This is a genomic window from Massilia consociata (genome assembly GCF_042432755.1).
Classification (GTDB): domain Bacteria; phylum Pseudomonadota; class Gammaproteobacteria; order Burkholderiales; family Burkholderiaceae_D; genus Telluria; species Telluria consociata.
Window position 1 is genome coordinate 169,919 of the sequence record NZ_JBHLWP010000009.1, and the last position, 114,655, is coordinate 284,573.

A 114,655-nucleotide genomic window follows, 5' to 3' on the forward strand; every position below is an offset into this window, starting at 1 on the left:
CATTTCATCTCGAAGCCGATGTTCCAGGCCTGGGCGCCCGGCGCGCTCGACGATTACCTCGACCACGGCTTGAAGCCGCATCCGGACGGCGTGCAGCTGCGCTTCGACCGCGATGTCGAAACCCGGATCTACAATACCTTGCCGCACCACATGGGCAGCATCCTGCGCGAGCCGTATCCGCTGCCGATCGGCTTCATTGCCGGGACGACCTCCGAAGAGCTGCGCCAGGCCGGACTCGACGCCACCCGCAAGCTGGTGGGCGGGAACCTGGTCATGATCGAAGGCGGGCACCTGTATCCGCTCGAGAAGCCCGAGACCACCGCCCACCTGACGCACCAGATGGTCCAGCGCCTCTTGCCGGAGACCGTCCGGGCGGTGCCGGAGGCCGCCATTTAGCGTAAAATCGCGGGATTGATTTTTTGGAATGGCGATAATGGCTATCAAGAGCGACAAATGGATCCGCCGCATGGCGGAAGAGACCGGGATGATCGAACCCTTCGAGCCGCGCCAGGTGCGCGAGTCGGACGGCCGCCGGGTCATTTCGTGGGGCACCTCGTCATACGGCTACGATATCCGCTGCGCCGACGAGTTCAAGGTGTTCACGAACATCAACAGCACCATCGTCGACCCGAAGAACTTCGACTCGAATTCCTTCGTGGACGTGAAAAGCGACGTCTGCATCATCCCGCCGAACTCGTTCGCGCTGGCCCGCACCATCGAATACTTCCGCATCCCGCGCAACGTGCTGACCGTTTGCCTGGGCAAGTCGACCTACGCGCGCTGCGGCATCATCGTCAACGTCACCCCGTTCGAACCGGAGTGGGAAGGCTACGTGACGCTGGAGTTCTCGAACACCACGCCGCTGCCGGCCAAGATCTACGCCGGCGAGGGCTGCGCCCAGGTGCTTTTCTTCGAATCCGACGAAGTCTGCGAGACGTCCTACAAGGATCGCGGCGGCAAGTACCAGGGCCAGCACGGCGTCACCTTGCCGAAGACCTGATTCATTTTTTCATGATAGCCTGTCGAAAATGAATCATATCGATGGGCTTTTCGACCATGTCTGATTGCTGCAGTGGCGGCTGCTCGCCAGCGAAGCCGCCGGTCGATCCCCGCTACCGGCGCATCCTCTGGATCGCGTTGTGGGTCAACGCGCTGATGTTTTTCGTGGAGATCGTCGGCGGCTGGGCCGCGGGTTCGGTCTCGCTGCTGGCCGACGCGGTCGACTTCCTCGGCGACGCGGCCAATTACGGCATTTCCCTGTTCGTGCTGGCCCTGGCGCCCGTGTGGCGTTCGCGCACCGCCCTGGTAAAAGGCGCGACCATGGGCGGCTACGGCATCTTCGTGCTCGGCACGGCCCTGTGGCACCTGCGCAGCGGCACGGTGCCGCAAGCGCACACCATGGGCCTCATCGGTTTCCTCGCACTGGCGGCCAACTGCCTGGTCGCCGTCCTGTTGTTCTCCTACCGTAACGGCGATGCCAACATGCGCTCGGTGTGGCTGTGCACCCGCAACGATGCGATCGGCAACGTGGCGGTGATGCTGGCGGCGTTCGGGGTGTTCCAGACGGGCAGTGGGCTGCCGGACCTGCTGGTGGCGACCGTGATGGGCTTGCTGGGTTTGTCGGCGGCGCATAGCGTGATCACGCATGCGCGGCGGGAGTTGCGGGAGGCGGAGGCGGCGCTTGCCGCGCCGGTGGAGTTGAAGCGCCGGTAGGGAGATGCTCCCGCTTCGGTCGGCTTGACAGGGTAGTGGCTGCGTAGGGAAATTGGGTTCCCGCCTTTGCGGGAACCCAAGTCTTACCTGGCTTTGCTTACCCGTCCTGCTTCACGCAGTCCACGAAGTAACCACGCTTGCCATCCACCTCGCGCTTGACCAGTCCGTGCACGTCCGTCTCGAAGCCCGGGAAGCGCTCGTTGAAGTCGCGTGCGAAGCGCAGGTAATCCACGATGGTCTTGTTGAAGCGCTCGCCCGGGATCAGGAGCGGGATGCCCGGCGGGTACGGCGTCAGCAGGATCGCGGTGATGCGGCCTTCCAGCTCGTCGATCGCCACGCGCTCGATCTGGCGGTGCGCCATCTTGGCAAACGCGTCCGACGGCTTCATCGCCGGCACCATGTCCGACAGGTACATCTCGGTGGTCAGGCGCGCCACGTCATATTGCTTATAGAAGCAATGGATGTCGGTGCACAGGTCGCGCAGGCCGCGGTTCTCGTAGCGCGGGTTGGCGTTGGCGAACTGCGGCATCACCTGCCACACCTGCTTGTTGCGGTCGTAGTCGTCCTTGAACTGCTGCAGCGCCGTCACCAGCGTGTTCCAGCGGCCCTTGGTGATGCCGATCGTGAACATGATGAAGAACGAGTACAGGCCGCACTTCTCGATGATCACGCCGTGCTCGGCCAGGTACTTGGTCACGATCGAGGCCGGGATACCGGTCTCGCCGAACTTGCCGTCCAGCGACAGGCCCGGGGTCACGATGGTCGACTTGATCGGGTCGAGCATGTTGAAGCCTTCGGCCAGGTTGCCGAAGCCGTGCCAGTCGTCCTCGGCGCGGATCATCCAGTCCTTCTGCACGCCGATGCCTTCCTCGCCCTCGACGTCCGGGCCCCAGACCTTGAACCACCAGTCGTCGCCGAACTCGGCGTCGACCTTCTTCATCGCGCGGCGGAAGTCCAGCGCTTCCAGGATCGATTCTTCCACCAGGGCGGTGCCGCCCGGCGCTTCCATCATCGCGGCCGCGACGTCGCACGAGGCGATGATCGAGTACTGGGGCGAAGTCGAGGTGTGCATCAGGTAGGCCTCGTTGAAGGCGTCCTGGTCCAGCTTGACCGTTTCCGACTCGCGTACCAGCACCTGCGAGGCCTGCGACAGGCCGGCCAGCAGCTTGTGCGTCGACTGGGTCGAGAAGATCATCGACTGCTTGGCGCGCGGACGGTCCTGGCCGATCGCGTGCATGTTCTTGTAGAAGTCGTGGAAGGCGGCGTGCGGCAACCAGGCTTCGTCGAAGTGCAGGGTGTCGATCTTCCCGTCCAGCATTTCGCGCAGGGTCTCGACGTTGTACACCACGCCGTCGTAGGTCGACTGGGTGATGGTCAGGATGCGCGGCTTCTTGTTCACGGCTTCGCGCGCGAACGGATTGGCCTCGATCTTGCGGGCGATCGACTCGGGGGTGAACTCTTCCAGCGGAATCGGACCGATGATGCCGAGGTGGTTACGGGTCGGCATCAGGAACACGGGAATCGCTCCGCACATGATGATCGAGTGCAGGATCGACTTGTGGCAGTTACGGTCCACCACCACGATGTCGCCCGGCGCAACGGTGCTGTGCCAGACCATCTTGTTCGAGGTCGAGGTGCCGTTGGTCACAAAATAGCAGTGGTCGGCGTTGTAGATGCGGGCGGCGTTGCGCTCGGACTTGGCCACCGGGCCGGTGTGGTCCAGCAGCTGGCCGAGTTCCTCGACCGCGTTGCAGACGTCGGCGCGCAGCATGTTCTCGCCGAAGAACTGGTGGAACATCTGGCCGATCGGGCTCTTCAGGAAGGCGACGCCGCCCGAGTGCCCCGGGCAGTGCCACGAGTAGGAGCCGTCATAGGCGTAGTTGACCAGCGCGCGGAAGAACGGCGGCGCCAGGCTGTCCAGGTAGGCCTTGGCCTCGCGGATGATGTGGCGTGCCACGAATTCCGGCGTGTCCTCGAACATGTGGATGAAGCCGTGCAGCTCCTTCAGGATGTCGTTCGGGATGTGGCGGCTGGTGCGGGTCTCGCCGTAGATGTAGATCGGGATGTTGGAGTTCTTGTGACGGATCTCCTTCACGAACGCGCGCAGGCCGGTCAGGGCGAAATCCGTCTCTTCCTGCGAGCCGCCGCCGAATTCCTCGTCGTCGATGGAAAGGACAAAAGCGGATGCGCGCGACTGCTGCTGGGCGAACTGGGACAGGTCGCCATAGCTGGTCAGGCCGAGCACCTCCATGCCTTCCTGCTCCATCGCGGCCGCAAGTGCGCGGATGCCGAGACCGGAGGTGTTCTCGGAACGGAAGTCCTCGTCAATGATGACGATGGGGAAACGAAATTTCATGGACAGCTCCAAAGCGAAGCGCCGTGGAAGCGGCAAACCCGGAAGGGTCCGTCCGCCGGCCACGGCACTGGAAAAAAGAGGAAACGGATTTTCGCAGAAATCGCGCGCGCCGGTGCAATTTTTTTTGCAAGTACACCAGCTAGACTAACCAGTGAACGCAATTGCTGGCGCACTCTAGCTGCCCAGGCGCCGGCCCAGCCGCCGGAAGCACTCGGTCAGGACTGCGGCGCCAAGCGCGGCCAGCACCGGAACGGCCGAAAACGGCATCGGATCGGCCCGCAACGCCGCAACGGCCGCCAGCGTGATGCCGAAGGCGGCGACCGCGCTGGTCAGCACCAGCAGCCAGGTGCGGCGCGACAGCAGGGTGATCGCCGCCAGCGAGATCGCGATCTGCTGGGCCACGGACGCCGCCGACCACTGGCGATGGCGGTGCAGCTCCTGGTCGGACAGCCGGTTCCACTCGGCGGACGAGGCCTCGAAGCCTTCGGCTTCCTTGCGGATCGTTTCCTTTTCCAGCCCGTAGCGCCGGATCTCGTCCTGGTAGTGCGCCCGGCTGGGGCCCGGCAGGTGGACGGCCACCTCGGCCAGGTGCTGGCGGTTGGTCTTGGCCTGGTAATGGGCCCAGGCATTGGCGGCGCTGGTCTTGTCGATCGCCGCGTTGCTCTTGTACAGGGCCGCGTTGTTGTGCGAAGCGCTGCCGATGAAGGCGAACATCGTGCCGAGCGTGGCCAGGATGGCGATCAGCACCGCCACCTTGCCGGCAAAGCCGTCGCCGCCGCGCGAGCCCGGGGTGCGCGCCGCCGCGTGCTTCACGCGCCGGTTTCCTTGCGGGTATAGGTGACGAAGGCGTAGCCGTAACCGTGCGCTTCCGAATGATGGGTCTCGCGCGCGGCTTCCTCCCACACGGCCCGGTCGATCGGCGGGAAGAAGGTGTCGCAGCGGAAGACATGGTCGATCTCGGTGACGATCATCCGGTCGGCCACGGCCATCGCCTCCGCGAAGACCTGGGCGCCACCGATGATGCTGGCCGGCTCTCCGCCCAGCAGGTCGATGGCGGCCTGCAGCGAACCGGCGACCTCGACGCCCTCGTGCGACCAGTCCGGATTGCGGGTGATGACGATGTTGCGGCGCTTCGGCAGGGGACGCCCGATCGAATCGAAGGTCTTGCGGCCCATGACGATGGGCTTGCCCAGCGTGACGCGCTTGAAGTGGGCCAGGTCTTCCGGCAGGTGCCAGGGCAGCTGGTTGTCGATCCCGATGCCGCGCTGGGCGTCGATGGCGACGACGAGGGTCAGGTGCGGCTTCACACGACCACCCGCGTCTGCCGTGCTTGAGTGGTGTGCATGCGCATCGTCGTTACCGTCCTTGAGTAGTTGCAGCGAAGTGATTCCAATTTCCAAATGTTGTCTCTTTGCAAGCAAACTGTCAAGCCAAACTGCATGCTCAGACCGCCACAGGCGCCTTGATGGCCGGTTCCGGATCGTAACCGACCACCTCGAAGTCCTCGAAGCGGTACTCGAACAGCGAGTCCGGCTTGCGTTTGATCACCAGTTGCGGCAGGGCCTTCGGGGTGCGCGACAGCTGCAGGTCGACCTGCTCCAGGTGGTTGCTGTACAGGTGGCAGTCGCCCCCGGTCCAGATGAATTCCCCCACGTCGAGGCCGGCCTGCTGGGCCATCATGTGGGTCAGGATGGCGTAGGAGGCGATGTTGAAGGGCACGCCCAGGAAGATGTCGGCGCTGCGCTGGTAGAGCTGGCAGGAAAGCTTGCCGTCGGCGACATAGAACTGGAACAGCGCATGGCAGGGCGGCAGCTTCATCTTCGGCACGTCGGCCACGTTCCAGCTTGATACGATCATGCGGCGCGAATCCGGCGTGTTGCGGATCTGGTCCAGTACCTGGGAGATCTGGTCGATGTGGCCGCCATTGGGCGTGGGCCAGCTGCGCCACTGGTAGCCGTAGATCGGGCCGAGTTCGCCGTTCTCGTCGGCCCATTCGTCCCAGATGCTGACGCCGTTTTCCTTCAGGTAGGCGATGTTGGTCGAGCCCTGCAGGAACCAGATCAGTTCGTGGATGATGGACTTCAGGTGAACTTTCTTCGTGGTCAGCAGGGGGAAACCCTGCTGCAGGTCGAAGCGCATCTGGTGGCCGAAGACCGACAGCGTACCGGTGCCGGTGCGGTCGGTCTTGACGGCGCCATGTTCTTTCACATGGCGCATGAATTCGAGGTATTGGCGCATGGGTTGAGCTTATTGAAACAGCCCGTCATTGTAACTGAGAGCGCCCGGGCGGGCGCAAGCTGCCGCCGGTTCCGGGAAAAGCGGCGGGCGCAGCGGGCACCGAGCCAATCAGGGCGGGTAGGACCACGTGGACCACCGTCGTTTGCAAACGTGGCCAGCTTCGGCCCCCGGTGTTCGTACCATCGGCTGCGGCTACCGAGCGAGTGCGGCAGCGAACAAGGCCAACGCCTCGCGCACTTCGTCGTCCGGCGCATCCAGCAGGTTATCCCCCACGTACAGCTCGAAAGAGCTGGTGCCGGGCAGGGCGGCGCTGGCGATGCGGTTGAACATCCAGATGCCGTGTTCTTCCGCCAGCTCGCGCCGGATCGCCAGCGCACGCTCGGGCGGCACGGGAATGTGCAGGTGGAGCATGTTGGCCTGGGGCGCGGCCGGGTTCACGCGGATGACCGGATGGGAGGCCAGCGCTTCGTACAGGAATTGCGTACGCTCGAAGTACGCGGGCATCGCCGCCAGGCGTCCGTCGAACTGCATCGTCGCCGCGACCACGTAGGGGGACCGGTGGATGACATTGCCCCCTTCGCGCCGGAACCACTCGGCCGCACGGTCCACCAACTCGCGCGTCCCCGCCAGCATGGCGCCACCCAGGCCGCCGATGCCCTTGTACAGCGAGACGTAGACGGAGTCGAAACCGGCCGCGACCTCGTGCAGCGGCTTGCCGTAGCCGGCCGCCGCCTCCCACAGCCGCGCGCCATCCATGTGCAGGTGCGCGCCGCGCTCCCGTACATGCCCCTTGATCGCCTGCAGTTCCTCCCACGGCGACAGCTGGCCGCCGATCTCGCGCAGCGGCAGCTCCATGCCGACCGCGCCCAGGCGGTCCGGGATCGCGGCCAGGTCGGACACGGTCCACGGGCGGTAGCGGTCGCCCGCCTGCAGGGCATTGAAGTGTCCCAGCAACTGGTAGTTCGAGCGTTCGTGCACGAAGATGTGCGAGGTCGGGTGCAGGGCGACCAGGTCGCGGCCGCGGTCCATGCTGGCCAGGCGCAGGGCCGTCACCTGGGCCATGGTGCCGCTGATGCAGAACACGGCCGCCTCCATGCCGAGCAGGCGCGCGACCTTGGCTTCGAATGCCTGGAGCAGGGCGCCCGTGCCGTAGACGTCGTGCTCGACGCCGTTGGCTTCGCACCATGCCGCCATGGCGGCGAACAGTTCGGCGGGAGGGCGGGCGCGGTGGCCGGGGAAGATGGTATGGCAGCGGCGTTGCAGTTCGGCGTCGTTCAAGGCAGGCTCCGTCAGAAGCCTGCCACTCTATCACCGAACCGGACGCGGCGAAAAGCGGTGCTCAGTGCCGCGCCAGGGCCAGGCGCTGCCGTGGTAGCGGTGCCGTGACGGCAGCGGCGCTTTCGTCCGCCTGTTCGCCGGTGCGGAACAGGCGCACCGCCCGCGCCAGCTCGGCAGCCTGGTCCTGCAGCGCCTGGGCCGCGGCGCTGGCCTGCTCGACCAGTGCTGCATTTTGCTGGGTTGTTTCGTCCATCGCATTGACGGCGCGGTTGACGTGCTCGATGCCGCTGCTCTGTTCCTGGCTGGCCGCGGTGATCTCGGCCATGATGTCGGTGACGCGCCCCACGCTCGCCAGCACGTCGTGCATGGTGCTGCCGGCTTCGGCCACCAGCCGGCTGCCTGCGTCGACTTCGCCGTTCGATGCCTCGATCAGCGTCTTGATTTCCTTGGCCGCGGCGGCCGAGCGATGCGCCAGGTTGCGCACTTCGCTGGCGACCACGGCGAAGCCGCGGCCCTGCTCGCCGGCGCGGGCCGCCTCCACCGCGGCGTTCAGCGCCAGGATGTTGGTCTGGAAGGCGATGCTGTCGATCACGCCGGTGATGTCCGATATCTTGCGCGAGGACTGGGTGATCGCCTCCATGCGCTCGATGACCTGGCTGACGGTGTCGCCGCCGCGCTGCGCCACGTTGGAGGCGCTCAGCGCCAGCTGGTTGGCCTGGCGCGCGTTGTCGGCGTTCTGGCGCACCGTGGCGGTCAGCTGGTCCATCGAGGACGCGGTGCTGGCCAGGCTGGCGGCCTGCTCTTCGGTGCGCTGGCACAGGTCGAGGTTGCCGGCCGAGATCTCCTGCGACGCGCTGGCGATCTGCTCGGCCCCTTGGCGTACCTTGCCGACCACGCTCGACAGGCTGGCGCCGATCGTGTTGATGGCCTCGTTCAGCAAGCCCATTTCGTCGCGCCGTACGCCGGCGACGCGCGCCCCCAGGTCGCCCTCGGCGATGCGCCTGGCGACGTCGCGCACGTCGGCCAGCGGGCGGGACACGCCTGCGCGCAGGATCGCGTGCAGCAGCGCGGCCAGCACCGCCAGCGCCAGCAGGCCGAAGCCGATGAAGCGGTTGCGCAGTTCGGCCGCGGCGGCCGTGATCTCGTCCAGGTAGGTGCCGCCGCCGATGACCCAGTTCCAGTCCTTGATATGGGTGTAGACCACGAACTTCCCGCGCGGCTCGGGTTCGCCGGGGTTCTGCCAGTCGTAGTGGATGGTGCCGCTCTTCTTCTCGATGATCTCCTTGATGAAGAAGTGGCCGTTGGCATCCTTGCTGTCGAGGATGTTGCTGCCTTCCTTGGCCGGGTGGACAACGAGCGTGCCGGCCCGTCCTGGCGCCGCATCCAGCACGTAGAAGTAACCGGTATCGCCGACTTTCATGGCGCGGATGCGCTCTTTGAGCAGCTTCAGGTCGTCGCTGATGTCGACGCCGACGACCAGCGCGCCCACGATGTTGTCCGCTGCGTCGCGCATCGGCTGGTAGTGGGTGATGAACTGCCGGCCCGCCAGGGCGGTCAGCCCGGCATGCACGCGGCCTGCGCGCAGCGCGGCGTAGGCCGGGTCCTGGCGGTCGAGTACCGCGCCGACGGCGCGCGCGCCGCTTTCCGTCTTCATGGAGGTGGACACGTTCACGAAGTCGCCGCCGGCGAGGACCAGGATGGCGGCGCTGGCGCCGGTGTGCGCGGCAAAGCTGTCGGGCACGCTGGCATCGAGGTTCAGTACCTTGCCGTCCAGTTTGAGGGCGGGGAAGGCCTTGCCGCCGATGTCGACCGGGGCGGCCGCGTCGAGTTCGAAGCTGCCGGGCAGTGCCGTCCGGAAGATGTCGCCAAGGCTGCGCGCGTGGCCGCTGGCGCTGCGGTTGAACATCTCGACCGTGTTGGCAACGCTGTGCAGTTCGTTGGCGACGCTACGCGCGGCACGCTCTTCGAGCATCGACGAAATGGTGACCGTGATGGCGGCCAGCAGCGCGGCGATGGTGAGGCCCATGAGCGCAAAGGTGATGGCGCTGATCCGGGTGCCGACATTCCAGCTGGCCGGACGGAAAAGTTGGTTCTTCATGAAAGTATGGGAGCGGGACGGGCCGCCATCATACTGTCCATATTTTCGAACTGACAATAACTATTTCCTCAAAATCATCAGATATATTGCGTCCTCGCAACATATCTGATGATTTTGGGAACGGCGCGCAACGCTGGATTCTTGTGCACCGACCGTACGGCCAGGGTCAGCGGCCTCAGGATGGCTGGCTGTCGAGGGGCGCGTGCGCCTGGAACTGCAGTGCCGCCAGGTTCGCGTACACGCCACCCTGCGCCACCAGCGAGGCATGGGTACCCGCTTCGACCACCCGGCCTTCGTCCAGTACGATGATGCGGTCGGCGCGCTGCACGGTGGCGAGGCGGTGCGCGATGATGATGGTGGTGCGGCCGACCATGGCCGCTTCCAGTGCGCGCTGCACCAGGCGCTCGGATTCCGCGTCGAGGGCGCTGGTGGCTTCGTCGAGCAGCAGCAGCGGCGGGTTCTTGAGCAGCGCGCGCGCAATGGCGATGCGCTGGCGCTGGCCGCCCGACAGGCGCACGCCGCGCTCGCCCAGGAAGGACCCGTAGCCCTGCGGCAGGCGTTCGATGAATTCGTGGGCCGCCGCCATCCTGGCCGCGGCGACCACTTCCTCGTCGCTGGCGTCCGGCCTGCCGTAGCGGATGTTCTCCAGGGCGCTGCTCGAGAAGATCACGGTGTCCTGGGGCACGATGCCGATCGCGCCGCGCAGCGTGTGCAGCGCCAGGTCGCGGATGTCGACGCCGTCGAGGCGGATGCTGCCGGCCTGCGGGTCGTAGAAACGCAGCAGCAGCTGGAACAGCGTGGTCTTGCCGGCGCCCGACGGGCCGACCAGGGCGACGGTTTCGCCGGCGCGGATGTCGAGCTTGAGGTGCGCCAGGGCGGCCGTATCGAGCCGCGACGGGTAGCTGAAGCTGACATCGTCGAGCGTCACGCGGGCGCCGTTGGCCGAAGCGGAGAAAACGCGCGGCGGCAGCGGCTGGGGGTGCGCCGGGTCCTGGATGTCGGAGCGGGCGCCCAGCAGTTCCAGCAGGCGCTCGGTGGCGCCGGCGGCGCGCTGGGCTTCGCCCATCACTTCCGACAAGGCGCCGATCGAGCCGGCCACGATCGCGGCGTACAGGATGAACTGCCCGAGGTCGCCCCCGGTCATGGTGCCCTGCAGGACGGCGTGGGCGCCGAGCCAGAGCACGAACACGATGGCGCCGAACACCAGCACGATGGCCAGCATGGTGAGCGTGGCGCGGGCCCGGATGCGCCGGATCGCGGTCTGGAATGCGCCTTCCACCGACTCGCGGAAGCGCGCCGATTCGATGGCTTCATGCGTGAACGCCTGCACGGTCGGCATCGCGTTGAGGATTTCGCCGGCCAGCGCCGACGCGTCGGCGATGCGGTCCTGCGAATCGCGCGAGAGCTTGCGCACGCGGCGGCCGAACAGCACGATCGGCAGCACCACCAGCACCAGCAGGCCCAGGATGATGGCGGTGAGCCTGGGACTGGTGATGAACAGCATGACCAGGCCGCCGACGAACAGCAGGGTGTTGCGCAGCGCCAGCGAGATGCTGGTGCCCACCACGGTCTGGATCAGGGTGGTGTCGGTGGTCAGGCGCGACAGCACTTCGCCGGTGCGCGTGGTCTCGAAGAATTCCGGGCTCTGGTGCACCACGTGGCGGTACACGGCGGCGCGTACGTCCGCGGTCACGCGCTCGCCCAGCCACGACACCATGAAAAAGCGCGCGGCGGTGGCCAGGGCCAGCACCGCGGCGACGCCGAACAGCGCGAGGAAGGTGGCGTTGACGTGTTCGACGCTCTGGGTCGCGGCACCGGCGGCAGCGGCGGATGCCGCCGCGGCGGATGCGGCGCCGAAGCCGTGGTCGATCATCTGCTTGAATGCGGCGGGAATGGCAAGCGTGGCGCCGGCCGCGAACAGCAGCGCGATGCCGGCCAGCAGGAACTGACGACGGTAGGGGCGCAGGAAGGGAAGCAGGCCCTTCAGTGCGGCCAGGCTGCCCTTGCGGGAGGAATCGGAATCCGGGGTGCTGGTGGAGCGGGAGGTCATCGTCTGTTGGTGTTCTTTTCTCGGTTACAGCTCAGTTACAGCTCAGTTACAGCTCAGTTACAGCTCAGTTGCAGCTCAGTTGCAGCTCGGGCACGGCGTTACTGCGGCAGCATGCTCGTTACAACTTCATCGGGCGCACGTAGCCCGTCATTTCCAGGTAGCCGCGTCCCATGCGCTTGCCGTCGCGGCTCACCGTCACCGCGCCTTCCCAGTACACGGCCCCGGTCGTGCGGCGCGAATCGAGTTCCTGGTCCTGTTGAAGGGGAGCGAGTTGCCAGCGCAGCGGGCCGGTCGTGACGAGCTGGGCGACCGGATACTCGGCGCCGGTACGGGGCGACTTCCAGCGCGCCGTCGGTGCAAAATTTACCTGGTCCGGCGCATAGCGGGTCACCTTGCCCGCAGCATCGCGCACGGTGGCGTGCGCCCATAGTTTACCACCTTGCTTGTTGCGGATCTGGAAAGCCATCAGCGCACCGCCGTCGTCGAGGTTTACGCCGATCCAGTCCCAGCCGCTGGCCTCGGGCTGCAGGGCTTCGCTCGACCATTCGTGGTCGAGCCAGGCAGTACCCGTCACCGCGACAGGCTGGCTGCCGGCCCGGCCGACGCTGCCGCTGACCTTCAGCTGCGGCTCGCTGTAGTAGTGGCTCGCGTGCTGCGGGCTGGCGCCCTTGCGCGAATAGCCGCCTTCGCCCTGCACCAGCACCGGCTGGGTCGGCTGCAGGCGCAGTTCCAGCGTCAGCTCGTTGGAGCGGACCGTCACGCGGTAGGTGCCGGAAGCGTCGCGCACCATGCGCCAGTCGTCGAGCTTGAGGTCGGTGTTGCCGGTGCGCGCCCAGGCCAGGCCGAAGCCTTCGCGCGCGCTGCGCTGGTCATGCACCAGGCGGCCCACTTCCGGGTCGGACAGGGCGGCATGGCCGATCACCAGCTGGCGCGGCGCAAACGTGCTCGGGTTCTTCGGATCGTGTTCGGTACGGCTGCGGAAGAAGGTGACCTGGAAGCCGAGCGGCTTGCGCTCGGGGGTCTCGACCCAGCCGGTGACGTACCACCATTCGGTACGGAATTCCGGATGGGCCCCGAAGTCGCGCGGGAACGACAGGGTGGTGCCGGGTGTGACCGGCGCGAACGTCACCGCGCCGCCCGCATTGCTTCCACCTTGCGCATGGCACCACTGGAACATCATCAACAACAAGCCGAACAGGGCTGCCCGCATTAGCACGTCTCCTTCACGCATCCTCCTTCACCAATCTTCTCTCACGGCACGTACCGGGCCGCCCGACAGGGCATGGCGCCCGGACACCAGCGCCGTCAGGACCGAGGCCCCGATCAGCACCGCCGCCACGCCACCCAGCAGGTTCCACGGCAGGTGCAACTGCATGGTCCAGTGAAACGACTGGGGATTCACAACATAAACCAGGATCAGGCTGATGACCAGTCCCAGCGCGAAACCGCAGGCCACGCCGAGCAGGGTGAGGAAGCCCCCTTCGAAGGCCAGGATCTGCAGCACCTGGGCGCGCGTGACCCCGACGTGGCGCAGCATGCCGAATTCCTTGGCGCGCGCCAGGGTCTGCGCCGAGAAGCTGGCGGCGACGCCGGACAGGCCAATGGCGATGGCGATCGCTTCCAGGATGTAGGTGACGGCGAAGCTGCGGTCGAAGATCCGCAGGCTCATGCTGCGGATGTCGGCCGTCGACATGGTCTGCAGGGCGCTGCCGAAGGGCAGCGCGCGCACGCTTTGCTCGAGCTGTTCGGCGCTGCTGCCGCGCGCCGCGTACAGGGCGGCGTCGGTGACTTCCGCCTCTCCGGTCAGGGCGCGGTAGTCCGCCAGGCGGATCACGACCGAGCCGGCCTGGTTGGCGTAGTCGCGCCAGACGCCCGCGACGAAGAACCGGGCCTGGCCGCCGCCCAGCGGCAGCGTGATCGGCTGGCCGACGCGCGCGCCGTACAGGTCGAGCAGCGCCTCGGACACCCAGGCCGGCCGGCTGCCCGCCGGGACCGGCGCCTGCTCGCCGACCAGGTACAGCAGCCGGCCCGGGTCGCGCGCGTCGATGTCGCGGGCGATCACGACCACGTTCGGCCGGTCGGGGGACAGGGACACCGGGCGCGTGCGCAGGAACTGCGCCTGGGCGACGCCGGGCGTCGCCGCCAGCGCGGCTTGCTGCTCGGGCGTCAGGAAGCCGGTGTTGCCGCCGGCGGCCGTGCGCACGTACAGGTCGGCCGGCAGGATGTGTCCCATCCAGTCGTCCACCGACACGCGGAAGCTCGATACCATGATCCCCATCGCCACCATCAGGCTGAAGCTGGCGAGCACGCCGCCGAGCGCGATCGACGCCTGGCCGGGCGCATTGGCCAGCCGCGACAGCGCCAGCGGCAGGATCGGCGACAGCCCGGGCCACTTGGTCCGCAGGCGCAGCGCCAGGGCTTCCATGCGGCGGAAGGTGGCGGCGGCCAGGCGCGGCATCAGGCCGATGCCGCCGATGAGCAGCAGGGCGATCGACAGGTAGCCGAACAGCGGCAGTTCGAACACGGGCGGGGCGAACGCCAGGCCGGCTGCCAGCACGATGCACAGCAGCGAGGGCCAGATCCGCGACAGGCGCGACAGCGCCGCCTCGTCGGCGCCGGACTTGATCGCCACCGCCGGCCGCGCGCGGGCGGCCTCCAGCGCGGGCGCCAGGCAGCCGAGCAGGGCCACGCCGAGGCCGAGCGCGAAGAACACGGCGGCCGCGACCGGCGTGAACTGCACCTGGGGCCGGATGCCGGGGAAATAGCCGGCACCGAGGTCGCCGCCGAAGAAATGCAGGGCCAGGGCCGCCAGGGCGTATCCGGCCGCGATGCCGAGCGCGCCGCCGGCGACCCCCAGGCTGGCCCCTTCCAGCAAGACCTGGCGCAGCAGCTGGCCGCGCTCCAGGCCGAGCACGCGCAGCAGCGCGAACTGGCTGCGCCGCCGCATCACCGACAGCGCCTGGGTCGAGAACACCAGGAAGGCGCCGGTGAACAGGGCCACCAGCGCCAGCACGGTCAGGTTGACCCGGTAGGCCCGGCTCAGGTTGGCGTTGCGTTCCTCCTGGTCGCCGTCGTCCGGCTGGCGCACCGTGAAGCGGCCCGGGTAGGCGCGCTCCAGTTCGGCCGCCAGGCGGCGCTGGAAGGCCGCCCTATCCACGCCGTCGCGCAGCTTCAGGTCCACGCGCGAGAGGCGGCCCAGCTTCTGGAAGCGCCACTGGGCCGCGCCGATGTCCATGACGGCGATGCGCTGCCCGCTGCGGGCGCGCTGCACCGGGCCGGCCACCCGCAGCCCGACCTCCGTGGTGCCCGCGCGCAGCACCAGCGTGTCGCCGCGGCGCTTGCCGAGCCAGCTCTCGGCCGCGGGCGACAGGAAGATGGTGTCGTCGGCCAGCACGTCGGTCATGCGGCCTTCGCCGGGCACGCCGGTCAGGTCGGGCGAGATGAATCCGGCGCGGAACGGATCGATGCCGATGATGCGCAGCGACCCGCCCCCGCTCGGCATGCCGACGACGCCGGCCGACAGTTCGATCACGGGCGAGGCCACGACGACCTCGGGATGCGAGGCCAGGCGCGGATAGATGGCTTCGTCGAACAGCGGCTCGCGCCCGGCCACCTGGACGTCCGCCTGGCCCGACAGGCTCTTGACGGCGGCGGAAAACTCGTTGAAGGCCGCGGCATTGATCAGGTGGATGGCGAAGCCCATCGCGACGCCGACCGCAATCGCCGCCACCGCCAGCAGCGCGCGCACGGGATGGGCCCGCCATTCGCCGAACAGCAGCCAGCGCGCGAGCGTGCCCGGGAGCGGGTACGAATGGGTACTCAGGCGGGGCATTCCATCGCCAGCACCTCGGCCTGGCGCCTCGCCTTGATGCGCGCGCGCTCGGCCTCGTCCCGGCCGGCGCGCGCGATGTCCTCGTCGGCCCATCTGCGCTGCAGGCGCAGCTTGTCGCAGCGGCGGCGCTCGAGCAGCGCCGCCTTGTGCGCGCGCGCCGCGGCCCGTGCTTCCTGTTCCTCGCGCGCGGCGCGCTCGCCCTCGATCTGCTTGAGCAATGCCTGCTCGCGGGCAAGCCGCGCCGCCGCCGCGGCCGGGTCGGCGGGCGCCGCATCCACCGCCAGCACCCTGGATGCGCTGCCGCAGGGGCGGTCGCTGTAGACGGTCTTGCCGGCCTCGGTGCATTTGTAGATCGTGCCCGCCGTCGCGGCCTGGCACAGGAGGCAGGCGAGGGCAAAGGTGAGATGTTTCAGCATGTCGGTTCCCCGGTCATAGGATTTTGCCAGGGTTCATAATGCCGAGCGGGTCCAGTGCGGCCTTGATGGCACGCATCATGTCGAGTTCGACCGCGGGCTTGTAGCGCGGCAGTTCGTCGCGCTTGAGTGCGCCGATGCCGTGCTCGGCCGAGATGGAGCCGCGCATTGCGGCCACGCTGTCGTGCACGAGCCGGTTCACGCGCGCCTGGTGCGCGAGGAAGTCCTCGTGCCCGATCCCGTCCGGCGGGGCGACGTTGTAATGCAGGTTGCCGTCGCCCAGGTGCCCGAAGCACACGACCTGGCAGCCGGGAAACGCCGACTGCAGCACGGCATCGGTATGCGCGATAAAGTCGGGGATGCTGGACACCGGCAGCGAAATGTCGTGCTTGATGTTCTTGCCGGCCGCGGCCTGCGCTAGTGGGATATGTTCGCGCAGCTTCCATAGGCCAAGCGCCTGGGCGCTTGACGTGGCGAGCACGGCGTCGCGCGCCACGCCCGCCTCGAGCGCGGCGCCGATGGAGGAGGCGACCAGGTCGGCGGCGTGGGTTTCGGATTCGTTGCTCGACAGTTCGACCAGGGCGTAGTAGGGATGGCGCGCGGCAAAGGGCTTCGGCAGGGCCGGAAAGTGGGTTGCCACCAGGCGCAGGCAGAAGTCCGACATCAGTTCGTAGCCGGTGAGCGCGGCGCCGCAGCGCTCCTGCACCAGGCCGAGCAGGGCCAGCGCGCTGCGCGGAGAATCCAGGGCGACCAATGCCGTGAGCGCGGCCTTCGGCTGCGGATACAGCTTGAGCACGGCCGCGGTGATGACGCCCAACGTGCCTTCGGCGCCGATGAACAGCTCGCGCAGCGCATATCCGGTGTTGTCCTTGCGCAGGCCGCGCAGGCCATCCCAGACCCGGCCGTCGGCGGTGACGACTTCGAGCCCGAGGCACAGCTCGCGCGTGTTCCCGTAGCGCAGCACGGCGGTGCCGCCCGCATTGGTGGCGAGGTTGCCGCCGATGGTGCAGCTGCCCTCGGCTGCCAGCGAGAGCGGGAACAGCATGCCGGCGCCGCCGGCCGCTTCCTGGATATCCTGCAGGATGCAGCCGGCTTCGACCGTCATGGTGCGGTTGGCCGGGTCGATGGCGCGGATGCGGTTCAGGCGGCGCAGCGACAGCACGACGGCGGCGCCGCCCGCGTCCGGCACGCTGCCCAGCACCAGCCCGGTACGGCCGCCCTGCGGCACCAGCGGCACGCGCGCGGCGGCGCAGGCGGCCACGACCGCGGCCACTTCGCCGGTGTCGGCCGGCAGCACGACCGCACGGGCGCGGCCGGTGAAGCGGCCGCGCCAGTCGGTCAGGTAGGACGCCATCCCGGTGTCGTCCGCGACCACGCGCTCGTCGCCGACGATGGCCCGCAACTCAGCGAGGAAGGCGTCCGCCGGCTGCTCAGTCATGCGGGACTTTGACCTTGTCTAGCAGTTCCTTGGCGAGGCGCTTGGCTTCCTTCTTGTACGGGTGCAGGAACAGCAGTGCGCAGGCGTAGTACACGACCACGAGCGCGATTTCGCCCATCGCCATGAAGCGCGAGGCTTCCGTGGTGTCGGCCCAGGCCCGCACCACCCCTTCGGCGAAGTAGATGAGGATGACCATCGACGACCACTGCAGCGTGTACAGGTCGCGCTTGATGACGCCGCGCAGCGGCAGCAGCAGCGGCAGCGCCTTGAGCGCGAGCAGCGACCCGCCCGGGTGCAGCGGGGCGACGAAGACTTCCCAGGCCACCAGCCAGCCGATCAGCCAGATCAGGCTGGCAATGGCGCCGGCATGAAAGACTTTTGCGGTATCCATCAGTGCATTCCGTGCAGTTTGACCGCGGCGGTGGCAAGACGTTTCCCGAGCGCGATCGCGAGCACGCGTTCGTCCTCGGTGATCGTGCGCTTGCCGTCCGCGCCGGCCCAGTGGGTGGCGCCGTAGGGGCTGCCGCCGCTGGCCGTGTTCATGAGTTCAGGGTGCGAGTAGGGCAGGCCCATCACGAGCATGCCATGGTGCATCAGCGGCAGCATCATCGACAGCAGGGTCGCTTCCTGGCCGCCGTGCAGGCTCCCGGTGGAGGTGAAGACGACCGCCGGCTTGCCCGACAGGGTGCCGTTGACCCAGTCCGCCGCGGTGCCGTCGAGGAAGTACTTGACGCTGGCCGCCATGTTGCCGAAGCGGGTGGGCGAGCCGAGGGCCAGGCCGGCGCATTCCCGCAGGTCGTCCAGCTCGACATAGGGCGCGCCTTCGCGCGGGATGTCGGGCTCGACCGCCTCGGCCACGGTGGACACCGCGGGCACGGTGCGCAGGCGCGCCTCGGCTCCCGGCACGCTTTCGATGCCCTGGGCGACCAGTTCGGCCAGTTTGCGGGTAGCGCCGTGGCGCGAGTAGTACAACACGAGGATGGGCAGGGTCGGGGTCATCGTTGGCTTGTTCATCGTTGTATTATAGGGCGCTTTGCTCAATTGACATGCCCCGCGATGGGCGAATCGTACGCTGTTTCAGACAACCCAGATGCTTTCGAAAACCGTCCACTCCGTGCCGCACACCTCGTCGAGCATGGCGGCCCTCGCCGTCGACCGCGCGCGCGGCCTCAGCCTTGGGGAGGCGCGCGACCTGCTGCGCTTCGCGCGCCGCCGCCTGCGCGAAGTGAAGCTGCAGCAGGTCGCCGGGAGCCTGACCTTCACCACCACGCTGGCTCTGGTGCCGCTGCTCACCATCGTGCTGGCGGTGTTCACCATGTTCCCGGCCTTCGGCCAGTTGCGCGCGGAACTCGATGCCTGGATCGTCCGTGGCCTGTTGCCCGAGGGGATCGGCAGGACGATCAGCGCCAACCTGAACCAGTTCGCCAGCAAGGCCGAGGGACTGTCCCTGCTGGGGGCGGCGTTGCTGCTGGTGACCACGACCACGATGCTGGGCATGATCGAGCGCGCCTTCAACGGGATCTGGGGCGTGCGCCGGCCCCGGCCCTGGTCCCAGCGTATCCTGGTGTACTGGGCCCTGATCACCCTCGGTCCGATCCTGTTCGGCCTGTCGGTGAGCGCCACCACGCAACTGTTCACCGCGACCGGCGGCCTGTTCGGGAGCATGCCCTTTTTCGACGCGCTGTTCTATACGCTAGCCTCGGTGCTGCTTACCTCGGGCGCCTATACGCTGCTCTACATGACCGTGCCGAACTGCCCCGTGCACTGGCGCGACGCGGCCTGGGGCGGGCTGGCGGCCGCCATCGCCTTCGAGATCGCCAAGCGCGGTTTCGCGTTCTACATCAGCCAGTTTCCGACCTACGCCATCATCTACGGCGCGCTGGCCGCGCTGCCGCTGTTCCTGCTCTGGGTCTACGTCTCCTGGATGATCACCCTGGTCGGCGCCTTGCTGGCCGCGGCCTTGCCGGTAGTGAAGTACGAGCGCTGGTGGCAGCAGCCGGCGCCGGGCGGCGCCTTCGTCGATGCCATGGCGGTGCTCAAGGTGCTGGCCGGCAGCGCGCACGCGACCGGTACCGCGCTCGTTTCGAGCGCGGCGATCCGGGCGCATACCCGCATCGGCTACGACGAGATGCGCATGCTGGTCGAAAAGATGGTGGCGGCCGGCTGGGTCGGCCGGGTGCAGGACGAACTGCCTTCGCGCAAGCGCTGGGGCCGGGGCGCGCGCGAGGATGCCGAGCACTGGGTGCTGCTGGCGGACCCGGAAAAGATCCTGCTGGCCGACGTCTACCGCCTGTTCGTGTTCGATGCCGCGGGTGCGGACGGCATCGCGCACGCCGGCGACCCGGCCGCCACGCCGGCGACCCCGCTCGCGCTGGACACGGCGTCACTGGCGCGCCAGGTCGAAGCCGCGGTGGAGCAGGGGCTGGGACAAACGCTGGCGGAACATTTCGGCAGGGCGGCCTGACGTCCCCATCGGTGATGCGCGGGGAGGCAACGGCGCTGCCCGCGCGTGCTACCAGCTCAATTTGCCGGTCAGCATCTGCCAGTACATCACCCAGTCGGCCCGGAACGAATACCAGGGCTGGGAAAACGAGGCCGGCTTGTTCTTCTCGTAGAAGAAGTGCCCGATCCAGGCGCCGCCGTAGCCGCTGACGACGGCGAACAGCAGCCACCAGGCGTTCAGGCTGTCGATGTACTGGGCGATCGAGGCGATGGCCGACGAGGTGCCGATGAAGTGCGCCCGGCGGCAGCGGCGGTCGGCGTGCTGGGTCAGGTAGTAGGGATAGAATTCCGCGAAACTGGCGAACCGTGCGGTCATGGCGTCTCCTCGTGGTGGATCGTCGCGGCGAAGCCGGCCAGGGCGTCGAGCACCGCGTCGGGCGCTTCGGTCATCAAGGAATGGCCGGCGTCCACGGTGACGATTCTGCCATGCTTGACCGTGCCAGTCAGCAGCTTCGTGGAGCGCGGCGGCGTCATCATGTCCTTCGTGCCGAACACGAACAGGGTCGGGCAGCGCACCGCCTGCGCCGCCGCTTCGCCGTCGGCATAGCTGTTGCAGGCGGCGAAATCGGTGTGGAACAGCTGCTGCGGATTGCGGGCCGACATGCGCTGCATCAGGCGCCGGGCGCCGCCCATCACCGAGAAACCGGGGCCGGGGCAGGATGGCTTGTGCGCGATCGACGAATGCGACCAGATGTTGACCATGTCGATGGCCGCCGCTTCGTCGGTGCGCGCGGTGTCGAGCAGGGCGTCGGAAACCTTCATCGGATAGGTGGTGCCGAGCAGGGCCAGGGCGGCGACCGCGTCCGGCGCACGCCGGCTCGCCTCGAGCGCGACCAGCGAACCCATGCTGTGCCCGGCGAGGAGGGCGCGACGTGCACCCGCGGCCTGCAGCACGAGCAGGAGCCAGTCGGCCATCTCCCCGATGCTCGCCAGCGCCGGACCGGCGCTACGGCCGTGGCCCGGCAGGTCGACCGCCAGCACGGCATACCCGTGGTGCGCCATGTAGCGGCTCTGCAGCGCCCAGACCGAGTGGTCGTTCTGGGCGCCGTGGATGAAGACGATGGCGGGCAGTTGCGGGTCGAAGGCCTTGCCGCCGGTGTAGGCGTAGGCGGTGGCGCCGTGGATGGTGAACTGCATCTCAGGCTCCTTTTTGGGCAAGCTTCAGGCCGCGCCTGAGGTCGTCGATCAGGTCGTCCGGATCTTCCAGTCCGACCGACAGGCGCATCGTGCCTTCGAGGATGCCCGAGGCCGCCAGCTGGTCGGCAGGAACGCGGAAATGCGTGGTCGAGGCCGGATGGATCACCAGGGACTTGGCGTCGCCCACGTTGGCCAGGTGCGAAAACACCTGCAGGCCGTCGGCAAAGCGGCGCCCGGCCGCGCGGTCGCCCTTCAGGTTGAACGTGAACACGGCGCCGCAGCCTTTCGGCAGCAGGCGCCGGGCAAGCAGGTGGTCGGGATGCGATTCCAGCTCGGGATAGTTCACCGACTCCACCGCCGGGTGCGCGAGCAGGAACTCGACCACGCGGCGGGTGTTGGCCACGTGGCGCTCCATGCGCAGGCCGAGCGTCTCGATGCCCTGCAGGATGGCGAAGGCGTTGTGCGGGCTCATCGCCGCGCCGAAATCGCGCAGCCCTTCGCGCCGGGCGCGCAGGGCAAAAGCGCCGACCGTCGACTCCTCGGCGAACACCATGCCGTGGAAGCCCTCGTAGGGCTCGCACAGTTCCGGGAACCGTCCGCTCCTGGCGTGGGCGGCGTCCCAGTCGAAGCTGCCGCCGTCGACCAGCAGGCCGCCGATGGCGGTGCCGTGGCCGCACAGGAACTTGGTGGCGGAGTGGAACAGCAGATCGGCGCCGAGCTCGAATGGACGCTGCAGCCAGGGCGTGGTGAAGGTGGCGTCGACCATCAGCGGCAAATCGTGCTCATGGGCGAGGGCGGAAATCGCCGGAATGTCGAGCACGTCGAGCCCCGGGTTGCCGAGCGTCTCGCCGAACAGGAGTTTCGTATTCGGCCGGATCGCGGCGCGCCAGGCGTCGAGGTCGCGCGAGTCGACGAAGGTGGTCTCGATGCCGAAGCGGCGCAGCGTGTAGTGCAGCAGGTTGTGCGAGCCGCCGTACAAGGCGCTGGAGGCCACGATGTGCGCGCCTGCGCCGGCGATGGTCGCCAGGCCCAGGTGCATCGCGGCCTGCCCGCTGGCGGTGGCGATGCCTGCCACGCCGCCTTCCAGCGCGGCGATGCGCTCTTCCAGCACCGCATTGGTCGGGTTCGAGATGCGCGAATAGACGTGGCCGGCGCGCTCCATGTTGAACAGGGCGGCCGCATGGTCCGAATCGCGGAACGCAAACGAGGACGTGAAATGGATCGGCGTGGCGCGCGCGCCGGTGGCCGGGTCGGGGGCGGCGCCTGCGTGCAGGGCCAGGGTGTCGAAACCGGGGTACTGGGGACCGCTCATCGTGGCGACTCATCATGGAAATGCGATGGGCGGCATCGTAGCATTATTTATGTTTGCGCAACATCACGCCGTCCCTGAAATGGTGCAGCGCTGGATTTTTTGGCGGGCATCGGCTACAGTCAGCCTTATGAGTTATACAAATATTGCTGCAATCACCAACCAACCGGACGGGGTGGCCACCATGAAAGTCTCCGAGATCCTGCAGGTGAAGGGCGAAATCCTCTATACCGTCACGCCGGACATGCCGCTGGTACAGGCTGCCGCGACGATGGCGGAGAAGGACATCGGCTCGCTGGTCGTGATGGAATACGGTGACCTGGTCGGCATGCTGACCTTCCGCGAAGTGATCAAGGAACTGCACGCCCAGGGCGGCACCCTGAGCAACGGCACCGTGCGCAAGGTGATGGACGACAGTCCGATCACCGTCACCCCGGATACCGAAGTCAACGAGGTGCGCCGCATCATGCTGGAAAAGCATGCGCGCTACCTGCCGGTCATGAATGCCCGCACCCTGCTGGGCGTGATCTCGTTCTACGACGTGGCCAAGGCGGTGCTGGAAGCGCAGAGCTTCGAGAACCGCATGCTCAAGGCCTATATCCGTGACTGGCCGGCCGAGCAGGCTGCCGAGGACTGATGCTGTAGCGTGGGCGGCTGCGCCGCCCACTCTTCATGGGCCTCATGCAGCCTCGGTCTGTGCCTTTCCCAGCCATCCTAGCAGCGCCTCCGGCGACAGCGGCCGCGAGAACAGGAAGCCCTGCGCCAGCGGGCAGCCCAGGCTGCGCAGGATGTGCGCCTGGCGTTCGTCCTCGACCCCTTCCGCGATCACCGACAGGCCCAGGTTGCGGCCCAGCTGGATCACCATTTCCGCAATGCTGCTGCCGCGTGCCGAGCCGGTGATCTCGGTGACAAAAGCGCGGTCGATCTTGAGCCGGTCGACCTGCAGGCGCTGCAGGTGGGATAGCGACGAAAAGCCGGTGCCGAAGTCGTCGATCGCGATCGACACCCCGGTGCGCTTGACCTGCGCCAGCTTCTCCACCAGCAGTGCGGGCTCTTCCATCGCCATCGATTCGGTGATTTCCAGTTCCACGAACTCCGGCGGGGCGCCGGTGTCGTCCAGCGCGCGCCGCAGCATGTCGACGAAGTGCTGGTGGCGGAACTGCACCTGCGAGACGTTGACCGACATCGTGAAGTCCAGGTAGCCGGCCGCGCGCAGGCGCACCAGTTCGGCAAGCGCCTGGCGCAGCACCCACTCGCCGATGTCGACGATCAGGCCGGAATATTCGGCGATCGGGATGAAGCGGTCGGGACCGACCAGCCGACCGTCTTCGGTTCGCCAGCGCAGCAGCGCCTCGGCGCCGAACGCACGGTTGGCCGCCAGGTCGACCTGCGGCTGGTAGGCCAGGAACAGTTCGCCGCGCTGGAAGCCGCTGCGCAGCGCATGCATCATGCGGACCCGCTCGCGGATCTCGACTCCCATGCTGCGCGAGAAGAAGAAGTGGCCGGCGCGCTGGCGCGACTTGGCCCGCTTGAGGGCGATGTCGGCGTCCTTCAAGGCATCGACCCCGCTGCCGTCGTGCTCGCACAGGCGCACCAGGCCCAGGGTCGCGGACACCTGCACGTCCTGCCCGTCGATCCGGAACGGCTCGCGGAACAGCGCCTGGATCGGCGCCGGCTGCACGGTCGCGGCATCGCCCAGTACGCAGAAGATGTCGCCGCCGATGCGCGCGATCTCCAGTCCGGCTCCGCCGGCCGGGCTGAGCCGCGAGCTCAGGCGCTCGCCGACCGCCACCAGCAGCAGGTCGCCGAAATGGTGGCCGAGCGCGTCGTTGGTCTCGGCAAAGTGGTCGAGGTCGACCAGCGCCAGGGTCGCGGTGGCGCGTTGCGGGCCTGCCAGCGTCGCGTCGAGCAGTTCGACCAGGCGGGTGCGGTTCGGCAGCCCGGTCAGCTGGTCGCGGAAGGCGGCCTGGTTGAGGTGGGTAACGAGTTCGACATTGTCCAGGCCCACCGCGACCACGCTCGCGAATACGTCAAGCAGGCGTCGCTCGATGTCGTCGAGCTTGCGCGCGAAGGGAAGGCAGGCTGCGAAGTCGCGCCCGGCCTTGCCGGGGAAGTACAGCGACAGCCAGCCGTCGGCGGCGAGCGAGCCGCGTTCGCGCAGGGTGCGATCGGCGATGCCGGCCAGCGCGGCATACCCATGCGCGCCCGTTGCGTCCTGCGCGCCGAGTCCGCTTCCTTCGAGTCCGTGGTGTTGGCCCTCGGCCGCGACCACGCGCAGCACTTCGTGGCCGGCATGGCCGCCCTCGCGCACGCACAGCACGCCGCCCGGCGGCTGGCCAAGCAGGCTCGCCGCCTGGCGCAGCACGCCTTGGGCCACGTCGCGCACCCCATGCAGGGCCATGAGCTGGGCGCCGGCCGACAGGATGTGCTCGAGACCGGCGCGGCTGGCGTCCAGCGCGCGCAGTTGCTGGTAGGAGCGCACGGCTGCCGCGACGGCGGTGTACAGCTTGGTGCGGGTGAGTTCGGATTTGGTGCGGTAGTCGTTGATGTCGTAGCCGCGGATCGCCTCGAGTTCCGGCGCATAGCCGGGCTGGCCGGTGCGCAGGATGATGCGCACCTCGATCATGCCGAGCTCCTCGCGGATCTGGCGTACCAGCTGCAGGCCGGCGTCGGGGCGCTCCATCACGACGTCGAGCAGCACGACGGCGATGCCTTCTTCCCGCTCGAGCATCAAGCGCGCCTCGCGCGCCGAAAAGGCATGCAGGAATTCCAGCCGCCGGCCCTGCATCTCGACGTTGTCGAGGGCGAAGGTGGTGGTCGAGTGGACGTCGGCGTCGTCGTCCACGACGAGGATACGCCAGCTCGGCAGCTGTCCGGCAGCGCAGCAATCGGCAGGTGAGGGCGTGTCGGCTTCGTCGACGAACACCAGGTCGTCGCGCGCGTCGCGCGCGTCGTGCGCGGTCGTCGTTGCGCTCCATGGCGTTATCGATACAGGCATTACTACGTCTCCCGGTTGGCTGGGCTTTGATTCTGGTCAGTATATATGTAATTGCCAATACCAAAGCTCGGAAATTGGATCATCGGCAAGTTTTGTCTCCATAAGGCAACTGACGCAGTGCGGAATTACTCGGCAAAGTGGCCGGAAAAGGGATCGTTCGTCTTCTCCGAGACACTGGTAGAATGGCAAACCCACTTATTTTTTGTATACAGAGCAACCATGTCCGGCAACTCCTTTGGCAAGCTGTTTTCCGTTACCACTTTCGGCGAGTCGCACGGTCCGGCCATCGGCTGCGTGATCGACGGCTGCCCGCCGGGCATGACGCTGAGCGAGGCCGACATCCAGCCCGAGCTCGACCGCCGCAAGCCCGGGACGTCGCGCCATGTGACGCAGCGGCAGGAAGCCGACCGGGTCGAAATCCTGTCGGGTGTCTACCAGGGGGTGACGACCGGTACCCCGATCGCGCTCCTGATCCGCAACGAAGACCAGCGCAGCAAGGATTACGGCAATATCCTCGATTCCTTCCGCCCCGGCCACGCCGACTACACCTACTGGCACAAGTATGGCGTGCGCGACCCGCGCGGCGGCGGCCGCTCGTCGGCGCGCCTGACGGCGCCGGTCGTGGGCGCCGGCGCGGTGGCGAAGAAGTGGCTGCGCGAGGCCTTTGGCACCGAGTTCTTCGGCTGCATGCGCCAGCTCGGCGACATCGAGGTGCCGTTCCAGTCGTTCGAGCACGTGCATGCCAACCCGTTCTTCGCCGCGACGGCGGATGCCGGACTCCTGGAGCGGATGGAAGCCGCGATGGACGAGCTGCGCCGGGCGGGCGATTCGATCGGGGCACGCATCGACGTGGTGGCGCGCAAGGTGCCGGTGGGCCTGGGCCAGCCGATCTACGACAAGCTCGACGCCGACATCGCCTATGCGATAATGGGCATTAACGCGGTCAAGGGCGTCGAAATCGGCGCCGGCTTCGGCTCGGTGTCCCAGAAGGGCTCCGAGCACGGCGACGAACTGACCCCGGAAGGCTTCGTCGGGAACAATGCAGGCGGCGTGCTGGGCGGGATCTCCACCGGGCAGGACATCACGGTGTCGATCGCGATCAAGCCGACCTCGTCGATCCGCACCCCGCGCCGCTCGATCGACAAGGCAGGCGAGCCGGTCATGGTCGAAACCTTCGGCCGCCACGACCCCTGCGTGGGCATTCGCGCGACGCCGATCGCCGAGGCGATGCTGGCGCTGGTGCTGATCGACCATGCGCTGATGCACCGGGCGCAGTGCGGGGATGTGCGGGTGGGCACGCCGAAGCTGGGGTGAGCCGGGTCAGGTAGCGCCCAGTAAACCTGGGCCCCGGCCTGCGCCGGGGGAGGGGACTTGCGGCTACCGGTACTGCATCCGATTGCAGTCGGTGAAACGGTGCATCACACCCGCGTCACGACCGCTTCCACCTGGTGCCGCCGCTCGACGGTGCGTACCACCAGCCCGCGCAGGTCGTTCAGCAGCGAGAACTCGGTCTGGCTCAGGATCACCGACGGGAAGCTGTCGTCCCACTCGCCATAGATGAAGCCAGCCGGCTGGCCGTGCGCGCACAGCGGGATCACCACGAAGCAGCGGGCTGCGCCCAGGCTGTCTCTCCACCAGCCGGGCAGCTTGGCCGCGAACTTGGCGTCGTGTGCGTTCTCGATGAAGATCACGCGGTCGCTGCCCAGCGCCGCATGGAAGACGTTCGGTTCGTAGGCATCGTCGAAACCCAGTCGGGGTAGCAGGGTCTTGCTGCCTTCGCCAAGGCCGAGGCGGGCCGTGTACCTGCCTTCGCGGCGGTTGCGCAGGAATGCGAACGAGCGCGTGAACGACAGGCCCTTGTGCATCGTCTCGAGGGCCATCGACATCATCTGGCCCGGGGTTGCGCTCACGCCGGCGTCGCGCATGTCGGCCACCCCGCTCATCAGGATCTTGTTGCCGGCCGTGCGCTTGCGCGTCGCGGCCACCTGTTCCGCGCGCTTCTCGGCAGGCTTGGCCAGGGGCGCGATCGACAGGTCCGCGGCGGCCATCTCGCGCGCCTTGTCGATGGCGCCCAGCAGGCCGCTCGCTTCCACGCCGAGCATCGGGGCGAAGCTTTCCGCCAGTGCGGCGACGCGCGCGGCGCCGTGTTCGTCGTCGTTCCAGAGCGCATCGGCTACTCCGGTGGACATGGTGCCCAGCGCGGCCAGCCAGTCGTCGTGGCCGAAGCCGTCGAAGCGCTCGGCTGGCTCGACGCGGCGCATGCCGGCGATCAGGTTGCGCGGCAGGCCCCAATGCTCCGCCGTAGCCCGGCCGATGGCCTCGAGCGACAAGCCCAGCAGCGTCTCCGCTCCCGACTCCTCGTGGCCTTCGCCCGCCGCGTCGCGCAGCTGCTGCCAGCGTTCGGGCAGGTAGAAGGTCACCATCATGCGCCCGAGCGAATGCAGGATCGAGCACACCACGGCTTCCTCCGGGTCGCGCGAGACCGCGCTGGCCGCCACCTGTTGCGCCACCATCCCGGCCAGCACCGCTTTCTCCATCTCGATATGGGCGCTTTCGGTGTCGGGCGAGGACTTGGCCAGCTCCTCGATCAGTTTCAGGCCCAGCGCCAGGTGGCCGATGGCTTCGGTGCCGAGCACGAGGACCGCCTTCGACACCGTGTTGATGCGCTGGCCGAATGCCGAATACATGCCGCTGTTGGCCAGGCGCAGCACCTTCTGCGTGAGCACCGGATCCGACAGCACGGTCTGCGTCATTGAGAACTCGCGTTCATCCTCGCCGCGCATCGAGGCGAGGATGGCGTTGATGGCCTTGCTGAAGCCGGGCATGTCGCCCTGCCTGCGGATGCGTTCCCACAGCAGGGAGAGGGTGGCGTCGGCGCGCGGCGAACGCGGGGTGGCGGCTTGTGTAGTCATCGTTTGCCCGTCCGTATGTCGGCCGGCAGTAATTCGGTGTAGAGGTCTTCCTTCAGCGCGGCCAGTGCCACGTGCGCCGGCATCGGCTTGCCCGTCAGGTAGCCCTGGATGTACTGGCAGCCCAGGTTGTCCAGGAAGGCCAGCTGTTCTTCCGTTTCGACACCTTCCGCGACCACCGACAGGTCCAGGTGCCTGGCCAGGTCCAGCACCGCGCCGCAGATCGCCGCGTCCTTCGCGGCCTGCGGCAGATCCTTCACGAAGGCACGGTCGACCTTCAGCACCGAGATCGGAAAACGCTTCAGGTAGGCCAGGGAGGAGTAGCCGGTGCCGAAGTCGTCGATGGCGATGCGGGCGCCGCGCTCGGCCATCCTGGCCAGCACCGATTCGGCGTGCAGCGGATCCACCATCAGGGTGCCTTCGGTGATCTCGAGCACCAACTGGCGGCCCGGCGTGCCCGACAGCGCCAGCGCATCGTCGAGCACCGCCAGGAACTTGTCGTTCCTGAACTGGCGCGGACTGATGTTGACCGAGATGTACAGCTCGCGTCCGGCCACCTCCTCGAACTGGCGGACCTGCATGCAGGCGGCCTTCAGCGCCCAGGCCCCCAGCAGGTTGATCAGGCCGTTGGTCTCCGCGATCGGGATGAAGCGGCCGGGGGGCACCATGCCCAGGGTCGGGTGCTTCCAGCGCATCAGCGTCTCGAAGCCTTCGATGGTGCGGTTGCGCGCATCCACGATCGGCTGGTAGTACAGCTGGAACTCGCCTTCGCGCACCGCGTTGAACATCGCCGCCTCGAGCGAGATGTCGTGTTCCGGCGGGCCCTGGTCGCGCGGGCTGTAGGTGACCGTACGCGCCCGGCCGGTTTCCTTGGCGCGCGACATCGCGGTGTCGGCCAGCGTCACCAGCCGCACTTCATCCTCGGCATGTTCGGGGTAGATCGCCACGCCGATCGAGCCGGCCAGGTAGATCGTGTGGCCGTCGATCTCGAACGGCGATTGCAGCGCGGCCATCAGGCGGCCGGTGACGAGCTTGATCTGGGCTTCGCTGGCGGTGCCAGGCAGGACCGCGACGAACTCGTCGCCACCGACCCGGGCCAGGGTGTCGCTGTCGCGCAGGGTGCGGCGCAGGCGCCCGGCGGCCATGCGCAGCACCGCGTCCCCGACTCCGTGGCCGAGACCGTCGTTGACCTTCTTGAAGCCGTCCAGGCCGATGGTCGCAACCGCAAAGCCCTGGCCCGAGCGGCGTGCGTTGGCGATCACCATGCGGATGCGGTCGGAGAGCAGCACCCGGTTCGGCAGTTCCGTGAGGGCGTCGTGGGTCGCCATGTGGCGCAGGCGTTCCTCGGTGGCGTGCTGGGCCGACATGTCGCGTCCGACCACCAGCAGCGGCGCATCGTCGCCGCTCGCGATCATGGCAATCCGCAGCTCGAACCAGACATCGCGCTCGCCGCAGCGAAAGCGCGCCTCGACGATGCTCGGTTCGCCGCTGGCGCCGGCAGCGACCAGGGCGTTGCGCAGCGAGGGCTGGTCGACGTCGTGGACCAGCGACACCAGCGGGCGGCCGTCCAGTTCCACGCCGCCGAGCCCCGATGCGCGCCGGCTGGCGGCACGCACCTGTCCGCCGAGCGTGACACGGAACACGGCGTCGCCGGCAGCCTCGAGCAGGCTGTCGAGCAGCGCCGGAGCCGACCTACGGGGTGTCGGCTGGGACGGGGCGACGGTACTGGTGTGCATTTTCAGATTTCTGCCTTCTTATCGCTGGCACGCGCACGACATGCCCGGTGTAAACCATGCAAGTCTACCAAACCAGAAGCGACTGTAGCATTGAAAGATTCCAGTAAGCATTAAAAATGACAAAGCGATGAAGGAACGAATGCTTAAGTCGCCCATCCTTGCGCTCCCGCAGCAGCTTGCGTTGTTTCGGCCTTTGCGCTAGCGTGGAAGGTGCACAAGTTGCCGCGTAGACAATCTGCCGGCGCCTGCCATTGTCGCCGATTCTTGTTGGCTAGCATATTATGGGTCACTGCTGGCGACCAGAATGATGCTTTATTGCAACAAAATTGAAAGGTCCAGGGAATGAACGGTATCGACACCCAGGCGGGCATCCTGCAGGACGCCCGCTTCGACACGCACCAGGTACTCAACCAGGCTGCGCCGTTCGAGGACGTGAACCTGTTCCGTTGCGACCCGGCGTTGCGGGAAGCGGTGGTGCGCGAAGGCGCCGGCTGGTCCGCCGCGGCGCTGGACGCGCTCGGCGCCACGCTCGGCCAGGCCGGGGTGCTCGACCTCGGGCGCCAGGCGAATACCCATGGCCCGCGGCTGACCAGCTACGACCGGATGGGCAACCGGATCGACGAAGTCGAGTTCCATCCGGCATGGCACCGTTTGATGGGGATGATGATCGGCGCCGGCGCCCATTCGGCGCCGTGGCAGGACCCGCGACCGGGCGCGCAGGTGGCACGGGCGGCGCAGTACCTGTTGTTCGGCCAGGTCGAGAACGGTGCCCAGTGTCCGGTGACGATGACCTATGCCTCGGTGCCGGCCTTGCGCCGCCACCCGGTACTGGCCGCGACGTGGCTGCCGAAGATCCTGTCGAACGAGTACGACCCGCGTTCGTTGCCGGTGGAGCACAAGCGCGGCGCGCTGGTCGGCATGGGCATGACCGAGAAGCAGGGCGGTAGCGACGTACGCGCGAACACGACCCGGGCCGAGCCGATGCCGGCGGGCGAGGCCGCTGCGCGATTCGGGGCGGCCGGGGAGGGCGCCCACCGGATCGTCGGCCACAAGTGGTTCTTCTCGGTGCCGCAATCGGATGCGCACCTGATCCTGGCGCAACTCGACGAAGCGGGGAGCGCCGGCCCGAGTTGCTTCTTCGTGCCGCGCTTCCTGCCGGACGGCAGCCGCAACGCGATCCGGGTCCAGCGCCTGAAGGACAAGCTCGGCAACCGCTCGAACGCCTCGTCCGAGGTCGAGTTCCACAACGCGGTCGGATGGATGGTGGGCGCACCGGGGCGCGGGATTCCGACCATCCTCGAGATGGGCAGCCACACACGCCTCGACTGTGTCCTCGGCAGCGCCGGCATCATGCGCGCGGCCCTGTGTCACGCGCTGCACCACGCGCGCGGGCGCAGCGCCTTCGGCCGGCTCCTGAGCGAACAGCCCCTGATGCAGAACGTGCTGGCGGACCTCGCGCTCGAATCGGAGGCGGCGACGGCGTTCGCGCTGCGCCTGGCGCGCTGCTTCGACGAGGCCGCCGACCCGGTGCAGGCACTGCTGGGACGCATCCTGACTCCGGCCGGCAAGTACTGGATCTGCAAGCGCGGCCCCGCCTTCGGCGCCGAAGCGATGGAAGTCTTGGGCGGCAACGGCTATGTCGAGGACGGCCCGCTGGCGCGGCTGTACCGCGAGTTCCCGGTGAATTCGATCTGGGAAGGCTCGGGCAACGTGATGTGCCTGGACCTGCTGCGGGCGCTGGGCAAGTCGCTGCCGGAGGCGCGCGACGCGCTGGCGCACGAGCTGATGCCGGCGGCGGGGCGCGACGCGCGCTTCGCGGCCCATGCCGGCCGCCTGCTCGACGAACTGCCGGCGCTGGCAAGGGACGAAGCCGGTGCGCGCCGGCTGGCCGAGCGGCTGGTGCTGGCGGTGCAGGGCGCGCTGTTGCTGCGCCATGCGCCGGACTACGTTGCCCAGGCCTTCGTTGCCTCGCGCATCGCCGCGGAACCGGGCGGGGCCTTCGGCCGGCTGCCGACGGGCACTGCCTTCGCCGCCATCCTGGCGCGGGCGCTCGCGTCCCCGGATGCCGACGCGGCCCGGCCGGCGCATTCTTGACAAATTACGCAGAAAATACGGACAAACGGCCGCGCGGCTGGGATAATGGCGGCCACTGTGCTTCACACCCATTCGTTCGAAATCTACTCATGAAACAAGATCCGCGTTTTCCCAACCTCTTCATCCTCGACCACCCGCTCATCCAGCACAAGCTGTCGCACATGCGCGAGCACGATACCTCGACGCGCACCTTCCGCGAACTGCTGCGGGAAATCACGCTGCTGATGGGGTATGAGATCACGCGCGACCTGCCGCTGACCACCCGTACCGTCAAGACCCCGCTGGTGACGATCGATGCGCCGGTCATCGCCGGCAAGAAGCTGGCGATCGTCCCGATCCTGCGCGCCGGTATCGGCATGAGCGACGGGCTGCTGGAACTGGTGCCCTCGGCGCGCGTCGGCCACATCGGCGTGTTCCGCGACCCGGATACCCACGAGCCGGTCGAGTACCTGGTGCGCCTGCCGGACACGAACGAGCGCACGTTCATCCTGTGCGACCCGATGGTCGCGACCGGCAATTCGGCGGTGCATGCCGTCGACGTGCTGAAGAAGCGCGGCGTGGCGAGCGAGCAGATCCTGTTCCTGGCGCTGGTCGCCGCGCCGGAAGGCGTCGAGGTGTTCCAGAAATCGCACCCGGACGTCAAGGTGTATGTCGCCTCGCTCGATTCGCACCTGAACGAGGATGCGTACATCGTCCCCGGCCTGGGCGATGCCGGCGACCGCATCTTCGGAACCAAGTAGGGCTGGTGCGGAGATGCACGCGGCCGACCAGCAGTTCTTCGCGCGCCTGGCTTCGCTGAACGACAGCTTCGCCAGGGGATTGCCGTCGACGCTCGACCGCCTGGCAGCGCTGGGCGCCGAGCTCGATCCGAACGCGCCGGCGCCGGCCGCAGGCGAACTGGCGGCCATGCTGCACACGGTCGCCGGCTCCGCCCTTACCTTCGGCTACCGCGGCCTGGGACAGCATGCGCGCGCGCTCGAGCAGCGCCTGCGCGTCCTGATGACCTTCGATGCGGTCGCCGCCAGCGACTGGTCGACGTGGCTCGCCGAACTGGCCCGATTCGTCGAGCACGCCCGTCTCGATCCGCACGCGTTATCCTGAACCGGCTTCGGCCGTAATGCTTATTCGCAATAAATCATTGGTGAATCGTTTGATGCGGCGCAAATTTATTGCCACTCGTTGCCCTATTCTTTCTGTACTGCCGAATGCAAAAAGTCGCGTAACAGATGAGGTAAGAGTTGATGTAAGGAATTTTTACTGAAATTGTTGCGGGTTCGAGGATTTTTATTTTGCGAAGTAGACGTTAATTCGTTTTTATTCGGTATAATGCGGGATCGTTGGGTTGTAGGTAGTAGTGCAGTCTGTCTGTCATTCCTTTCTTGCTTCTTCAAACGATCTTAAACGGGCGCGAGCCCAACTTAACTGAAATAGGAAATTGTAATGGCAACTGGCATCGTTAAATGGTTCAATGATTCGAAGGGTTTTGGCTTCATCACCCCTGACGAAGGCGGCGAAGATCTGTTCGCACACTTCTCGGCAATCCAGACCACCGGCTTCAAATCGCTGCAAGAGAACCAGCGCGTTTCGTTCGACGTGACCACCGGCCCGAAGGGCAAGCAGGCCGCGAACATCCAGCCGCTGTAATCGCTCTCCAGCGATGACAGAAAATCCCCGGATCTGCCGGGGATTTTTTTTGCCCGTACCCCTTGCGTAGCGCGGCGCTACAGGCCGCGCGCCTGCCAGTATTCCGGCTGAGCATAGCTGCGGCGCAGGAAATCCACGAAGGCGCGGATGCGCAGGGGCAGGTGCCGGCGTTCCGCGAACACGGCATAAATGTCGTTGCCCGGCGCAGCATAATCGTCCAGCACCGTGCGCAGTTCGCCCGTCGCGATCTGCGCGCCCACCTCCCACATCGAGCGCCATGCCAGGCCCTTGCCGGCCAGCGCCCACGCGTGCAGCACGGCGCCGTCGTTGCACTCCATGTTGCCGCCCACCTTGAGCGTGACCGGCTTGCCGCCGTCGAGGAAGGTCCATCCGCGCTGGCTGCCTTCGCTGCTGATGGCCAGGCAGTTGTGCCTGGCCAGGTCCGAGGGCGCGCGCGGGATGCCGTGCCGCTTCAGGTAAGCGGGCGACCCTACGACCACGCGATGGTTGTCGGCCAGCTTGGTGCCGACCAGGCTCGAATCGTTGAGGCTGGCGATCCGGATCGCCACGTCCACGCCTTCGCCGACCACGTGGACCAGGCGGTCGGTGAGGTTCAGGTTGACCGTGAGCTCGCGGTGCTCGGCCAGGAAGGAGGGCAGCAACGGCGCCACGTGCTGGCGTCCGAAGCCGGCCGGGGCCGATACGAGCAGGTGGCCCGTCGCGCGGGCGCTGCGCTCGGCGGCGGCGGCCTCGGCTTCCTCCAGTTCGGCCAGGATGCGCTGGCAGTCTTCCAGGAAGGCTGCGCCCTCGATGGTCAGCACCAGCCGGCGCGTGGTCCGCTGCAGCAGCTTGACGCCCAGGCGCGCCTCGAGCGCATCGAGGCGGCGGCCGATCATGGCCGGCGCGATGCCTTCCGCCCGCGCCGCCGCCGACAGGCTGCCGCGCGCCACCACTTCCACGAAGGTCGAGATCTGCCTGAACTTGTCCATCCTTGCTCCTATTTGATACAAAAACGCACAGATGTAGTGAGAAAATGTATCGTTTAGCTATCTTGAAGTGAATATACTTGATGCTATGACAAACGCCAAGGCAGCCCCACGGCTGCCGGCCTGCACCGGTTCACTTATCTGACAGGAGTAAGAGCAATGACGATCGCCACCCCCGCCGGCATGGAAATCACGGCCGAGATCAAACCCGGTTACGAACGGATCCTCACGCTCGAGGCGCTCGAACTGGTCGCCACGCTGTCGCGCGCGTTCGAGCCGCGCCGGCAGGAACTGCTGGCGGCCCGCGCCGAGCGTGCGCGGCGTCTCGATGCGGGCGAGCGCCCCGACTTCCTCCCGGAGACCGCGCACATCCGCGAGGGGGACTGGAAGATCGCGCCGATCCCGAAGGCGCTCGAATGCCGTCGTGTCGAGATCACCGGGCCGGTCGAGCGCAAGATGGTCATCAACGCGCTGAACTCGGGAGCCGACAGCTACATGACCGACTTCGAGGATTCGAACACGCCCAACTGGGATAACCAGATCACGGGGCAGATCAACATGGTCGATGCGGTGCGCAAGACGATTTCGCTCGAGCAGAACGGCAAGACCTACCGGCTGAACGACAAGGTGGCGACCCTGGTGGTGCGTCCGCGCGGCTGGCACCTGGACGAGAAGCACGTGCTGGTCGACGGCAAGCGCGTCTCCGGCGGCATCTTCGATTTCGCGCTGTTCATGTTTCACAACGCCAAGGAGCAGCTGGCGCGCGGCGCCGGGCCGTATTTCTACCTGCCGAAGATGGAATCGCACCTCGAGGCGCGCCTGTGGAACGACATCTTCATCATGACCCAGGAAGCGCTTGGCCTGCCGCGCGGCACCATCAAGGCGACCGTGCTGATCGAGACCATCCTGGCCGCCTTCGAGATGGACGAAATCCTGTACGAGCTGCGCGAGCACAGCGCCGGCCTGAACGCGGGGCGTTGGGACTACATCTTCTCGTGCATTAAGAAATTCAAGCTGGACAAGGACTTCTGCCTGGCCGACCGCGCCAAGGTGACGATGACCGCGCCTTTCATGCGCGCCTATGCGCTGTTGCTGCTCAAGACCTGCCACAAGCGCGGGGCGCCGGCGATCGGCGGCATGTCGGCGCTCATTCCGATCAAGAACGATCCGGCGAAGAACGAGGTGGCGATGGGCGGCGTGCGCAGCGACAAGGCGCGCGATGCCACCGATGGCTACGACGGCGGCTGGGTCGCCCACCCGGGCCTGGTCGAGCTGGCGATGACGGAATTCACCAAGGTGCTGGGCGACAAGCCCAACCAGATCGACAAGCAGCGCCCGGACGTGAAGGTCACCGCGCGCGAACTGCTCGACTTCAAGCCCGAGACCCCGATCACGGAAGAAGGCCTGCGCTACAACATCAATGTCGGCATCCACTACCTGGGTGCCTGGCTCGCAGGCAATGGTTGCGTGCCGATCCACAACTTGATGGAAGATGCGGCCACGGCCGAGATCAGCCGCTCCCAGGTGTGGCAGTGGATCCGCTCGCCGAAGGGCGTGCTGGAAGACGGGCGCAAGGTCACCGCCGACATGGTGCGCGCGATGATTCCGGAAGAGCTGGGCAAGGTGAAAGGCGTCGCCCCGAACGGAGACAATCCGAGCTATGCGCGCGCGGCCGCGATCTTCGAGCAAATGTCGACCTCGGATACGTTCGCCGAGTTCCTGACCTTGCCCTTGTACGAAGAAATTTAAACGAAGAAATTTAACTCTGTAGGGTGGCCGGCTCAGCCGGCCACCCTGCGACAGTGTAAAGCCGCCAGATCAAAACGCATTCTTCCACTCCCGCAGCGCCGCGAAGGCCTGCACCGGCGCTGCGCCTTCCTGCAGCCTGCCGGCCTCCACCAGGCTCCTGACGATCCCCGGCTCGGTATAGCGCAGGAACGGATTCGTGCCTTTTTCGAGCCCGATGGTCGACGGCACCGTCGGCAGCCGGGTGCCGCGCCGTTCCGACGCATCGCGCATACGGAAGGCCAGTCCCTGGTTGTCGGGTTCGACGGCCTGTGCGAAGCGCAGGTTCGATACCGTATATTCGTGCGCGCAATACACCAGCGTGTCATCCGGGAGCGCCGCCAGCTTGGCGAGCGAAGCCGCCATCTGCTCGGGCGTGCCTTCGAACAGGCGTCCGCAGCCGCCGGCGAACAGGGTGTCCCCGCAGAACAGCCAGTGCGTGCCCGGCGCGCGCCGGACGTAGGCGATGTGGCCCAGGGTATGGCCGGGCACGTCGAGCACTTCCAGTTCCAGGTCGAGCCCGTCCACCCGGATGCGGTCGCCCTCGCCGAGCGCGTGCGTGATGCCCGGGATGCCGTCGTTGCGCGGCCCGTAGACCGGCACCGGAGACTGCGCGAGTAGCGATGGCACGCCGCCGATATGGTCAGCATGATGATGCGTGAGTAAAATGGCAGTGAGAGCCAGGTCGTGCGCGGCGAGGGCGTCGCGCACGGGGCCGGCATCTCCCGGGTCGACCACGGCGGCATGGACGCCGTCGTGGATGATCCACAGGTAGTTATCGTTAAAGGCGGGAACGGTGAGGACCGACAGGTCCTGTCGCGCAGTGCTCGAGTGCGGTGATGTCGTCATGGTGAAGTGAAAGAAGGGGTGGCATGGACAGCGCGGCTTCCGAAAAATCCATTATAGCGCTCGACCTCTGGCTGCAATCGCCGGCGGGCGCCTACGTGCGCGCGTTCGAGCAGGCCTGCCTCGACGAGCTGACGGCCGACATCTTCGGTTTCAATGCCCTGCAGATCGGCGTGCCCCAGCTCGATGCGCTCGCCGCCAACCGCATGCCCAACAAGTGGCAGGCCGCCACCCGTACCTCGACCGACAACGAACTCGCGTTCGCGGCGGGCGGCAAGCAGATCGCGGTGGCGCTCGATTTCGCCGAGCTGCCGTTCGCCTCGCACAGCATCGACCTGGTGGTACTGCCGCATGTGCTCGAGTTTGCGAGCGAACCGCACCAGGTGCTGCGCGAAGTCGAGCGCGTGTTGATCCCGGAAGGGCAGCTGATCATCTGCGGGTTCAATCCGGCCAGCCTGTGGGGGATGCGCCAGGGCGTGGGCCGGCTCACCAACAACGGCTACCTGCCGGCTTCCGGCGAGTTCATCTCTATGCCGCGCCTGAAGGACTGGTTAAAATTGTTGAATCTCGGCGCCACGCGCAGCTATTTCGGCTGCTACGCGCCGCCGTGCCGGACAGCCCATTGGCTGAGCCGGTTCTCGATGATGGAATCGGCCGGACGCCGCTGGTGGCCCTACCTGGGCGCCGTGTACGTGGTCCACGCCATCAAGCGGGTCAAGGGCATGCACATCATCGGACCTGCATGGAACAAGAAAACGAGCAAGCGGCCGGCAGCAGTGCCGGCGGCAAACAGAGAATGAGCGACAACATACAAGCAAGCGCGGCACCAGCAAGCACCCCGACCAGGGTCGAAATCTTCACCGACGGCGCCTGCAAGGGCAATCCGGGCACCGGAGGCTGGGGCGCGCTGCTGGTCTCGAACGGCCACGAGAAGGAAATCTTCGGTGGCGAACCCAACACCACCAACAACCGCATGGAACTGCGCGCCGTGATCGAAGCCCTGGGCGTGCTGAACCGCCCCTGCCAGGTCGTGCTGCATACCGACAGCCAGTACGTGCAGAAGGGGATCTCGGAGTGGATCCACGGCTGGAAGGCGCGTGGCTGGAAGACCTCGGCCAAGGAGCCGGTCAAGAACGACGACCTGTGGAAGGCGCTCGACCTGGCCCAGCAGCAGCATGCCGTCGAGTGGCGCTGGGTGCGTGGACACAACGGCCACCCGGGCAACGAGCGGGCCGACGTGCTGGCCAACCGCGGTGCGGCCTCGGTGCGCCGCTAGCCGGGCGCCATGAGCCGTCGCAACCTGTCTTCGCAACGAGTTGTCGATAAGCACCGGTACGCGCCGATAAGGCGCTGCCGGGGCGCGCGGTTTGCTATACTTCGGTTGCCTCAAATCAACCGAATGCTCATCATCCGCCCATGCGCCAGATTGTCCTAGATACCGAAACCACCGGCCTGAATCCCCGCACGGGCGACCGCATCATCGAGGTCGGCTGCGTCGAAATCTTCAACCGCAAGCTGACCGGCAACAACTTCCACCGCTACATCAATCCGGAGCGCGACTCGGACGAGGCGGCACTGGCGGTGCACGGCTTGAGCACCGAATTCCTGAGCGACAAGCCGAAATTCCACGAGATCGTCGACGAACTGCGCGCATTCGTCCAGGGCGCCGAAGTCATCATCCACAACGCGCCCTTCGACCTCGGCTTCCTGAACGCCGAGTTCCAGCGCCTCGGCCTGCCGCCCTTTACCGACCACTGCAGCGGCGTGATCGATACCCTGGTGCAGGCGAAAGAACTGCACCCTGGCAAGCGCAATTCGCTGGACGCGCTGTGCGACCGCTACGAGATCTCGAACGCCCACCGCAAGCTGCACGGCGCGCTGCTGGACTCGGAACTGCTGGCCGACGTCTACCTGGCCATGACGCGCGGCCAGAACTCGCTGACGATGGATGTCGCCGTCGAGTCCGCCTCGGCCGGCGACCTCGGCGAAGCCGGCCCGCTGGGCGAGATCATCGTGGTGGCGGCCAGCAGCGACGAGCTGGCGGCGCACGAAGAAGTGCTCGCCGGGCTCGACAAGAACGTGAAGGGTAGCTGCATCTGGCGCAATTATTCCCCGCAGGGGTGACGGCGCGATCATTCTGTGCCATAATACGCCTCGCTTCGGGAGGTTAGCTCAGGGGTAGAGCACTGCATTCACACTGCAGGGGTCGCAAGTTCGAAACTTGCACTTCCCACCAGGATTCATCAGGAAAGCCGCGCAAGCCGTGCGGCTTTTTCGCTTTCAAGGCCGCGCGTTGCGCGTGGATTCGAAGCGGTCGGCAGCAGGGCGTGCTGTAGCCGATACTGAGCTGGTTTATATTGATAAATCTCAATATTTAAGGCATAATGCACGCCATTGGGAGGTTAGCTCAGGGGTAGAGCACTGCATTCACACTGCAGGGGTCGCAAGTTCGAAACTTGCACTTCCCACCAGAATATCGAAGGCCCGCAACTGTCCAGGTTGCGGGCCTTTTTGCATTCCGGAGGCGTTCGGAAAAGGGCGGGGCGGCGGACGATAGGGCCGCCGCCGCGAGCCAGCAATCAGGAACGGACGCGTCTGCGGCGGGCTCCCAGGGCCGCCAGGCCGCCGGCCGCGAACAGCGCCAGCGACACCGGTTCGGGTACCTGGCGCGCCGGCTGTGCCAATAGCACCTGCCGCAATTCCCCCGTCGCGCCGCCGCACGGGACGCCTGTGGTCCAGCCACAGCCGGCCTCCGGCATGCCGCGGTCGCTGTCGGCGCCCAGGATGGTGAAGATCCTGCCTTGCGATGCGAGTTCGATGTGGTTGCTGGCGTCGTTGGCGCGGATCCAGCCGCTGAGGTAGCCGCCCGGCTCGAAACGCAGGCTCATGTCGAGCATGCCCAGGCCCATGCGGAATTGTCCGTCTGCCGGCCGGTACGACATCGGTGTGTCCAGGCCGGGGAAGGCGTAGAACAGCGACACCAGGCCGGCATCGGGATACGACGCTTGCCAGTCCATGAACGGCACGCTGAAGTCGAGTGCGCCGCCCTGGACGGCGGCATCGGTGAATTCCAGCCGCAGCGTGATGTCGCGCGGCGTCTCGTCGTTGAACGGACGCCACTCGTAGATGACGCCGGCGTGGCTACTGGTCGATATGACGAGGCAGGCAAGGCCTGCCAACAGGGATTTGAGTGCCATCCGCGCCTCCAAAAAATTGCCATATTAATTGAACGGCAATTCCATGGCGCACGAAAGATTCCTATTAGCTATTTTGTTGTTTTTCTGTCGCACGCTCATGCGGCATGCATGCGCGGGCCGCATTGCGGGCGCGACCGACCCTATGGTTGGTCCGTCTGGCCGGCGCGCAGCCAGCTGAACAGCACGGCCATCATGAACGGCCCGACGAACAGGCCGATGACGCCCATGGTCGAGACGCCGCCCAGCAGGCCGAACAGCACGGCAAGGAAGGGCAGGTTGACCCGGTGTCCGATCAGCTTCGGGCGGATGAACTTGTCGACCATGAACAGCTCGACCGCGCCCCAGGTAAAGAGTCCAAGTGCCGCGCCGGCGTGGCCCTGGCCGAGCAGCAGCAGCGACACCATGGTGAAGGACAGCGGCGCGCCGCCCGGGATCAGCGCCAGGTAGCCGGTGAGCACGCCCAGCAGCGCCGGGGCCGGGGCGCCGGCGACGTAATAGGCAACGCCCAGCACGACCCCCTCGAGCACGGCGATCGAGCACAGGCCCAGGGCCGTGCCGCGCACCGACAGCGGCAGGATGCGGCGCAGGTTGCCGTAGTGGTCGGGCAGCAGGCGTGCGCCGGCGCTGTCGACGTAGCGTATGACGGCCGGGCCATGCAGGTAGAGGATGAACAGGGTCAGCAGGGTCAGGAACAGATACAGCGCGTTGGCAAGGATGGCCGAGCCCCACAGGCGCGCGGCACCGGTCAACCGGGGCGCGACGTCGCCGATCGTGGTCTGAATCAGGGCGTTCAGGCCGCCCGGCACCGCCAGGTGTTCCTGCCACCAGGCGATCACGCGTTCAGCCACCAGCGGGACGCGGGCGAGCCACTCGGGCGCGGCGACGCCGACCTCGTTGAGTTCGGACAGCAGGCGCTGCACGCCGACCAGTTCGTTGCCGAGCGCCTTGATCAGGAGCAGGGACGGACCGAAGAAGCACACGATCAGCAGCGTGAGCAGCACGCTGGCGCTCGCCATGCGCGGTACGCCGCGCGCCTGAAGGCGTTCGTGCAGCGGCCAGGTAATGACCGCCAGCAAGCCGGCCCAGGCCAGCGAACCGAGGAAATGCTGCAGGAGGAACGCCAGTGCGAGCGCGAACAGCACCGGCAGCACGAGTGACGAGTAGCGCATCCCGGACCGACCCGCGATCAGCCGCGCTGGAGCGCGGCGATGCGCTCCTCGCAGGACGGGTGGCTACTGAACAGCGGCATCATGCCGCCCGGGTGGGCCGGCGCTGCGATGGCGAGCTTGGTCGCGATGAGGAGTGCAGTACGATTCATGGTTCCGTGTGCGTATATCAAATACCCCGCATCATGCGGCCGGCGGCCGCATTTGCTGATGCGAAAGGATAAAGCACCGGACCTTTCGGTAAAAGTACTGATTACCGAAACATTACTTCGGAAAAATAGAAGCAAGGCTGAGTCAGCTTGCCGGCAAGCTATTTTATCAGCTTAGCCAGAAGCTCAGCCTGTCAAATCAGCCGTGCAGGTCCTCGTCCTTGAGCGTCCCGTTGGCGTACAGGCGCAGCAGGATGGCAACCGGCGGCGGAATCACGACACCGGTTTCGAAACGGCTGCCGCTGGACTGGGTGACGCCAAACCGGCTCCAGAACTTTTCCTGGCTTTCGCGCTTGCGGATTCGCAGGCGGCGCAGGTCGTGCGGCGCAGCCGGCCATGGAACGTTGCCGGACAGCGTGGATGGCGGCGTCGCCGCGACGTCCTGCTCCATGCCCAATTCTTCACCCATCATCCTGCCCGCCATTGCTTGTCCCTTCCGTTGAACCGTGTTGTGTTGAGCTTGCGGCCATACACTGTGCAGGTGTTGCCGCACCAGAACCTGATCGTAATCGGAAAGACCGGGGCCAAGGCTCTCGAAATGTCACGGGGTATCACTTTTTGTAGATGACGCTCCGGTTACCCGGCAGGCGTCGGCTGCCCCGGCGGCCGAGGGATGCCTACGGAATGCGCGGAATCTGGAGTATGATCGCCTAGTTTCTTTTTGACATCAAATTGCCGGGCGATGAAGACCAAGACCGACCTCGCCGGCGCCGCCACGACCTTCGCTGCGCGCGCCGTGAACCTTGCCCAGTGCGGCCTCGTCGTGCTCGATGCGGCGCAGGAGATCGTACTGTGGAACAGCTGGATGGTGCCGCGTTCCGGCTACGCGGCCGCGCGCGTGGGCGGGCGCTCGCTGTTCGACGTGTTCCCGGAACTGCGCGGTTCGCGGGTCGAGTCGGCGGTGCTGGCCGCGCTGGCCGAGGAAGTGGCGACCGCGATCCCGCAGGCGCATGGACGCTCGCCCTTTCCCTTGCGCGAAGCCGGCAGTTTCGACGGCGCGCGCATCGACCAGGCCGTGAGCGTGACGCCGTTCAGCGATGGCGCCGAGCGCTACTGCCTGCTTGAGATCCGCGACGTGACCGGTACGGTGGACCGCGAACGGCGCCTGCTCGACCATGCCGAATCCTTGCGCGCCCGTTCCTACGTGGATGGGCTGACCGGGATCGCCAACCGCCGTCATTTCGACGTCGCGCTCGATCGCGAACTGCGCCGCGCGCAGCGCAACGGCGGCGCGCTGGCGCTGCTCCTGATGGACATCGATTCGTTCAAGGCCTACAACGACCATTTCGGCCACCAGCAGGGCGATGCCTGCCTGGTCGCGGTGGCGCGGGCGCTGGCGGGCATGCTCAAGCGGCCGGCGGACATGGCGGCGCGTTACGGCGGCGAGGAGTTCGCCGCGATCCTGCCCGATACGACGGCCGAACAGGCGCGGGCGCACGCGAACGCAATCCGTGCGCACGTCGCCTCGCTCGCCATCCAGCACGCGCCTGCCGCAGTACGGTCCCATGTCACCTTGAGCATCGGCGTCGCCGGCTTCGACCGGGAGTGCCTTCTCGATGCCGCGAGCCTGATCACGGCCGCGGACAAGGCCTTGTACGCTGCCAAGCGCAGCGGGCGCGACCGCGTCGTGGTGGACGGTGACCCGGTCGGGCGGGCGCAGGCAGGCGCGGCGTCCCGGGCGTAAGCGTGTTCACAGGCCCGGCAGGTGCAGAACGCGCCGCGCGGCAGCATGGTCGTGAATCCTGTGGCACAGGGGCATTCGAACCGAGACATGCCGCCCAGCCATCCTGTAGAATTGCCTGGGTGCAAGGGAGCTGCCGTGGCGTGCGTTGGCGGGTCTACGCCGCCTCTCTCGAGCCGGCTCGTCAGCTTGCGCCGGGCCCGGCATTCGTCGTGTACACTGGCCCTGCCAGGACTGTTGCTGCGCTGGTGCGGACAAGAAGGAACCTGGGCATTTCACCCTTATGTTAATCGGCCATTACGAACCAACGCTGGTGCTGCTCTCGATCCTGGTCGCGATCCTCGCGTCCTACACGGCGCTGAGCCTCGCGATCCGTGTCAAGCACGCGCACGGCCACGCCCCGCACGCCTGGATGGCCGGCGGCGCCTTCGCGATGGGCAGCGGCATCTGGGCGATGCACTTCATCGGCATGCTGGCCTTCCGCCTGCCGATGCCGCTCGGCTACGACCCGGGGATCACCTTCGTCTCCTGGCTGCTGCCGGTGGTCGTCTCCGGCCTGGCCCTGTGGCAGCTGCGCCACCGCGAGATCGGCGGGCGCCACCTGGCATTCGGCGCGGTGTTGATGGGACTCGGCATCAATGCCATGCACTACACCGGCATGGCCGGGATGCGCATGGACCCCCCGATCACCTACGACCCCTGGCTGTTCCTGGCGTCGGTCGCGATCGCGATCGGCGCCTCGGCCGGGGCGCTCTGGATCGGCTTTCGCCTGAACGACACGCTGCGCCGTCCGCGACTGGTGCAGCTCGGGGCCGCCGTCGTCATGGGCGGCGCGATCGCCGGCATGCACTACACCGGCATGGCCGCCGCCCACTTCGATGCGGCCAGCGTCTGCCGGGCCGCAGTCGACGGCGGCGACCAGGATCACCTGGCGATCCTGGTCGCCGTGGCGACGGTGGCGGTGCTGACCATCGCGCTGCTCGCATCGATCTTCGACACCCGCATCGAGTCGCGCAACCGTACCCTGGCAGCGTCGCTGGAAACGGCGGCGCAGCGCCAGCAGCTCTACCTGCGCGAGCAGAAGGCGCGGGTCGAGGCCGAAAACCTGAGCCAGCTGAAGGACGAATTCCTGGCCACGCTGTCGCATGAGCTGCGCACGCCGCTCAACGCCATGCTGGGCTGGTCGCAGCTGCTGCTGCAGGGCGCGCGCGACGAGGCCATGCTGCGCCGCGGCCTCGAGACCATCGAGCGCAATGCGCGCGCCCAGTCCCAGCTGATCGAGGACATGCTCGACATGAGCCGCCTCATCACGGGAAAGGTGCGCATCGAGGCGCGGCCGGTGACGCCGGCGGAATTCGTCAACGCGGCGCTGGAGACGGCGCGTCCGGCCGCCATCGGCAAGCAGATCCAGCTGAGCGCGGACGTCGACTACGATGCCGGACCGGTGATGGGGGACCTCGGGCGCATGCAGCAGGTGATGTCGAACCTGGTCTCGAACGCGATCAAGTTCACCGAGCCCGGCGGCCGGGTGGCCGTGACGGTGCGGCGCGAAGGCGAGGAAGTGGCGATCGACGTCACCGACTCGGGCGTGGGTATCGATCCCGAATTCCTGCCTTTCGTGTTCGACCGCTTCCGCCAGGCCGATTCCTCGTCGTCGCGGCGCCATGGCGGCCTCGGCCTGGGCCTGGCGATCGCGCGCCAGCTGGTCGAACTGCAGGGCGGCACCATCACGGTGTCCAGTCCCGGCGCGGGACGCGGGGCGACCTTCACCGTGCACCTGCCGATCCGGCGCGCTCCGGCTGTGCCGGGCCCGGCGCCGGAGCAGCCGGCGGCAGCGGTTGGCGCAGGGCAGGGGACGGCCGGCAGCCTGGCCGGGCTGGCGGTACTGGTGGTGGAAGACGAAATCGATTCGCTCGACCTGGTGCAGCAGGTACTCCACGATTCCGGGGCGCGGATCCTGTCGGCGACGAGTGCGCACGACGCGCTGCGCATGATCGACGAACACCGCCCCGACATCCTGGTCAGCGACATCGGCATGCCATTGATGGACGGCTTCGAACTGATGCGGCGCGTGCGCGGGCTGCGCGACAAGGGCCTGGCCGGCATGCCGGCGATCGCGCTGACGGCTTTCTCGCGCCGTGAAGACCAGCAGAGGGCGCTCGAAGCGGGATTCGACGAGTTCCTGGCCAAGCCGCTGCGTCCGGCCGTCCTGCTGCAGACCGTGGTGGCGATGGCGGAGCGCCGCGCACTGAGCCGCGCGTAGGACTGGCCGCCGCCTGTGATCGGAGGGGAGCTGAACGCGCGGTCGGCAGAGCCGACCACCCTACGGATCTCGATCCGAACTACCTAGTGGGCCGGCTGCCAGGACATGTCCGGCAGCACCAGGTGCATCCGCATGCCGCCCTCGTCGCCGCTTCCCTGTTCCGGATGGGCTTGCTCGACGATGAAGCCGCGGTTGCGGCCTGCCTCCTTGCCCTTGTAGAGCGCGCGGTCGGCCAGGGCGAGGGCCTGCTCCCAGCCCGGGGCCTGGCCGGCGGCCGCCGGCAGCGGCACCGCGCCCGCGGTCGCGCTGACCTGCAGCGCGGTGCCGTCTTCCAGCACCACCGGGGCCGCCGCGATCGCGTTCAGGATGCGCTGCACCAGCAGCGGGCGCTGGGCCGCGCTGACGCCTTGCGAATACACCAGGAATTCCTCGCCGCCCCAGCGCAGCACCATGTCGGACTCGCGTACCGCCCCGTTCAGGCGGCGTCCCACTTCCACCAGGACCGCGTCGCCGGCGGCATGGCCGTACTGGTCGTTGATGCGCTTGAAATGGTCGATGTCGAGCAGCGTGAAGCAGTCGTCGCCGGGATCCATTGCCTGCGCCATCCCCTGCGGCGCCCCTTGCGCGTTCCCGGCCTCGCGCAGGCGCATCCTGTCCACGAACGAGCGGCGGTTGTACAGCCCCGTCAGCGGATCGTGCGCCGAATGGTGCGCCAGTTCCGCGTTCAGCTCGGCCAGGCTGCGGCTGGTGCGCTGGCTCTTGCGGTACAGCATGTAGACGAAGCCCGCCAGCACGAAGGCCAGGACCGCCCCGAGCGAGGCTACGGCCTGGCGCAGGCTGCGGTTGCGGATCTCGGCGTCCTTGACGGCGTTTTCCTGGCGCAGGCTCTCGATCTGGGCGGCGCGCTGCCTGGCATTGAAGCGTTCCTGCAGAGCGGCGAAGGCCTTGTCGCGCTCCTTGATGGCCAGCGTGGACAGGATCTCCTCGCGCGCCCGCACGGTCTGGAGCGCCTGCTTGTACAGGCCCGCCTTTTCCAGCGCCGCGCCTTTCTCCGCCAGCAGGTTCGACACGGCCAGCATCGCGCCGGCCTTGCGCAGCTCGGTGGCGGTACGGTCGATGTAGGCGCCGCCTTCCTGCATGCGGCCCTGGCCGAACAGCGCGAAGCCCAGGTTGGCCCAGGCCATCTGGATGGCGCTGTGGTCGACCACCTGTTCCGCCACCGGGATGGCGGCGCGCGCCGCGCGCTCGGCCTCCGGGTAGCGGTGTTCCTTCAGGTAAGCATCGGCGACGTTGCCGAGGATGTTCGCTTCCAGCCAGCGCAGCTCGTGCTTGCGCGCCAGCGCCAGCGCGCGGCCGAAGGCCGCGTGGGCCTGCGCCAGTTCATCGCGCGACACGTAGGCGCGGCCATCCATGAAGTACATCGACGCTTCCACCTGTGCAGGCATGGTCTTGTGCGCTTCGCGGTAGGCCCGGGTGGTTTCCAGCGCCTTGGCGGCGTGGCCGGTATTGACGTACAGGCGTGCCAGCGCCAGGCGCAGGTCCGCTTCGCGCGGGCTCCACAGCTGCGGGACGCGCTGGATGAGTTCCAGGCTGCGCAGGTAGTGTTTCAGCGCCAGGTCGTGCTGGCCGAGCATGTTGTAGATCGCGCCATAGGCCACCTCGGCATTGGCCCTGAATTCCAGGCCGTCCAGGTCATGGTAGCGGGCGACCAGGTTTTCCAGCAGCGCCATCGCCGCCGCCGGGTCATTGTCGTTGAGCCGCTTGTGGACGCGCCCGAGGCTGGCCAGGGCCACCTGGGCCTCATCGCCGGCCGCGCTTGCCAGAACGATCACGCGCTCGTCCACGGCATACGCGTCGCGCAACTGCCCGGCGTCGGCGTGCAGGCGGCGCAGCAGGCGCAGGTAGGCGACCTGGCCGGCGTAGGGCATGCCGGCCGTCAGGGCGGGCGCTTCCTTCAGCATCAGGGCGCGGGCCTGCGCGTGGTCCTCGTCGGCCAGGCGCGACAGGGCGCGCAGCCGTACCTCGGCCGCGGAAGGCTGCGAAGGCTGGCCCGGCGCACCGGCGGCGCCCCAGGCGGGCGGCAGCGCAGATGCCAATGCAAGCGCCAGTGCCAGCGCCGGAGGCCGAACGTGTGACCGGCGCCGGTTCCGGCCTGCCGGTCGTCGAAAAAGGGGAATAGTCATGGTCATGTCGGGCCGGGCGGTGGCCGGGATGCGCGGCCGTAGCGCCGTGCGGCTTGCCGCGGCAGGCGGCATAAGATGATTATGTGCTGTTGATTTTGGGAAATCAAGCGCGAATATGCACATTGCATGTTTATCCAACGGGTTGTTTTTTGACGGAAATGCAGGAATTAGTCGAGTTTCATCACTTTGCTTTGATTCCTAACAACATTCTGGAGATAATGGCACGTCTGCAAAAAAATCATTCCCTGCAGGCAGGACGAAGTCGGTTCCCAGGGCGGGCAGGCGGTCTACCGACCGGCATGCCGAACGCGCTGCTGCATACGCTGCAGCGGATAACGACAAGACGCGGAACCACACTATTTTTTGATTGGAGAACAAGCAGTGAGTCTTTTCAGAACCAAGAATCTCGACACCATGCTGGCGTCGGCCCAGAAGCCGGGCGGCCTCAAGAAAGTGCTCGGACCGCTCGACCTCGTCCTGATGGGTATCGGCGCGATCGTCGGTACCGGCATCTTCGTGCTGACCGGCACCGGCGCCGTCACCGCAGGCCCTGCGCTGACCCTCTCCTTCGTCGTTGCCGCCATCGCCTGTGGCTTCGCCGCGCTGTGCTACGCCGAATTCGCCTCGTCGGTGCCGGTGGCCGGTTCGATCTATACCTACAGTTATTTCACCCTGGGCGAGGTGGTCGCCTGGATGATCGGCTGGGACCTGCTGCTGGAGTACGGCTTGGCCACTTCGGCGGTCGCGGTCGGCTGGTCGGGCTACTTCCAGTCGCTGCTCAAGGGCATCGGCATCGTGCTGCCGGAAGCGCTGCGCGCGGCCCCCGGCGCCCAACCCGGGGTGGACACCTTGTTCAACCTGCCGGCCTTCCTGATCATGATGTGCCTGACCTGGATGCTGTCGCTGGGCGTGCGCGAATCGGTGCGCCTGAACAACGTGATGGTGGTCATCAAGACCGGCGTCGTGCTGCTGTTCATCTTCGTCGGCATGAACTACGTCAAGCCCGACAACTGGCAGCCCTTCATGCCCTTCGGCGCCGGCAGCGTGATGAGCGCGGCCGCGCTGGTGTTCTTCGCCTTCATCGGCTTCGACGCCGTGACCTCGGCCGCCGAGGAAGTCAAGAACCCATCGCGTGACCTGCCGATCGGCATCATCGGCTCGCTGGCGGTCTGCACGGTGCTGTACGTGGCCGTGGCCGCGATCATGACGGGCATCGTGCCGTACATGCAGTTCGAGGGCGTCGACCACCCGGTCTCGCTGGCGCTGCAGGTGGCAGGCCAGGACTGGGTCGCCGGTTTCGTCGACCTGGCCGCGATCATGGGCATGAGCACCGTGATCCTGGTCATGGCGTATGGCCAGACCCGCATCCTGTTCGCGATGTCGCGCGACGGCCTGCTGCCGGCGAAGCTGTCGAAAGTCCACCCGAAATACGGCACCCCGTACTTCGCCACCTGGCTGGTCGGCATCATCTTCGGCCTGATCGCCGCGCTGGTCCCACTGGGCGTGCTGGCCGAGCTGGTCAACATCGGCACCCTGGCAGCGTTCACGCTGGTCTCGGTGGCCGTGATCATCCTGCGCAAGAAGCGTCCCGACCTGCCGCGCGCCTTCCGCTGCCCGGGCGTGCCGGTGATCCCGGCGCTGGCCATCCTGTTCTGCCTGGCCCTGATGTCCTTCCTGAGCTGGCACACCTGGGTTGCCTTCGCCGTCTGGATGGGGCTCGGCCTGGTCGTGTACTTCGCCTACGCACGCAAGCGTTCGCTGCTGAACGACACCAACTAAGCCTTCCGCATTAGCCGGTCCGGCGCCCGTTTCCCCCTGGGGAGCGGGCGCCTTTCTTTTGCGCGCGTGATAAGCTTGGGCTTCCATCGCGGGCCCATCCCGGGTGCGCGGCCACACGGAGACCCATCCATGAGCGCCATCGTGCTCGGCAAGGGCGACGCCCTTCTCATCGTCGACCTCCAGAACGACTTCCTGCCCGGCGGTAGCCTGGCCGTCCCGAGCGGCGACCTCGTCATCGCACCGATCAACACGCTCATCGACCTGTACCACGGCCGCGGCCTGCCGGTGTACGCGTCGCGCGACTGGCATCCCGGCGACCATTGCTCGTTTTCCGCCCAGGGCGGGCCGTGGCCGCCGCATTGCGTGGCCGACACCGAAGGCGCCCATTTTTCTGCCGCGCTGCGGCTGCCGGAAAATGCCGTCGTCGTCTCGAAGGCCGTGAGCTCCGTTGAAGACGCCTATTCCGCCTTCAACGGCACCGGCCTGGCGCGCAGCATGCGGGCCGACGGCATCACCCGGCTGGCCGTGTGCGGCCTGGCCACCGACTACTGCGTACTCAATACCGTGCTCGACGGCATCGAGGCCGGCTTCCAGGTGTTCCTGGTGCCGGAGGCGACCCGCGCGGTCGAGGTCGCGCCGGGCGACGGCGACAGGGCCATCGCGCGCATGCTCGCGGCCGGCGCGGTGCCGGTGCGGCTGTCGGCCGGCCGGCTCGTGGCCGACCTGGCGCTGGGCGCGCAACCGTAATCGCGCGGGCTGACGCGTTATGCGCGCCAGCGCACGGTGCGGGTCCGCCGAACTCCTTAGCCTGCTCGTGGACGTCAACGATTCCATTTCAAGGAGATTCCATGGCAACTGTCGGCGACTTCCTGCTCGATCGCCTCCACCAGTGGGGCGTGCGGCGCATCTACGGCTATCCCGGCGACGGCATCAACGGCATCATGGCCGCGTTCAACCGCCGCGAAGGCCCGGACGCCATCGAATTCATCCAGGCCCGGCACGAGGAAATGGCCGCCTTCATGGCCTGCGGCCACGCCAAGTTCACCGGCGAGGTGGGCGTGTGCATGGCCACCTCCGGGCCGGGCGCCATCCACCTGCTCAACGGCCTGTATGACGCCAAGCTCGACCACCAGCCCGTGGTGGCGATCGTCGGGCAGCAGCAGCGCAGCGCCCTTGGCGCCAGCTACCAGCAGGAAGTCGACCTGGTCTCGCTGTTCAAGGACGTGGCCGGCGAATACGTGCAGATGGCGACCAGTGCCGAGCAGATGCGCCACCTGGTCGACCGCGCCGTGCGCATCGCGCGCAGCGAGCGCTGCGTCACCTGCATCATCATCCCGAACGACCTGCAGGAAGAGGACGCCGTGCCTGCGCTGCCGCGCGAACACGGCTATACCTTCTCGGGCGTGGGCGAGGCCAACCAGGCGGTGGTGCCGCCCGAAGAGGCGCTGCGCGCCGCCGCGGCGGTCCTGAACGCCGGCAGCAGGGTCGCGATCCTGGCGGGGGCGGGGGCGCACGGCGCCACCGATGAGCTGATCGAAGTGGCAGAGCTGCTCGGCGCCGGCATCGCCAAGGCGCTGCTGGGCAAGGCGGTGGTGCCGGACGACCTGCCGTTCGTGACCGGTTCGATCGGCATGATCGGCACCAAGGCCAGCGCGGACATGATGAACGGCTGCGACACGCTGCTGATGGTCGGCTCGAGCTTCCCCTGGGCCGAATACCTGCCGCCCGAAGGGCAGGCGCGCGGGGTGCAGATCGACCGTGACGGGCGCATGCTCGGCCTGCGCTACCCGATGGAGGCGAACCTGGTGGGCGATGCGAAGGCCACCCTGCGCGCCCTGATCCCGCTGCTCGAGCGCAAGCAGGAACGCGGCTGGCGCGAACAGGTCGAGAAGTCCGTCGCCGACAGCTGGCGCGAGCTGGGCGAAAAGGCGCTGGAGCCGGCCGAGCCGGTGAACCCGCAGCGCGTATTCACCGAACTGTCGGCGCGCCTGCCCGAGAACGTGATCCTGGCCGGCGATTCCGGCTCGGCCTCGGCCTGGTTCGCCCTGCACTTGCGCCTGCGCCGCGGCATGCTGGCCTCGTTGTCGGGCGGCCTGGCGACGATGGGATCGGCCGTGCCGTATGCCTTCGCCGCCAAGCTGGCGCATCCGGACCGTCCCGTGATCGCCCTGGCCGGCGACGGCGCGATGCAGATGAACGGCATCAATGGTCTGATGTCGATCGCCTGGCACCGCGAACGCTGGGCCAATCCGACCCTGGTCGTGCTGGTTCTCAACAACCGGGACCTGAACTTCGTCACCTGGGAGCAGCGCGGCATGGGGGGCGAGCCGAAGTACGAAGCATCGCAGGAACTGCCCGACTTTTCCTACGCCGCCTATGCGCGGATGCTCGGCCTGGACGGGGAGCGCATCGACGACCCGGAGGCGCTCGGCGCCGCCTGGGACCGCGCGCTGGCGGCCGGCCGTCCCTTCGTGCTGGAAGTGGTGGTCGACGCCAACGTGCCGCCGCTGCCGCCGCACGTGGTCGCGGCCCAGCAGGAGCAATACCAGGTAGCGATGGAGAAGGGCGATGCCGAAGCGGCGGACATGCGGCGCGGGATCTCCGGCCAGTCGGGCGATTGACAGGAAGGAAAGGGTCTGCGAGCTCAACCGTTATAACTTTGTAATCCCTTTCTTACATTCTCGCAGCGCGCCTACCGATTTTCGTGGAATGGTCCAGTCTGGATAATGTTGATCGTAGCACCAGACCAACAACAAATTCCGAGAGAGATGACCGATGCTGTTAGCAGACGCCACCACCGTCGCGGCACCCGGCGTTCCCGCAATCCGGGAACGCGCCAAGGACCTGTATTTTTCGCTGTATGGCGACCCGCGCTCGAACCCGGCCGAAGCGCGCGCCTACGTTGAAGACCAGATCGCGGCGGTGCAGGCCTTGCCGGCCGACCTGCCGGGCAGCCTTGCCGACCTGCCGGCCTGGGTCCAGCAGCGTACCGATGCCGTCGGCGCCCAGTACCGTGAGTACCTGGCCGCGCGCAAGAACGGCGCACCGCGCCGTTATTTCTCCTGCCGTGCCCACGCGCTGTACTTCATCAAGGCCGTCGCGCCGACCAAGCTGGTCGACGGCGCCTGGCTCTACGGCCTGCTGAAGCACTGGAACAACCCGGCCTACCACGAGCTGATCAAGACCTACCTCGAAGAGCTCGGCGAGGGCGCACCCAGCAAGAACCACGTCACCATCTACCGCAAGCTGCTGGCCACCCACGGCTGCGACGGCTGGGAAAGCCTGGGCGACGAGCATTTCGTGCAAGGGGCGATCCAGCTTGCCCTCGGCCACCACGCGGACAGCTTTTTGCCCGAGATCATCGGCTACAACCTCGGCTACGAGCAACTGCCGCTGCACCTGCTCATCACCTCGTACGAGCTGAACGAGTTCGGCATCGACCCGTATTACTTCACGCTGCACGTCACGGTGGACAACGCGGCCAGCGGCCACGCCCAGAAGGCGGTGCAGGCGCTCGCCGGCCTGATGCCGCGCGTGGGCGACCGCGAGGCCTTCTACCGCCGCGTGCTCGACGGCTACCGCCTGAACGACATCGGCGCCAGCACCACCTCCGTGATCGCCGAATTCGACCTGCAGGCCGAGCTGGTGCGCATCCTGGCGGCCAAGAGCAATGTAGGCAAGAACATGCACTCGGACTACTGCCGCGTTGCCGGCCGTTCGGTCAACGACTGGCTGGGCGATCCGGCCCAGATCCCCGGCTTCCTGGCGGCCCTGGAGAAGGCCGGCTGGATCAAGCGTGGCGAAGACGTCGAGCACAGCCGCTTCTGGCGCCTGGTACACGGCGAGAAAGCCGAAATGTTCGGCGTCTTCAGTGCCTACGAACTGCAGGTGCTGCGCGACTGGATCATGTCGACGCCGGACGGCAAGCGGGTCGAAGGGGCCCGTACGCTGACCTGGCGCGCGCGCCAGCGCACGCTCGACAACCTGGGCGAGCACGCCGACCGTAGCGCGCACTTCCCCGAGCGCGGCCTGATCCGCCGCCATCCGCGCCTGGAGGCGCAGGACAGCGAGCTGCGCCTGCTGGAAGAGCAGGTCGCGGCAAGCGCCGGCAAGCAGGAGGCGATGGCACTGCTGACCGGGCTGATGTCGCCCGAGATCCATCACACGGCGGTCGGCCTGATGGCCACGCGCATGTACACGAGGTTGTTCGACGCTTGAAGCGCCGCGCACGGTGCGCGCAACCTCGACGAGACAGTGCTTTGCGGTCCGGATGTCCGGGCCGCGCCCACAACGATTACAAGGATCTATTCGTGCAAATCCTGGAACAACGCTTCCTGCGCGGACCGAACGTCCACGCCGACTCGCCCTGCCTGCTCAGTGTGGTCGACCTGCAAGACCTGTACGGCCATTGCTCCAGGGACATCCCGGGCTTCAACGACGCGCTGCTGGCCGCGCTGCCGTCGCTGGGCGGGCAGTTGCTGCCGATCGGCCAGCGCGGCGGCTTCGCCCAGCGCCTGCGTGAGGGCACCTATCTCGGCCGCGTGATCGAGCAGGTCACGCTCGAGCTGCAGACCCAGGCGGACTCGCCCGCCACCTATGGGCGCACCCGTCCGGTGGCGGGCCACCCCGGCCAGTTCCGCATCGTCTGCGCCTACCAGATCGAGAAACTGATCCAGCCGGCCTTCCAGCTGGCGGTGGACCTCGTCACCGCGCTGGGGCATGGCGAAGAATTCGACCTGGCGCCGCGCCTGGCCGAGCTGCGCTCGCTCGCCTCGCGCCACGCCATCGGCACCAGCACCGCGGCGGTGCTGGACGCGGCCCACGAGCGCGGCATCCCGACCCAGCGCATCACCGAGGACGCCAACCTGTTCCTGCTGGGCTGGGGCGTGAAGCAGAAGCGCCTGCAGGCCACCACCACCGGCGACACCAGCTTCATCGCCGTGAAGATCGCCAGCGACAAGCAGCTGACCAAGACACTGCTCAAGGAAGCCGGCGTACCGGTGCCGGAAGGCGAGACCGTCAGCAAGGTCGAGGATGCGCAGCGCATCGCGGCGCGCCTGAAGGCGCCGGTCACGCTCAAGCCGCTCGACGGCAACCAGGGCAAGGGCGTCACGGTCGACTGCCGCACGCCCGAAGATGTGGCGCGCGCCTTCGCGTTCGCCCGCGAATATGGCCGCCGCATCATCGTGGAACGCTACGTCGAAGGCCGCGACTACCGGGTGCTGGTGGCAGGCGGACAGGTGGCGGCGGCATCGATGCGCCGTCCGGCGCACGTGGTCGGCGACGGCACCTCGACCGTGCGCGAACTGGTCGAGCGCGAGAACCGGAACCCGGCGCGCGGCGACGGCCACACCAACATCCTCACCAGGATCGCGCTCGACGACCATGCGGCCGACATCCTGCGCAAGCAGGGCTTCGACTTCGACAGCGTGGTCCCCAGCGGCGTGACGGCCGAGCTGCGCGGCAACGCCAACCTGTCCACCGGCGGCACCGCCGAGGACGTCACCGACCTCCTGCCCGAATCGACCCGCCTGCTGTGCGTGCGCGCGGCAAGCAAGATCGGTCTCGACGTGGCCGGCATCGACATCGTCTGCCACGACATCGCGCTGCCGCTCGACGTGCAGCGCGGCGCCGTCATCGAAGTCAACGCCGCGCCCGGCATCCGCATGCACCAGGACCCGAGCAGCGGCCAGCCGCGCGACGCCGGCGACGCCATCGTGCAGGGCCTGATGAAGGAATCCGACGGCCGCATCCCGACCATCGCGGTGACCGGCACCAACGGAAAGACCACCACCACGCTGCTGATCGCCCATACCGTGCGCCTGGCCGGCAAGGTGACCGGCGTGACCACCACCGAGGGCGTCTTCATCGACGGCAAGCAGGTGGCCAAGGGCGACTGCACCGGCTACTGGTCGGCACGCACCGTGCTCGGCTCGCCGGACGTCGAGTTCGCGGTGCTGGAAACGGCGCGCGGCGGCATCCTCAAGCGTGGCCTGGCATTCGACCGCTGCGATGTCGGCGTGGTGCTGAACGTGTCGGGCGACCACCTCGGCCTGGATGGCATCGACACCGTCGAGGACCTGGCGCAGGTGAAGGCGGTGGTGGCGAACGCGGCCTCGAAGGCGGCGGTGCTCAACGCCGAAGACCCGCTGTGCGTCGCGATGGCGCGGCGGGTGAAACCGGAAACGGAAGTCGTGTACTTCTCGATGGACCCGGAAAACCCGGTATTCCTGAAACACCTCGAGGATGGCGGACGGGGCGTCTACCTGCAGGACAATGCGGTGGTGGTGGCCGACGGCAACCTGCACCAGGAGCTGGTGCGGGTCGAGAGCATGCCGGTGGCCTTCGGCGGCCGCGCGCGCTTCAACATCGCCAACAGCCTGGCGGCCGCCAGCGCCTTGATGGCCACGGGCTTCACCAACCTGCAGATCGCCACCGGCCTGTCGACCTTCGTCTCGAACGGGCGCACCAATCCGCTGCGCACCAACATGTTCGATATCCGCGGCGTGACCGTGATCGTCGACTACGCCCACAACCCGGTGGCCTACGCGGCGATGGCGGACATGGCGCGCGCCATGCTTCCCAGCCAGCTGGTGGGCATCGTCACCGCGCCGGGCGACCGCCGCGACGAGGACCTGCGCGAAGTGGGCAGGGTCTGCGGCGAGCGCTTCGACGAGCTGGTGGTGTACGAATCCCAGAGCCGCGGCCGCGCCGTGGGCGAGGCGGTGGACCTGATCCTGGAGGGCGCCGAGGAAGTGGTGGGCATGAGCGACACGTTGCACCGCGTGATCGAGGTCGGCGAAGCGATCCGCCACGGGCTGTCGCTATGCCAGCCGGGCGATGTGCTGGTGTTCGCCTGCGGCTCGTCGCTGTCGGTGTTCGTGGAGGCGCTGCGGGTGAGCGATCCGGAGAGCGCGGACCTGGTGGCGGCGCAGGTCTGAAGCATGTGGTACGAGGCACCCGGCGCTGCCGGGGAAGCGGCCACCGGCCGCTTTTTTCATGGGCCGGTCAGAACGCCACTTTCACGCCGACCGTTACCGCGTCCGCCTTGGCGCCGCGCTCCTTGTCCTTCCCGTAGCGCTCGTACTCGGCGGTGACGGCGACCTTCTGCGTCACCGAATACTGCAACCCGAACGCGCCATAGGCGCCGGTATCGGTCGCCTTGTCCGTCCCTGCCCAGTTGTGGTACTTGCGCACATTGTGCGAGACGCCGAGCTTGGCGAAGGCCGACAGTTGCCCGGTCAGGGGCAGGATATGCTTGACGGCCACGTACATGCCGAAGCCCCCGTAACCGTCCGCAAAGCCCGCTGAGCCGCCTGCCGTGCCGGGACGGATCAGGTGCTGCTTGCGCTGCCTGACGTAGCCGCCTTCCACACCGAAACCGTTCCCGAACTCGTAGCCCGCCAGGAGCTTGGGGTGTACCCTGCTCTTGCCGACCACCTGGTCGATCACCGACGCGCCGACGCCGGCGTACAGTTGCGGCGTGGTCGGGGTGGCCTCGAACCTGATCGGTTCGGCCTGGGCAGCGCCGGCGCAGGCAAATGCTGCCGCTGCAAGAAGGCCCGCACGGCGGACTCCGGCAGGGATGCGCGCGGCGAACAGCTTCCTCATGTGTCTTCCTTCCGTCATCTCGTTATTGTTCGCAGATCGTGTGGCTTGTGTTGCAGATCGGAATGCCGATTGCGACGTGGAAAGATAGCAGGCAAGACTTACTGAAGAATTAAGGAAGCGGTAATAAATGTAAGCAAATGCAAGAAGCTATGCCGATAGATCGATATGCATATATCGGATCAGCTAATGGTTCCTCCGGCGCACATACGACAAAAGCCCCCGTGGGGGCCTTTGGGTCCTGCCGCGCAAGGCAAGGAATCAGATCGCTTCCGCCTCGATCCGGCGCGCCAGTTCCGGCTTGGTCGGGCGCAGCGCCTCGGTGAGCTCCGAGATCGAGGAGCCGCAGCCGAATACCAGCACATCGCCCGGCTGGCACAAGGACAGGCCGTGGCGGATCGCCTCCCTCGACTCGAGCACCACGGACAGGGCATCGTCGGCCACCTTGCCCAGGCGCGCGCCGCGCACCAGCAGCGAGGAGGTTTCGCCGTCCGCCCGCCCGCGGTTCTCGGTTTCGTAGATGACCAGCTCGTCGAAGCCGGCCGCGCAGGTGCGTCCGATATCGATCAGGTCGGCGTCGCGGCGGTCGCCCGGCGCCGCCACCACCCCGACCACCCGGCCGGCCGTCATCGCCCGCGCGCTGTCGGCCAATGCGGCGTAGGCGGCGCAGTTGTGGGCGTAGTCGACGATCACGGTCACGCCCTCGACGTCGAACACGTTCGAGCGCAGCGGATTGTGCTTGCTGTCCGACACGAAGGTGCGCAAGCCGTCGGCGATCTCGGCGTTGCCGAAGCCGCTTGCGGTCAGGGCGGCCGCGGCCGCGAGGGCGTTGGCGATGTTGTAGCGCGCCGCGCCGCCGAGCGAGACCGGCATCTCGCGGGCATCGAGCAGTGCCTCGTGGCGCGCGCCGTTGGCCAGCACCAGGGTGCTGTCCTGCAGGTACACCGCGCGTCCGCCGTTTTCCAGGTGGCGCAGCAGGACCGGGTTGTCGGCGTCGAGCGAGAAGTACAGGATCTCGACGCCGTCGCGCAGCTCGTCGGCCATGGCGACGCAATAGTCATCCTCGGCATTGAGCACCACGGCGCGCGAGGCCTGCCTTGCCACCACGGCCTTCACCCTGGCCAGGTCGTCCAGCGTCTCGATGCCGTCCAGGCCCAGGTGGTCGCTCGACACGTTCAGCACGACCGACACGTCGACGCGGTCATAGGCCAGGCCGCGCTTGAGGATCCCGCCACGGGCCGTCTCGAGCACCGCGAAGTCCACGCCCGGGTCCGCCAGGATGCTGCGCGCCGAGTGGTAGCCGGTGCAGTCGCCCTTCATGGTCGGCACGCCGTCCACGTACACGCCTTCGGTGGTGGTCACGCCGGTGCGCAGGCCCGCCAGGCGCGTGGTGTGCGCGGTCAGGAGCGCGGTGGTGGTCTTGCCGTTGGTGCCGGTGATGGCCACGGTCGGGATGCGGCCGTCGCAATCGCCGAAGAGGGCGTCGACGATGGCCGCGCCGGCGTCGCGCGGGGTGCCGCGGCTCGGGTACTGGTGCATGCGGATGCCGGGCGCGGCATTGACTTCGATGATGCCGCCTTTCTGCTCGCGCAGCGGCTTCGAGATGTCCTGGCATACGATGTCGATGCCGGCCACGTCCAGGCCGATGGTGCGGGCGGCGCGGACGCAGATGTCGCGGGTCTCTTCCGGCAGCAGGTCGGTCACGTCCTCGGCGGTACCGCCGGTGGACAGGTTGGCGTTACCGCGCAGGTCGGCGCTGACGCCGGCCTCGAGCACGGTGTCGAAGCCGTAGCCCTGCTTGGCCAGGGTTTCCTCGGCCAGCGCGTCCATCGGGATTCTCGTCAGGATGTTGGTGTGGCCTTCGCCGCGCGCCGGGTTGCGGTTCTCGATCTCGACCAGTTCACGGATCGTCGAGCGGCCGTCGCCCGTGACGCCGGGCGGGCGGCGCCACGAGGCCGCGGCGATCTTGCGGCCGGTCACCAGCACGCGATAGTCGCGACCGTGGAGGTGTTCCTCGACGATGACGCGGCGGCCGTACTTGCGGGCATGGGCGAACGCACGGGCCACTTCTTCGGGCGTGGCGCAGTTGGTGGTCACGCCCTTGCCCTGGTTGCCGTCGAGCGGCTTGACCGTGGCCGGACCGTCGAAGCGGCGCGCCACACGCAGGGCGTCGGCTTCCTGGGTGACGGTGGCGCCGCCGGGCACCGGCACGCCGGCCGCCTCCAGCAGGGCCTTGGTCAACTGCTTGTCGCTGGCGATGCCGACCGCGATCGAATTGGTGGCGCCGGTGATGGTGGCCTGCAGGCGCTTCTGGCGACTGCCCCAGCCGAGCTGGAACAGGTTGGCCTCGTCGGTCAGGCGCAGGGCCGGAATCCCGCGCCGCAGCGCCGCCTGCACCACCGCGCCGGTGCTGGTGCCGATGGCGTAGTCCTCGGCGGTCGCCTTCAGTTCGGCCAGTGCGGTGTCGATATCGAACGGGCGGTCTTCGGCAACGGCATGGATCAGGGCGATGCCGGTGCGCAGGGCCTGGTCCGCCACCTGTTCGGTCGTGTAGCCGCACACGACACGGCGGCTGCGGGCGGCGCCGGGCACTGCCCGCGTGGTGCCGAAGCTGCCGGGCGCGCCCGCCAGGCGCTGCAATTCCATCACGACCGGTTCCAGTGCTTCGACGAGCAGGGCGTCGTCGGCCAGGCGCACGGCGGCATCCGGCGGCAGCTGCGGCAGCAGGGCGAACAGGCGCGCGGCAAAACCCGGAGACTTGGTGGCGCCGTCATCGATCACGGCCATCAGGCAGGGGCTGGCGGCATACAGGTTGGGGCCGCGCAGCAGGCGTTTTTCCTTGATTTTCATGAAATGGGATTCCGTTTCGTTACGTTTTCCAAAAAATCGAGCAGCGGCGGCGGCAGGCCCTTGCCGGGCTCCGTTTCGCGTTTGGGCAACCGGTAGCTGCTGCCGGCCGGGAGCAGGTGCAGGCGCACGTCGATCAGTTCCGGTGTCGTGTGGTCCTTGATGTCGGCCACGTTGGTGATCATGGTGCGGCCGTCGACGATGGTGACGGCGCCGGCGCCCAGCACCTCGATGCCTTCGCCCATCGCGACCACCAGCGCCGTGTCCTCGTCGATGCCGATCCCCTGCAGGTACGGGTTCTGGGCCACCACGGTGAGCAGGCGCGACAGGCGCTGGCGTTCCGAGAAATGCTGGTCGATGACCACGCGGTGCAGGAAACCGAGGCCGGCGCCGAGGCTGACCGAGCCTTTCTCGGGCAGGATCTCGGCGCGGCCCTGGGCCAGCATGTGGCCGGACATGGCCGAGGCGCCGGCGCTGGTGCCGCCGATGGTGGCGCCGCGCCGCTTGAGGGCGACGTGCATGGCGGCGTCGAGCGCGCTGCCGCCGATCAGGGCCAGCAGGCGCTTCTGGTCGCCTCCGGTCATGAAGATGCCGGTCGCCTCGTCCACCTGGCGCACGAATTGCTCGCTGTTGGCGTCCTGGCGGCTGTTGATCATCAGGTGGCGGCGGTTCTCCACGCCGAGCGTGCCGAAGGCCTTGTCGTAGACGTCCCACATCTCGTCGGCGATCTGGCTGGCGGCCGTGATCACGACGATGTTGGCGTCGGCGCCGCCGGCCAGTTCCACGAAGCGGGTCAGGATCTCCATGTCGTGCTTGCGGTCCTCGCCGCCGCCGATGATGACCAGGTGGCCATCCTTGCAAGGCGGCTTGTCGCGGGTTTCTTCGCGCACGGCGTTGCTCATGGCGGCGCTCATCGTTTCGTTCATCGGATCGTTCATCGCTGTGTCATCTTCGAATAGGGCATGCCCTGGTTGGACAGGGCGAAGGCTTCGGTGCGGGTCACCGCGATCAGGCCGATGTCGACTTCCTTGTCGAACAGGTCGATGCCGCGCTGCAGTGCCTGCTCGAGCGGCATGCCGTCCTCGATCCAGCCGTAGACGGTGCGCGCCAGCAGGTGGCGGATGATGTGCTCGCCGATGCCGGTCGCCGCGATCGCGCCTTCCGGCCCGGCATAGAAGCCGCTGCCGATGATCGGACTGTCGCCGACGCGGCCCAGCAGGCAGGGAGCCGAGCCGCCGGTGGAGCAGGCCACGGCGAAGTGGCCGTCCGGGCCGCGCACCACCGCGCCGACCGTGTCGCACGCGCTCGACTTGGGCAGTTGCAGCGGGGTCTTGTAGTTCCAGAAGCGGTCGAACAGGCGGTTGTCGATGCCGGGCATCGCCGGCACGGAACCGGCCAGTTCCGACATCAGCTGGCGGTGGTCGGCGCGCTGGCGTTCCGAGATCGGCGCGCCTCCCGGCATGCCGATGGTGCGGGCAAAACGCTGCGCCCCTTCGCCGGCCAGCATGACGTGCGGCGTGTCGGCGACGGCGCGCGCCAGCTTCACGGGGTTCTTCACGTCGCGCACGCAGGCCACCGCGCCGAGGCGGCCGCGGGTGTCCATGATCGACGCATCCATTTCGATGGTTTCGCCATCCAGGCCGAGCGTCGAGCCGCTGCCGGCGTTGAAGCGGCCGTCGTCCTCGAGCGTGGTGACGGCAACGATGGCCGCGTCGAGCGCGTCGCCGTTGACTTCAAGCTGCGCCAGGGCGCGGCGCGCAGCCTGCACGCAGCCGTCTTCGTGGTCGCAGGATGCACCTGCGCCGCCGTGGACGACAACGGCGCCTGCCTGTTGGGAATTGCTCATGTGCTTGCTGGTCCTTGTTATTGTGCGTTGCAATGTGTGTAACAATGATTGTCACGCAGTCAAGAACCGCATTATCCGGATAGGGACGCGCATACCATATCGGTAGTGTTGCCGTGCTTGTGTAAGAGCTGACTTACAGGGCGATGATCGCGGCTGTGAAGGCGATCATGACAGGGAGGGGCCGCGGCGCGCAGCGGACGGGTACAGGAGCGAGGCGCCGCGCAGCGCGTCGCGCAGCGAGCGCACCAGGTCGAGCCGCGCCGCGGGCGTGAGATACCGTCCGGTTTCGACGCGCACGCCGCGTGCTTCGATCACGACCAGGGTGCGCATGCCGGCGCCGGGCAGGCTGACCCGGGCATGGCAGGGGTCGAGGCACACCGCCGAATGCCGCGCGCCGTCCGCATGCTCGACCGTCAGGCGGCCGTCGGCCAGCCGGATGCGCTCGTGGTCGAGCGCGTGGCGGCTGTAGTGGAGCAGGGCGGCGCCGACCGCCGCGGTCTCGACCAGGGCGAAGGCCAGCACCATCCACGCGCCGCGCAGCGTGAACACGAGCGCTATGCCGAGCGTGGCCGCGCACAGCAGGGCATACACGCCCAGCGCCTGGCGCGGCGTCAGCGAGCAGTTGCGCTTCATGAGCCATTCGAGTGCGGGAGTGCCGGTGTCGGGGTGGCCGTCCATGGTCGTTCGGTCGCGGATGCCGATGTTTGCGAGTTTGCCACAACCCGAGAAAAGGGGCCGCCCGGCCGCTTCATGCCGTCCGTTATCTGTTACCATACCGCCCCCTCCAGGAAAAAGGTTTTTATGGCGCTCGCTTGCGGCCTTGACTTCGGCACGTCCAATTCCACCGTCGGCTGGCTCGCCGGCGACAGTTTCCGTCCCGGCGCGCAATCGCTGCTGGCGCTCGAGGACGGCAAGGCGACCCTGCCGTCGGTCGTGTTCTTCAATGCCGACGACGAGCAGGTGACGTACGGCCGCGCCGCGCTGGCCGAGTACCTGGAAGGCTACGAAGGCCGCCTGATGCGCTCGCTCAAGAGCCTGCTCGGCACCAGCCTGATCGACGGCCAGACCGAGGTCGCCGGGCGGGCGCTGCCGCTCAAGGCGCTGCTGGCCCAGTTCATCGGCGAGGTCAAGCGCCGCGCCGAGCGCCAGGCGGGGCGCGAATTCGGCAGCGCCGTGTTCGGCCGGCCGGTCTTCTTCATCGACGACGACCCCGAGGCCGACCGCCGCGCCCAGGACACGCTCGAGGAAGTCGCGCGTTCGGTGGGCTTTCGCGAGATCGGCTTCCAGTACGAGCCGATCGCGGCCGCCTTCGACTACGAGTCGCAGATCGACCGCGAAGAGCTGGTCCTGATCGCCGACATCGGCGGCGGCACCTCGGACTTCTCGCTGGTGCGCCTCGGCCCCACGCGCAGCAAGCGCGTCGAGCGCCGCGACGACATCCTCGCCAACGGCGGCGTGCACATCGGCGGCACCGACTTCGACAAGTACCTGAGCCTGGCAAGCGTGATGCCGCTGCTCGGCTACGGCAGCAGCATGCGCTCCGGCGCCGCCATCCCGTCGAGCTACTACTTCAACCTCGCCACCTGGCATACCATCAACCAGGCCTATACGCGCAAGAGCAGCGCGCAGCTGGCGGACCTGGTGCGCGACGCGCAGGAACCGGCCAAGCTGGCCCGCCTGCAGAAGCTGATCGACGAACGCGCCGGGCACTGGCTCGCCATCCAGGTGGAGGCTGCCAAGATCGGCCTGTCGTCCAGCCCGAGCGTGACGCTGGAGCTCGACCGCCTCAGTCCGCCGGAATCGCTGGTGGTCGAGCGCCTCCAGTTCGAGGCCGCCATCGCGCAGCTGGTGGACAGCGTGGGCGCCACCGTATCCCGGCTGTTCTCGGAAGCCGGCGTGGCGCCGGAGGCGGTCGACACGGTGTTCTTTACCGGCGGCTCGAGCGGAGTATCATTGCTGCGCGAGCGCATCGCGGCGCTGGTCCCGGGGGCGCGCAAGGTCGAGGGCGACCTGTTCGGCAGCATCGGCGCCGGCCTGGCACTGGATGCGCTGCGCAAGTTCGGATAGAACATCCGGGTAACGTAGTACCAATTTAGTGCGACTGTAAGGATTCCATCCCCATGAGTGTGTTTGAACGCCCGATCGTGATGCTCGACTTCGAGACCACCGGCCTGTCGCCCGAAGCCGGCGACCGCATTACCGAAGTCGCCGCCCTGCGCATCGTGGGCGGCGAGATCCGCGAGCGCTACGTCTCGCTGGTGAACTGCGGCGTGCGCATCCCGTCCTTCATCACCCAGCTCACCGGCATCACCCAGGAGATGGTCGATTCGGCGCCGCCGGCGGGCCGGGTCGTGCCCGAGCTGCTCGACTTCATCGGCGGCGACACGCTGTCGGCCCACAATGCGAGCTTCGACGAGAAGTTCCTGAAGGCCGAAGGCTGGCGCATCGGCCGTCCCACCGCGCACGGCGGCCTGGTATGTTCGCTTAAGCTGTCGCGCCGCCTGTTCCCGGGCCTGCCCAGCTACAAGCTCGGGAACCTGTCGAGCCGGCTGGGCATCGCCTTCCGCGGCACCGCCCACCGCGCCGAGGCCGACGCCGAGGTGGCCGCCGAAGTGCTGCTGCACGCCGCGCGCCACCTCGGCCGCACGCACGGCCTGGAGCAGGTCGCGCCGGACCTGCTGGTCTCGGTGAACAAGCTGGCGGCGGCCAAGGTGCCGGTTTTCCTGGACAAGTACGCCAGCGTGGCGCGGGAACGGCGCGCCTGCGCCTGAGAGCGCCCCGCGCGGCGCGCATCTGACGGTCGACCGCTTGCTGCCCTTGGCCGGCATCCCCGCCTTCCTCGTTCATGCCCCCGGTTCGTCCCCGCCGACGACGTCGCCATAAACCCACAATGGGCCGCCCACGGCCCCCGGCGCGAAGGACACGATTGTTCCGACGCAAACCACGTACGCAGCACTAACTTAAAATTTTTACAACGGCGGGGCGTTCTTCGCCTCGCGTTGCCGGACGCTGCCGAGCGTGTCGCAAGGGGGAACGGATGAGTCGCCAGAACGCTGCCCGCGAGGGTTACGAGGTCTTCCTGTGGTTCCATCCCGCCGCCGTGCGCGGCAATGCCTACGCCCAGTACAACCTCGGCCTGCTGTACAAGCAGGGCGACGCGGTCGAGCGCAACGACGCGGCCGCACTCAAGTGGATGCAGCTCGCCGCCCAGCAGGGGCTGGCGGCAGCCCAGAACCACCTGGGCGCCATGTACTGCAATGGCCGCGGCACCCGGCGCAGTGACGAAATGGCAGCCTGGTGGTTCCAGCGCGCCGCCGCACAGGGAGACCCGGCCGCCCAGCAGAACCTCGGGCAGCTCTACCGCAAGGGGCGCGGCGTGCCGCAGTCGCACGAAGTGGCCTTCGGCTGGTTCTACCGCGCCGCCGAGCAGGGGCTCGCGAGCGCACAGAACCTGCTCGGCGAATGCTACCTGCAGGGACTCGGCGTGCCGGTCAGCTTCCCGCTGGCGATGGCCTGGTTCCGCAAGGCCGCGCGCCAGGGGCAGGCGCTGGCCCAGCTCAACCTGGCGCTCATGTACCGCCGCGGCGACGGGGTCGAAGCCGACGACGTGCAGGCGCTGTGCTGGTTCCGCGAAGCGGCGGCGCAGGGCAACCCGGTGGCGCAGCGCTACCTGGGCTTGGCCTATGCCCAGGGCAAGGGCGTCCGGGCCGATCCGGAACGCGCCATCGCCTGGCTCGAGCGGGCGGCCTTGCAGGACGATACCGACGCCCAGTATGCCCTGGGGACGCTGCTGGCGGCCGGGCACGGCTCGGGGGACGACGAGCGCGCGCTATCCTGGTTCCTGCGCGCCGCCGAGCGCGGCCACGCTCAGGCACAGTACTGGGCGGGCACGATGGTGGCCAGCGGACGCGGCGCGGCGCGCGAGCCGGCGCGCGCCATGGAGTGGTTCCTGCGCGCCGCCGAGCAGGGCGCGGCCAATGCCCAGTTCAGCCTTGGCGTCATGTATGCCAAAGGCGACGGCGTGCCGCGCGACGAGGCGCGCGCCGCCGAGTGGTACCGGCGCGCTGCGCAGCAGGGCGATGCCAGCGCGCAGAACAACCTCGGGGTACTGTACGCGAACGGGCAGGGCGTGCCGCATGACGACACGCTCGCCACCTACTGGTACCGGCAGGCGGCGGAGCAGGGGCACGCGCTGGCCCAGTTCAACCTGGGCGCCATGGTCAACAGCGGCCGGGGCACCGAGCGCGATCCGCTGCGGGCCTACATGTGGATGCTGCTGGCGGCAGGCAAGGCCCACGACGGCCGCCGCCCGCGCCGCCCCGGCTTCGGCAAGCTGGGCACGAGCGGCAGCCCGTGGGCGCGTGCCCTGGCCACCCGGGTGCAGGTGGCGCGGCGCCAGCGCCGGCACGCGCCCGGCGCGTGAGGGGCAGGAGGATCAAGGGCGCGCCGCTGTCCTTGTCTGCGCGTCCTTCATGCCGGGCGGGTAGCGCCCACCTCCCGCCTCGTATTGACGGGCGATCGCTGCATTTGCTGGCTCGACGATTCGCGTTATCATGGCCGGCGGCGCAAGCCGTTCCCATGACGAATCCATGAATCTGCATCGATCGAGAACAACATGACCCTGAGACACGCAACGCTCGTCGCCCTGCTGGCCGCGGCCTTCGGCGCCAACACGGCGCTCGCACAAAGCTGCCCCGCACCGGGTGCCAGCACTGGCCCTTCCCTGACCTACCCGGTCTCGAAGAAGGTCGACCAGACCGACAACTACCATGGCACCGTGGTGGCCGATCCCTACCGCTGGCTCGAAGACGCCAACAGCGCCGAGACCAAGGAATGGGTGACCGCCCAGAACAAGGTGACCCAGGCCTATCTGGCGCAGATTCCGCAGCGCGCGGCGATCCGCGAGCGCCTGACCCAGCTGTGGAACTACGAGCGCTACAGCGTGCCGGGCAAGGAAGGCGGCCGCTACTTCTATTCCCGCAACGACGGCCTGCAGAACCAGTCGGTCCTGTACACCCAGAAGAGCCTGACCGATACCCCTCGCGTTCTGCTCGACCCGAACACCATGTCCAGCGACGGTACCGTGGCCCTGGCGGGCCTGGCCGTCAGCCCGGACGGCAAGCTGCTGGCCTACAGCACCGCGGCTTCCGGCTCGGACTGGAACGAGATCCGGGTGCGCGACATCGAGACCGGCAAGGACCTCGAGGACCACGTCAAGTGGGTCAAGTTCTCCAGCACCGCCTGGACCAAGGACGGCAAGGGCTTCTTCTACAGCCGCTACGACGAGCCGAAGGAAGCGACCAAGCTGGCCGACGTCAACTACTTCCAGAAGCTCTACTACCACCGCATCGGCACCCCGCAGAACGCCGACATCCTGGTCTACGACCGTCCGGACCAGAAGGAATGGGGCTTCGGCGGGCATACCACCGACGATGGACGCTATCTTGTCATCACCACGACGAAGGGCACCGCGCCGAAGTACCGCATCTCGTACAAGGACCTGAGCAAGCCGGATTCGAAGGTGGTGGACCTGATCGACAACTTCGATGCCGGCTACGACTTCATCGACAACGTCGGCAGCGTGTTCTACTTCAGCACCGACCGCAACGCCCCGAAGAAGCGCATCGTCGCGATCGACGTGAGCAAGCCGCAGGAAAGCAACTGGAAGGAGATCGTCGCCGAGAACGCCGACACCCTGGCCGGCGCAGACATCATCAACAACCAGCTGGTGCTCAAGTACCTGAAGGATGCACGCAGCGTGGTGCGCATCCATGACCTCAAGGGCAAGCAGGTGCGCGAGGTCGCGCTGCCCGGCATCGGCTCGGTGGGCGGGTTGTCGGGCAAGCGCGGCGATAGCGAGACCTTCTACTCGTTCACCGGCTTCACCACCCCGACCACGATCTACCGCCTGAACCTGAAGACCGGCCAGAGCACCGTGTTCCGCCAGCCGAAGGTCGCCTTCGACCCGGCGGACTACGAGACCCGCCAGCAGTTCTACACCAGCAAGGACGGCACCAAGGTCCCGATGTTCATCGTGTCGAAGAAGGGCTTGACGCTGGACGGCCAGAACCCGACCTACCTGTACGGCTACGGCGGCTTCAACATCTCCATGACCCCGGCCTTCTCGCCGGCCAACCTGGCCTGGATGGAGATGGGCGGCGTGTACGTGGTGGCCAACCTGCGTGGCGGCGGCGAATACGGCGAAGCCTGGCACCAGGCCGGCACCAAGCTGCAGAAGCAGAATGTGTTCGACGACTTCATCGGCGCGGCCGAATGGCTGGTCGCCAACAAGGTGACCTCGCCGAAGAAGCTGGCAATCGGCGGCGGCTCCAACGGCGGGCTGCTCGTGGGCGCGGCCATGACCCAGCGTCCGGACCTGTTCGGCGCGGCGATTCCCGCGGTGGGCGTGCTGGACATGCTGCGCTTCCACAAGTTCACGATCGGCTGGGCCTGGACCTCGGACTACGGCTCGTCGGAGAACCCGGAAGAGTTCAAGGCCCTGGTCAAGTACTCGCCGCTGCATAACCTGAAAGCCGGCACCTGCTACCCGGCCACCATGGTGACCACCGCCGACCACGACGACCGCGTGGTGCCGGCGCACAGCTTCAAGTACGCCGCGGCGGCCCAGGCCGCGCAGGCGGGCCCGGCCCCGATCCTGATCCGCATCGAGACCAAGGCCGGCCACGGCGCGGGCAAGCCGACCACCAAGCAGATCGAGGAAGTGGCGGACCGCTGGGGCTTCCTGGTGCGCGAGCTGAATGTGGGCGAGGCGCCGAAGGCGGCGGGTGGCAGCCACCAGGGCCACCAAGGTCACTAAGCCGTCGTGCCGAGCTGAAAAGCAGGCGGCCGCCCGGGTGATCGGGCGGCCGTTGTTGCTTCAATACGGAGTATTCGGTGAACCGCAGGATCAGCGCTGCACCACCACCAGCAGCGCCTTTGCCTCGGTCTTCCCCGCATTCCTGATCACATGGTCATGATCGGCCGGATATCGCGCCGTCCCGCCATGCTTGATCTTCTTCTTCTCCGCCCCCACTTCCAGTTCGACCGCCCCGCTAAGGACGGTCAGGTGCTCGCTGGTCCCCGGATCATGGGCCTGCGACTTCAGTTCGCCGCCTGGCGCCAGCGTCAGTTCGTACCATTCGTACTTGCCGGCCAGGTCCATCGGCCCCAGGATGCGCAGGGAGTAGCCGGCGTGGGCGCCGGGCAGGGTGGGGGTCTCGTGCGCGTCCACCACCCGGATCAGGTCCACCGCCCGCACTTCGGACGACAGCAGTTCTCCGATCTCCACGCCCAGCGCATTGGCCAGCCGCCAGGTGATGGCGATGGTCGGGTTGGCCTTTTCGCGCTCGATCTGCGACAGCATCGACTTCGACACCCCTGCGATGCGGGACAGGTCCTCCAGGGTGAGGCCACGGGCGAGGCGCAAGCGCTGTAGCGTGGCGCCAACTTCCGGCGGGGCGTTATTTGTTAAAGTTTTGGTCATTGCTGTATTCGTCGCTATATTTGTCGCGGCATTCGTCGTCCCATCGCGGCCTGCCGCTTGCCAAGTTCATTAGCTGGGCGTAAGATTCAATATATTGAATTTTCGTTCGAGATAAAGAACTCGGTTTTATGAATCGAACGAGTCCAACGATACGACATTCGCCAAGCGCCGGTCAAGCCGGCGATTTTCAAGCCGATCTTCCAGGGAGTAGGAACAATGAGCGACCAAGCATTCTATAGCGGCCTGCAATCGAAACTCGAGACGCTGCGCCAGGACGGCCTGTTCAAGCCGGAGCGCGTCATCGCCTCGCGCCAGGGTTCGGAGGTGGTGTCCGACGACGGCCGCACGCTCATCAACATGTGCGCCAACAACTACCTGGGCCTGTCCGGCGATGTCGAGACCTCGAAGGCCGCCGCCGCGGCGCTCGAGAAGTATGGCTACGGCCTGTCCTCGGTGCGCTTCATCTGCGGCACCCAGACCGTGCACAAGGAACTCGAGCGCAAGCTGTCCGAATTCCTGGGTACCGAAGATACCATCCTGTACGCCGCCGCGTTCGACGCCAACGGCGGCGTGTTCGAGCCGCTGTTCGACGAGAACGACGCCATCATCTCGGACGCCCTGAACCACGCCTCGATCATCGACGGCGTGCGCCTGTGCAAGGCCGCGCGCTACCGCTACGCCAACAACGACATGGCCGACCTGGAAAAGCAGCTGGTCGCAGCAACGGAAGCGGGCAAGCGCCACAAGATCATCGTCACCGACGGCGTGTTCTCGATGGACGGCACCATCGCCCAGCTGGACAAGATCGTCGCGCTGGCCGAGAAGTACGACGCCCTGACCATGATCGACGAATCGCATGCGTCCGGTTTCATGGGCAAGCTAGGGCGCGGCACCCACGAGCACTGCGGTGTGATGGGTAGAATCGACATCATCACCGGCACCCTGGGCAAGGCCCTGGGCGGCGCCATGGGCGGCTTCACCTCGGGCCGCCGCGAAGTCATCGAGACCCTGCGCCAGAAGTCGCGTCCTTACCTGTTCTCGAACACCCTGGCCCCGATGATCGCCGGCGCCAGTCTGGCGGTGCTCGACCGGATCTCGAAGTCGACCGAGCTGCGCGACCGCCTGATGGAGAACACCGCCTACTTCCGCCAGGAGATCGAACGTATCGGCTTCACCATCAAGCCGGGCACGCACCCGGTGGTGCCGGTGATGCTGTTCGATGCGCCGGTCGCGCAGAAATTCGCGGCGCGCATGTTCGAGCTGGGCGTGCTGCTGTCGGGCTTCTTCTACCCGGTGGTGCCGATGGGCCAGGCGCGCGTGCGCGTGCAGCTGTCGGCCGCGCACACCCGCGAGCAGCTCGACACCGTCCTGAAAGCCTTCGAACAGGCCGGCCGCGAGCTGGGCATCCTGAAGAGCGCCCAGTAAAGACATATAACAACGAACAACGCACGAGAACGGAATACACATGGAACGGATCCTCATCATCGGCGCCAACGGCCAGATCGGCAGCGAACTGGTCACCGCCCTGGCGGAACAGCACGGCCAGGACAACGTGATCGCCTCGGACATCGGCGCGGACAATGTCTACGGCGCCGCGCGCTACACCCGCCTCGACGTGCTCGACAGGGAGCGCCTGGCCGGGCTGATCGACAGCGAGGGGATCACCCAGGTGTACCAATTGGCGGCCCTGCTGTCGGCCACCGGCGAAAAGGCGCCGTTGAAGGCATGGACGCTGAACATGGACGGGTTGCTGAACATCCTGGAAGTCGCGCGCGAGCGGGGCGAAGCCGGCAAGCCGCTGAAGGTGTTCTGGCCCTCGTCGATCGCGGCCTTCGGTCCGAATACCCCGGCCGAGTCCACCCCGCAGTACACGATCATGGATCCGACCACGATCTACGGCATCAGCAAGCTGGCCGGCGAGCGCCTGTGCGAGTACTACCACAGCAAGTACGGCGTGGACGTGCGTAGCATCCGCTATCCGGGTATCATCAGCTTCAAGTCGCCTCCGGGCGGCGGTACCACCGACTACGCGATCGCCATCTTCCACGCGGCGCTCAAGGGCGAGACCTACGAGTGCTTCCTGGGTCCGGAAACCACGCTGCCGATGATCTACATGCCGGACGCGATCCGCGCCACCATCGAGCTGATGGACGCCCCGGGCGAGAAGGTCGCGATCCGTTCCTCGTACAACGTGGCCGGCGTATCCTTCAACCCGCGTGAACTGGCCGCCGCCATCAAGAAGGCGCTGCCGGAATTCGAAATCGCCTACCAGCCGGACAGCCGCCAGCAGATCGCGGACTCGTGGCCGAAGAGCCTGGACGACAGCCGCGCGCAGGGCGACTGGGGCTGGAAGGCGCGCATTGGCGTGGAAGAGATGGTGGCAAGCATGCTGAAGAACGTCGACGTCGGCGTGAGCGCATGATCGGGCCATGCGGCGGTGCATGCACCGCCGCACGCAGTTGCGCATCGGTTCGGCGCACATTGGGGGCAGGGCGGCGCTTGGCGCCGCCTGATCTTTTTCGTCACATATAACAATAACAAACCGAATAGCAGAGACAACAGATGGACATGAGTGTTTTCGATCTTTTCAAGATCGGTATCGGCCCTTCGAGCTCCCACACGGTGGGCCCGATGGTGGCGGCCCGCCGCTTCCTGCTCGAATGCGGCCCGTTGGATGAAGCGGTCGGCGTCGAAGCCCACCTCTACGGTTCCCTTGCGCTGACCGGCGTCGGCCATGCGACCGACAAGGCGGTGATCCTCGGCCTGATGGGCGAAACCCCGCAGCACGTCGACCCGGACGCGGTCGAGGACAAGCTGGCCGAGGCGGAGATGGACGGTATCTTGAGGCTGCTGGGCGAGAAAGAAGTACCGTTCCAGTACCGCACCGGCCTGGTCTGGCACAAGCAGTCGACGCTGCCCGAGCACCCGAACGGCATGAAGTTCGTGCTCAAGCTGGCCGACGGCAGCATCATCGAGCGCATCTATTATTCGGTCGGCGGCGGCTTCATCACCGCGGCGGGCGAGAGCCAGTCGCGCGCTGCCGAAGCGCCGGCCGTCGCGGTGCCGTTCCCGTTCAACACGATGGGCGAACTGCTGGCCCATGGCCGGGAACATGGCCTGTCGATCCCGCACATGCTGCGCGCGAACGAGCTGGCGCGCATGAGCGAGGCCGAGCTGGACGCGGGCCTGGACCGCATCTGGCAGGTGATGCGCGACTGTATCGCGCACGGCCTGGTCACCGAGGGCCAGTTGCCCGGCGGCCTGAACGTCAAGCGCCGCGCGGCGAACCTGTGGAAGCAGGCCCACTGCACGGAGGGCAAGCGGGTCAACGAGCTGCCGCACGATGCGACCCATCACGTGACCCTGTATGCGATGGCCGTCAACGAGGAGAACGCGGCCGGCGGCCGTGTCGTCACGGCGCCGACCAACGGCGCGGCCGGCATCATCCCGGCGGTGTTGCGCTACTACGCGGAAGACTGCCGCCCGAGCGACCCGGCGAAGGGCATCCGCGACTTCCTGCTCACCTCCGCTGCGATCGGCATGCTGTGCAAGAAGAATGCCTCGATCTCGGGCGCCGAGATCGGCTGCCAGGGCGAGGTCGGCGTGGCCTGCGCCATGGCGGCGGCCGGCCTGGTGGCGGCGCTCGGCGGTTCCAATGAACGCATCGAGAACGCGGCGGAGATCGGCATCGAGCACCACCTGGGCATGACCTGCGACCCGATCGGCGGTCTGGTGCAGATTCCCTGCATCGAGCGCAACGGCATGGGTGCGATCAAGGCGATCACCGCGGCCTCGCTCGCCATGAAGGGCGACGGCACCCACTTCGTCAGCCTCGACAACGTGATCGAAACCATGCGCCAGACCGGGGCGGACATGCAGGTCAAGTACAAGGAAACCTCGCTGGGCGGCCTGGCCGTCCACGTCGTGACCGTCAACCACGCGGCTTGCTGAGCAAAGATCAACTTGGGTTCCCGCCTGCGCGGGAACGACGTGTTCGAGCAGCCGGCGACGGTTTTTCCTGTGGATGCGTAGAAGCGTCATCCCCGCGCAGGCGGGGATCCAATTTTATTGGGCAGCCACCAGCTTTTTTTGCACCACAGCATACAATCCAATTCGGGCGCTATAATAAAAGTTCAACTTTGGCCCCAACCGGATCCCTACCCGTATGCATTACGTCTCCACCCGCGCGACGAGCGCGTCCGCAGCACGCAATCCCCAGCGTTTTTCCGACATCCTGCTTGCGGGCCTCGCCCCGGACGGCGGGCTGTACCTGCCGGCCGAGTACCCGCAGGTGACGGGCGCCGAGCTCGACGCCTGGCGCAAGCTGTCCTACGCCGAACTGGCCTATGAAATCCTGCGCAAGTTTGCGACCGACATTCCCGACGCAGACCTGCGCGCCTTGTGCGCGAAGACCTACACGGCGCAGGTCTACCGCAACGCGCGCGCCGACGAGTCAAGCGCCGACATCACTCCGCTGCGGGTCCTGGAAGACGCTGATGGGGGTAAGCTCATCCTCCAGGCGCTGTCGAACGGCCCGACGCTGGCCTTCAAGGACATGGCGATGCAACTGCTCGGCAACCTGTTCGAATACGCGCTGGCGAAGAACAACGACGAGCTGAACATTTTCGGCGCCACCTCGGGCGACACCGGCAGCGCCGCCGAGTACGCGATGCGCGGCAAGCGCGGCGTGCGCGTGTTCATGCTGTCGCCGCACCGTAAGATGAGCGCCTTCCAGACCGCGCAGATGTTCAGCCTGCAGGACCCGAACATCTTCAACATCGCCGTCGAAGGCGTGTTCGACGATTGCCAGGACCTGGTCAAGGCGGTGTCGAACGACCTGTCGTTCAAGGCGCGCCACAAGATCGGCACCGTCAACTCGATCAACTGGGCGCGCGTGGTGGCGCAGGTGGTGTACTACTTCCGCGGCTACCTGGCGGCCACGAGCAGCAACGAACAGAAGGTGTCGTTCACGGTCCCGTCGGGGAACTTCGGCAACATCTGCGCCGGCCACATCGCGCGCATGATGGGCCTGCCGATCGACAAGCTGGTAGCCGCCACCAACGAGAACGACGTGCTCGACGAGTTCTTCCGCACGGGTGTCTACCGCGTGCGCAAGCCGGCCGAGACTTTCCACACCAGCAGCCCGTCGATGGACATCTCGAAAGCGTCCAACTTCGAGCGCTTCGTGTACGAGCTGGTCGGGCGCGATGCCGAGCGCACCCACGCGCTGTTCCGCAAGGTCGACACGCACGGCGGCTTCGACCTGTCGGGCGGCCCGGGCAGCGATGGCGACGAATGGAAGCTGGTCGGCCAATACGGCTTCGCATCCGGCAAATCGACCCATGCGGACCGCCTGGCGACCATCCGCGACGTGGCGGACGACTACGGCATCACCATCGATACCCACACGGCCGACGGGATCAAGGTCGCGCGCGAACATCTGCGGCCCGGTGTGCCCATGATCGTGCTGGAGACCGCGCTGGCCGCGAAGTTCAACGAGACCATCCTGGAAGCGCTGGGCCAGGACGCCGAACGTCCGGCCGGCTTCGAGGACATCGAGGCGCTGCCGCAGCGCTTTGTCGTGATGCGCCCGGACGTCGCCGCGATGAAGGCGTACATCGCCGGGCACACGGGGCTGTGAGATGAGGGCGCCCATGCTTTCCGTGCGCGAGGCGCTGAGCGCCCTGCTCGACGCGGTGCGTCCGGTGGCGGACGTCGAGACGGTGCCGACGCTCGAAGCCAATGGCCGCGTCCTGGCCGAGGACCAGCATGCCATGATCGACGTCCCGTCCGCCGACAATACGCAGATGGACGGCTATGCCGTGCGCGCGGTCGATTGCGAAAGCGGCAGCGCGACCCTGCGCGTGGCGCAGCGCATCCCGGCCGGCACTGTCGGCGAGCCGCTGGCGCCGGGCACGGCGGCGCGCATCTTCACCGGGGCGCTGATCCCCCCGGGCGCCGATGCGGTCGTGATGCAGGAGCAGTGCGAGGCGGTGGGCGACAGCGTCACCGTGCGCCATGCGCCGCGCGCCGGCGAGTGGATCCGGCGAACCGGCGAAGACGTCGCGGCCGGCTCGGTCATCCTGCCCGCCGGCACCCGCCTGCGCGGCCAGGAGCTGGGCCTGGCGGCCTCGGTCGGGCTGGCGCAGCTGCCGGTGCGGCGCCGGGCCCGGGTGGCGGTGTTCTTCACCGGCGACGAACTGGCGATGCCGGGCGAGGCCCTCAAGCCGGGCGCGATCTACAATTCGAACCGCTTCACCCTGCGCGCTCTGCTGGAGAACTTCGGTTGCGAGATGACCGATTACGGCATCGTGCCCGACTCGCTGGAGGCCACGCGCGCCACGCTGCGCGAGGCGGCGCGCGAACACGACCTGATCATCACCTCGGGCGGCGTGTCGGTCGGCGAGGAAGACCACATCAAGCCGGCGGTGGAAAGCGAAGGGCGGCTGGACATGTGGCAGATCGCCGTCAAGCCGGGCAAGCCCCTGGCCTTCGGCGAAGTGCGAAGAGAAGAGGGTGGCTTCACAAGCAGCTCCACTGGTGCTGCTCACTTCATCGGCCTGCCCGGCAACCCGGTTTCCAGCTTCGTCACCTTCCTGCTGTTCGTGCGGCCCTTCCTGTTGCGCCTGCAGGGCGCGAGCGGCCCGGTGGAGCCGCGCGGCTATGCCATGCGCGCCGACTTCTCGCTGCCGAAAGCCGACCGCCGCAACGAGTTCCTGCGCGTGCGCGTGAACGCGGCCGGAGGCCTGGACCTGTTCCCGAACCAGGGCTCGGGCGTGCTGACGTCCACCGTGTGGGGCGACGGCCTGGTGGACAATCCGCCGGGGCAGGCGATCGCCGAGGGCGACCTGGTGCGCTTCATTCCGTTCGCGGAACTGCAGCATTGACGAATCATGGCGGGACAACGATGAAGATCACCTTGAAATACTTCGCGTCGGTGCGCGAAGCGGTGGGCACGGGACAGGAGCCGTTCGAGCTTCCGGAAGGCGTGGCCACGGTGGGAACGGTGCGCGATGCGCTGGTTGCGCGCGGCGGCAGCTGGGCCGAGGCGCTGGGCCAGGGGCGCGCCGTGCGCATGGCCTGCAACCAGGTGATGTGCGGGCCCGATACGGCCGTGACGGATGGCGCCGAGGTGGCGTTCTTTCCGCCGGTGACGGGCGGGTAGCGCGCGGGGCGGGCGGCAGCGCCAGCCGCCCCGCGACGCTCAGATCACCACGATCGACTGCTCCGCCAGCTCCAGCAGCCTGGCGCAATTGCCGTTGCGCTCCCCGAACTCGCGCCACGCGTTGGTGCGCGCGATCGCCTGCCACTTGCGCAAGGCGTCCGCATTCAGGTCCACGACCTGGGCGCCGCGCGCGCGATAGACCGAGGCCACCGCCGCATCGTCGGCGCGCGCGGACTTGAGCGCGAAGGCTTCCAGCTGCGCACCGACCGCCATCACGGCCGCCTGCTGCGGCTTGCTGAGGCGGTCGTACACGGTACGCGACATCATCAGCGGCTCGAACATGAACCAGTAGGCGCCGCCGCGCGCCGTGGTCAGGGCGCGCGAGGCATCCTGCAGGCGGAACGACATCAGCGAGGTCGAGGAAGTCAGGGCCGCGTCGAGGCTGCCGCTACGCATCGCGGCCTGGATCTCGTTCGAGGGCATGCTCACCGCCGTGGCGCCGGCGTCCGCCAGCAGGCGGTCCATCTCGTGCGAGCCGCCGCGCACCCGCATGCCGGCCACGTCCTCGGGATACAGGATCGGTTTTTCGCGCGAGGCAACCCCGCCGGCCTGCCAGATCCAGCTCACGATCACCAGGCCCTGGTCGTTCAGGATGCGGGTGAGTTCGCGCCCGACGGGAGCGTTCTTCCATCCGAAGCCCTGTTCGTACGAGGTGACCAGCGCCGGCATCAGGCCGATGTTGGCCTCTGGCGCCTCGGCCCCCGCGTACGACAGGGGGACCAGCGCCATGTCCAGCGTGCCGCTGCGCAGCGCCGGGATCTGGGCGTTGGCGCCCATCAGCGTGGAGCCGGGATAGATCGAGAACTTCAGCGCGCCGCGGGTGCGCCGCTCGACGTCGGCCGCGAACATCCGGCACAACCGGTCGCGGAAGTCGCCTTGCGCGATGCTGCCGCCGGGGAATTGATGGGAGATTTTGAGCTTGCCCGGCTGCGCCCATGCGGACTGCATCCAGAGCGGACTGGTCGCGATTGCGCCCAGCATCGTCCTGCGGGACATTGCTGTCCTTGTCTTAACCGACATACACATCCTCCAAGATGTTGAAACGGACTGCCAGACGAATCGTGGCCGCCTCGTCGAGCGGGAGGCCATCGTTCGTTATAGCGGATACAAGAATATTCCTGCCAGTTGTATTGTCAAGCAGAATCTTGCAGGTATGACAAATGCATACATCTGCCGTAGCGGCATTCAAGGCGGCATTCTTGCATCGCCGCCCCGGGTCCGCCTTGATGCATCGCGGAGGATGGAGAAGTCAGCCCCTGGCCGGCGGGTCCTTGCAGACGGCGCAGGCCGCGCCCCGTTTCGCCTGGTAGTAGCGCGAACCGATGAAGATGGCGGCGGCCAGTACCGCCCAGGCCAGCGATTCGCGCCAGGCGGCGCCGAAGGCTTCGCCGCGCAGCATGTCGATGACTTCAAGCAGCATGAACATCGAACTCGCGGCCAGCAGATACTGGCCGCTCCAGTGGATTACCGTATTGAACTTCGACATGGCAGGCTCCTTCAGAGGCGGTCGAGGAACTGGCGGACGGCGCCGGCAACGGCGTCGGGTTGGTCGATCATGGCGAAGTGGCGCGCGTTCATGACCGGCGCCAGTTCGAGCCTGGGGGTGCCCTCGAGCAGGCTGCGGTAGTGATCGAGCTTCATCGGCGCGGTGATCCCGTCCTGGCCGGCGTCCGGCGCGAAATAGGGTACCAGCACCAGCACCGGGGCGGTGATCTTCGGCAGCCCCGGGCGCAGGTCGGCCGCCAGCAGGTCGGCCATGTAGGCGCCGACGGCGGTGCGGTCGCTGCGCAGCGCCAGCGCCGCCAGGTCGGCGGCCTTGCCCATGTCCACCAGGCCCTGGGTGCGCATGTACTGCTGTTGCTGGTTCGCGTAGGCATCCGGCGCGGCCGCGTCGACCCGCTGCCGCACCGCGGCCGCCATCATCGGACGCTGTTCCGGCGCCAGGTCCTCGGTGCCGGGGAACACCGGCAGTCCGTCGACCGAGATGACGCCGCCCACGAGCGCCGGCAGGTCTTGCGCCACGGCCAGGGCGAGCGCGCCGCCCAGGCTGTGGCCGACCAGGACCGGCTTGGCCAGCCGGCGCGAGGTGACGAGTTCCCTGAGCGCGGCGCGCGCCGAGGCGAGCGGCGAATCGGCAGCCGCTCCCAGCGGCGCCGGGCGGCCGTCGAAGCCGGGCAGGGTCACCACGTACACCGCGCGCTCGCCGCTGAAACGGCGGACCAGGTCCTGCCAGACCCACGGGCCGCTCGCCAGGCCGGGCACCAGGACCAGGGGTCGTCCGCCCTGGCCGTGGCGCTCGACCAGCATGCCGTCCACCTCGAAACGTTCGGCCGGCGCGATGCGCATGGCGAAGCGGTTGGCGGCGGGCGCCGGTCCGGCGGCCTGGGCGGACGGGGTGACCGGGGCGGACATGGCGGACATGGCGGACATGGCGGGTAGGGCGGGTAGGGCGGCGCCCAGGGCCAGGGTAATCAGGACGGCTGCTTTCATGGTGTCTCCGTTTCGGGGATGAAAATCGATTCGATGGGTTGGCCGAACAGGCGGGCGATGGCGAAAGCCAGCGGCAGGCTGGGGTCGTAGCGGCCGGTCTCGATGGCGTTCACGCTCTGGCGCGAGACCTGGAGCATCTCGGCCAGTTCCGCCTGGCTCCAGCCGCGCGCGGCCCGCAAGGCCCTGATGTGGTTGTTCATCGCCCGCCCAGCTTGCGCACGGCGCATACGGCGACGGTCGCCACGCACATCACGCCCCAGACCGCGAACATCGACAGGCGCGGAAAGCCGGCGGTCTCGAGGAAGCCGTAGGTAAAGGTGAGGCCGGCCGTGATGCCGGCGCCGAGGGCGACCGATTCGAGCAGGAGCTGGCGCATGTATTCGTCCACCCGGCGTACGTGGCGCGCGATCGCCCACAGCATCAGTCCGAATCCAATCATGGGAGATACCAGCAGCAGGGTGCGCGGCACGCCGTCCTCCAGCGGCCGGCCGACGCGGATGGCGACGACCAGGAGGACACAGTACAGGACGAGCCCGCCGAGCAGCTCGCGCAGGTAGGTGTTGTTGATCCGCTTCTGGTACATGGCGCCGCTCCGTGAAGTAAAGTATGCTTTACATCGTAGGGGCACAATCCCGCTGTGTCAAGCTCCCTTTACATTGTCGTTCACAGTTCAAGCAGGGTGCATTCTCGACTACAATGCCGCTCCCACCCAGTCCCGACGTATCCGCCATGACCCTGGTTCAACCGACTTCATCCCGTGTCGCCATCATCGGCGGCGGCCCCGCCGGCCTGATGGCGGCCGAAACCCTGGCCGCCGGCGGGGTGCAGGTGGACGTGTACGACGCCATGGCCTCCGTCGGGCGCAAGTTCCTGCTCGCGGGCAAGGGCGGCATGAACATCACGCACTCCGAAGCGCTGCCGGCATTCCGGGCGCGCTACGGCGCACGCGAAGCGCAGGTCACGCGCTGGCTCGACGGATTCGACCCGCAGGCGGTGCGCGACTGGATCCATGCGCTCGGGATCGACACCTTCGTCGGCAGCTCGGGCCGCGTGTTCCCGACCGATATGAAGGCCGCGCCGCTGCTGCGCGCCTGGCTGCACCGGTTGCGCGAGGCCGGCGTACGCTTTCACATGCGGCACCGCTGGCTGGGCTGGCAGGATGGCCGCTTGCGCTTCGCCACGCCCGAGGGGGAATCCATGGTGCAGGCGCAGGCCACCGTGCTCGCCCTGGGCGGGGCGAGCTGGGCGCGTCTCGGCTCGGACGGCGCCTGGGTCCCGCTGCTGCGCGAGCGCGGGGTGGACGTTGCGCCGCTGGTGCCGTCGAATTGCGGCTTCGACGTCGACTGGAGCGCGCATTTCAGCACCAGGCACGCGGGGGCGCCGCTGACGACCGTCGCCGTCGCCTGGCGCGACGCGCAGGGGACGATGCAGCGCCGCCAGGGGCAGTTCGTCGTCACCCAGACCGGCATCGAGGGCAGCCTGGTGTACGCCCTGTCGGCGCCGCTGCGCGACCAGATCGCGCAGCACGGCAGCACCACCATCTGGCTCGACCTGCTGCCCGACCTCGACGCCGCGCGCGTGGCGGCCGAAGTGGAGCGCCCGCGCGGTTCGCGCTCGATGGCAAGCCACCTCCAGGGGCGCCTGGGCATCAAGGGCGTGAAGGCTGGCCTGCTGCACGAGTGCCTGTCGAAGGAAGCGTACGGAAACCCGGCGCGCCTGGCCGCGGCGCTCAAGGCCCTGCCGCTGGTATTGCAACGTCCGCGCCCGATCGACGAGGCGATCAGCAGCGCCGGCGGGGTGCGTTTCGAGGCGCTGGAGCAGGGCAGCGCGATGTTGCACGCGCTGCCGGGTGTGTTCGTGGCGGGAGAGATGGTCGACTGGGAGGCGCCGACCGGCGGCTACCTGCTCACCGCCTGTTTCGGCAGCGGCCGCGCGGCGGGGCGCGACGCGCTGGCCTGGCTCGGCAAGACCTGAACGCTCAATCCGGGAACGTGACGCTGCCGCTGCCGCTGCGGCTGATGCTGCGCTCGGCCGGATTGCCGAAGACCTCGATGTCGCCGCTGCCGGAAATCGATGCCTTGACCCTCTGCCTTGCCTGCACCGTGCTGCTGCCGGAGCCGGTCTGGCCGACTTCGACGCTGGCCGCGCGCAGGTGGCGCGCATCGAGTTCGCCCGAGCCGCTGGCGGTGGCATGCAGCTCGCGGGCGCTGCCGACGATCGTCAGGCTTCCCGAACCCGTGAGGGCCGCCTCGAAACGGTCGACCCCCGCACCCGCGTTCAGGTCCAGCTCGCCGCTGCCGCTGAGGGCGGCATTGACCTGGCGGAAGCGCCCGTTGAAGCGCAGGCTGCCCGGTCCTTCCATGCGCACCTCGATGCGCTCGCCCGAGAAGCCGTTGACGGTGCTGTCGCCGCTGCCGTCCACGGTCACGCTGGCCAGGCTCGGGAGCACCAGTTCCACTTCGAGCGGGCGGCGGTGGCGCAGCACCATGCCGCGGATGCCGACGTGCAGGATCGCGCCCTCCCGGGTCACGTCCACGTTGCCCAGCAGGCGCGCTTCGCCACGCACTTTCAGGGACGGCGTGGCGCCGTAGCGCAGGGTCAGGTCGATCGGGCCGTTCAGGTCGACCGCCGTGATGCCGGCCGGGACCGGGCGGGTCTCGCTGGCCACCTGGCGGCCTTCGCTTGCAGAGGCGACGCCGTTGGCGCGCAGCATGCTGTAGCTCAGGCCGATGAGGACGAAGGCCAGCAGCAGGAGGCTGAAGCCGACCTTGAGCAGTGCGCGCATGTCAGCTCCCCCTCAGCAGCGACAGGTTCATGCGGACGTAGCGCTTCAGGCCGATGAACGTGTACTTGGTGATGACGAGCGAGAGCAGGAACAGCGCGATTCCGCCCAGCACCATGCCCAGGCCGAACAGCGTCTGGGTGGTACGCGACTCCTTGTCCATGTCGGTGGTGATCTGGATGCCGGCATCGGCGACCTTCCCGGCGCGGCGGATCACCGCCTTCGACTTCGCGGCCTCGTCCGGATTGGCCCCGGCTTCCGGCTCCGGTTGCGCGTCTTCCTCGACCACGTGGATGCCGTGTTCGCCGATCGACACCCGGGTGCGCACGCTGTCGCGGGTTTCGCGGCGCTCGCCGTCCTCGGTGATCACGACCCGGTGCAGCGGATTGCTGAGCACCAGTTCGTTGGCCCCGGCCAGGCCGCTGGCGGTGATGGCGATGCCCGCCACGTAGAAGCCCAGCGCGCAGCCGTACAGGGCAACCAGCAGGGCGGCGTAGACCGCGGCCGGAATCGCCATGAACAGGTTGAAGACCAGCAGGCCGGCGCCGGAGACGAGCAGGCGCAACGCGTTCCCGGGGTTTTTCTTTTCCGCGAAGGCGTTCATGTGGGCGCTCGCGCGCAGCGTCACCGCCACCTTGCGCGGGTCGCCCAGTTCGTCCGCGATGCCTGCTTCCGTGCGACCGGCCGCGATGCCGTCGACGAAGCGCTGCTCGTACCAGGCCAGCGTCTTGGCTTGCGTCTCCGGTGGCAGGCCGTGCATGGCCCGCTTGAGCGCGTCGAGATATTCCAGTTTGCCCATGTGCTGCTGTGTCCCGGCTGGCCTCTGGTTCAATGGTGCGCCAGGACCGGGAAGGCGCCGATCGCGAGCGCGGTATCCGGCGCGGAGCCGCCGATGAGTTCCGGCATGACCAGCACGGCGGTGACGGCGGCAACGAAGGCCACCAGGGCCAGGGTGCGCATTCCGAGTTGGAAGTTGTTCATGTTAAGTGTTCCGTAAGACCTGTATCGATGGTGCTACCTTACGGAAGTCGGGGCACCGGGGCCACCGCTGTGCGACAGGCTGCGTTTTTCGCGGGGCAGGGTGCCGTGGGAGCGGATAACCTTCGCGGCGGCAAGCCCGCTGCGCACTGCGGTTTCCAGCGTTGCCGGGTAGTCGCTGTCCGTGTAGTCCCCGGCCAGGACCAGGCCCGGCAGCGGGGTCTCGACGCCTGGACGCTGCAGCCCCGGGGTGCAGGAAAAGGTGGCGCGCTTCTCGGTGATCACCCGGCTCCACTGCGGCGCAGCAAGCCTTGGGTCGCCCAGGTCCTGCGCCAGCTGGCGCGCGATGCCGGCCGCCAGCGCATCCTGGTCGAGTCCGGCGGCGTCGCCCGCGGCGCTGACCACGACCGCCAGCAGCCCCGGCTGGGCAGCGTCGAGCTGCCCCCGGTCGAAGGCGAACTGGCCCCAGCGGCCTTCGGCCGGGTCGTCGAGCAGGGCGTAGAAGGGCAGGCCGAGCCGGACCGACGGGTCGTATTGCAGGTAGCAGGTGGCGATCGGTTCATAGGCGAGCGCGGACAGCTGGCCGGCGACCTGGGCGGCCTGCGCAAAGGGCGCCAGCAGCGCCGCGGATTGCGTGGCCGGCGTCGCCAGCACCACTGCGTCGAAGGGTTCATCGCCGCCCGCATTGGCACCGGAATTGCCGGCGGAACCGGCGCCCATGAGCGTGGCCTGCCAGCCGGCGCCGTCGCCGGCACGGGCCAGGCCCTGCAGCCTGACGCCGGTGCGCACGGCGCCGCCATGCTCCCTTACATACGCGGCGGCCGCGTCCGGGAACAGGGCGCCCATTTCCATCCGCGGCAGCAGCATGTCGGAAGCGGCGCGGCGCTTGGCGCCGAGGCTGTCGCGCAGCACGGCCAGGAACACCTTGGCCGACGCCCGCGACGGCGGCGTGTTGAGCGCGGCGATGCACAGGGGGTGCCACAGCAGCCGGTTCAGGCGCGGGGTCTGGTCATAACGCGCGAGAAGCTCGTCCACCGTGCAATCGTTGTACAGCACCCAGCCCATCCAGCGGGCGGTGCTGGTGAAGCGGGCCAAGGCCATCTTGTCTTCGCGCGCCAGGCCCCTGGCGCGCAGCAGCGCGACGGCCAGGTGCAGCGGGGCGGGCAGGCGCGGCGCGATGAAATCCATGCCGCCCCCGCCCTCGGGATAGCGCATCTGCACGGGCAGGCGCAGCAGGGCGGTATCGGGGTCGATGCCGACCAGGCGCAACAGGCGCAGGGTTTCGCCATAGGCGCCCAGCAGGATGTGCTGGCCGTTGTCGAGCGTGCTGCCGTGCACGTCCACGCCGCGGGCCCGGCCGCCCAGGGTGCGTGCGCTTTCCACCAGCGTGACCTGCGCGCCGCATCGCGCCAGTTCCACCGCGGCGGCGCAGCCGGCCCAGCCGCCCCCGGCCACCAGGACGCGCAGGCCCCGCTCGCGCGGCCTGTCAGGCACGGACATAGGTCTTCCACGCCAGCCACAGCTTGCGCAGCGGCGTCAGCGAGATGCGCTGGTTCAGCACGTGGAAACGGTCGCGCTCGATCTCGTCGAGCAGGGTGCGGTAGATGGCGGCCATCATCAGGCCCGGGCGCTGGGCGCGGCGATCTTCCTTGGGCAGCAGGGCCAGCGCCTCGTCGTAGGTCTTCTGCGCGCGATCGGTCTGGAACTGCATCAGCGCCTCGAACTTTTCGCTGTGGCGGAAGTTGAGGATGTCGCTTGCTGTCACGTTGAACTGCTGGAGTTCGTTCACGGGCAGGTAGATGCGGCCCTTGCGCGCGTCGTCGCCGACGTCGCGGATGATGTTGGTCAGCTGGAAGGCCAGGCCCAGCTTCTCGGCATAGGCCAGGGTCTGCGGGTTGGTGTAGCCGAAGATGCTGGCCGACAGGATGCCGACCACGCCCGCGACCCGCCAGCAGTATTTCTGCAGGCCGGCGTAATCCAGGTAGCGGCTCTGGTCGAGGTCCATCTCCATGCCGTCGATGATCGCCTGCAGGTGCTGCTCTTCCAGCTTGCAGGGCGCGATGTGCGGCTGCAGCGCCTGGGTTACCGGATGGGTCGGCGTGCCCTTGTACATGGTCGAGACTTCGGTGCGCCACCAGGCCAGCTTGATGCGGGCCACCGACGTGTCGCTGGTCTCGTCGACGGTGTCGTCGACTTCGCGGCAGAACGCGTACAGCGCCGTGATGGCGCGCCGGCGCTCGGGCGGCAGGAACAGGAAGCTGTAATAGAAGCTGGAGCCGCTCTGGACGGTCTTTTGCTGGCAGTATTCGTCGGGAGACATGTATTGATTGCTATTGGTATTTTTGCGATGCGAATCCGCTATCTTAGCCGATGCGCGGCGCGACAGGTCCGCTTCACATCCGCAGGGCACGCCAGCCCATCACGAACCAGTCGGACGGCTGCAGTGTGGGGCGGCGCCCGAACACGTCGTAATCGGCCCGCTCGATCGCTTCCAGGATGCGCAGGCCGCCCTGCACGATCAGGCGCAGTTCCCAGCCGATGCGGCCCGGCAGCCTGTGTACCAGCGGCGCGCCGGCCAGCATCAGTGCGCGGGCGCGCTCGACCTCGAAGCGCATCAGGGCGCGCCAGGCCGGCGTGGCCGGGCCGGCGGCGAGGTCGGCTTCGGTCACGCCGTGGCGCTCCAGGTCTTCCTGCGGCAGGTAGATGCGGCCTTTGGCCAGGTCGATGGCGACGTCCTGCCAGAAATTGATGAGCTGCAGGGCGGTGCAGATCGCGTCCGAATCGCGCAGGTTGGGCTCGTCCACCGCCTCGTAGAGTTCCAGCATCAGGCGCCCGACGGGATTGGCGGACCTGCGGCAGTAGTCGAGCAGCGCGCTGTAGTCGGGGTAGCGGGTGGTGACCACGTCCTGGCTGAACGCCGAGAGCAGGTCGTGCATGGGACCGACCGGCAGCCGGAATTGCGCGACCACCCGGCCCAGGCGCGCGAACATCGGGTCGGCCGGCACCACGCCGCGCCCGATGCCGTCCAGTTGCTCGCCGTAGCGCGCCAGCGCCGCCAGGCGCTCGGCCGGCGCGGCGTCGCCCTCATCGGCGATGTCGTCGGCGCTGCGTGCGAAGGCGTAGATCGCCTCGACGGCCGGCGCCAGGCGCCGCGGCATCAGGATGGACGCAACGGGAAAGTTTTCGTAGTGCTCGACGGGCATATTCGACTAAGGACTCTAAAGCCAATTGTTTCACTGTTTCAATGATTATAATTGCTCGGTTACAAATGCCGCAGTATTCATCTTGAATAATGTCGCGCGCAGTTCATCGACAAAGGATCCAGCGTGCTTGCCTCCCCGTCTTTCCGTTCCACCCTGCTTGCGGCGCCGCTGCTCGCGGCCCTGCTCGCCGCCTGCGACAAACCCGCCCCGAAAACCGAAGACGTGCGCCCGGTCCGGGTGATCACGCTGGCCGCCGGCGACGGGAGCGAGCGCTTCGAATTCTCGGGCGATGTGCGGGCGCGCTATGAATCGCGCCTCGGCTTCCGGGTGGGCGGCAAGATCGTCGAGCGCCGGGTGGACGTGGGGGCCAGCGTGAAGGACGGCCAGGTCCTGATGCGCCTCGATCCGCAAGACCTGCGCCTGGCCGAGGCGCAGGCGCGCGCCACGCTGCGCGCGGCCGAGACCGAACGCGACCTGGCCCAGGCCGATTTCAAGCGCCACCAGAACCTGCGCGCGCAGAACTTCGTCAGCCAGGCGGTGCTCGACGCCAAGCAGGCTGCCCTGCGCGCCGCCCAGGCCAACGTGGACGCCGCCCGTGCGGGCTTGCGCGGCCAGTCGAACCAGGCCGGCTACGCCAACCTGGCGTCGGATGCCGACGGCGTCGTGACGGCCATCGACGCCGAAGTCGGCCAGGTGGTCGCGGCCGGCGCCCCGGTCGTGCGCGTGGCGCGCACCGACGAAAAGGAAGTGGTCATCGGCATTCCCGAAGACCGCGTCGAGCAACTGCGCCAGGCCAGCGACGTCAGGGTACGCCTGTGGGCCCACCGCGACGAAGCCATTCCCGGCCGGATCCGCGAAGTTTCTCCCGTGGCCGACCCGGCGACCCGGACCTACATGGTCAAGGTAGCCATCCCGGCGCGCCCGGATATCCGCCTCGGCATGACCGCCACCGTGGACATGGCGGCGGCGGCCGAGGCCGGTGCCGCCGGCCTGCGCGTACCGCTCAGCGCCCTGGTGCAGGACAAGGGCGCAACCAGCGTCTGGGTGGTCGAGAACCGCGCGGTGCAGCTGCGCCGCGTGCAAGTGGCGGGCCAGTCGGGCAACGACATCGTCCTGTCCGCAGGCGTGCAGCCGGGCCAGACGGTGGTGACGGCCGGCGTGCACCTGCTCAAGCCGGGCCAGAAGGTGCGCATCCTGACGGCCGACATCGCGCGCCGCGGCGACACCGAAGCGGCCGCGGTCGGCGCCGGCACGGCCGCCGGCAACGACGGCGGCACGGAGGGTAGCGCTGCAAGCAGCACCGGGGGCGACCCTGCCGGGGGGCGCCGATGAGGGGCTTCAACCTGTCGCGCTGGGCGCTGGAACATATCCCGCTCACGCGCTACCTGATCGCCGCGCTGCTCATCTTCGGCATCCTGAGCTACCAGCAGCTGGGCCAGGACGAGGATCCGCCGTTCACCTTCCGCGCCATGGTCGTCAGCGCCGTGTGGCCGGGCGCCACGGCCGTGCAGATGGCCGAACAGGTGACCGACCCGCTCGAGCGCACGCTGCAGGAGACGCCCTACGTCGACCGCATCCGCAGCTTCTCCAAGCCGGGCGAGACCACCATCATCATCGAGCTGCGCGAATCGACGCCGCCCGCCGAGACCATGCCGGCCTGGTACCAGGTGCGCAAGAAAATCGGCGACATGGCCGCCACCCTGCCGCAGGGAGTGGTCGGACCCTTCTTCAACGACGAGTTCGGCGACACCTACGGCTCCATCTTCGCGCTCTCGGGCGACGGCTTCACCCATGCCGAGATGCGCGACTACGCCGATTTCGTGCGCCAGCAACTGCTGAAGGTGCCGCTGGTGGCGAAAGTCGAGCAGTTCGGCGTCCAGGACGAGAAGATCTACATCGAGTTCTCCAGCAAGAAGTTTGCCCAGCTCGGCGTGCCCTTCGAACAGATCGTCAACCAGATCGCGACCCAGAACCAGGTCGAGGCCAGCGGCGTGCTGGTCACGCCCACCGACTACCTGCAGGTGCGCGTCACCGGCGCCCTGAAGACCACCCAGCTGCTGGAAAACCTGCAGCTGCGGGCCAACGGCACCACCTTCCGCCTGGGCGACTTCGCCACCGTGAAGCGCGGCTACCAGGACCCGCCCCGGGACAAGATGCGCTACAACGGCAAGGAAGTGATCGGCCTGGGCGTGTCGATGGAGAAGGGCGGGAACATCATCAAGCTGGGCGAGGGGCTCGCTGCGACGGTGGCAGCGATCCGCGCCCAGCTGCCGGTCGGGATCGAGCTCGAACGCGTGGCCGACCAGCCGCAGGCGGTCACGGCTTCGGTCGACGAGTTCGTCAAGGTGCTGGTCGAGGCGGTGATCATCGTGCTCGCCGTGTCCTTCATTGCGCTGGGCCTGCATACCAAGCCGAAGCTGCGCATCGACGTGCGCCCCGGCCTGGTGGTGGCCCTGACCATTCCGCTGGTGCTGGCGATCACCTTCCTCTTCATGCGCCTGCTCGACATCTCGCTGCACAAGATCTCGCTTGGCGCCCTGATCATCGCGCTCGGCCTGCTGGTGGACGACGCCATCATCGCGGTGGAGATGATGGTGCGGAAAATGGAAGAGGGCCTGTCGCGCTTCGAGGCGGCGACCTTTGCCTACACCTCGACCGCGATGCCGATGCTGACCGGCACCCTGATCACCGCGGCGGGCTTCCTGCCGATCGGCCTGGCCAAGTCGACCGCCGGCGAGTACACCTTCACCATGTTCTCGGTAAATGCGCTGGCCCTCCTGGTATCGTGGGTGGCGGCGGTGGTGTTCACGCCGTACATCGGCTACATCCTGCTGCGCGTGAAGCCGCACGGCCAGGGCGAATCCTCGCACGACGTGTTCGACAGCCCGGGGTACGAGCGCTTTCGCCGCCTGGTGAACCGCTGCGTGGAATGGCGCAAGACGACGATCGCGCTGAGCCTGGGCGTGTTCGCGCTCGGCGTGTTCGGCTTTAACTTCATCGAGAAGCAGTTCTTCCCCGATTCCAGCCGCCCCGAGCTGATGGTGGAGATGTGGTCGCCCGAAGGCACGAGCTTCGCGGCCAACGAGGCGGTCGTGAGGCGCTTCGAGGCATTCCTGGGGCAGCAGGAGGGCGTGGAGAGCGTGACCAGCTACGTCGGCACCGGCAGCCCGCGCTTCTACCTGCCGCTGGACCAGATCTTCCCGCAGTCGAACGTGTCGCAGCTGGTGGTGCTGCCCGTGGACGCCGAGGCGAGGGAGCGCCTGCGCTTGAGGATAGAGGAAGCCTTCCGCAACGACTTCCCCGAGGTGCGCGGGCGTGTGAAACTGCTGCCGAACGGCCCGCCGGTGGCCTATCCGGTGCAGTTCCAGGTGCTGGGGCCGGACATCGGGATCGTGCGAACGCTGGCCGACGAGGTCAAGGAAACCATGCGCGCGAACCCGAACACGGTGGGCGTGAACGACAACTGGAACGAGGCGGTGAAGGTCTTGCGCCTGGACCTCGACCAGGACAAGCTGCGCGCCCTGGGCGTGACCTCGCAGACGGTGCGGCGCGTCATCAATACCACCCTGAGCGGCACGCCGGTCGGGCAGTTCCGCGAAACCAACCGGCTGATCGACATCGTGGTACGCCAGCCTGTCGAGGAGCGTTCGACCATCACGCGCCTGTCGGAAGCGCTGGTGCCGACGAGCGGCGGCGGGGCCGTGCCGGTCGGGCAGGTGGCGCGCGTGCACTTTGCGTGGGAGCCCGGCGTGGTGTGGCGCGAAGGCCGCGAGTGGGCCATCATGGTGCAGTCCGACGTGGTCGAAGGTATCCAGGGGCCGACCGTCACCGCCCAGGTGGACGAGAAACTGGCCGCCATCCGCGCCAGGCTGCCGGCCGGCTACCGCGTGACGGTGGAAGGGGCCGCGGCGGACAGTTCGGAGGCGGAAGCATCGATCATGGCCAACGTGCCGCTGGTGCTGTTCATCGTGTTCACGTTGCTGATGCTGCAGCTGCACAGCTTCTCGCGCTCGCTGCTGGTGTTCCTCACCGGCCCGTTGGGCATTGCCGGTGCGGCAATGGCATTGCTGGTCTTCGACCGCCCGTTCGGCTTCGTGGCCAACCTCGGCGTGATCGCGCTGTTCGGCATGATCATCCGTAATTCCGTCATCCTGGTCGACCAGATCGAGCAGGACATCGCCGGCGGGGCCGAGCCCTGGGATGCGATCGTCGAAGCGGCGGTGCGGCGCTGCCGTCCGATCCTGCTGACGGCTGCGGCGGCGGCACTGGCGATGATTCCGCTGTCGCGCTCGGTGTTCTGGGGACCGATGGCGGTGGCGATCATGGGCGGGCTGCTGGTGGCGACGGCCTTGACGCTGCTGTTCCTGCCGGCCTTGTACGCGGCCTGGTTCCGTGTCAGGAAACCGGCCGGGACGGCGGGCGCCTGAGCGCGCGCTTGCGCCTTGCCCTGGCCCCGCGACGGGGGGATACTCCGTTTCGTTGTCTAAGAGCAACATATTCGGCATTGGAGGGCTTGGCGGGCTGCTTCAAATTGAACTGCAGGCAAGGCGGTGCTACGCTGCTCGCAGCGAGAAGCGGCGATCCTGACGCCGCACGCGTGCATTGAGCGAGACCGTTTTGCATATTTCACAGTACCAGGCCGGCGGGGCGGGCCAGAACGACCATGCGTCCGCGCTGCCGGAGCTGCCCGAACTGCGCCAGCTGCAGGCCAGGCTGGCGGCCGGCGCCGGCCTGGCGCTGCGCCTGGGGGCGGCAACCGGGCTCGCGTTGTGCGAGCGTATCGGCGAACTGCTGCACGAGACGACGCGCTTCGACCACAGCTTCGTGGGCGTGCGCGCGGCTGGGCTTCCCCAGGTGTGCGGCTATCGCAGCCGTGCCAGGGTCCCGTTCGCGCCCGAGCGGCTGGCGGATGTCGCCGGGCTGCTGCTGGAGGGACTGCGTCCGGGGACGATCGCCACGCATGCGGTGGCGGGGACGCGTTTCGTCGCTGTCGCGCTGTCTGCCGACGGGGCCGGCGTGCTGGGTGCGCTGTGTTTCACGCTGGCCGATGGGGCCGCGGTCGACGCCGCGGCGCTGGTGCAACTGGCGGAGCTGGGGGCGCTGCGCCTGGCGGGAACGCACATCGGGCACGCGGGCCCGCGCGGCGCCGACGAAGCCGCGCGCAACAGCGCCGCCACTAACGAACTCGGCTTGCTGCGGACCCTCGTCGACAACATGCCCGACCATATCTATGCCAAGGATCGCAACGGCCGCTTCATTTTCGGCAACCGGGCGGCCGCGGTCGGCATCCTCGGCCGCGACGATGTGCCGGCACTGATCGGGAAGTCCGACCTGGATTTCTTTCCGCTCGCCTGCGGCCAGCGCTTCTTCACGGACGAGCAGGCGATCATCCGCACCGGCCAGCCGATCATCGACCAGGTCGAGGAAAACGTGACCAGGGACGGCCCCTTGCGGTATTTCTCGACGACCAAGTTTCCTTTCCACGACGAACACGGGGAGGTTGCCGGGATCGTCGGGATCTCGCGCGACATCACGGCGCGCGTCGGCGCCGACGAGGTTGCCCGGATCCGTGACCGCGCAGTCGAGTCGAGCCAGGACGGCATCCTCATTACCTGTGCTGCAGACCAGGACTTTCCGGTCATCTATACCAATCCCGCCTTCGAAGGCTTGACCGGGTTCGCAGCGGCGGAAGCGAAGCGTTGCAGTATCGAGCGTTTCCTGTGCGGGCGCGTGGATGACGGTGCCGACGCGCAGCGCACGCAGGCGGGGCAATCCGCAGGCGCGGGGGAAGCCGGGGAGCGCTTGGGCCGCGGCGCCTTGATCGCCCGCCACGGCCAGCAGCGCGTGCTGCGCCTGGCGCGCAAGGACGGTTCCCAGTTCTGGTGCGAGGTGCGCCTTGCCACCATCTGCGCGCCCGACGGCAGCGCGTCGCACCATGTATTCACCTTCGTGGACGTCACCGCGGCCCACCAGGCCGAGGAAGAACTCATCCACCTGGCAGGCTTCGATGCGTTGACCGGCCTTCCCAACCGCCGGACGCTGATGGAGCGCCTTGGCCGCGAAGTACGCGCCGGCGCGGCCGGCAAGGCCGGGCTGGCCGTGGCGTTCATCGACCTGGATGGGCTGAAGCGCCTGAACGACGAACACGGCCACGAAGCGGGCGACCTGCTGTTGCGCACCGTTGCCGAGCGCATTTCGCGCTGCATCCGCCAGACCGACATGATCGCGCGCCTCGGCGGCGACGAGTTCGTGCTCGTCTCGCTGCATGGCAGCGGCGCCGGCTGCGATCCGCGCGGGGTGATGGAATTCCTGCGCAAGGTGAGGGACGGGATCGCCCAGCCGCTGGCCGTGGCCGGGATGACGGTGGTGCCGACCTGCAGCATCGGCATCAGCGTCTTCGGCAGGCACGGCCACGACGCCGAGACGCTGCTGCGGCGCGCGGATGCGGCGATGTACGCCGCCAAGCGATCCGGCCCGGGCCGCATCGTGTTCGCGGACGATGTCTGAACCGGGGCTGGCGGCGGCCGGATGGCATGCGCGCCCGCCGTTCTCCTCGGTCAATATGGATGAGAAACCGGATGCGGATACCGATGAGATGCCCCTGACTCATACGGATGAGCTGTACGCACCCGCACGCCTAGCAAAAAACGCCCAATAGTGACAGAAAATCCAGTAAAATAATTGTTTGAAGTTGTAGCCCCTAAACAGAGGAGTGCAGGGCGGCCGGTTTCACTGTCGGGCGCCCTTTGTTTTTGCGGCAAAAATGCATCCTGCGCGAGGATGGCGAAATTGGTAGACGCACCAGGTTTAGGTCCTGACGCCAGCAATGGTGTGGGGGTTCGAGTCCCCCTCCTCGCACCACGAATAATTATTTTTTTGGACGATTTTTACAATGGCAACTGCAGTCGAAACCCTGGGTAAACTCGAGCGTCGCTTGACGATCACTTTTCCGGTAGCTGACGTCCGTACGGAGGTCGAAAAGCGCCTCAAGAAGCAGGCCAAGACGGCAAAGGCCCCGGGCTTCCGCCCCGGCAAGGTGCCGCTCAAGATGGTCGCGGCGCAATACGGCTACCAGATCGAGTCGGACGTGCTGAACGACAAGGTCGGCCGCGCGTTCAACGAAGCAGCCAACGAGAACCAGCTGCGCGTTGCCGGCTTCCCGAAAATCGAACCGAAACAAGACGCACCGGAAGGCATGCTCGCCTTCGACGCGACCTTCGAAGTCTATCCGGACGTCGTGATCGGCGACCTGGCCAATGTCGAGGTCGAGACCGTCGCCGCCGACGTGACCGATGCCGAGATCGACAAGACCATCGACATCCTGCGCAAGCAGCGCGTGCACTACCACACCAAGGGTGAAGAAGGCGAACACGGCACCGGCGGCGAAGCCGTTGCCGCCAACGGCGACCGCGTGACCGTGGACTTCGTCGGCAAGATCGACGGCGAAGAATTCGCCGGCGGCAAGGCCGAGAACTACGCGTTCGTGCTGGGCGAAGGCCGCATGCTGCCGGAATTCGAAGCCGCCACCGTCGGCCTGAAAGTCGGCGAAAGCAAAACCTTCCCGCTGGCTTTCCCGGAGGATTACCACGGCAAGGATGTGGCCGGCAAGACTGCCGAGTTCACCATCACCCTGAACAAGCTCGAGTGGGCGCACATGCCGGAAGTCGACGCCGAGTTCGCCAAGTCGCTGGGCATCGAAGACGGTTCGATCGAGAAGATGCGCGCCGACATCAAGACCAACCTGGAGCGTGAAGTCACCGCCCGCATCAAGGCCCGCAACAAGGAAGCCGTGATGGACGCGCTGGTCAAGGCCACCGACATCGACGTGCCGAAGGCCATGATCCAGCAGGATTCGGAGCGCCTGGCCGAGATGACCCGCCAGGACATGATGCAGCGCGGCATGGACGTCAAGAGCATGCCGTTCCCGGCCGAGATGTTCGCCGACAAGGCCGAGCGCCGCGTGCGCCTGGGCCTGATCCTGTCGCAACTGGTGTCGGACAACAACCTGCAGGCAACCCAGGAACAGGTCAAGAGCCAGATCGAAGACTTCTCGCAAAGCTACGAAGACCCGAAGGAAGTCCTGAAGTACTACTACAGCGACCGTCGCCGCCTGGCCGAAGTGGAAGCGCTTGTATTGGAAGAAAACGTCGTTAACTATGTCCTCGGCAAGGCGAAGGTCAGCACCAAGACCATCGCTTTCGATGAACTGATGGGTGGCAACCCACAGGGTTAAGGAATTTCTAGCCCGAAAGGGTGCAGTGTGGTTCAATCGTAGGGTGGTCGGCTCTGCCGACCGCGCGTTCAAATCCCGGTGATGCTGCCCGCGCGGCTGTTCCATTGATGGATGTACGCGCGGCCGGCGAAGCCGGCCACCCTACGTGTCTGTGGAACTCACGCGCAACTGCTAGAATCGGTTTTCCTACCCCCTATTTACAAGGAACGAGACAGGTATGATTCGTAATCCGGCATTGGATACCCAAGCCCTCGGCCTCGTGCCGATGGTGGTCGAACAGAGTGGCCGCGGCGAGCGCGCCTATGACATCTACTCGCGCCTCCTGAAGGAGCGCGTGATCTTCCTGGTCGGTCCTGTCAACGACCAGATGGCCAACCTTATCGTGGCCCAGCTGCTGTTCCTGGAGAGCGAGAATCCGGACAAGGATATTTCGCTGTACATCAACTCGCCGGGCGGTTCCGTCTCGGCGGGCCTGGCGATCTTCGATACGATGAACTTCATCAAGCCGGACGTCTCCACCCTGTGCACCGGCCTGGCAGCCTCGATGGGCGCCTTCCTGCTGGCCGCCGGCGCCAAGGGCAAGCGCTTCTCGCTGCCGAACTCGCGTATCATGATCCACCAGCCCTCCGGCGGTTCGCAGGGCCAGGCGTCGGACATCGAGATCCAGGCCAAGGAAATCCTGTACCTGCGCGAGCGCCTGAACCGCATCCTGGCCGAGCGCACCGGCCAGTCGATGGAGCAGATCCACAAGGATACCGACCGCGACCGCTTCATGTCGGGCGAGGAAGCCGTGGAATATGGCCTGATCGACCGGGTTCTGACCAACCGCGCATAAATAGTCGACAATAAGCCGACAAGGTGTTGCCAAAAAACGCCCGGGCGAATGTACGTTCGGGCGTTTCGTTTTTATTTGCGGTAGCATGTTCGTGTGCGCACTTGTTGCGTGCTCGTATTAGCGTTATATTCAAGCAACTCAATAGATAACCTGCCCCATGTCTGACAAAAAATCCTCCAGCGGCGAAAAACTTCTGTACTGCTCGTTCTGCGGAAAGAGCCAGCACGAAGTCAAGAAGCTGATCGCGGGACCGTCGGTGTTCATTTGCGATGAATGCATCGATCTGTGCAACGACATCATCCGCGACGAGACCTCGAACGTCGAAGCGGTGGCGGGCGCCAAGTCCGATCTGCCGACTCCGCACGAAATCACCGAACTGCTCGACCAGTACGTGATCGGCCAGCAGACGGCCAAGCGCATCCTGTCAGTGGCGGTGTACAACCATTACAAGCGCCTGAAGCACCTGGGCAAGAAGGACGACGTTGAACTGGCCAAGAGCAACATCCTGCTCGTGGGCCCGACCGGTTCCGGCAAGACCCTGCTGGCCCAGACCCTGGCGCGCATGCTCAACGTCCCGTTCGTGATCGCCGACGCGACCACGCTGACCGAAGCCGGCTATGTCGGCGAGGACGTCGAGAACATCATCCAGAAGCTCTTGCAAAGCTGCAACTACGAAGTCGAGAAGGCCCAGCGCGGCATCGTCTACATCGATGAGATCGACAAGATCTCGCGCAAGTCCGACAACCCGTCGATCACGCGCGACGTATCGGGCGAGGGCGTGCAGCAGGCGCTGCTCAAGCTGATCGAGGGAACGATGGCTTCCGTGCCTCCGCAGGGCGGCCGCAAGCATCCAAACCAGGACTTCGTCCAGATCGACACGACCAACATCATGTTCATCTGCGGCGGCGCCTTCGACGGGCTGGCCAAGATCATCCAGAACCGTTCGGAAAAGAGCGGCATCGGCTTCGCGGCGACGGTCAAGAGCCAGACCCAGCGCGCGGCCAGCGAGATCATGATGGATGCCGAGCCGGAAGACCTGATCAAGTTCGGCCTGATCCCGGAGCTGGTTGGCCGCCTGCCGGTGGTCGCCACGCTCAACGAGTTGACCGAGGAAGCGCTGATCCAGATCCTGGTCGAGCCGAAGAACGCCTTGATCAAACAGTACTCGAAGCTGCTTGAAATGGAAGGCGCCGAACTCGAAATACGGCCTGCGGCCATGCACGCGATCGCGCGCAAGGCACTGGCGCGCAAGACCGGCGCCCGTGGCCTGCGTTCGATCCTCGAGCATGCATTGTTGGATGTCATGTACGAACTGCCAAGCCAGCAGAACGTCGTGAAAGTCGTTATCGATGAGAATACGATCACGAACGGCGCAAAACCTTTGCTGATCTACAGCGAAACGCCGAAAGCGTCTGGGGAAAATTAAAAAAGCCCTGCACACTTGCAACAAAAGTCTTGCCGTACGGATTCTTGAAGGTACAATCGACTTCAATAAAAGACGCAGGCTTCAACCGAAAAGCCACTCGCGGCCCAGCCGCGTGGTGGCTTTTTCTTTTGAAATGCCGAATTTTATTGGAACGGCTATATTTTCGATATATTGATATTCTTTTACTGGTAGAAAATATTTTCGCAGTGGCCTTGAGATTTACGCTGCGAATGCCCAAGTTCAGCAACACGCTTTTATAAGGTACGCCATGACAACTTCGAAATTAACCGAGCAAACGACGCTGCCCCTCTTGCCGTTGCGCGACGTGGTCGTGTTCCCGCATATGGTGATACCTCTGTTCGTCGGCCGTCCGAAATCCATCAAGGCCCTCGAAGCCGCGATGGAGCAGGGCAAGAGCATCATGCTGGCCGCGCAAAAGGCTGCCGCCAAGGACGAACCATCCGCCGCAGACATCTACGAGATCGGCTGCGTGGCCAATATTCTGCAAATGCTGAAGCTGCCCGACGGTACCGTGAAGGTGCTGGTCGAGGGCGCCCAGCGCGCGCGCATCGACCACATCACCGATGGCGCGACCCACTTCACCGCCGAACTGACCCCGGTCGAATCGGAAATCGGCGACGATTCCGAAGTCGAGGCCATGCGCCGCGCCATCGTCCAGCAGTTCGACCAGTACGTCAAACTCAACAAGAAGATCCCGCCGGAGATCCTGGCTTCGCTGGCAGGCATCGACGATGCCGGCCGCCTGGCCGACACCGTCGCCGCCCACCTGCCGCTCAAGCTCGAGCAGAAGCAGGTCATCCTGGAGATCTTCAACGTCGCCAAGCGCCTCGAGCACCTGCTCGGCCAGCTGGAAGGCGAACTCGACATCCTGCAGGTCGAAAAGCGCATCCGCGGTCGCGTCAAGCGCCAGATGGAAAAGTCGCAGCGCGAGTACTACCTGAACGAACAGGTCAAGGCCATCCAGAAGGAACTGGGCGAAGGCGAAGACGGCGCCGACATCGAGGAGCTCGAGAAGAAGGTGATCGCCGCCAAGATGCCGAAAGAGGCGCTGGAAAAGGCGCAGGGCGAGATCAAGAAGCTCAAGATGATGTCGCCGATGTCGGCCGAAGCCACCGTCGTGCGCAACTACATCGACACCCTGGTCGGCCTGCCGTGGAAGAAGAAGTCGAAGGTGACCATCGACCTCGAGAAGGCCCAGCAGGTGCTGGAGTCGGATCACTACGGCCTCGACAAGATCAAGGAACGCATCCTCGAGTACCTCGCGGTGCAGCAGCGCGTCGACAAGCTGAAGGCGCCGATCCTGTGCTTCGTCGGTCCTCCGGGCGTCGGCAAGACCTCGCTGGGCGAATCGATCGCCCGCGCGACCAACCGCAAGTACGTGCGCATGGCGCTGGGCGGCGTGCGCGACGAAGCGGAGATCCGCGGCCACCGCCGTACCTACATCGGCTCGATGCCGGGCAAGGTGCTGCAATCGCTGTCGAAAGTCGGCGTGCGCAACCCGCTGTTCCTGCTCGACGAGATCGACAAGATGGGCGCGGACTTCCGCGGCGACCCGTCGTCGGCCCTGCTCGAGGTGCTGGACCCGGCCCAGAACCACACGTTCTCGGACCACTACGTCGAAGTCGACTTCGACCTGTCGGACGTGATGTTCGTCGCGACCTCGAATTCGTTCAACATCCCGCCGGCGCTGCTCGACCGGATGGAAGTGATCCGCCTGTCGGGTTACACCGAGGACGAGAAGACCAGCATCGCGCAGCGTTACCTGCTGCCGAAGCAGGTCAAGAACAACGGCCTGAAGGACGAGGAGATCAAGGTCGAGGAGTCCGCGATCCGCGACATCATCCGCTACTACACGCGTGAGGCGGGCGTGCGTTCGCTGGAACGCGAAATCTCGAAGATCTGCCGCAAGGTCGTCAAGATGCTGCTGCTGAAGAAGTCGGAGAAGCGCGTCATCGTGAACGGCAAGAACCTGGACAAGTTCCTGGGTGTGCGCCGCTACGACTTCGGCGTGGCCGAGAAGGAAAACCAGATCGGCCAGGTGGTCGGCCTGGCGTGGACCGAAGTGGGCGGCGACCTGCTCACCATCGAGGCCGTCAACGTGCCGGGCAAGGGCGCGGTCATCCGCACCGGTACCCTGGGCGACGTGATGAAGGAATCGATCGAGGCGGCCCGCACCGTGGTGCGTTCGCGCGCGCAGCGCCTGGGTATCAAGGCCGAGGTGTTCGAAAAGACCGACATCCACATCCACGTGCCGGAAGGTGCGACGCCGAAGGATGGTCCGTCGGCCGGTATCGGCATGACCACGGCGCTGGTCTCGGCATTCACCGGCATCCCGGTGCGTGCGGACGTCGCGATGACGGGCGAAATCACCCTGCGCGGCGAAGTGCTGCCGATCGGCGGCCTGAAGGAGAAGCTGCTGGCGGCGCACCGCGGCGGCATCAAGACGGTCCTGATCCCCGAGCAGAACGTGAAGGACCTGGCCGACATTCCGGACAACGTCAAGAACAAGCTCGAGATCGTGCCGGTGCGCTGGATCGAGAAGGTGCTCGAGGTTGCGCTGGAACGCCAGCCGGAAGCCCTGGCGGCCGACGTGCCGGCCACGGTGGCGGTCACCCCGGCGGCGGCCGAAGGCTCGACCGACGTGGTCAAGCATTGACCGGCTGATGGTTGGACGATGAGACAGGCGCCTGCGGGCGCCTGTTTTTTTGCGCAACCGGCTCACGCATGGGGCAAACGGAGGGCACCCTCCACGTTCCTTGCTTGACAGACCAATGTTGCCCTTGTTTAATACGCGCTTGCACTTTTGCAAGTAGACGCCGCGGCGTCCAACGAATAAACGAGGGTTAGAGTGAACAAGACAGAACTGATCGAAGAAATCGCGAAGTCCGCGGACATTACCAAGGCCTCGGCCACGCGCGCGCTCGACGCGATGATCGAAGCAGTGACCGAAAGCCTGAAGAAGAACGACAGCGTCACGCTGGTCGGCTTCGGGACCTTCACCGTGGGCGAGCGCGCTGCACGCACCGGCCGCGATCCGCGCACCAAGGAACCGATCAAGATTAAGGCTGCGAAGGTTCCGAAATTTAAGGCTGGTAAAGCGCTGAAAGATGCTGTAAACTAATGCCTTCTCTGCAGTGACATGCAGAGAAGGCAGTACCCGGAAAGGTAGCAGTTCGGATGGCGGGCCTCTCGCGATCCAGTCTTCCGGGTAAGCGCTGAGTTGTTTTTTGTTGGAGCGGTAGTTCAGTTGGTTAGAATACCGGCCTGTCACGCCGGGGGTCGCGGGTTCGAGCCCCGTCCGCTCCGCCAACATCCACCTCACAATCTGGAGCGGTAGTTCAGTTGGTTAGAATACCGGCCTGTCACGCCGGGGGTCGCGGGTTCGAGCCCCGTCCGCTCCGCCAGAATTCAGTAAGATCCGGGACCTGTTCAAGGCGTCCGGAAAGCGAGAAGAGGCGAACGCGAGTTCGCCTTTTTTTTTAACCTGTGCTGTTAAAGCATTCTCAACCTTGAATCGCTGACCATGTTTGAATTTATTCGGAACCACAAGCGCTGGATGTACGGGATTCTGCTGCTCTTGGTTATTCCTTCGTTCGTGCTTCTCGGGGTAGAGGGCTACCAGGGGAATGACGCCACGTCGAGCGTGGCAACCGTGGCCGGCCAGAAGGTCACCCAGCAGGATTGGGAAGAAGCCCAGCGCCGCCAGATCGACCAGGCCCGCCAGATGATGGGCCCGCAGTTCGACCAGAAGATGTTCGAGACGCCTGAAGCCAAGCAGGCCATCCTGAACAACCTGGTGGCGGAACGCGCCATCGATGCGGAAGTCGCGCGCAGCAACATGACCGTGGGCGACGCCACCCTGGCCCGGACCATCAACGACATCCAGCAATTCCGCAAGCCGGACGGCAGCTTCGACATGGAGCAGTACAAGGCGGCGCTCGCCGCGCAGGGCATGACCCCGGCGATGTTCGACCAGCGCCTGCGCCGCGACCTGACGGTGCAACAGCTGTCCGGCTCGATCCAGGCGACCGCGTTCGCACCGCGTTCGGTGTCGGCGCGCCTGTCGGACATCAACGACCAGGAACGCGAAGTCCAGGAACTGGTGTTCCCGCTGGCGCAGTTCCTGCCGCAGGTAAAGGTGACCGACGCGATGGTCAAGGCCTATTACGACAAGAACGGCGCCCTGTTTACCATCCCGGAACAGGTGAAGGCCGAATACGTCGTGCTCGACGCCGATGCCGTCGCCAGCCAGGTGCAGGTGACCGATGCCGAGATCACCGATTATTACAACAAGAACCTCAAGAGCTACACCACGCCGGAACAGCGCACCGCGAGCCACATCCTGATCACGCTGGCGCGCGACGCCAAGCCGGCCGAGCAGGCGGCCGCCAAGGCCAAGGCCGAAGCCGTGCTGCTCGACGTGCGCAAGAACCCGGCCAACTTCGCCGAGATCGCCAAGACGCAGTCGCAGGATCCGGGCTCGGCGCAAGCCGGCGGCGACCTGGGCGTGGTGGAGAAGGGCGCGTTCGTCAAGCCGGTCGAAGACGCGATCTACGCGCTCAAGGAAGGCGAGACGAGCGGCCTGGTGCAGTCGGAATTCGGTTACCACATCATCAAGGTCACCTCGGTCAAGCCGGCCGCGCAGCAGCCGCTGGACGCCGCGAAGGAAGACATTGCTGCCGACCTGAAGAAGCAGAAGATGTCGAAGAAGTATTCGGAAATGGCCGAGATCTTCAGCAACATGGTGTATGAGCAGTCGGAAAGCCTGAAGCCGGTAGCCGACAAGCTGGGCCTGAAGATCGAGACCGTGGACGCGCTGACCCGCAAGCCGAATCCGCAGCTGGCCCAGGCGCCGTTCAGCAACGAGAAGTTCCTCGCGGCGATCTTCGGCGTGGATGCCGTCAAGAACAAGCGCAACACCGAAGCCATCGAGGTGTCGCCGAGCGTGCTGATCTCGGGCCGCGTGGCCGAGTTCAGGCCGGCCGCCAAGCGTCCGCTGGCTGAAGTCGAGGCGCAGATCCGCCAGCGCGTCACGCTGGAGGAAGCCGCGCGCCTGGCGCGCGAGGCAGGCGAGCAGAAGCTGGCCGCCGCCAGGGCTTCGGGCGATGCCGCCGGCTTTGGCGCACCGACTGTTGTCTCGCGCACCACCGAGCCCAGTATCGCCACCCCCGGCGCCATCGCGGTACTGAAGGCGGACGTGACCAAGCTGCCGGCCTACGTGGGCGTGGAGTTGCCGGGCCAGGGCTACGGCGTCTACCGCATCGGCAAGGTATCGCAGCCGGCCCAGCCGGACGCGGATCGCCGCAAGCAGGAAGCGCAGCAGATCTCAAGCCTGGTCGGCCAGTCCGAGATGTACAACTACGTCGAGGCGCTGAAGGCCAAGGCCAAGGCCAAGATCAATGTGCAGCCGTCCCAGCTGGGTGTACGCAACGACGCCGAGTAAAGTGATCGGTGCGCCTTCGGGCGCGACAAAAAGCCCGGCTGCGCGAGCAGGCCGGGCTTTTTTGTTTTCTGGCGGGAGATGCCGCGCGTGTTCTCGGCGTCGAGTCGGCGGTTCGCGTAGGGTGGGCGGCTCCATGTCGTCCCATGCGCAGCCTGCACCCTCCGCGCCGCCCACGCGTTCAAATCCCCTTTGAAAGGACGCAGCGGATATTCAGCGGCTGGTTGAACGCCACGAATGCGGACAAACCTGTTCAAGCCGCGTGCAGCTTGCGCGCCACCCCTTCGAAGTCCTGCGGACCGATATCTCGCAGTTCCACCACCTGCGCCTTCGGAAACTGCACGAAGTTGCGGTCGATCGAGCGCAGGTAGGCCGGATCGTAATGCTCCTCCAGCAGCTGCGCCACCAGCTCCGGCATCGCGCCGCCGTTGGCCATTGCGTGCCAGGCGTCGATCTTGGCGCGCCCGTGCAATTGCACCAGGTGTTCGAGCTGGCCATTGAGCGCATCGGGATTGGCGCAGAAGTGCTCGTAGTCTTCCATCAGGAGCCGCACGCGGTTCTCGCGTGACAGCGACAACGAGATGCAGGGGGAGGCGCGCATGCGCTCCATCACCGCGTCCGGCACCCGCAGGTTGCCGACCTTCTTGCTCTCGGATTCCACGAAGACCGGCCTGGACGGATCGAAGTGGCGCAGCTTGTCCCAGATCAGGCTTTCGAACATCTTCTGGGTCGGCTGCGGCTCGTCCGGCAGGTGGCCCAGCACCGAGCCGCGGTGCGCCGCGAGCTTCTCGAGGTCGAGCACCTGCGCGCCGAGGCCGTCGAGCGTTTCCAGCAGGCGGCTCTTGCCGCTGCCGGTGGTGCCGCACACCACGCGCAAGTCCAGTGCCGGCGGGTTTTCCAGCGCGCCGGCGACGTGCGCCCGGTAGGCCTTGTAGCCGCCGTCGAGCTGTACCACCGGCCAGCCGATCTTGGCCAGGATGTGCGCCATCGAGCCGCTGCGGTTGCCGCCGCGCCAGCAGTAGACCAGCGGCTTCCAGTCGCGCGGCTTGTCCGCCCACAGCGCCTCGATGTGGCGCGCGATGTTCGCGGCCACCAGCGGCGCGCCGACCTTCTTCGCTTCGAACGGGCCGACCTGCTTGTACAGGGTGCCCACGCGGATGCGCTGTGCGTCGTCCAGCACCGGGGCGTTGATGGCGCCCGGGAGGTGGTCGAGCGCGTACTCGGACTCGCTGCGGGCGTCGATGATGGTGTCGAACGTGTCGAGGTCGGGAAGGATGTCGGCGAAGCTCAGGACGGCAGGGTATTTCATTATTTCTTCACGAGTGGCGCCAGGTGCGGCCAGATGTTGTTCAGGATAAGGGGCTGGGCGGCAGCCGTCGGGTGCAGGCGGTCGGCCTGGAACAGCGCCGGCTTCTCGGCCACGCCTTCCAGCATGAACGGCACCAGCGGCGATTTGGTCTCTTGTGAAATCTTCTTGTACATGTTGAAGAAGTTCTCGGTGTAGGCGCGGCCGTAGTTCGGCGGCATGCGCATCCCGACGAGCAGCACGGTCGCGTTCTTTTTCTGCGCCATGTCGACCATTGCGCGCAGGTTGCCTTCCGCCGAGGCCACAGGCAGCCCGCGCAGGCCGTCGTTGGCGCCCAGTTCGAGGACGACGACGTCCGGGCGGTGCAGGTCGAGCAGGGCGGGCAGGCGTGTGCGCCCGCCGATGGTGGTCTCGCCGCTGATGCTGGCATTGACTACCGCGGCCGGGATCTTCTCGGCCTTGAGCTTGCGTTCGAGCAGCGGGACCCAGCCGGTGCCGCGTGTGATGCCGTATTCGGCCGACAGGCTGTCGCCCACCACAAGCACGGTTTTTGGTGCAGAATAGGCGCTCGCCGATGCGGCCAATGCCAGCGCCGCAACGACAGGCAACTTTGCAGACAACTTTTTAAGAATAGCTAGCATGCGTGATAACCCCGAGGTGTTCAAGAATGGTGCGGCAGACGATGCTGCAGGGATCGCAGGCCGCCCGCCTGCGATCCAGGTCAGCGGCTTGTCGAAGCGGGTAGCCGACGCCAGCGGCGAGCTCACCATCCTGCAAAACATCGATTTTACCGTGCAACCGGCCGAGACGCTCGCGCTCGTCGGTGCCTCCGGCTCGGGCAAATCGACGCTGCTCGGCCTGCTGGCCGGCCTCGATACGCCTTCGGAGGGCAAGGTCCTGCTCGACGGCACCGATATCTTTGCATTGGACGAAGACGGCCGCGCCGCGTTCCGTAAGGCCAAGCTGGGGTTCGTGTTCCAGTCTTTCCAGTTGCTCGCCCACCTGAATGCGCTGGAAAATGTCATGTTGCCGCTCGAGCTGCGGGGCGACCCGGACGCGCGCGCCAGGGCCGAGTCGATGCTGGGCCGGGTCGGCCTGTCGAGCCGGCTCAAGCATTATCCGAAATACCTTTCCGGCGGGGAGCAGCAGCGCGTCGCCCTGGCGCGTGCCTTCGTGACCGAGCCGCCGCTGCTGTTCGCGGACGAGCCGACCGGCAGCCTCGATGCGGCCACCGGCGAATCCGTGATCCAGCTGATGTTCGAGCTGAACCGCGAACGCGGCTCGACCCTGGTGCTGGTCACGCACGACCCGGCCATGGCGGCCCGCTGCGGCCGTACCATCACCATCTCCGCCGGCCGCCTGGTGTAATACCCGCGTACCCCGCGCGTATCCGCCTGCGGGCCAGCGTACGAAGCGCCTCAGCCCAGGCTCTCCTGCACCAGCATGTTCAGCACCGCCCGCGCCGCAGCGGGCAACTCACCCGCCGTCATGCCGACCGGCCCGATCCCGTGCGCCACCAGCAGGTCGGCGGCGGCCCCATGGATCCAGGCCGCGCCGATGGCCGCTTCCCACGCCGGCCAGCCCTGCGCCAGCAGCGTGCCGCAGATCCCCGCCAGCACGTCGCCGCTGCCCGCCGTCGCCAGGCCGGCGTTGCCGGTCGGGTTGATCACCACGGCGCCGTCCGGGCGCGCCATTACCGTGCCCGAGCCTTTGAGGAGCACCGTGGCCTGCGTGCGCACGGCCATCTCGCGCGCGGACGCCAGGCGGTCTGCCTGGACGACCCCCGCCGTCATCCCGAGCAGGCGCGCGCCTTCCAGCGGGTGCGGCGTGAGCACCGTCGGTGCGCGGCGCCCGGCCAGCCGCCCGAGCAGGTCGGGGCTTGCGCCGATCAGGTTGATGGCGTCGGCGTCGACCACGAGCGGGCTGTTGCCGTCGAGCGCCTTGGCAAGCAGGCGCATGGCGCCCGCCGAACCGCCCATGCCCGGGCCGATGACGAGTGTGCGCCCGTCCAGGTCGAGGTCGTCGGCGTTGCGGAACATCAGCTCGGGCTGGACGCTGTCGTAGCCGGGACCGGCGTCGAGCATCGCGACGAAGACCCGTCCCGCGCCCCCCAGGAGCGCCCCGCGTGCGGCCAGCACCGGGGCGCCCAGCATGCCGTGCGCGCCGCCGATCACCGCCACGTCGCCGTAGCTGCCCTTGTGCGTGTCGTGGCGCCGCGGCGCGAGGCAGCGCGCGAACAGTTCGGCCGAGCCCAGGCGTGCGCCCGCCGCCGGCAGGTGCTCGGGTCCCACCTCGAGCATCTCCACCCGCACCTGGCCCGCGTGGTCGCGGCCCGCGGCCGTGTGCAGGCCCGGCTTGTCCCCGAGGAAGGTGATGGTGTGCGTCGCGCGCACGGCGATGCCGTCGGGGCCGACCACGGCGCCGGTATCGGCATCGAGGCCGCTCGGCACATCCAGGGCCAGGATGGGGCAGCGCAGCGCCTCCAGCGCTGCCACCAGGTCGCGGTAATCGCCCTCCAGCGCGCCCTCCAGCGGGCGCGCGAGGCCGATCCCGAACAGGCCATCGACCACCAGGCCCCAGTCGCCGTCGGGCGGCAGCATGTCGATGAAGCCGACGGTGCCGTCGCGCGCGCGCTCGTGCGCGGTGGCGGTTTCTTCGGAAGCGTCCTGCCGGCCCGGCAGGTGCAGGACGGTGGCGTCGATGCCCGCGTCGGCCAGGTTGGCCGCCACCTCGAGCGCGTCGCCACCGTTGTTGCCGGGGCCGGCCAGCACCAGTACCGGCCGGCTGTTGCCCGGCGTGCGCTCGCCCAGCAGTTCCATGGCGAATCGCGCGGCGGCCCTGCCGGCGCGCTGCATCAGTGTCCCCGGGGGCAGGGTGGCATAGGCCGACTGTTCGATGGCGCGGATCTGCGCCACGGTATAGAGTGGATTGTCCATGTTCCGGATTGTCGTGCATTTTCGCCAAAGCTGCATTTTCGTCAAAGCGGCCGTGTGCAGCGCTTACAATAGTCCCGCATTCATTTTCCTTCACAGCAACGGCAGGAGTATGTACATGGACTGGCAGTTCTGGATCGACCGCGGCGGCACGTTCACCGACATCGTGGCGCGCAGGCCCGACGGGCAACTCGTCACGCACAAGCTGCTGTCCGAGCATCCGGAGCAGTATCGCGACGCTGCGGTGGCCGGCATCCGCCACCTGCTGGGGCTCGCGCCGGGGGAACCGGTGCCGGTCGAACCGCAGTTGCGTATCGAGGCGGTGAAAATGGGGACCACGGTCGCGACCAATGCGCTGCTCGAGCGCAAGGGCGAGCCGACCGTGCTGGCCATCACGCAGGGTTTCCGCGATGCCCTGCGCATCGCCTACCAGAACCGCCCGCGCCTGTTCGACCGGCATATCGTGCTGCCCGAGCTGCTGTATGCCGAGGTCATCGAGATCGAGGAACGCATGGGCGCGCACGGCGACGTGGTCCGTCCGCTGGACGAGGCGGCGACGCGCACCGCGCTGCAGGCGTGCTTCGATCGCGGCCTGCGCGCGATCGCCATCGTATTCATGCACGGCTACCGCTACACCGCGCACGAGGCGGCGACCGCCCGCATCGCGCGCGAGATAGGCTTCACGCAGGTATCCGTCTCCCACGAGGTCAGCCCGCTTCAAAAGCTGGTCGCGCGCGGCGACACCACCGTGGTCGACGCCTACCTGTCGCCGATCCTGCGCCGCTACGTCGACCAGGTGGCCAGCGAGCTGCCCGGGGTGAACCTGCAGTTCATGCAGTCCAGCGGCGGCCTGACCGATGCGCGCGCCTTCCAGGGCAAGGACAGCATCCTGTCCGGCCCGGCCGGCGGCATCGTCGGCATGGTGCGCGCCAGCCGGCTCGCGGGCTTCGAACGCGTGATCGGCTTCGACATGGGCGGCACCTCCACCGACGTCTCGCACTTCTCGGGCGAGTTCGAGCGGGTGTTCGAGACCCAGGTGGCGGGCGTGCGCATGCGCGCGCCGATGATGAGCATCCATACGGTGGCGGCGGGCGGTGGCTCGATCCTGCATTTCGACGGCACCCGCTACCGCGTGGGCCCGGACAGCGCCGGCGCCGACCCCGGCCCCGCCAGCTATCGCCGCGGCGGGCCGCTGGCGGTCACCGACTGCAACGTCATGCTGGGCAAGATCCAGCCCCGGCACTTCCCGCACCTGTTCGGCACGGGGGGCAACGAGCCGCTGGACCTGGACGCGGTACGCGCGGGCTTCGTCGCGATGGCGAAGCAGATCGGCGCCACCACCGGCCAGACGCCCGCGCCGGAAGCGGTGGCCGAAGGCTTCATCCAGATCGCCGTCGGCAACATGGCCAACGCCATCAAGCAGATCTCGGTGCAGCGCGGGCATGATGTGACCGAGTACGCGCTGACCAGCTTCGGCGGCGCCGGCGGCCAGCACGCCTGCCTGGTCGCCGACGCGCTTGGCATGAAGACGGTCTTCATCCACTCGCTGGCCGGGGTGCTGTCCGCCTATGGCATGGGCCTGGCCGACCAGACCGCGATGCGCGAACAGGCGGTGGAGCTGCGCCTGCTCGACGTGGGCAGCGACGCGCTCGCGGTGCGCCTGGATGCACTCGGCGAGGCCGCGCGCGGCCAGTTGCTGGCGCAGGGCGTTGCCCCGGAGCGCATCGAACTGGTGCGGCGGGTCCACCTGCGCTACGAAGGCACCGATTCCGCCATCGTCGTGCCCTTCGCGGACATGGCGGGCATGCAGGCGGCCTTCGAGCAGGCCTACAAGCGCCGCTATTCCTTCCTGATGCCTTCGCGCGGCCTGGTGGTGGAGGCGGTGTCGGTGGAGGCCATCGGGCGCGCGGACGCGCCGGCCGAAAGCGCCGCCGCCGGAGCGGCCGACGGGGTGCCCCCCGCGCCCGGCGAGACCGTGCGCATGTACAGCGGCGGGTCCTGGCACGACACGGGCATCTACCTGCGGCAGGCCATCCGGCCAGGCGACACGCTGCGCGGGCCTGCCATCATCGCCGAAGCGAATGCGACCACCGTCGTCGAGCCCGGGTGGCAGGCGCGGGTCACGCCCCACAATCACCTGGTCCTGACCCGCGTCGAGGCGCTGCCCGAGCGGCGCGCCATCGGCACCACGGCCGACCCGGTCATGCTCGAGATCTTCAACAACCTGTTCATGTCGATCGCCGAGCAGATGGGCCTGCGCCTGCAGAACACGGCCTATTCCGTGAACATCAAGGAGCGCCTCGACTTCAGCTGCGCCATCTTCGATGCCGACGGCAACCTGGTGGCCAACGCGCCGCACATGCCGGTGCACCTGGGATCGATGGGCGAGAGCATCAAGACCGTGATGCGCAAGAACGCCGGGCGCATGCGGCCGGGCGACGTGTACGCGCTGAACGATCCCTACAACGGCGGCACGCACCTGCCGGACGTGACGGTCATCTCGCCGGTGTTCGACGAGGCCGGCGACGAGATCCTGTTCTATGTCGGCTCGCGCGGGCACCATGCCGACATCGGCGGGACCACGCCCGGCTCGATGCCGCCGGATTCGACCCACATCGAGCAGGAGGGCGTCCTGATCGACAATTTCAAGCTGGTCGATGGCGCGGACGGCATCCTGCGCGAGCAGCAAGCGCGCGCGCTCTTGGGCGGCGCACGCTACCCGGCGCGCAACCCGGACCAGAACATGGCCGACCTGCGCGCCCAGGTGGCCGCGAACCAGAAGGGCGTCGAGGAGCTGCACAAGATGGTGGCGCATTTCGGGCTGGACGTGGTGCGCGCCTACATGGGCCACGTGCAGGACAATGCGGAAGAGGCGGTGCGGCGGGTGATCTCGGCGCTGAAGGACGGGCAGTACAGCTACGACCTCGACAACGGTGCGCGGATCGAGGTGGCGATCCGCGTCGACCGCGACGACCGCAGCGCGCAGATCGATTTCACCGGCACCTCCGGCCAGTTGCCGAACAACTTCAACGCGCCCTCGGCGGTATGCATGGCGGCGGTGCTGTACGTGTTCCGCACCCTGGTGGAGGACGAGATCCCGCTGAATGCCGGCTGCCTGAAGCCGCTGAAGGTCATTATCCCGCCGGGCTCGATGCTCAACCCGCACTATCCCGCCTCGGTGGTGTCGGGGAACGTCGAGACCTCGACCTGCATCACGAATGCGCTGTACGGCGCGCTGGGCGTGATGGCGGCAAGCCAGGGCACGATGAACAACTTCACCTTCGGGAATACCCGCTACCAGTATTACGAGACCATCTCGGGCGGCTCGGGTGCGGGCGAGGGCTTCGACGGTACCGACGTGGTCCAGACCAACATGACCAACTCGCGCCTGACCGATCCGGAAATCCTGGAATTCCGCTTCCCGGTGCGGCTGGAAAGCTACGCCATCCGCCAGGGATCGGGCGGGGCGGGGCGCTGGCGGGGTGGCAATGGCGGGGTGCGCAAGCTGCGCTTCCTGGAGCCGATGACGGCGGCGATCCTGTCGAACAACCGCATCCATGCGCCGTTCGGGATGGCGGGTGGCAAACCGGGCGAGCGCGGGCGTAACACGGTGCTGCGGGCCGACGGGACAGTGGAGACCCTGGGCCATATCGGGAAGGTAGGGATGGAGCCGGGCGACTTGTTCGTGATCGAGACGCCGGGCGGTGGCGGATACGGCATGGCTTGAACGGGCACGCCCGGGCTCGCTTCGCGCCGGAAGGCCGGCGCCGTCCGGCCATGGCGTATGCACCGAGACTAGTTGTTGCGTTGTTCATTGATTGCTAGCAAGATAGCCACTCCGTCACCTTTTGCGAGCAACGATGATGCGCTGGATCCGCCGTGTGTTATTGATGCTGCTCGTCCTTGCTTGCGGGCTTGGCATCGCGATCTTCCGGACTGCCCTGCGCAGCGAAAAACCGGTGGGCTTCCAGCTCACCCAGGCCGCCGGCGCGAACGGACGAGCGCTTGCTGTCGGCGTCTGGTATCCAACCACGGCAAGTCCGCGGCCGACCACCTGGCTGGGGCTCGGGTTGATGGACGTGGCGCGCGACGCGCCGGTTGCGGGACACGATCTGCCGCTGATCGTGATCTCGCACGGAAACGCAGGTGGGCCCGGCAGCCACGCCGACCTCGCGCTTGCGTTGGCTGACGCAGGGTATGTCGTCGCGGCCCCCATGCACGGCGGCGACAACTACGTGGACCAGAGCGCGGCGGGAACGGTGCCCTGGCTCGGCGCCCGAAACCGCGAGTTGCACGTCACCATCGACTACATGCTCAAGGAGTGGACGGGCCGCGCCAGCATCGATCCGGACCGCATCGGCGCGTACGGGTTTTCCGCCGGCGGCATCACGGTGCTCACCGCATTGGGCGCCCAGCCAGACCTGCGCCGGATCGCGGCACATTGTGCTGGTACCGCCGAGTTCGTTTGCGGTTTGTTCCGCGACGGCCGTTCGCCCTTGCTCGATCCCGCAGCGGCGGAAAAGGGCAACGGCTTCACGTCCGACGCGAGAATCCGGGCTGCCGCGGTGGCGGCGCCGGGCCTGGGATTCCTGATGGGACCGGATGCGCTCGACAAGGTCCGCGCGCCTGTCCAACTCTGGAGCGGGGAGAAGGATACGCATGTGCCGTATGCCACCAATACGAAACTGGTACGTGCGGCACTCGGCCCGCGCGCCGAGTTTCATTCGGTTCCCGGCGCCGGGCATTTCTCGTTTCTCGTCCCATGCGGCGTCCTGGGACCTCCGGCCCTGTGCGCCGAAGACGGAGCGTTCGACAGGACCGCATTCCACACGCGCATGAATGGCAGCATCGTCGCGTTCTTCGGGAAAAATTTGTAGCAGCTCACATCAGTGGAAGGCCAGAGCTTCGTCGCGCGATCGGCCACTTCGATCCCCGATTCCGGTGCTCCGTCCGACATCATCGCGCATGGGGCGCATGCCTGGATAACATTCCTGCAAGTCCGCCGCCGGTTCGCATCCGCGTTGCCGAAGGACCGATCGCTTGCGTGAGCTGCGGCTTCGCCGCTCCCGGCGCCGACCAATATCCGATTTTGCATGTGGAAGACAATGACTATCCTGCACCGCGCTATCCTGCTTCTTTCCCGCGTCCTGTTACTGGTTCCCCTCGTCGCCGTCGTCGTACCGGCGACGGCGGGGGAAAGGGCGCAAGGGGTCACTGCGGCACAGTTCCGCGAGGATGTCGCCTTCATTCGCGATTCGATCACGCGCATGCATCCGGACCCCGCGTTCTCGACCGACCCGCACGCCATGGAGCGCGCGCTCGCGCAACTGGCAAGGGGCGTGCCGCCGACGCTGACCGTGGATCAGGCGTGGCAGCGCCTGGCAGCGCTCAATCCCTTGCTTGCGGACGGCCACTTCTTCATCGGCCATGCCGACTGGCGCAGCGATACGCAGCGCTGGCTCGCTGCTGGCGGCAGCCTGTTTCCGCTCGAGGTGGAGGTCGGCCCGGACGGCACGCTGCTGGTCCGCCCCGACACTGCGTCGCAGGCAGCGGCGCCCGCCCGTATCGTCTCCGTCGATGGCGTGCCGGCCGATGTGCTGGTGCCGGCACTGCTGGAGAAGGTCCACGGCGACACCCCCGGGTTCCGGGCCGCGCTGCTGGCCCAACGCTGGTGGCTGTACTACTGGAAGACGTACGGCGCGCCGGAACGCTACCGCCTGGTCCTCGAGCAGGGCGGCAAGCGGCGCACGGTCGATCTGCCGGGCAGCCGGGCGCTTCCCCTTGTCATGCGCAAGGAGGCGCAGTCGCCGTTCAGGCTCGCAATCGAGGCCAATGGCCGCGCCGTCCTGACGGTCGATTCCTTCGACCAGGCCGATCCGGCGCCATTCGCCGCATTCACGCGCGACGCGTTTGCCCGAATCCGGGAAGCGGGCGTGACCGAGCTCGTAATCGACATCAGCAATAACGGCGGCGGCAACGACGCGTTGTGGCTGGAGGGGCTGATGCCCTACCTGGCCAACCGGCCATACCGCACCGGCTCGACCTACCGCGCGCTGACGCGTCCCGGGGGCGACGCGCCGGCCAGCCTGGTGGACGGTGAAATCGCGACCTGGCGCCAGCCGCAGCCGGACCATCCATTGCGCTTCGGCGGCAAGGTGTACGTGAAGATCGGGGCGGGGACGTACTCGTCGGCGATCCTGTTCGCCAACGTCATGCGCGACTTCCGCTTTGCAACACTGATCGGCTCGGGAGGCCTGGCAAGGCAGGCCCAGTCCGGCGGCGTGCGCACTGTCCGGCTACCGCACACCGGCCTGGTGTTGTCGCTGCCGCGCTTCATCCTCGATCCCCCGGCAGGGCGTTCCCCCGGCGCCCTGTTGGAAGCCCAGGAACTGCCAAACGGAATGCCGGCGGCCGCTGCGAACTCCTGGCATGGCAGTAGCAGGCCGCTGGCCAGGCATGTTTCCGCGCCGCTCACTCCACAATCTGCACTATTCTTGTAAGCAGATCGTCGCGGCGGGGCATCCTGGACGCGCGCCACGGAGGCGCGCCCCGCGATGCGCGCTGCAGATCCCATTGCCGCCTGTGCCCCATCGCACAGGAATATGGGCCAGGCCGAACCCTCCGCAAACTGGACACGCTGCTATGAAACCCAGGCAGTTTAGTGCGCAGGACATCATCGAATGCATGACCGACGGCTTTGTCGCGTTCGACAAGCAGTGGCGCTACACCTATGTCAACGCGCACGCGGCAAGGATGTTCGGCACCACGCCGCAGGCCCTGCTCGGCAGGACCTATCTCGAGTGCTTCCCGGACGCGCAAGGTACACGGTTCGAGCTGGCCTACCGGCAGGCCATGCGCGAGCGGATCGCGGTGCACATCGAGGATTACTATCCGCCCTGGGGACGCTGGTTCGAGAACCATATCTATCCCGCCGCGGACGGCATTTCGGTCTTCTTTCATGAAATCACGGAGCGCAAAGTTGCGGAGCAACTGCTGGCGGACAACGCGGCCCAGTTGGCGGAGACGCAGCAGCTTGCCCGCCTGGGCAGCTGGAAATGGTTGGCGGAGTCCGGCAAGATCCTGTGCTCGGAAGAGCTGGCCCGGATCTTCGGCCGTGAGCGCTCCACCATCGACAGTCTTGCGAGCTTCATGGCGTGTGTCCTTCCCGAAGACCGGCCCGTGCTGGTGCAGGCCAGGGAGCAGGCGGTCCGGCGGCACGACGCATGGGAAACGGAATACCGCATCGTGCATCCGGAGGGGCGGCGCCTGTTCATCCGCGAACGCGGCAAGGTCATGCTCGACACCGCGGGCAATGTCAGCGCCTTGTCCGGCTATGCGCAAGACATTTCCTCCATCAGGCAGGCGGAGAGCGAGCTGCATAGGCAGCAGCAACTCATGGGCATGATTGTCGACGCGATGCCGATCAATATCTACGTGAAGGACAGGCATGGCCGTTACCTGCGGTTCAACAAGGAGGCCGAACGGGCGACGGGCACGCCCCGGGAAGAGGCGATCGGCAAGACCGATGACGACCTGTTTCCGGAACATATTGCCAGCACCATCCGCGCCGAAGACCGGCTCGTCATGGAGACAGGCGAGACGACCACCCGCGAAATGACGCTCCCCCTGCATGGCGGGTCGCGCCACATGCTGGTGGGCCGCTCCCGGTTGCAGCTGGCGGACGAGGAAGCCTCGCTGCTCGGGTTTTCCATCGATATCACTGACCGCAAGGAAAGCGAATTGCGCTCGGAATACCTGGGCAGCCACGATCCGCTGACGGGACTGCCGAACCGCAGCCTGCTCCAGGACCGGCTCGAACATGCGATCGCCCACGCCCACCGCACCAAGCGTGTCGTCGCGGTGCTCTTCTTCGACCTCGACCGCTTCAAGGTCATCAACGACAGCCTGGGGCACAAGTGCGGCGACGAGCTGCTGTGCGTGCTGGCGCAGCGGCTGGCGGGCTGCATCCGGGAGGGCGACACGCTGGCGCGCCTGGGCGGGGACGAGTTCGTCATCGTGCTGGAAGACCTGGAGAGCGCGGGCGAAGCCGCCTTTTATGCGGAAGAGGCCCTGACGCGGATCGCGCAAAACCTGGCCCTGGAGATGCAGGTGGTGACGCCATCTGCAAGCATGGGCATCAGCCTGTATCCGAAAGACGG

92 protein-coding genes and 5 tRNA genes (2 of these 97 cut by a window edge) are annotated in these 114,655 nt (G+C 67.1%); 51 read left to right on the forward strand and 46 right to left on the reverse strand.

Features of this window, described 5'->3' with window-relative positions; all coding sequences use genetic code 11:
* The 3 genes in view from ACFFJK_RS07790 to ACFFJK_RS07800 are tightly spaced (at most 41 nt apart) and all read left to right on the forward strand, a layout consistent with a single transcriptional unit that may run on beyond the window.
* Positions 1–396, forward strand: partial view of an alpha/beta fold hydrolase gene (locus tag ACFFJK_RS07790; protein WP_379678617.1) — the 3' portion only. 429 nt of this gene lie to the left of the window's left edge; the window shows 396 of its 825 coding nt (coding positions 430–825); the start codon falls outside the window, past its left edge; the stop codon is at positions 394–396.
* A gap of 37 nt (positions 397–433) precedes the next feature.
* A complete protein-coding gene (gene dcd, locus ACFFJK_RS07795; RefSeq protein ID WP_036247129.1) occupies positions 434–1,000 on the forward strand; it encodes a dCTP deaminase in 567 nt (188 codons plus the stop codon).
* Positions 1,001–1,041: 41 nt separating this feature from the next.
* Positions 1,042–1,713 (forward strand): cation efflux transmembrane domain-containing protein, encoded by a 672-nt coding sequence (locus ACFFJK_RS07800; RefSeq protein WP_379678618.1) that lies wholly within the window; start codon positions 1,042–1,044, stop codon positions 1,711–1,713.
* A gap of 97 nt (positions 1,714–1,810) precedes the next feature.
* Here the strand turns inward: ACFFJK_RS07800 and ACFFJK_RS07805 are convergent, their stop codons facing one another.
* From ACFFJK_RS07805 to wrbA, 13 genes are all read right to left on the reverse strand, one after another.
* A complete protein-coding gene (locus tag ACFFJK_RS07805; RefSeq protein WP_379678619.1) occupies positions 1,811–4,069 on the reverse strand; it encodes an Orn/Lys/Arg family decarboxylase in 2,259 nt (752 codons plus the stop codon).
* 174 nt (positions 4,070–4,243) lie between these two features.
* A complete protein-coding gene (locus tag ACFFJK_RS07810; RefSeq protein ID WP_379678620.1) occupies positions 4,244–4,882 on the reverse strand; it encodes a DUF4337 domain-containing protein in 639 nt (212 codons plus the stop codon).
* Complete coding sequence (locus tag ACFFJK_RS07815; protein ID WP_379678995.1) at positions 4,879–5,376, reverse strand: dihydrofolate reductase; 498 nt, start codon at positions 5,374–5,376, stop codon at positions 4,879–4,881. The genes ACFFJK_RS07810 and ACFFJK_RS07815 overlap by 4 nt, the downstream gene beginning before the upstream one ends.
* Positions 5,377–5,512: 136 nt before the next feature.
* Entirely contained in the window at positions 5,513–6,307 is a 795-nt protein-coding gene (gene thyA / locus ACFFJK_RS07820) for a thymidylate synthase (RefSeq protein WP_379678621.1), read from the reverse strand.
* Between the two features lie 192 nt (positions 6,308–6,499).
* The gene (locus tag ACFFJK_RS07825; protein WP_379678622.1) at positions 6,500–7,585 is read right to left on the reverse strand and encodes a threonine aldolase family protein; all 1,086 of its coding nucleotides are present in this window, start codon (positions 7,583–7,585) and stop codon (positions 6,500–6,502) included.
* A gap of 61 nt (positions 7,586–7,646) precedes the next feature.
* Complete coding sequence (locus tag ACFFJK_RS07830) at positions 7,647–9,683, reverse strand: methyl-accepting chemotaxis protein (protein ID WP_379678623.1); 2,037 nt, start codon at positions 9,681–9,683, stop codon at positions 7,647–7,649.
* A gap of 175 nt (positions 9,684–9,858) precedes the next feature.
* A complete protein-coding gene (locus ACFFJK_RS07835; RefSeq protein ID WP_379678624.1) occupies positions 9,859–11,733 on the reverse strand; it encodes an ABC transporter transmembrane domain-containing protein in 1,875 nt (624 codons plus the stop codon).
* 118 nt (positions 11,734–11,851) lie between these two features.
* Positions 11,852–12,943 (reverse strand): lipocalin-like domain-containing protein, encoded by a 1,092-nt coding sequence (locus ACFFJK_RS07840; protein WP_379678625.1) that lies wholly within the window; start codon positions 12,941–12,943, stop codon positions 11,852–11,854.
* Positions 12,944–12,970: 27 nt separating this feature from the next.
* Complete coding sequence (locus ACFFJK_RS07845) at positions 12,971–15,565, reverse strand: FtsX-like permease family protein (protein WP_379678626.1); 2,595 nt, start codon at positions 15,563–15,565, stop codon at positions 12,971–12,973.
* Positions 15,553–15,981, reverse strand: coding sequence for a DUF4124 domain-containing protein (locus tag ACFFJK_RS07850; protein WP_379678627.1), 429 nt, complete (start codon positions 15,979–15,981; stop codon positions 15,553–15,555). Before ACFFJK_RS07850 ends, ACFFJK_RS07845 begins: the two co-directional genes overlap by 13 nt.
* A gap of 13 nt (positions 15,982–15,994) precedes the next feature.
* Entirely contained in the window at positions 15,995–17,416 is a 1,422-nt protein-coding gene (locus tag ACFFJK_RS07855; protein ID WP_379678628.1) for an FAD-binding oxidoreductase, read from the reverse strand.
* Positions 17,409–17,807 carry a DUF2069 domain-containing protein gene (locus ACFFJK_RS07860; RefSeq protein WP_379678629.1) on the reverse strand — a complete coding sequence of 133 codons (399 nt, stop codon included), beginning with the start codon at positions 17,805–17,807 and terminating at the stop codon, positions 17,409–17,411. The genes ACFFJK_RS07855 and ACFFJK_RS07860 overlap by 8 nt, the downstream gene beginning before the upstream one ends.
* The gene (gene wrbA, locus ACFFJK_RS07865; protein ID WP_379678630.1) at positions 17,807–18,430 is read right to left on the reverse strand and encodes an NAD(P)H:quinone oxidoreductase; all 624 of its coding nucleotides are present in this window, start codon (positions 18,428–18,430) and stop codon (positions 17,807–17,809) included. Before wrbA ends, ACFFJK_RS07860 begins: the two co-directional genes overlap by 1 nt.
* Positions 18,431–18,506: 76 nt before the next feature.
* Between wrbA and ACFFJK_RS07870 the strand changes: the two genes are divergently transcribed.
* On the forward strand, positions 18,507–19,880 hold the full coding sequence (locus ACFFJK_RS07870) for a YihY family inner membrane protein (RefSeq protein ID WP_379678631.1): 1,374 nt from the start codon (positions 18,507–18,509) through the stop codon (positions 19,878–19,880).
* Positions 19,881–19,928: 48 nt separating this feature from the next.
* Here the strand turns inward: ACFFJK_RS07870 and ACFFJK_RS07875 are convergent, their stop codons facing one another.
* The 3 genes from ACFFJK_RS07875 to ACFFJK_RS07885 are packed head-to-tail and all read right to left on the reverse strand — an operon-like array spanning position 19,929 to position 22,367.
* Positions 19,929–20,234 (reverse strand): Mpo1-like protein, encoded by a 306-nt coding sequence (locus ACFFJK_RS07875; RefSeq protein WP_036247097.1) that lies wholly within the window; start codon positions 20,232–20,234, stop codon positions 19,929–19,931.
* Positions 20,231–21,055 (reverse strand): alpha/beta fold hydrolase, encoded by an 825-nt coding sequence (locus tag ACFFJK_RS07880; RefSeq protein ID WP_379678632.1) that lies wholly within the window; start codon positions 21,053–21,055, stop codon positions 20,231–20,233. Before ACFFJK_RS07880 ends, ACFFJK_RS07875 begins: the two co-directional genes overlap by 4 nt.
* Position 21,056: 1 nt before the next feature.
* A complete protein-coding gene (locus ACFFJK_RS07885) occupies positions 21,057–22,367 on the reverse strand; it encodes an O-acetylhomoserine aminocarboxypropyltransferase (protein WP_379678633.1) in 1,311 nt (436 codons plus the stop codon).
* A gap of 181 nt (positions 22,368–22,548) precedes the next feature.
* Here ACFFJK_RS07885 and ACFFJK_RS07890 point away from each other — a divergent pair, with 181 nt between their 5' ends.
* Positions 22,549–23,001, forward strand: coding sequence for a CBS domain-containing protein (locus ACFFJK_RS07890; RefSeq protein ID WP_379678634.1), 453 nt, complete (start codon positions 22,549–22,551; stop codon positions 22,999–23,001).
* A gap of 42 nt (positions 23,002–23,043) precedes the next feature.
* Here ACFFJK_RS07890 and ACFFJK_RS07895 read toward each other — a convergent pair whose 3' ends face one another.
* Positions 23,044–25,362, reverse strand: a complete 2,319-nt coding sequence (locus ACFFJK_RS07895; RefSeq protein ID WP_379678635.1) for an EAL domain-containing response regulator — start codon at positions 25,360–25,362, stop codon at positions 23,044–23,046.
* A gap of 219 nt (positions 25,363–25,581) precedes the next feature.
* Here ACFFJK_RS07895 and aroC point away from each other — a divergent pair, with 219 nt between their 5' ends.
* Positions 25,582–26,676, forward strand: a complete 1,095-nt coding sequence (gene aroC / locus ACFFJK_RS07900; protein ID WP_379678636.1) for a chorismate synthase — start codon at positions 25,582–25,584, stop codon at positions 26,674–26,676.
* 104 nt (positions 26,677–26,780) lie between these two features.
* On the opposite strand, the gene ACFFJK_RS07905 is transcribed toward aroC, so the two are convergent.
* Together ACFFJK_RS07905 and ACFFJK_RS07910 are read right to left on the reverse strand one after the other, a co-directional pair.
* Positions 26,781–28,274, reverse strand: a complete 1,494-nt coding sequence (locus ACFFJK_RS07905) for an HDOD domain-containing protein (RefSeq protein WP_379678637.1) — start codon at positions 28,272–28,274, stop codon at positions 26,781–26,783.
* On the reverse strand, positions 28,271–30,007 hold the full coding sequence (locus ACFFJK_RS07910) for a putative bifunctional diguanylate cyclase/phosphodiesterase (protein WP_379678638.1): 1,737 nt from the start codon (positions 30,005–30,007) through the stop codon (positions 28,271–28,273). The genes ACFFJK_RS07905 and ACFFJK_RS07910 overlap by 4 nt, the downstream gene beginning before the upstream one ends.
* 342 nt (positions 30,008–30,349) lie before the next feature.
* Here ACFFJK_RS07910 and ACFFJK_RS07915 point away from each other — a divergent pair, with 342 nt between their 5' ends.
* The 4 genes from ACFFJK_RS07915 (at position 30,350) to ACFFJK_RS07930 (ending at position 33,745) form a co-directional block, all read left to right on the forward strand.
* Positions 30,350–32,101: an isovaleryl-CoA dehydrogenase gene (locus ACFFJK_RS07915; protein ID WP_379678639.1), complete on the forward strand. Its 1,752-nt coding sequence runs from the start codon at positions 30,350–30,352 to the stop codon at positions 32,099–32,101.
* Positions 32,102–32,190: 89 nt separating this feature from the next.
* A complete protein-coding gene (gene upp / locus ACFFJK_RS07920; protein WP_379678640.1) occupies positions 32,191–32,841 on the forward strand; it encodes a uracil phosphoribosyltransferase in 651 nt (216 codons plus the stop codon).
* A 13-nt stretch (positions 32,842–32,854) separates the two neighbouring features.
* Positions 32,855–33,202 (forward strand): Hpt domain-containing protein, encoded by a 348-nt coding sequence (locus ACFFJK_RS07925; protein ID WP_379678641.1) that lies wholly within the window; start codon positions 32,855–32,857, stop codon positions 33,200–33,202.
* Positions 33,203–33,541: 339 nt separating this feature from the next.
* Complete coding sequence (locus ACFFJK_RS07930) at positions 33,542–33,745, forward strand: cold-shock protein (RefSeq protein WP_258830103.1); 204 nt, start codon at positions 33,542–33,544, stop codon at positions 33,743–33,745.
* Positions 33,746–33,822: 77 nt separating this feature from the next.
* Here the strand turns inward: ACFFJK_RS07930 and ACFFJK_RS07935 are convergent, their stop codons facing one another.
* Positions 33,823–34,734: a LysR family transcriptional regulator gene (locus ACFFJK_RS07935; RefSeq protein ID WP_379678642.1), complete on the reverse strand. Its 912-nt coding sequence runs from the start codon at positions 34,732–34,734 to the stop codon at positions 33,823–33,825.
* Between the two features lie 156 nt (positions 34,735–34,890).
* Here ACFFJK_RS07935 and aceB point away from each other — a divergent pair, with 156 nt between their 5' ends.
* Entirely contained in the window at positions 34,891–36,480 is a 1,590-nt protein-coding gene (aceB, locus tag ACFFJK_RS07940) for a malate synthase A (protein WP_379678643.1), read from the forward strand.
* Positions 36,481–36,549: 69 nt separating this feature from the next.
* Here the strand turns inward: aceB and gloB are convergent, their stop codons facing one another.
* The gene (gloB, locus tag ACFFJK_RS07945) at positions 36,550–37,365 is read right to left on the reverse strand and encodes a hydroxyacylglutathione hydrolase (protein WP_379678644.1); all 816 of its coding nucleotides are present in this window, start codon (positions 37,363–37,365) and stop codon (positions 36,550–36,552) included.
* A 23-nt stretch (positions 37,366–37,388) separates the two neighbouring features.
* Between gloB and ACFFJK_RS07950 the strand changes: the two genes are divergently transcribed.
* The 5 genes from ACFFJK_RS07950 (at position 37,389) to ACFFJK_RS07970 (ending at position 39,833) form a co-directional block, all read left to right on the forward strand.
* On the forward strand, positions 37,389–38,162 hold the full coding sequence (locus ACFFJK_RS07950; protein WP_379678645.1) for a class I SAM-dependent methyltransferase: 774 nt from the start codon (positions 37,389–37,391) through the stop codon (positions 38,160–38,162).
* Positions 38,159–38,638 (forward strand): ribonuclease HI, encoded by a 480-nt coding sequence (gene rnhA / locus ACFFJK_RS07955; RefSeq protein ID WP_379678646.1) that lies wholly within the window; start codon positions 38,159–38,161, stop codon positions 38,636–38,638. Before ACFFJK_RS07950 ends, rnhA begins: the two co-directional genes overlap by 4 nt.
* Positions 38,639–38,778: 140 nt before the next feature.
* The gene (dnaQ, locus tag ACFFJK_RS07960; protein ID WP_379678647.1) at positions 38,779–39,486 is read left to right on the forward strand and encodes a DNA polymerase III subunit epsilon; all 708 of its coding nucleotides are present in this window, start codon (positions 38,779–38,781) and stop codon (positions 39,484–39,486) included.
* Positions 39,487–39,523: 37 nt separating this feature from the next.
* Positions 39,524–39,598: transfer RNA gene (locus tag ACFFJK_RS07965), tRNA-Val, on the forward strand.
* Between the two features lie 160 nt (positions 39,599–39,758).
* Positions 39,759–39,833, forward strand: a tRNA-Val gene (locus ACFFJK_RS07970).
* A 108-nt stretch (positions 39,834–39,941) separates the two neighbouring features.
* Here ACFFJK_RS07970 and ACFFJK_RS07975 read toward each other — a convergent pair.
* From ACFFJK_RS07975 to ACFFJK_RS07990, 4 genes are all read right to left on the reverse strand, one after another.
* A complete protein-coding gene (locus ACFFJK_RS07975) occupies positions 39,942–40,559 on the reverse strand; it encodes a PEP-CTERM sorting domain-containing protein (protein WP_379678648.1) in 618 nt (205 codons plus the stop codon).
* 140 nt (positions 40,560–40,699) lie between these two features.
* Complete coding sequence (locus ACFFJK_RS07980; RefSeq protein ID WP_379678649.1) at positions 40,700–41,728, reverse strand: AI-2E family transporter; 1,029 nt, start codon at positions 41,726–41,728, stop codon at positions 40,700–40,702.
* Positions 41,729–41,745: 17 nt separating this feature from the next.
* Complete coding sequence (locus ACFFJK_RS07985) at positions 41,746–41,877, reverse strand: hypothetical protein (protein ID WP_379678650.1); 132 nt, start codon at positions 41,875–41,877, stop codon at positions 41,746–41,748.
* A 196-nt stretch (positions 41,878–42,073) separates the two neighbouring features.
* Positions 42,074–42,358, reverse strand: coding sequence for a helix-turn-helix domain-containing protein (locus ACFFJK_RS07990; RefSeq protein ID WP_379678651.1), 285 nt, complete (start codon positions 42,356–42,358; stop codon positions 42,074–42,076).
* A gap of 258 nt (positions 42,359–42,616) precedes the next feature.
* Here ACFFJK_RS07990 and ACFFJK_RS07995 point away from each other — a divergent pair, with 258 nt between their 5' ends.
* Together ACFFJK_RS07995 and ACFFJK_RS08000 are read left to right on the forward strand one after the other, a co-directional pair.
* Complete coding sequence (locus tag ACFFJK_RS07995; protein WP_379678652.1) at positions 42,617–43,618, forward strand: sensor domain-containing diguanylate cyclase; 1,002 nt, start codon at positions 42,617–42,619, stop codon at positions 43,616–43,618.
* A 280-nt stretch (positions 43,619–43,898) separates the two neighbouring features.
* Entirely contained in the window at positions 43,899–45,878 is a 1,980-nt protein-coding gene (locus tag ACFFJK_RS08000) for an MHYT domain-containing protein (RefSeq protein WP_379678653.1), read from the forward strand.
* An 83-nt stretch (positions 45,879–45,961) separates the two neighbouring features.
* Here ACFFJK_RS08000 and ACFFJK_RS08005 read toward each other — a convergent pair whose 3' ends face one another.
* On the reverse strand, positions 45,962–47,974 hold the full coding sequence (locus ACFFJK_RS08005; protein ID WP_379678654.1) for a tetratricopeptide repeat-containing diguanylate cyclase: 2,013 nt from the start codon (positions 47,972–47,974) through the stop codon (positions 45,962–45,964).
* Positions 47,975–48,442: 468 nt separating this feature from the next.
* Between ACFFJK_RS08005 and bcaP the strand changes: the two genes are divergently transcribed.
* The 5 genes from bcaP to cphA (ACFFJK_RS08030) all read left to right on the forward strand — a co-directional run bounded on the left by bcaP (position 48,443) and on the right by cphA (ACFFJK_RS08030) (position 56,781).
* On the forward strand, positions 48,443–49,840 hold the full coding sequence (gene bcaP / locus ACFFJK_RS08010; RefSeq protein WP_379678655.1) for a branched-chain amino acid transporter BcaP: 1,398 nt from the start codon (positions 48,443–48,445) through the stop codon (positions 49,838–49,840).
* Between the two features lie 129 nt (positions 49,841–49,969).
* Positions 49,970–50,587: an isochorismatase family protein gene (locus ACFFJK_RS08015; protein ID WP_379678656.1), complete on the forward strand. Its 618-nt coding sequence runs from the start codon at positions 49,970–49,972 to the stop codon at positions 50,585–50,587.
* A 101-nt stretch (positions 50,588–50,688) separates the two neighbouring features.
* A complete protein-coding gene (locus ACFFJK_RS08020) occupies positions 50,689–52,461 on the forward strand; it encodes a thiamine pyrophosphate-requiring protein (protein ID WP_379678657.1) in 1,773 nt (590 codons plus the stop codon).
* A 154-nt stretch (positions 52,462–52,615) separates the two neighbouring features.
* Complete coding sequence (locus ACFFJK_RS08025; protein ID WP_379678658.1) at positions 52,616–54,058, forward strand: iron-containing redox enzyme family protein; 1,443 nt, start codon at positions 52,616–52,618, stop codon at positions 54,056–54,058.
* Positions 54,059–54,150: 92 nt separating this feature from the next.
* Positions 54,151–56,781: a cyanophycin synthetase gene (gene cphA / locus ACFFJK_RS08030; RefSeq protein ID WP_379678659.1), complete on the forward strand. Its 2,631-nt coding sequence runs from the start codon at positions 54,151–54,153 to the stop codon at positions 56,779–56,781.
* A 67-nt stretch (positions 56,782–56,848) separates the two neighbouring features.
* On the opposite strand, the gene ACFFJK_RS08035 is transcribed toward cphA (ACFFJK_RS08030), so the two are convergent.
* The 5 genes from ACFFJK_RS08035 to ACFFJK_RS08055 all read right to left on the reverse strand — a co-directional run bounded on the left by ACFFJK_RS08035 (position 56,849) and on the right by ACFFJK_RS08055 (position 62,819).
* Entirely contained in the window at positions 56,849–57,451 is a 603-nt protein-coding gene (locus ACFFJK_RS08035) for an outer membrane beta-barrel protein (protein WP_379678660.1), read from the reverse strand.
* A gap of 258 nt (positions 57,452–57,709) precedes the next feature.
* The gene (gene cphA, locus ACFFJK_RS08040) at positions 57,710–60,298 is read right to left on the reverse strand and encodes a cyanophycin synthetase (RefSeq protein ID WP_379678661.1); all 2,589 of its coding nucleotides are present in this window, start codon (positions 60,296–60,298) and stop codon (positions 57,710–57,712) included.
* Positions 60,295–61,233, reverse strand: coding sequence for a cyanophycinase (locus ACFFJK_RS08045; protein WP_379678662.1), 939 nt, complete (start codon positions 61,231–61,233; stop codon positions 60,295–60,297). Before ACFFJK_RS08045 ends, cphA (ACFFJK_RS08040) begins: the two co-directional genes overlap by 4 nt.
* On the reverse strand, positions 61,230–62,141 hold the full coding sequence (locus ACFFJK_RS08050; protein WP_379678663.1) for an isoaspartyl peptidase/L-asparaginase: 912 nt from the start codon (positions 62,139–62,141) through the stop codon (positions 61,230–61,232). Before ACFFJK_RS08050 ends, ACFFJK_RS08045 begins: the two co-directional genes overlap by 4 nt.
* Before the next feature lie 165 nt (positions 62,142–62,306).
* Positions 62,307–62,819, reverse strand: coding sequence for a DUF2244 domain-containing protein (locus ACFFJK_RS08055; protein ID WP_379678664.1), 513 nt, complete (start codon positions 62,817–62,819; stop codon positions 62,307–62,309).
* Between the two features lie 123 nt (positions 62,820–62,942).
* Here ACFFJK_RS08055 and ACFFJK_RS08060 point away from each other — a divergent pair, with 123 nt between their 5' ends.
* From ACFFJK_RS08060 to ACFFJK_RS08075, 4 genes are all read left to right on the forward strand, one after another.
* Positions 62,943–64,208 (forward strand): Hsp70 family protein, encoded by a 1,266-nt coding sequence (locus ACFFJK_RS08060; protein WP_379678665.1) that lies wholly within the window; start codon positions 62,943–62,945, stop codon positions 64,206–64,208.
* 53 nt (positions 64,209–64,261) lie between these two features.
* Entirely contained in the window at positions 64,262–64,912 is a 651-nt protein-coding gene (locus ACFFJK_RS08065; protein WP_379678666.1) for a 3'-5' exonuclease, read from the forward strand.
* Positions 64,913–65,178: 266 nt separating this feature from the next.
* A complete protein-coding gene (locus tag ACFFJK_RS08070; protein WP_379678667.1) occupies positions 65,179–66,564 on the forward strand; it encodes a tetratricopeptide repeat protein in 1,386 nt (461 codons plus the stop codon).
* 192 nt (positions 66,565–66,756) lie between these two features.
* Positions 66,757–68,958 (forward strand): prolyl oligopeptidase family serine peptidase, encoded by a 2,202-nt coding sequence (locus tag ACFFJK_RS08075; protein WP_379678668.1) that lies wholly within the window; start codon positions 66,757–66,759, stop codon positions 68,956–68,958.
* 90 nt (positions 68,959–69,048) lie between these two features.
* Here the strand turns inward: ACFFJK_RS08075 and ACFFJK_RS08080 are convergent, their stop codons facing one another.
* The gene (locus tag ACFFJK_RS08080; RefSeq protein WP_379678669.1) at positions 69,049–69,624 is read right to left on the reverse strand and encodes a helix-turn-helix domain-containing protein; all 576 of its coding nucleotides are present in this window, start codon (positions 69,622–69,624) and stop codon (positions 69,049–69,051) included.
* 216 nt (positions 69,625–69,840) lie between these two features.
* Here ACFFJK_RS08080 and ACFFJK_RS08085 point away from each other — a divergent pair, with 216 nt between their 5' ends.
* From ACFFJK_RS08085 to moaD, 6 genes are all read left to right on the forward strand, one after another.
* Positions 69,841–71,049, forward strand: coding sequence for a glycine C-acetyltransferase (locus ACFFJK_RS08085; protein ID WP_379678670.1), 1,209 nt, complete (start codon positions 69,841–69,843; stop codon positions 71,047–71,049).
* A 40-nt stretch (positions 71,050–71,089) separates the two neighbouring features.
* The gene (locus ACFFJK_RS08090; protein ID WP_379678671.1) at positions 71,090–72,046 is read left to right on the forward strand and encodes an NAD-dependent epimerase/dehydratase family protein; all 957 of its coding nucleotides are present in this window, start codon (positions 71,090–71,092) and stop codon (positions 72,044–72,046) included.
* A 140-nt stretch (positions 72,047–72,186) separates the two neighbouring features.
* A complete protein-coding gene (locus tag ACFFJK_RS08095) occupies positions 72,187–73,575 on the forward strand; it encodes an L-serine ammonia-lyase (protein WP_379678672.1) in 1,389 nt (462 codons plus the stop codon).
* Positions 73,576–73,789: 214 nt separating this feature from the next.
* Complete coding sequence (thrC, locus tag ACFFJK_RS08100; RefSeq protein ID WP_379678673.1) at positions 73,790–75,265, forward strand: threonine synthase; 1,476 nt, start codon at positions 73,790–73,792, stop codon at positions 75,263–75,265.
* Positions 75,266–75,278: 13 nt separating this feature from the next.
* Complete coding sequence (locus ACFFJK_RS08105; RefSeq protein WP_379678674.1) at positions 75,279–76,511, forward strand: molybdopterin molybdotransferase MoeA; 1,233 nt, start codon at positions 75,279–75,281, stop codon at positions 76,509–76,511.
* Between the two features lie 20 nt (positions 76,512–76,531).
* On the forward strand, positions 76,532–76,789 hold the full coding sequence (moaD, locus tag ACFFJK_RS08110) for a molybdopterin converting factor subunit 1 (RefSeq protein WP_379678675.1): 258 nt from the start codon (positions 76,532–76,534) through the stop codon (positions 76,787–76,789).
* Between the two features lie 39 nt (positions 76,790–76,828).
* Here moaD and dctP read toward each other — a convergent pair whose 3' ends face one another.
* The 5 genes from dctP to ACFFJK_RS08135 all read right to left on the reverse strand — a co-directional run bounded on the left by dctP (position 76,829) and on the right by ACFFJK_RS08135 (position 79,922).
* A complete protein-coding gene (gene dctP / locus ACFFJK_RS08115; protein WP_379678676.1) occupies positions 76,829–77,845 on the reverse strand; it encodes a TRAP transporter substrate-binding protein DctP in 1,017 nt (338 codons plus the stop codon).
* 253 nt (positions 77,846–78,098) lie between these two features.
* On the reverse strand, positions 78,099–78,335 hold the full coding sequence (locus tag ACFFJK_RS08120; RefSeq protein WP_379678677.1) for a hypothetical protein: 237 nt from the start codon (positions 78,333–78,335) through the stop codon (positions 78,099–78,101).
* A gap of 11 nt (positions 78,336–78,346) precedes the next feature.
* Positions 78,347–79,339 (reverse strand): alpha/beta fold hydrolase, encoded by a 993-nt coding sequence (locus tag ACFFJK_RS08125; RefSeq protein WP_379678678.1) that lies wholly within the window; start codon positions 79,337–79,339, stop codon positions 78,347–78,349.
* Complete coding sequence (locus tag ACFFJK_RS08130) at positions 79,336–79,539, reverse strand: helix-turn-helix transcriptional regulator (RefSeq protein WP_379678679.1); 204 nt, start codon at positions 79,537–79,539, stop codon at positions 79,336–79,338. Before ACFFJK_RS08130 ends, ACFFJK_RS08125 begins: the two co-directional genes overlap by 4 nt.
* Positions 79,536–79,922, reverse strand: a complete 387-nt coding sequence (locus ACFFJK_RS08135; protein WP_379678680.1) for a hypothetical protein — start codon at positions 79,920–79,922, stop codon at positions 79,536–79,538. The genes ACFFJK_RS08130 and ACFFJK_RS08135 overlap by 4 nt, the downstream gene beginning before the upstream one ends.
* A gap of 146 nt (positions 79,923–80,068) precedes the next feature.
* Here ACFFJK_RS08135 and ACFFJK_RS08140 point away from each other — a divergent pair, with 146 nt between their 5' ends.
* On the forward strand, positions 80,069–81,313 hold the full coding sequence (locus tag ACFFJK_RS08140; protein ID WP_379678681.1) for a TIGR03862 family flavoprotein: 1,245 nt from the start codon (positions 80,069–80,071) through the stop codon (positions 81,311–81,313).
* A 4-nt stretch (positions 81,314–81,317) separates the two neighbouring features.
* On the opposite strand, the gene ACFFJK_RS08145 is transcribed toward ACFFJK_RS08140, so the two are convergent.
* From ACFFJK_RS08145 to hpnC, 6 genes are all read right to left on the reverse strand, one after another.
* Positions 81,318–82,124 carry a head GIN domain-containing protein gene (locus ACFFJK_RS08145; protein WP_379678682.1) on the reverse strand — a complete coding sequence of 269 codons (807 nt, stop codon included), beginning with the start codon at positions 82,122–82,124 and terminating at the stop codon, positions 81,318–81,320.
* A gap of 1 nt (position 82,125) precedes the next feature.
* Positions 82,126–82,920 carry a DUF1700 domain-containing protein gene (locus ACFFJK_RS08150; protein ID WP_379678683.1) on the reverse strand — a complete coding sequence of 265 codons (795 nt, stop codon included), beginning with the start codon at positions 82,918–82,920 and terminating at the stop codon, positions 82,126–82,128.
* Between the two features lie 29 nt (positions 82,921–82,949).
* Complete coding sequence (locus ACFFJK_RS08155; protein ID WP_379678684.1) at positions 82,950–83,102, reverse strand: hypothetical protein; 153 nt, start codon at positions 83,100–83,102, stop codon at positions 82,950–82,952.
* 33 nt (positions 83,103–83,135) lie between these two features.
* Complete coding sequence (gene hpnE, locus ACFFJK_RS08160) at positions 83,136–84,599, reverse strand: hydroxysqualene dehydroxylase HpnE (protein WP_379678685.1); 1,464 nt, start codon at positions 84,597–84,599, stop codon at positions 83,136–83,138.
* Positions 84,586–85,419 (reverse strand): presqualene diphosphate synthase HpnD, encoded by an 834-nt coding sequence (hpnD, locus tag ACFFJK_RS08165; RefSeq protein WP_379678686.1) that lies wholly within the window; start codon positions 85,417–85,419, stop codon positions 84,586–84,588. The genes hpnE and hpnD overlap by 14 nt, the downstream gene beginning before the upstream one ends.
* 73 nt (positions 85,420–85,492) lie before the next feature.
* Positions 85,493–86,302 carry a squalene synthase HpnC gene (gene hpnC, locus ACFFJK_RS08170; RefSeq protein WP_379678687.1) on the reverse strand — a complete coding sequence of 270 codons (810 nt, stop codon included), beginning with the start codon at positions 86,300–86,302 and terminating at the stop codon, positions 85,493–85,495.
* Positions 86,303–86,425: 123 nt separating this feature from the next.
* Between hpnC and ACFFJK_RS08175 the strand changes: the two genes are divergently transcribed.
* The 12 genes from ACFFJK_RS08175 (at position 86,426) to ACFFJK_RS08230 (ending at position 102,260) form a co-directional block, all read left to right on the forward strand.
* Positions 86,426–87,634: an efflux RND transporter periplasmic adaptor subunit gene (locus tag ACFFJK_RS08175; RefSeq protein ID WP_379678688.1), complete on the forward strand. Its 1,209-nt coding sequence runs from the start codon at positions 86,426–86,428 to the stop codon at positions 87,632–87,634.
* Positions 87,631–90,729: an efflux RND transporter permease subunit gene (locus ACFFJK_RS08180; protein WP_379678689.1), complete on the forward strand. Its 3,099-nt coding sequence runs from the start codon at positions 87,631–87,633 to the stop codon at positions 90,727–90,729. The genes ACFFJK_RS08175 and ACFFJK_RS08180 overlap by 4 nt, the downstream gene beginning before the upstream one ends.
* Positions 90,730–90,904: 175 nt before the next feature.
* Entirely contained in the window at positions 90,905–92,809 is a 1,905-nt protein-coding gene (locus tag ACFFJK_RS08185; RefSeq protein WP_379678690.1) for a diguanylate cyclase domain-containing protein, read from the forward strand.
* Between the two features lie 267 nt (positions 92,810–93,076).
* Positions 93,077–93,163, forward strand: a tRNA-Leu gene (locus ACFFJK_RS08190).
* A gap of 31 nt (positions 93,164–93,194) precedes the next feature.
* Positions 93,195–94,535 carry a trigger factor gene (tig, locus tag ACFFJK_RS08195; protein ID WP_379678691.1) on the forward strand — a complete coding sequence of 447 codons (1,341 nt, stop codon included), beginning with the start codon at positions 93,195–93,197 and terminating at the stop codon, positions 94,533–94,535.
* 217 nt (positions 94,536–94,752) lie between these two features.
* The gene (clpP, locus tag ACFFJK_RS08200; RefSeq protein WP_379678692.1) at positions 94,753–95,370 is read left to right on the forward strand and encodes an ATP-dependent Clp endopeptidase proteolytic subunit ClpP; all 618 of its coding nucleotides are present in this window, start codon (positions 94,753–94,755) and stop codon (positions 95,368–95,370) included.
* A gap of 157 nt (positions 95,371–95,527) precedes the next feature.
* Positions 95,528–96,796, forward strand: a complete 1,269-nt coding sequence (clpX, locus tag ACFFJK_RS08205; protein WP_379678693.1) for an ATP-dependent Clp protease ATP-binding subunit ClpX — start codon at positions 95,528–95,530, stop codon at positions 96,794–96,796.
* Between the two features lie 268 nt (positions 96,797–97,064).
* The gene (gene lon / locus ACFFJK_RS08210; RefSeq protein WP_379678694.1) at positions 97,065–99,473 is read left to right on the forward strand and encodes an endopeptidase La; all 2,409 of its coding nucleotides are present in this window, start codon (positions 97,065–97,067) and stop codon (positions 99,471–99,473) included.
* A 192-nt stretch (positions 99,474–99,665) separates the two neighbouring features.
* Complete coding sequence (gene hbs, locus ACFFJK_RS08215; protein WP_005671138.1) at positions 99,666–99,938, forward strand: non-specific DNA-binding protein Hbs; 273 nt, start codon at positions 99,666–99,668, stop codon at positions 99,936–99,938.
* Positions 99,939–100,049: 111 nt separating this feature from the next.
* Positions 100,050–100,126, forward strand: a tRNA-Asp gene (locus ACFFJK_RS08220).
* An 18-nt stretch (positions 100,127–100,144) separates the two neighbouring features.
* Positions 100,145–100,221, forward strand: a tRNA-Asp gene (locus ACFFJK_RS08225).
* Positions 100,222–100,340: 119 nt separating this feature from the next.
* Positions 100,341–102,260: a SurA N-terminal domain-containing protein gene (locus tag ACFFJK_RS08230; protein WP_379678695.1), complete on the forward strand. Its 1,920-nt coding sequence runs from the start codon at positions 100,341–100,343 to the stop codon at positions 102,258–102,260.
* A gap of 250 nt (positions 102,261–102,510) precedes the next feature.
* Here ACFFJK_RS08230 and mnmH read toward each other — a convergent pair whose 3' ends face one another.
* Together mnmH and ACFFJK_RS08240 are read right to left on the reverse strand one after the other, a co-directional pair.
* Positions 102,511–103,566, reverse strand: coding sequence for a tRNA 2-selenouridine(34) synthase MnmH (gene mnmH / locus ACFFJK_RS08235; RefSeq protein WP_379678696.1), 1,056 nt, complete (start codon positions 103,564–103,566; stop codon positions 102,511–102,513).
* On the reverse strand, positions 103,566–104,204 hold the full coding sequence (locus ACFFJK_RS08240) for an arylesterase (protein ID WP_379678697.1): 639 nt from the start codon (positions 104,202–104,204) through the stop codon (positions 103,566–103,568). Before ACFFJK_RS08240 ends, mnmH begins: the two co-directional genes overlap by 1 nt.
* Here ACFFJK_RS08240 and ACFFJK_RS08245 point away from each other — a divergent pair.
* Positions 104,203–104,931, forward strand: a complete 729-nt coding sequence (locus tag ACFFJK_RS08245) for an ABC transporter ATP-binding protein (protein WP_379678698.1) — start codon at positions 104,203–104,205, stop codon at positions 104,929–104,931. The genes ACFFJK_RS08240 and ACFFJK_RS08245 overlap by 2 nt on opposite strands.
* 50 nt (positions 104,932–104,981) lie before the next feature.
* Here ACFFJK_RS08245 and ACFFJK_RS08250 read toward each other — a convergent pair whose 3' ends face one another.
* Positions 104,982–106,499, reverse strand: a complete 1,518-nt coding sequence (locus ACFFJK_RS08250) for an NAD(P)H-hydrate dehydratase (RefSeq protein ID WP_379678699.1) — start codon at positions 106,497–106,499, stop codon at positions 104,982–104,984.
* Between the two features lie 115 nt (positions 106,500–106,614).
* On the opposite strand from ACFFJK_RS08250, the gene ACFFJK_RS08255 reads away from it, so the two are divergent.
* The 4 genes from ACFFJK_RS08255 to ACFFJK_RS08270 all read left to right on the forward strand — a co-directional run.
* Complete coding sequence (locus tag ACFFJK_RS08255; protein ID WP_379678700.1) at positions 106,615–110,223, forward strand: hydantoinase B/oxoprolinase family protein; 3,609 nt, start codon at positions 106,615–106,617, stop codon at positions 110,221–110,223.
* Between the two features lie 133 nt (positions 110,224–110,356).
* Positions 110,357–111,373, forward strand: coding sequence for an alpha/beta hydrolase family protein (locus tag ACFFJK_RS08260; RefSeq protein WP_379678701.1), 1,017 nt, complete (start codon positions 110,357–110,359; stop codon positions 111,371–111,373).
* A gap of 228 nt (positions 111,374–111,601) precedes the next feature.
* Complete coding sequence (locus ACFFJK_RS08265; protein WP_379678702.1) at positions 111,602–112,996, forward strand: S41 family peptidase; 1,395 nt, start codon at positions 111,602–111,604, stop codon at positions 112,994–112,996.
* 142 nt (positions 112,997–113,138) lie between these two features.
* Positions 113,139–114,655, forward strand: the 5' portion of a protein-coding gene (locus ACFFJK_RS08270; protein WP_379678703.1) for a sensor domain-containing protein. 919 nt of this gene lie beyond the right edge of the window; 1,517 of the gene's 2,436 nt are visible here — the first part of the coding sequence; it begins with the start codon at positions 113,139–113,141; its stop codon lies beyond the right edge, outside the window.

Excerpts from the sequence above, each read along its gene's own strand:
- dcd (WP_036247129.1), top strand. The coding sequence starts at position 434 with ATGGCTATCAAGAGCGACAAATGGATCCGCCGCATGGCGGAAGAGACC.
- ACFFJK_RS07800 (WP_379678618.1), top strand. The coding sequence starts at position 1,042 with ATGGGCTTTTCGACCATGTCTGATTGCTGCAGTGGCGGCTGCTCGCCA.
- ACFFJK_RS07805 (WP_379678619.1), bottom strand. The coding sequence starts at position 4,069 with ATGAAATTTCGTTTCCCCATCGTCATCATTGACGAGGACTTCCGTTCC.
- thyA (WP_379678621.1), bottom strand. The coding sequence starts at position 6,307 with ATGCGCCAATACCTCGAATTCATGCGCCATGTGAAAGAACATGGCGCC.
- ACFFJK_RS07830 (WP_379678623.1), bottom strand. The coding sequence starts at position 9,683 with ATGAAGAACCAACTTTTCCGTCCGGCCAGCTGGAATGTCGGCACCCGG.
- ACFFJK_RS07835 (WP_379678624.1), bottom strand. The coding sequence starts at position 11,733 with ATGACCTCCCGCTCCACCAGCACCCCGGATTCCGATTCCTCCCGCAAG.
- ACFFJK_RS07840 (WP_379678625.1), bottom strand. The coding sequence starts at position 12,943 with ATGCGGGCAGCCCTGTTCGGCTTGTTGTTGATGATGTTCCAGTGGTGC.
- ACFFJK_RS07845 (WP_379678626.1), bottom strand. The coding sequence starts at position 15,565 with ATGCCCCGCCTGAGTACCCATTCGTACCCGCTCCCGGGCACGCTCGCG.
- ACFFJK_RS07850 (WP_379678627.1), bottom strand. The coding sequence starts at position 15,981 with ATGCTGAAACATCTCACCTTTGCCCTCGCCTGCCTCCTGTGCCAGGCC.
- ACFFJK_RS07855 (WP_379678628.1), bottom strand. The coding sequence starts at position 17,416 with ATGACTGAGCAGCCGGCGGACGCCTTCCTCGCTGAGTTGCGGGCCATC.
- ACFFJK_RS07860 (WP_379678629.1), bottom strand. The coding sequence starts at position 17,807 with ATGGATACCGCAAAAGTCTTTCATGCCGGCGCCATTGCCAGCCTGATC.
- wrbA (WP_379678630.1), bottom strand. The coding sequence starts at position 18,430 with ATGAACAAGCCAACGATGACCCCGACCCTGCCCATCCTCGTGTTGTAC.
- ACFFJK_RS07870 (WP_379678631.1), top strand. The coding sequence starts at position 18,507 with ATGCTTTCGAAAACCGTCCACTCCGTGCCGCACACCTCGTCGAGCATG.
- ACFFJK_RS07875 (WP_036247097.1), bottom strand. The coding sequence starts at position 20,234 with ATGACCGCACGGTTCGCCAGTTTCGCGGAATTCTATCCCTACTACCTG.
- ACFFJK_RS07880 (WP_379678632.1), bottom strand. The coding sequence starts at position 21,055 with ATGCAGTTCACCATCCACGGCGCCACCGCCTACGCCTACACCGGCGGC.
- ACFFJK_RS07885 (WP_379678633.1), bottom strand. The coding sequence starts at position 22,367 with ATGAGCGGTCCCCAGTACCCCGGTTTCGACACCCTGGCCCTGCACGCA.
- ACFFJK_RS07890 (WP_379678634.1), top strand. The coding sequence starts at position 22,549 with ATGAAAGTCTCCGAGATCCTGCAGGTGAAGGGCGAAATCCTCTATACC.
- ACFFJK_RS07895 (WP_379678635.1), bottom strand. The coding sequence starts at position 25,362 with ATGCCTGTATCGATAACGCCATGGAGCGCAACGACGACCGCGCACGAC.
- aroC (WP_379678636.1), top strand. The coding sequence starts at position 25,582 with ATGTCCGGCAACTCCTTTGGCAAGCTGTTTTCCGTTACCACTTTCGGC.
- ACFFJK_RS07905 (WP_379678637.1), bottom strand. The coding sequence starts at position 28,274 with ATGACTACACAAGCCGCCACCCCGCGTTCGCCGCGCGCCGACGCCACC.
- ACFFJK_RS07910 (WP_379678638.1), bottom strand. The coding sequence starts at position 30,007 with ATGCACACCAGTACCGTCGCCCCGTCCCAGCCGACACCCCGTAGGTCG.
- ACFFJK_RS07915 (WP_379678639.1), top strand. The coding sequence starts at position 30,350 with ATGAACGGTATCGACACCCAGGCGGGCATCCTGCAGGACGCCCGCTTC.
- upp (WP_379678640.1), top strand. The coding sequence starts at position 32,191 with ATGAAACAAGATCCGCGTTTTCCCAACCTCTTCATCCTCGACCACCCG.
- ACFFJK_RS07925 (WP_379678641.1), top strand. The coding sequence starts at position 32,855 with ATGCACGCGGCCGACCAGCAGTTCTTCGCGCGCCTGGCTTCGCTGAAC.
- ACFFJK_RS07930 (WP_258830103.1), top strand. The coding sequence starts at position 33,542 with ATGGCAACTGGCATCGTTAAATGGTTCAATGATTCGAAGGGTTTTGGC.
- ACFFJK_RS07935 (WP_379678642.1), bottom strand. The coding sequence starts at position 34,734 with ATGGACAAGTTCAGGCAGATCTCGACCTTCGTGGAAGTGGTGGCGCGC.
- aceB (WP_379678643.1), top strand. The coding sequence starts at position 34,891 with ATGACGATCGCCACCCCCGCCGGCATGGAAATCACGGCCGAGATCAAA.
- gloB (WP_379678644.1), bottom strand. The coding sequence starts at position 37,365 with ATGACGACATCACCGCACTCGAGCACTGCGCGACAGGACCTGTCGGTC.
- ACFFJK_RS07950 (WP_379678645.1), top strand. The coding sequence starts at position 37,389 with ATGGACAGCGCGGCTTCCGAAAAATCCATTATAGCGCTCGACCTCTGG.
- rnhA (WP_379678646.1), top strand. The coding sequence starts at position 38,159 with ATGAGCGACAACATACAAGCAAGCGCGGCACCAGCAAGCACCCCGACC.
- dnaQ (WP_379678647.1), top strand. The coding sequence starts at position 38,779 with ATGCGCCAGATTGTCCTAGATACCGAAACCACCGGCCTGAATCCCCGC.
- ACFFJK_RS07975 (WP_379678648.1), bottom strand. The coding sequence starts at position 40,559 with ATGGCACTCAAATCCCTGTTGGCAGGCCTTGCCTGCCTCGTCATATCG.
- ACFFJK_RS07980 (WP_379678649.1), bottom strand. The coding sequence starts at position 41,728 with ATGCGCTACTCGTCACTCGTGCTGCCGGTGCTGTTCGCGCTCGCACTG.
- ACFFJK_RS07985 (WP_379678650.1), bottom strand. The coding sequence starts at position 41,877 with ATGAATCGTACTGCACTCCTCATCGCGACCAAGCTCGCCATCGCAGCG.
- ACFFJK_RS07990 (WP_379678651.1), bottom strand. The coding sequence starts at position 42,358 with ATGGCGGGCAGGATGATGGGTGAAGAATTGGGCATGGAGCAGGACGTC.
- ACFFJK_RS07995 (WP_379678652.1), top strand. The coding sequence starts at position 42,617 with ATGAAGACCAAGACCGACCTCGCCGGCGCCGCCACGACCTTCGCTGCG.
- ACFFJK_RS08000 (WP_379678653.1), top strand. The coding sequence starts at position 43,899 with ATGTTAATCGGCCATTACGAACCAACGCTGGTGCTGCTCTCGATCCTG.
- ACFFJK_RS08015 (WP_379678656.1), top strand. The coding sequence starts at position 49,970 with ATGAGCGCCATCGTGCTCGGCAAGGGCGACGCCCTTCTCATCGTCGAC.
- ACFFJK_RS08020 (WP_379678657.1), top strand. The coding sequence starts at position 50,689 with ATGGCAACTGTCGGCGACTTCCTGCTCGATCGCCTCCACCAGTGGGGC.
- ACFFJK_RS08025 (WP_379678658.1), top strand. The coding sequence starts at position 52,616 with ATGCTGTTAGCAGACGCCACCACCGTCGCGGCACCCGGCGTTCCCGCA.
- ACFFJK_RS08035 (WP_379678660.1), bottom strand. The coding sequence starts at position 57,451 with ATGAGGAAGCTGTTCGCCGCGCGCATCCCTGCCGGAGTCCGCCGTGCG.
- cphA (WP_379678661.1), bottom strand. The coding sequence starts at position 60,298 with ATGAAAATCAAGGAAAAACGCCTGCTGCGCGGCCCCAACCTGTATGCC.
- ACFFJK_RS08045 (WP_379678662.1), bottom strand. The coding sequence starts at position 61,233 with ATGAACGATCCGATGAACGAAACGATGAGCGCCGCCATGAGCAACGCC.
- ACFFJK_RS08050 (WP_379678663.1), bottom strand. The coding sequence starts at position 62,141 with ATGAGCAATTCCCAACAGGCAGGCGCCGTTGTCGTCCACGGCGGCGCA.
- ACFFJK_RS08055 (WP_379678664.1), bottom strand. The coding sequence starts at position 62,819 with ATGGACGGCCACCCCGACACCGGCACTCCCGCACTCGAATGGCTCATG.
- ACFFJK_RS08060 (WP_379678665.1), top strand. The coding sequence starts at position 62,943 with ATGGCGCTCGCTTGCGGCCTTGACTTCGGCACGTCCAATTCCACCGTC.
- ACFFJK_RS08065 (WP_379678666.1), top strand. The coding sequence starts at position 64,262 with ATGAGTGTGTTTGAACGCCCGATCGTGATGCTCGACTTCGAGACCACC.
- ACFFJK_RS08070 (WP_379678667.1), top strand. The coding sequence starts at position 65,179 with ATGAGTCGCCAGAACGCTGCCCGCGAGGGTTACGAGGTCTTCCTGTGG.
- ACFFJK_RS08075 (WP_379678668.1), top strand. The coding sequence starts at position 66,757 with ATGACCCTGAGACACGCAACGCTCGTCGCCCTGCTGGCCGCGGCCTTC.
- ACFFJK_RS08080 (WP_379678669.1), bottom strand. The coding sequence starts at position 69,624 with ATGACCAAAACTTTAACAAATAACGCCCCGCCGGAAGTTGGCGCCACG.
- ACFFJK_RS08085 (WP_379678670.1), top strand. The coding sequence starts at position 69,841 with ATGAGCGACCAAGCATTCTATAGCGGCCTGCAATCGAAACTCGAGACG.
- ACFFJK_RS08090 (WP_379678671.1), top strand. The coding sequence starts at position 71,090 with ATGGAACGGATCCTCATCATCGGCGCCAACGGCCAGATCGGCAGCGAA.
- ACFFJK_RS08095 (WP_379678672.1), top strand. The coding sequence starts at position 72,187 with ATGGACATGAGTGTTTTCGATCTTTTCAAGATCGGTATCGGCCCTTCG.
- thrC (WP_379678673.1), top strand. The coding sequence starts at position 73,790 with ATGCATTACGTCTCCACCCGCGCGACGAGCGCGTCCGCAGCACGCAAT.
- ACFFJK_RS08105 (WP_379678674.1), top strand. The coding sequence starts at position 75,279 with ATGCTTTCCGTGCGCGAGGCGCTGAGCGCCCTGCTCGACGCGGTGCGT.
- moaD (WP_379678675.1), top strand. The coding sequence starts at position 76,532 with ATGAAGATCACCTTGAAATACTTCGCGTCGGTGCGCGAAGCGGTGGGC.
- dctP (WP_379678676.1), bottom strand. The coding sequence starts at position 77,845 with ATGTCCCGCAGGACGATGCTGGGCGCAATCGCGACCAGTCCGCTCTGG.
- ACFFJK_RS08120 (WP_379678677.1), bottom strand. The coding sequence starts at position 78,335 with ATGTCGAAGTTCAATACGGTAATCCACTGGAGCGGCCAGTATCTGCTG.
- ACFFJK_RS08125 (WP_379678678.1), bottom strand. The coding sequence starts at position 79,339 with ATGAAAGCAGCCGTCCTGATTACCCTGGCCCTGGGCGCCGCCCTACCC.
- ACFFJK_RS08130 (WP_379678679.1), bottom strand. The coding sequence starts at position 79,539 with ATGAACAACCACATCAGGGCCTTGCGGGCCGCGCGCGGCTGGAGCCAG.
- ACFFJK_RS08135 (WP_379678680.1), bottom strand. The coding sequence starts at position 79,922 with ATGTACCAGAAGCGGATCAACAACACCTACCTGCGCGAGCTGCTCGGC.
- ACFFJK_RS08140 (WP_379678681.1), top strand. The coding sequence starts at position 80,069 with ATGACCCTGGTTCAACCGACTTCATCCCGTGTCGCCATCATCGGCGGC.
- ACFFJK_RS08145 (WP_379678682.1), bottom strand. The coding sequence starts at position 82,124 with ATGCGCGCACTGCTCAAGGTCGGCTTCAGCCTCCTGCTGCTGGCCTTC.
- ACFFJK_RS08150 (WP_379678683.1), bottom strand. The coding sequence starts at position 82,920 with ATGGGCAAACTGGAATATCTCGACGCGCTCAAGCGGGCCATGCACGGC.
- ACFFJK_RS08155 (WP_379678684.1), bottom strand. The coding sequence starts at position 83,102 with ATGAACAACTTCCAACTCGGAATGCGCACCCTGGCCCTGGTGGCCTTC.
- hpnE (WP_379678685.1), bottom strand. The coding sequence starts at position 84,599 with ATGTCCGTGCCTGACAGGCCGCGCGAGCGGGGCCTGCGCGTCCTGGTG.
- hpnD (WP_379678686.1), bottom strand. The coding sequence starts at position 85,419 with ATGTCTCCCGACGAATACTGCCAGCAAAAGACCGTCCAGAGCGGCTCC.
- hpnC (WP_379678687.1), bottom strand. The coding sequence starts at position 86,302 with ATGCCCGTCGAGCACTACGAAAACTTTCCCGTTGCGTCCATCCTGATG.
- ACFFJK_RS08180 (WP_379678689.1), top strand. The coding sequence starts at position 87,631 with ATGAGGGGCTTCAACCTGTCGCGCTGGGCGCTGGAACATATCCCGCTC.
- tig (WP_379678691.1), top strand. The coding sequence starts at position 93,195 with ATGGCAACTGCAGTCGAAACCCTGGGTAAACTCGAGCGTCGCTTGACG.
- clpP (WP_379678692.1), top strand. The coding sequence starts at position 94,753 with ATGATTCGTAATCCGGCATTGGATACCCAAGCCCTCGGCCTCGTGCCG.
- clpX (WP_379678693.1), top strand. The coding sequence starts at position 95,528 with ATGTCTGACAAAAAATCCTCCAGCGGCGAAAAACTTCTGTACTGCTCG.
- lon (WP_379678694.1), top strand. The coding sequence starts at position 97,065 with ATGACAACTTCGAAATTAACCGAGCAAACGACGCTGCCCCTCTTGCCG.
- ACFFJK_RS08230 (WP_379678695.1), top strand. The coding sequence starts at position 100,341 with ATGTTTGAATTTATTCGGAACCACAAGCGCTGGATGTACGGGATTCTG.
- mnmH (WP_379678696.1), bottom strand. The coding sequence starts at position 103,566 with ATGAAATACCCTGCCGTCCTGAGCTTCGCCGACATCCTTCCCGACCTC.
- ACFFJK_RS08245 (WP_379678698.1), top strand. The coding sequence starts at position 104,203 with ATGCGTGATAACCCCGAGGTGTTCAAGAATGGTGCGGCAGACGATGCT.
- ACFFJK_RS08240 (WP_379678697.1), bottom strand. The coding sequence starts at position 104,204 with ATGCTAGCTATTCTTAAAAAGTTGTCTGCAAAGTTGCCTGTCGTTGCG.
- ACFFJK_RS08250 (WP_379678699.1), bottom strand. The coding sequence starts at position 106,499 with ATGGACAATCCACTCTATACCGTGGCGCAGATCCGCGCCATCGAACAG.
- ACFFJK_RS08255 (WP_379678700.1), top strand. The coding sequence starts at position 106,615 with ATGGACTGGCAGTTCTGGATCGACCGCGGCGGCACGTTCACCGACATC.
- ACFFJK_RS08260 (WP_379678701.1), top strand. The coding sequence starts at position 110,357 with ATGATGCGCTGGATCCGCCGTGTGTTATTGATGCTGCTCGTCCTTGCT.
- ACFFJK_RS08265 (WP_379678702.1), top strand. The coding sequence starts at position 111,602 with ATGACTATCCTGCACCGCGCTATCCTGCTTCTTTCCCGCGTCCTGTTA.